This is a genomic window from Actinomadura citrea (assembly GCF_013409045.1).
GTDB lineage: Bacteria > Actinomycetota > Actinomycetes > Streptosporangiales > Streptosporangiaceae > Spirillospora > Spirillospora citrea.
This window is the reverse complement of the sequence record NZ_JACCBT010000001.1, coordinates 2,077,846-2,191,419: the sequence shown is the minus strand read 5'-3', so window position 1 is coordinate 2,191,419 and position 113,574 is coordinate 2,077,846. Positions and strand designations below refer to the sequence as shown.

At 73.6% G+C, this 113,574-nt stretch carries 102 protein-coding genes, 2 tRNA genes and 1 pseudogene (2 of these 105 cut by a window edge); 44 read left to right on the top strand and 61 right to left on the bottom strand.

The features are described 5' to 3' along the window. The 5 genes in view from BJ999_RS10320 to BJ999_RS10300 are tightly spaced (each overlapping or abutting the next) and all read left to right on the top strand, a layout consistent with a single transcriptional unit that may run on beyond the window. Positions 1–1,151, top strand: partial view of an ATP-binding protein gene (locus tag BJ999_RS10320; protein WP_179833090.1) — the 3' portion only. It extends 169 nt beyond the left edge of the window; only the last 1,151 of its 1,320 coding nucleotides appear in the window; the start codon falls outside the window, past its left edge; it ends in the stop codon at positions 1,149–1,151. Continuing rightward, the gene (locus tag BJ999_RS10315) at positions 1,148–1,582 is read left to right on the top strand and encodes a roadblock/LC7 domain-containing protein (protein WP_229810489.1); all 435 of its coding nucleotides are present in this window, start codon (positions 1,148–1,150) and stop codon (positions 1,580–1,582) included. The genes BJ999_RS10320 and BJ999_RS10315 overlap by 4 nt, the downstream gene beginning before the upstream one ends. Further along, positions 1,579–1,935, top strand: coding sequence for a DUF742 domain-containing protein (locus BJ999_RS10310; RefSeq protein WP_089314386.1), 357 nt, complete (start codon positions 1,579–1,581; stop codon positions 1,933–1,935). The genes BJ999_RS10315 and BJ999_RS10310 overlap by 4 nt, the downstream gene beginning before the upstream one ends. Next, positions 1,913–2,509, top strand: a complete 597-nt coding sequence (locus tag BJ999_RS10305) for a GTP-binding protein (protein ID WP_179833089.1) — start codon at positions 1,913–1,915, stop codon at positions 2,507–2,509. Before BJ999_RS10310 ends, BJ999_RS10305 begins: the two co-directional genes overlap by 23 nt. Continuing rightward, positions 2,506–3,702, top strand: coding sequence for a cytochrome P450 (locus tag BJ999_RS10300; protein WP_179833088.1), 1,197 nt, complete (start codon positions 2,506–2,508; stop codon positions 3,700–3,702). The genes BJ999_RS10305 and BJ999_RS10300 overlap by 4 nt, the downstream gene beginning before the upstream one ends. Here BJ999_RS10300 and BJ999_RS10295 read toward each other — a convergent pair. Further along, on the bottom strand, positions 3,671–5,071 hold the full coding sequence (locus tag BJ999_RS10295) for an SPFH domain-containing protein (RefSeq protein WP_179833087.1): 1,401 nt from the start codon (positions 5,069–5,071) through the stop codon (positions 3,671–3,673). The genes BJ999_RS10300 and BJ999_RS10295 overlap by 32 nt on opposite strands. A gap of 97 nt (positions 5,072–5,168) precedes the next feature. Between BJ999_RS10295 and BJ999_RS41925 the strand changes: the two are divergent. Continuing rightward, positions 5,169–6,893 (top strand): annotated as a pseudogene (locus tag BJ999_RS41925) (bifunctional copper resistance protein CopD/cytochrome c oxidase assembly protein); the annotation flags it as partial. A 53-nt stretch (positions 6,894–6,946) separates the two neighbouring features. On the opposite strand, the gene BJ999_RS41920 reads toward BJ999_RS41925, so the two are convergent. The 5 genes from BJ999_RS41920 to BJ999_RS10270 form a co-directional block, all read right to left on the bottom strand. Then, a complete protein-coding gene (locus BJ999_RS41920; RefSeq protein ID WP_229810490.1) occupies positions 6,947–8,275 on the bottom strand; it encodes an HD-GYP domain-containing protein in 1,329 nt (442 codons plus the stop codon). Next, complete coding sequence (locus BJ999_RS10285) at positions 8,272–9,633, bottom strand: HD-GYP domain-containing protein (protein ID WP_179833085.1); 1,362 nt, start codon at positions 9,631–9,633, stop codon at positions 8,272–8,274. Before BJ999_RS10285 ends, BJ999_RS41920 begins: the two co-directional genes overlap by 4 nt. Positions 9,634–10,181: 548 nt before the next feature. Further along, entirely contained in the window at positions 10,182–11,108 is a 927-nt protein-coding gene (locus BJ999_RS10280) for an NAD-dependent epimerase/dehydratase family protein (RefSeq protein WP_179833084.1), read from the bottom strand. 19 nt (positions 11,109–11,127) lie between these two features. Next, a complete protein-coding gene (rsrA, locus tag BJ999_RS10275) occupies positions 11,128–11,448 on the bottom strand; it encodes a mycothiol system anti-sigma-R factor (RefSeq protein ID WP_179833083.1) in 321 nt (106 codons plus the stop codon). After that, a complete protein-coding gene (locus BJ999_RS10270; RefSeq protein ID WP_179833082.1) occupies positions 11,445–12,050 on the bottom strand; it encodes a sigma-70 family RNA polymerase sigma factor in 606 nt (201 codons plus the stop codon). The genes rsrA and BJ999_RS10270 overlap by 4 nt, the downstream gene beginning before the upstream one ends. Before the next feature lie 362 nt (positions 12,051–12,412). Between BJ999_RS10270 and BJ999_RS10265 the strand changes: the two genes are divergently transcribed. Then, positions 12,413–13,216 carry a class I SAM-dependent methyltransferase gene (locus BJ999_RS10265; protein WP_308427272.1) on the top strand — a complete coding sequence of 268 codons (804 nt, stop codon included), beginning with the start codon at positions 12,413–12,415 and terminating at the stop codon, positions 13,214–13,216. Between the two features lie 89 nt (positions 13,217–13,305). Here the strand turns inward: BJ999_RS10265 and BJ999_RS10260 are convergent, their stop codons facing one another. Next, entirely contained in the window at positions 13,306–14,100 is a 795-nt protein-coding gene (locus tag BJ999_RS10260; protein ID WP_179833081.1) for an SOS response-associated peptidase, read from the bottom strand. Between the two features lie 52 nt (positions 14,101–14,152). Here BJ999_RS10260 and BJ999_RS10255 point away from each other — a divergent pair, with 52 nt between their 5' ends. The 6 genes from BJ999_RS10255 to BJ999_RS10230 all read left to right on the top strand — a co-directional run bounded on the left by BJ999_RS10255 (position 14,153) and on the right by BJ999_RS10230 (position 20,571). After that, on the top strand, positions 14,153–15,196 hold the full coding sequence (locus BJ999_RS10255) for a DoxX family membrane protein (protein ID WP_179833080.1): 1,044 nt from the start codon (positions 14,153–14,155) through the stop codon (positions 15,194–15,196). Positions 15,197–15,406: 210 nt separating this feature from the next. Next, complete coding sequence (locus BJ999_RS10250) at positions 15,407–15,898, top strand: sigma-70 family RNA polymerase sigma factor (protein ID WP_218935678.1); 492 nt, start codon at positions 15,407–15,409, stop codon at positions 15,896–15,898. Next, a complete protein-coding gene (locus tag BJ999_RS10245) occupies positions 15,895–16,626 on the top strand; it encodes an anti-sigma factor family protein (protein WP_179833078.1) in 732 nt (243 codons plus the stop codon). The genes BJ999_RS10250 and BJ999_RS10245 overlap by 4 nt, the downstream gene beginning before the upstream one ends. An 80-nt stretch (positions 16,627–16,706) precedes the next feature. Then, complete coding sequence (gene aroA / locus BJ999_RS10240; RefSeq protein ID WP_179833077.1) at positions 16,707–17,978, top strand: 3-phosphoshikimate 1-carboxyvinyltransferase; 1,272 nt, start codon at positions 16,707–16,709, stop codon at positions 17,976–17,978. Between the two features lie 17 nt (positions 17,979–17,995). After that, on the top strand, positions 17,996–19,000 hold the full coding sequence (gene rsgA / locus BJ999_RS10235; RefSeq protein WP_179838445.1) for a ribosome small subunit-dependent GTPase A: 1,005 nt from the start codon (positions 17,996–17,998) through the stop codon (positions 18,998–19,000). A 56-nt stretch (positions 19,001–19,056) separates the two neighbouring features. After that, positions 19,057–20,571 (top strand): FAD-binding oxidoreductase, encoded by a 1,515-nt coding sequence (locus tag BJ999_RS10230; protein ID WP_218935016.1) that lies wholly within the window; start codon positions 19,057–19,059, stop codon positions 20,569–20,571. Here BJ999_RS10230 and BJ999_RS10225 read toward each other — a convergent pair. Beyond that, positions 20,568–21,416, bottom strand: coding sequence for a hypothetical protein (locus tag BJ999_RS10225; RefSeq protein WP_179833076.1), 849 nt, complete (start codon positions 21,414–21,416; stop codon positions 20,568–20,570). The genes BJ999_RS10230 and BJ999_RS10225 overlap by 4 nt on opposite strands. Positions 21,417–21,552: 136 nt before the next feature. Between BJ999_RS10225 and hisN the strand changes: the two genes are divergently transcribed. The 3 genes from hisN (at position 21,553) to lhgO (ending at position 23,903) form a co-directional block, all read left to right on the top strand. Further along, on the top strand, positions 21,553–22,356 hold the full coding sequence (gene hisN / locus BJ999_RS10220) for a histidinol-phosphatase (protein WP_179838443.1): 804 nt from the start codon (positions 21,553–21,555) through the stop codon (positions 22,354–22,356). Between the two features lie 122 nt (positions 22,357–22,478). Further along, complete coding sequence (locus BJ999_RS10215) at positions 22,479–22,670, top strand: hypothetical protein (protein WP_179833075.1); 192 nt, start codon at positions 22,479–22,481, stop codon at positions 22,668–22,670. Positions 22,671–22,712: 42 nt separating this feature from the next. After that, a complete protein-coding gene (gene lhgO, locus BJ999_RS10210) occupies positions 22,713–23,903 on the top strand; it encodes an L-2-hydroxyglutarate oxidase (protein WP_179833074.1) in 1,191 nt (396 codons plus the stop codon). On the opposite strand, the gene BJ999_RS10205 is transcribed toward lhgO, so the two are convergent. Together BJ999_RS10205 and BJ999_RS10200 are read right to left on the bottom strand one after the other, a co-directional pair. Continuing rightward, positions 23,900–25,384 (bottom strand): carboxylesterase/lipase family protein, encoded by a 1,485-nt coding sequence (locus BJ999_RS10205; RefSeq protein WP_179833073.1) that lies wholly within the window; start codon positions 25,382–25,384, stop codon positions 23,900–23,902. The two genes, lhgO and BJ999_RS10205, sit on opposite strands and share 4 nt — an antisense overlap. A gap of 344 nt (positions 25,385–25,728) precedes the next feature. Then, entirely contained in the window at positions 25,729–26,388 is a 660-nt protein-coding gene (locus tag BJ999_RS10200) for a TetR/AcrR family transcriptional regulator (RefSeq protein WP_179833072.1), read from the bottom strand. A gap of 104 nt (positions 26,389–26,492) precedes the next feature. Here BJ999_RS10200 and BJ999_RS10195 point away from each other — a divergent pair, with 104 nt between their 5' ends. Next, on the top strand, positions 26,493–27,353 hold the full coding sequence (locus BJ999_RS10195) for an oxygenase MpaB family protein (protein ID WP_179833071.1): 861 nt from the start codon (positions 26,493–26,495) through the stop codon (positions 27,351–27,353). Here BJ999_RS10195 and BJ999_RS10190 read toward each other — a convergent pair. From BJ999_RS10190 to BJ999_RS10165, 6 genes are all read right to left on the bottom strand, one after another. After that, positions 27,350–28,159 carry an SDR family oxidoreductase gene (locus BJ999_RS10190; RefSeq protein WP_179833070.1) on the bottom strand — a complete coding sequence of 270 codons (810 nt, stop codon included), beginning with the start codon at positions 28,157–28,159 and terminating at the stop codon, positions 27,350–27,352. The two genes, BJ999_RS10195 and BJ999_RS10190, sit on opposite strands and share 4 nt — an antisense overlap. Continuing rightward, on the bottom strand, positions 28,156–29,514 hold the full coding sequence (locus tag BJ999_RS10185) for a cytochrome P450 (protein ID WP_179833069.1): 1,359 nt from the start codon (positions 29,512–29,514) through the stop codon (positions 28,156–28,158). Before BJ999_RS10185 ends, BJ999_RS10190 begins: the two co-directional genes overlap by 4 nt. 99 nt (positions 29,515–29,613) lie before the next feature. Next, on the bottom strand, positions 29,614–32,634 hold the full coding sequence (locus tag BJ999_RS10180; protein ID WP_179833068.1) for an AMP-binding protein: 3,021 nt from the start codon (positions 32,632–32,634) through the stop codon (positions 29,614–29,616). 53 nt (positions 32,635–32,687) lie between these two features. Then, entirely contained in the window at positions 32,688–34,337 is a 1,650-nt protein-coding gene (locus tag BJ999_RS10175) for an AMP-binding protein (protein ID WP_179833067.1), read from the bottom strand. A gap of 134 nt (positions 34,338–34,471) precedes the next feature. Then, positions 34,472–34,840 carry a DUF3054 domain-containing protein gene (locus tag BJ999_RS10170; RefSeq protein WP_179833066.1) on the bottom strand — a complete coding sequence of 123 codons (369 nt, stop codon included), beginning with the start codon at positions 34,838–34,840 and terminating at the stop codon, positions 34,472–34,474. 53 nt (positions 34,841–34,893) lie between these two features. Further along, the gene (locus tag BJ999_RS10165) at positions 34,894–36,327 is read right to left on the bottom strand and encodes an MFS transporter (protein ID WP_179833065.1); all 1,434 of its coding nucleotides are present in this window, start codon (positions 36,325–36,327) and stop codon (positions 34,894–34,896) included. A 140-nt stretch (positions 36,328–36,467) separates the two neighbouring features. On the opposite strand from BJ999_RS10165, the gene BJ999_RS10160 reads away from it, so the two are divergent. Then, positions 36,468–39,656 carry an AfsR/SARP family transcriptional regulator gene (locus BJ999_RS10160; protein ID WP_179833064.1) on the top strand — a complete coding sequence of 1,063 codons (3,189 nt, stop codon included), beginning with the start codon at positions 36,468–36,470 and terminating at the stop codon, positions 39,654–39,656. Between the two features lie 396 nt (positions 39,657–40,052). Here BJ999_RS10160 and BJ999_RS10155 read toward each other — a convergent pair. Further along, positions 40,053–40,126: transfer RNA gene (locus BJ999_RS10155), tRNA-Met, on the bottom strand. Continuing rightward, positions 40,104–40,793 carry a TetR family transcriptional regulator gene (locus tag BJ999_RS42915; RefSeq protein WP_179833063.1) on the bottom strand — a complete coding sequence of 230 codons (690 nt, stop codon included), beginning with the start codon at positions 40,791–40,793 and terminating at the stop codon, positions 40,104–40,106. Before BJ999_RS42915 ends, BJ999_RS10155 begins: the two co-directional genes overlap by 23 nt. Positions 40,794–40,851: 58 nt before the next feature. Here BJ999_RS42915 and BJ999_RS10145 point away from each other — a divergent pair, with 58 nt between their 5' ends. Further along, positions 40,852–42,063, top strand: coding sequence for a cytochrome P450 (locus tag BJ999_RS10145; RefSeq protein ID WP_179833062.1), 1,212 nt, complete (start codon positions 40,852–40,854; stop codon positions 42,061–42,063). Positions 42,064–42,092: 29 nt separating this feature from the next. Here BJ999_RS10145 and BJ999_RS10140 read toward each other — a convergent pair whose 3' ends face one another. The 4 genes from BJ999_RS10140 to BJ999_RS10125 form a co-directional block, all read right to left on the bottom strand. Then, positions 42,093–42,674 (bottom strand): carbonic anhydrase, encoded by a 582-nt coding sequence (locus BJ999_RS10140; protein WP_179833061.1) that lies wholly within the window; start codon positions 42,672–42,674, stop codon positions 42,093–42,095. A 106-nt stretch (positions 42,675–42,780) separates the two neighbouring features. Continuing rightward, positions 42,781–43,140 (bottom strand): hypothetical protein, encoded by a 360-nt coding sequence (locus BJ999_RS10135; RefSeq protein WP_179833060.1) that lies wholly within the window; start codon positions 43,138–43,140, stop codon positions 42,781–42,783. A gap of 181 nt (positions 43,141–43,321) precedes the next feature. Further along, a complete protein-coding gene (gene pruA / locus BJ999_RS10130; RefSeq protein ID WP_179833059.1) occupies positions 43,322–44,953 on the bottom strand; it encodes an L-glutamate gamma-semialdehyde dehydrogenase in 1,632 nt (543 codons plus the stop codon). 9 nt (positions 44,954–44,962) lie between these two features. Further along, complete coding sequence (locus BJ999_RS10125; RefSeq protein WP_179833058.1) at positions 44,963–45,871, bottom strand: proline dehydrogenase family protein; 909 nt, start codon at positions 45,869–45,871, stop codon at positions 44,963–44,965. A 117-nt stretch (positions 45,872–45,988) separates the two neighbouring features. On the opposite strand from BJ999_RS10125, the gene BJ999_RS10120 reads away from it, so the two are divergent. Further along, a complete protein-coding gene (locus tag BJ999_RS10120; protein ID WP_179833057.1) occupies positions 45,989–47,077 on the top strand; it encodes a PucR family transcriptional regulator in 1,089 nt (362 codons plus the stop codon). Between the two features lie 5 nt (positions 47,078–47,082). Here the strand turns inward: BJ999_RS10120 and BJ999_RS10115 are convergent, their stop codons facing one another. The 5 genes from BJ999_RS10115 to BJ999_RS10095 all read right to left on the bottom strand — a co-directional run bounded on the left by BJ999_RS10115 (position 47,083) and on the right by BJ999_RS10095 (position 51,163). Further along, positions 47,083–48,642, bottom strand: a complete 1,560-nt coding sequence (locus BJ999_RS10115) for an acyl-CoA synthetase (RefSeq protein WP_229810779.1) — start codon at positions 48,640–48,642, stop codon at positions 47,083–47,085. A gap of 312 nt (positions 48,643–48,954) precedes the next feature. Beyond that, positions 48,955–49,028: transfer RNA gene (locus BJ999_RS10110), tRNA-Met, on the bottom strand. Between the two features lie 50 nt (positions 49,029–49,078). Further along, on the bottom strand, positions 49,079–50,128 hold the full coding sequence (locus BJ999_RS10105; protein ID WP_179833055.1) for a YlbL family protein: 1,050 nt from the start codon (positions 50,126–50,128) through the stop codon (positions 49,079–49,081). A 27-nt stretch (positions 50,129–50,155) separates the two neighbouring features. Continuing rightward, positions 50,156–50,599 (bottom strand): molybdenum cofactor biosynthesis protein MoaE, encoded by a 444-nt coding sequence (locus tag BJ999_RS10100; RefSeq protein WP_179833054.1) that lies wholly within the window; start codon positions 50,597–50,599, stop codon positions 50,156–50,158. A gap of 33 nt (positions 50,600–50,632) precedes the next feature. After that, a complete protein-coding gene (locus BJ999_RS10095) occupies positions 50,633–51,163 on the bottom strand; it encodes a PPA1309 family protein (protein ID WP_179833053.1) in 531 nt (176 codons plus the stop codon). 118 nt (positions 51,164–51,281) lie between these two features. Between BJ999_RS10095 and BJ999_RS10090 the strand changes: the two genes are divergently transcribed. Further along, on the top strand, positions 51,282–54,200 hold the full coding sequence (locus BJ999_RS10090) for a UPF0182 family membrane protein (protein ID WP_179833052.1): 2,919 nt from the start codon (positions 51,282–51,284) through the stop codon (positions 54,198–54,200). 39 nt (positions 54,201–54,239) lie between these two features. Here the strand turns inward: BJ999_RS10090 and BJ999_RS10085 are convergent, their stop codons facing one another. Continuing rightward, the gene (locus tag BJ999_RS10085) at positions 54,240–55,322 is read right to left on the bottom strand and encodes an NAD-dependent epimerase/dehydratase family protein (protein ID WP_179833051.1); all 1,083 of its coding nucleotides are present in this window, start codon (positions 55,320–55,322) and stop codon (positions 54,240–54,242) included. A gap of 89 nt (positions 55,323–55,411) precedes the next feature. On the opposite strand from BJ999_RS10085, the gene BJ999_RS10080 reads away from it, so the two are divergent. The 5 genes from BJ999_RS10080 (at position 55,412) to BJ999_RS10060 (ending at position 58,493) form a co-directional block, all read left to right on the top strand. Further along, positions 55,412–56,809: a zinc-dependent metalloprotease gene (locus tag BJ999_RS10080; protein WP_179833050.1), complete on the top strand. Its 1,398-nt coding sequence runs from the start codon at positions 55,412–55,414 to the stop codon at positions 56,807–56,809. Then, positions 56,806–56,982, top strand: a complete 177-nt coding sequence (locus BJ999_RS10075) for a hypothetical protein (protein ID WP_179833049.1) — start codon at positions 56,806–56,808, stop codon at positions 56,980–56,982. Before BJ999_RS10080 ends, BJ999_RS10075 begins: the two co-directional genes overlap by 4 nt. A gap of 59 nt (positions 56,983–57,041) precedes the next feature. Further along, the gene (locus BJ999_RS10070) at positions 57,042–57,248 is read left to right on the top strand and encodes an SPASM domain-containing protein (protein WP_179833048.1); all 207 of its coding nucleotides are present in this window, start codon (positions 57,042–57,044) and stop codon (positions 57,246–57,248) included. Beyond that, a complete protein-coding gene (locus tag BJ999_RS10065) occupies positions 57,235–57,894 on the top strand; it encodes an HD domain-containing protein (RefSeq protein WP_179833047.1) in 660 nt (219 codons plus the stop codon). The genes BJ999_RS10070 and BJ999_RS10065 overlap by 14 nt, the downstream gene beginning before the upstream one ends. A gap of 77 nt (positions 57,895–57,971) precedes the next feature. Further along, positions 57,972–58,493 carry an NUDIX domain-containing protein gene (locus BJ999_RS10060; RefSeq protein ID WP_179833046.1) on the top strand — a complete coding sequence of 174 codons (522 nt, stop codon included), beginning with the start codon at positions 57,972–57,974 and terminating at the stop codon, positions 58,491–58,493. On the opposite strand, the gene BJ999_RS10055 is transcribed toward BJ999_RS10060, so the two are convergent. The 3 genes from BJ999_RS10055 to BJ999_RS10045 form a co-directional block, all read right to left on the bottom strand. Continuing rightward, entirely contained in the window at positions 58,483–59,151 is a 669-nt protein-coding gene (locus BJ999_RS10055) for a hypothetical protein (RefSeq protein ID WP_218935013.1), read from the bottom strand. The genes BJ999_RS10060 and BJ999_RS10055 overlap by 11 nt on opposite strands. Continuing rightward, entirely contained in the window at positions 59,148–59,738 is a 591-nt protein-coding gene (locus tag BJ999_RS10050; protein WP_229810412.1) for a M48 metallopeptidase family protein, read from the bottom strand. Before BJ999_RS10050 ends, BJ999_RS10055 begins: the two co-directional genes overlap by 4 nt. 137 nt (positions 59,739–59,875) lie before the next feature. Then, the gene (locus BJ999_RS10045) at positions 59,876–60,676 is read right to left on the bottom strand and encodes an enoyl-CoA hydratase/isomerase family protein (RefSeq protein ID WP_179833045.1); all 801 of its coding nucleotides are present in this window, start codon (positions 60,674–60,676) and stop codon (positions 59,876–59,878) included. Positions 60,677–60,849: 173 nt separating this feature from the next. Here BJ999_RS10045 and BJ999_RS10040 point away from each other — a divergent pair, with 173 nt between their 5' ends. Further along, positions 60,850–62,181 (top strand): ABC1 kinase family protein, encoded by a 1,332-nt coding sequence (locus BJ999_RS10040; RefSeq protein WP_229810413.1) that lies wholly within the window; start codon positions 60,850–60,852, stop codon positions 62,179–62,181. A 285-nt stretch (positions 62,182–62,466) separates the two neighbouring features. Here the strand turns inward: BJ999_RS10040 and BJ999_RS10035 are convergent, their stop codons facing one another. The 5 genes from BJ999_RS10035 to BJ999_RS10015 all read right to left on the bottom strand — a co-directional run bounded on the left by BJ999_RS10035 (position 62,467) and on the right by BJ999_RS10015 (position 66,838). Further along, on the bottom strand, positions 62,467–62,775 hold the full coding sequence (locus BJ999_RS10035) for a hypothetical protein (RefSeq protein WP_218935012.1): 309 nt from the start codon (positions 62,773–62,775) through the stop codon (positions 62,467–62,469). A 7-nt stretch (positions 62,776–62,782) separates the two neighbouring features. Then, the gene (locus tag BJ999_RS10030; protein ID WP_052357680.1) at positions 62,783–63,061 is read right to left on the bottom strand and encodes a WhiB family transcriptional regulator; all 279 of its coding nucleotides are present in this window, start codon (positions 63,059–63,061) and stop codon (positions 62,783–62,785) included. A gap of 119 nt (positions 63,062–63,180) precedes the next feature. Then, positions 63,181–63,567: a hypothetical protein gene (locus BJ999_RS10025; protein ID WP_179833042.1), complete on the bottom strand. Its 387-nt coding sequence runs from the start codon at positions 63,565–63,567 to the stop codon at positions 63,181–63,183. Positions 63,568–63,785: 218 nt separating this feature from the next. Next, positions 63,786–64,682: an acyl-CoA thioesterase II gene (tesB, locus tag BJ999_RS10020; protein WP_179833041.1), complete on the bottom strand. Its 897-nt coding sequence runs from the start codon at positions 64,680–64,682 to the stop codon at positions 63,786–63,788. A gap of 89 nt (positions 64,683–64,771) precedes the next feature. Further along, positions 64,772–66,838, bottom strand: a complete 2,067-nt coding sequence (locus BJ999_RS10015; protein WP_179833040.1) for an ATP-dependent DNA helicase UvrD2 — start codon at positions 66,836–66,838, stop codon at positions 64,772–64,774. Between the two features lie 128 nt (positions 66,839–66,966). Between BJ999_RS10015 and BJ999_RS10010 the strand changes: the two genes are divergently transcribed. Next, a complete protein-coding gene (locus BJ999_RS10010; RefSeq protein WP_173395930.1) occupies positions 66,967–67,257 on the top strand; it encodes a mycoredoxin in 291 nt (96 codons plus the stop codon). Between the two features lie 61 nt (positions 67,258–67,318). Here the strand turns inward: BJ999_RS10010 and nudC are convergent, their stop codons facing one another. Further along, on the bottom strand, positions 67,319–68,251 hold the full coding sequence (gene nudC / locus BJ999_RS10005) for an NAD(+) diphosphatase (protein ID WP_179833039.1): 933 nt from the start codon (positions 68,249–68,251) through the stop codon (positions 67,319–67,321). A 20-nt stretch (positions 68,252–68,271) separates the two neighbouring features. Beyond that, the gene (locus BJ999_RS10000) at positions 68,272–69,663 is read right to left on the bottom strand and encodes a dipeptidase (protein ID WP_179833038.1); all 1,392 of its coding nucleotides are present in this window, start codon (positions 69,661–69,663) and stop codon (positions 68,272–68,274) included. Between the two features lie 131 nt (positions 69,664–69,794). Here BJ999_RS10000 and BJ999_RS09995 point away from each other — a divergent pair, with 131 nt between their 5' ends. Next, positions 69,795–70,088, top strand: a complete 294-nt coding sequence (locus tag BJ999_RS09995) for a DUF4031 domain-containing protein (RefSeq protein WP_179833037.1) — start codon at positions 69,795–69,797, stop codon at positions 70,086–70,088. Here BJ999_RS09995 and BJ999_RS09990 read toward each other — a convergent pair. Then, positions 70,085–70,693, bottom strand: coding sequence for an HD domain-containing protein (locus BJ999_RS09990; protein WP_179833036.1), 609 nt, complete (start codon positions 70,691–70,693; stop codon positions 70,085–70,087). The two genes, BJ999_RS09995 and BJ999_RS09990, sit on opposite strands and share 4 nt — an antisense overlap. A gap of 137 nt (positions 70,694–70,830) precedes the next feature. Here BJ999_RS09990 and BJ999_RS09985 point away from each other — a divergent pair, with 137 nt between their 5' ends. From BJ999_RS09985 to BJ999_RS09970, 4 genes are all read left to right on the top strand, one after another. Then, positions 70,831–71,991: an ATP-grasp domain-containing protein gene (locus BJ999_RS09985; RefSeq protein WP_179833035.1), complete on the top strand. Its 1,161-nt coding sequence runs from the start codon at positions 70,831–70,833 to the stop codon at positions 71,989–71,991. Positions 71,992–72,155: 164 nt separating this feature from the next. After that, complete coding sequence (locus BJ999_RS09980; RefSeq protein ID WP_229810415.1) at positions 72,156–73,571, top strand: IucA/IucC family protein; 1,416 nt, start codon at positions 72,156–72,158, stop codon at positions 73,569–73,571. Beyond that, positions 73,562–75,169, top strand: a complete 1,608-nt coding sequence (locus tag BJ999_RS09975) for an IucA/IucC family protein (protein ID WP_179833033.1) — start codon at positions 73,562–73,564, stop codon at positions 75,167–75,169. The genes BJ999_RS09980 and BJ999_RS09975 overlap by 10 nt, the downstream gene beginning before the upstream one ends. Next, positions 75,166–76,296 (top strand): alanine racemase, encoded by a 1,131-nt coding sequence (locus tag BJ999_RS09970; RefSeq protein ID WP_179833032.1) that lies wholly within the window; start codon positions 75,166–75,168, stop codon positions 76,294–76,296. The genes BJ999_RS09975 and BJ999_RS09970 overlap by 4 nt, the downstream gene beginning before the upstream one ends. Here BJ999_RS09970 and BJ999_RS09965 read toward each other — a convergent pair. Both BJ999_RS09965 and BJ999_RS09960 read right to left on the bottom strand, forming a co-directional pair. Continuing rightward, positions 76,264–76,902 carry a maleylpyruvate isomerase N-terminal domain-containing protein gene (locus BJ999_RS09965; protein WP_179833031.1) on the bottom strand — a complete coding sequence of 213 codons (639 nt, stop codon included), beginning with the start codon at positions 76,900–76,902 and terminating at the stop codon, positions 76,264–76,266. The genes BJ999_RS09970 and BJ999_RS09965 overlap by 33 nt on opposite strands. A gap of 35 nt (positions 76,903–76,937) precedes the next feature. Then, complete coding sequence (locus BJ999_RS09960) at positions 76,938–77,789, bottom strand: PhzF family phenazine biosynthesis protein (protein WP_179833030.1); 852 nt, start codon at positions 77,787–77,789, stop codon at positions 76,938–76,940. A 71-nt stretch (positions 77,790–77,860) separates the two neighbouring features. Here BJ999_RS09960 and BJ999_RS09955 point away from each other — a divergent pair, with 71 nt between their 5' ends. From BJ999_RS09955 to BJ999_RS09940, 4 genes are all read left to right on the top strand, one after another. Then, positions 77,861–78,778, top strand: coding sequence for a LysR family transcriptional regulator (locus BJ999_RS09955; RefSeq protein WP_179833029.1), 918 nt, complete (start codon positions 77,861–77,863; stop codon positions 78,776–78,778). A 60-nt stretch (positions 78,779–78,838) separates the two neighbouring features. Continuing rightward, positions 78,839–78,982 (top strand): hypothetical protein, encoded by a 144-nt coding sequence (locus BJ999_RS09950; RefSeq protein ID WP_218935011.1) that lies wholly within the window; start codon positions 78,839–78,841, stop codon positions 78,980–78,982. 23 nt (positions 78,983–79,005) lie between these two features. Further along, on the top strand, positions 79,006–79,929 hold the full coding sequence (locus BJ999_RS09945) for a MerR family transcriptional regulator (protein WP_179833028.1): 924 nt from the start codon (positions 79,006–79,008) through the stop codon (positions 79,927–79,929). A 117-nt stretch (positions 79,930–80,046) separates the two neighbouring features. Next, a complete protein-coding gene (locus BJ999_RS09940; RefSeq protein WP_229810443.1) occupies positions 80,047–81,636 on the top strand; it encodes an AMP-binding protein in 1,590 nt (529 codons plus the stop codon). Positions 81,637–81,690: 54 nt separating this feature from the next. Here BJ999_RS09940 and BJ999_RS09935 read toward each other — a convergent pair whose 3' ends face one another. The 4 genes from BJ999_RS09935 to BJ999_RS09920 form a co-directional block, all read right to left on the bottom strand. Continuing rightward, positions 81,691–81,999, bottom strand: a complete 309-nt coding sequence (locus BJ999_RS09935) for a hypothetical protein (RefSeq protein ID WP_179833026.1) — start codon at positions 81,997–81,999, stop codon at positions 81,691–81,693. Between the two features lie 54 nt (positions 82,000–82,053). Next, the gene (locus tag BJ999_RS09930) at positions 82,054–82,833 is read right to left on the bottom strand and encodes a class I SAM-dependent methyltransferase (RefSeq protein ID WP_179833025.1); all 780 of its coding nucleotides are present in this window, start codon (positions 82,831–82,833) and stop codon (positions 82,054–82,056) included. 73 nt (positions 82,834–82,906) lie between these two features. After that, complete coding sequence (locus BJ999_RS09925) at positions 82,907–86,479, bottom strand: ATP-dependent helicase (RefSeq protein ID WP_179833024.1); 3,573 nt, start codon at positions 86,477–86,479, stop codon at positions 82,907–82,909. A 19-nt stretch (positions 86,480–86,498) separates the two neighbouring features. Further along, the gene (locus tag BJ999_RS09920; protein ID WP_338070769.1) at positions 86,499–89,648 is read right to left on the bottom strand and encodes an ATP-dependent helicase; all 3,150 of its coding nucleotides are present in this window, start codon (positions 89,646–89,648) and stop codon (positions 86,499–86,501) included. 254 nt (positions 89,649–89,902) lie between these two features. Between BJ999_RS09920 and BJ999_RS09915 the strand changes: the two genes are divergently transcribed. Both BJ999_RS09915 and BJ999_RS09910 read left to right on the top strand, forming a co-directional pair. Then, positions 89,903–91,417, top strand: a complete 1,515-nt coding sequence (locus tag BJ999_RS09915) for a permease (RefSeq protein ID WP_179833023.1) — start codon at positions 89,903–89,905, stop codon at positions 91,415–91,417. Then, complete coding sequence (locus tag BJ999_RS09910) at positions 91,414–92,787, top strand: amidase (RefSeq protein ID WP_179833022.1); 1,374 nt, start codon at positions 91,414–91,416, stop codon at positions 92,785–92,787. The genes BJ999_RS09915 and BJ999_RS09910 overlap by 4 nt, the downstream gene beginning before the upstream one ends. 447 nt (positions 92,788–93,234) lie before the next feature. On the opposite strand, the gene BJ999_RS09905 is transcribed toward BJ999_RS09910, so the two are convergent. Continuing rightward, positions 93,235–93,675, bottom strand: coding sequence for a GlcG/HbpS family heme-binding protein (locus BJ999_RS09905; protein WP_179833021.1), 441 nt, complete (start codon positions 93,673–93,675; stop codon positions 93,235–93,237). Positions 93,676–93,873: 198 nt separating this feature from the next. Between BJ999_RS09905 and BJ999_RS09900 the strand changes: the two genes are divergently transcribed. Further along, complete coding sequence (locus BJ999_RS09900) at positions 93,874–95,625, top strand: PucR family transcriptional regulator (protein WP_179833020.1); 1,752 nt, start codon at positions 93,874–93,876, stop codon at positions 95,623–95,625. Here the strand turns inward: BJ999_RS09900 and BJ999_RS09895 are convergent, their stop codons facing one another. The 8 genes from BJ999_RS09895 to BJ999_RS09860 form a co-directional block, all read right to left on the bottom strand. Further along, positions 95,626–96,984: an MFS transporter gene (locus BJ999_RS09895; protein WP_179833019.1), complete on the bottom strand. Its 1,359-nt coding sequence runs from the start codon at positions 96,982–96,984 to the stop codon at positions 95,626–95,628. Continuing rightward, positions 96,971–97,333, bottom strand: a complete 363-nt coding sequence (locus BJ999_RS09890; RefSeq protein WP_179833018.1) for a Rieske (2Fe-2S) protein — start codon at positions 97,331–97,333, stop codon at positions 96,971–96,973. The genes BJ999_RS09895 and BJ999_RS09890 overlap by 14 nt, the downstream gene beginning before the upstream one ends. Before the next feature lie 10 nt (positions 97,334–97,343). Continuing rightward, positions 97,344–98,561 (bottom strand): NAD(P)/FAD-dependent oxidoreductase, encoded by a 1,218-nt coding sequence (locus BJ999_RS09885; RefSeq protein WP_179833017.1) that lies wholly within the window; start codon positions 98,559–98,561, stop codon positions 97,344–97,346. 109 nt (positions 98,562–98,670) lie between these two features. Next, positions 98,671–99,018 carry a Rieske (2Fe-2S) protein gene (locus BJ999_RS09880; protein WP_179833016.1) on the bottom strand — a complete coding sequence of 116 codons (348 nt, stop codon included), beginning with the start codon at positions 99,016–99,018 and terminating at the stop codon, positions 98,671–98,673. A 69-nt stretch (positions 99,019–99,087) separates the two neighbouring features. Further along, positions 99,088–99,801 carry an iron-containing redox enzyme family protein gene (locus tag BJ999_RS09875; RefSeq protein ID WP_179833015.1) on the bottom strand — a complete coding sequence of 238 codons (714 nt, stop codon included), beginning with the start codon at positions 99,799–99,801 and terminating at the stop codon, positions 99,088–99,090. Positions 99,802–99,824: 23 nt separating this feature from the next. Next, positions 99,825–101,261, bottom strand: a complete 1,437-nt coding sequence (locus BJ999_RS09870) for an aldehyde dehydrogenase family protein (protein ID WP_179833014.1) — start codon at positions 101,259–101,261, stop codon at positions 99,825–99,827. Beyond that, positions 101,254–101,721, bottom strand: a complete 468-nt coding sequence (locus tag BJ999_RS09865; protein WP_179833013.1) for a RidA family protein — start codon at positions 101,719–101,721, stop codon at positions 101,254–101,256. The genes BJ999_RS09870 and BJ999_RS09865 overlap by 8 nt, the downstream gene beginning before the upstream one ends. Further along, the gene (locus tag BJ999_RS09860) at positions 101,714–103,330 is read right to left on the bottom strand and encodes a gamma-glutamyltransferase family protein (RefSeq protein WP_218935009.1); all 1,617 of its coding nucleotides are present in this window, start codon (positions 103,328–103,330) and stop codon (positions 101,714–101,716) included. Before BJ999_RS09860 ends, BJ999_RS09865 begins: the two co-directional genes overlap by 8 nt. A gap of 255 nt (positions 103,331–103,585) precedes the next feature. On the opposite strand from BJ999_RS09860, the gene BJ999_RS09855 reads away from it, so the two are divergent. Together BJ999_RS09855 and BJ999_RS09850 are read left to right on the top strand one after the other, a co-directional pair. Further along, complete coding sequence (locus BJ999_RS09855; RefSeq protein ID WP_179833012.1) at positions 103,586–105,241, top strand: hypothetical protein; 1,656 nt, start codon at positions 103,586–103,588, stop codon at positions 105,239–105,241. Positions 105,242–105,250: 9 nt separating this feature from the next. Continuing rightward, complete coding sequence (locus tag BJ999_RS09850; protein ID WP_179833011.1) at positions 105,251–105,991, top strand: DUF1275 family protein; 741 nt, start codon at positions 105,251–105,253, stop codon at positions 105,989–105,991. Here the strand turns inward: BJ999_RS09850 and BJ999_RS09845 are convergent. The 7 genes from BJ999_RS09845 to BJ999_RS09815 all read right to left on the bottom strand — a co-directional run bounded on the left by BJ999_RS09845 (position 105,988) and on the right by BJ999_RS09815 (position 111,072). Then, positions 105,988–106,296 carry an MGMT family protein gene (locus BJ999_RS09845; RefSeq protein ID WP_179833010.1) on the bottom strand — a complete coding sequence of 103 codons (309 nt, stop codon included), beginning with the start codon at positions 106,294–106,296 and terminating at the stop codon, positions 105,988–105,990. The two genes, BJ999_RS09850 and BJ999_RS09845, sit on opposite strands and share 4 nt — an antisense overlap. A gap of 4 nt (positions 106,297–106,300) precedes the next feature. Then, entirely contained in the window at positions 106,301–107,566 is a 1,266-nt protein-coding gene (locus tag BJ999_RS09840; RefSeq protein WP_179833009.1) for a S8 family serine peptidase, read from the bottom strand. Beyond that, positions 107,560–108,312 carry a hypothetical protein gene (locus tag BJ999_RS09835; RefSeq protein ID WP_179833008.1) on the bottom strand — a complete coding sequence of 251 codons (753 nt, stop codon included), beginning with the start codon at positions 108,310–108,312 and terminating at the stop codon, positions 107,560–107,562. The genes BJ999_RS09840 and BJ999_RS09835 overlap by 7 nt, the downstream gene beginning before the upstream one ends. Before the next feature lie 24 nt (positions 108,313–108,336). Next, positions 108,337–109,557 carry a S8 family serine peptidase gene (locus BJ999_RS09830; protein WP_229810416.1) on the bottom strand — a complete coding sequence of 407 codons (1,221 nt, stop codon included), beginning with the start codon at positions 109,555–109,557 and terminating at the stop codon, positions 108,337–108,339. Positions 109,558–109,567: 10 nt separating this feature from the next. Further along, the gene (locus tag BJ999_RS09825; protein WP_179833007.1) at positions 109,568–110,485 is read right to left on the bottom strand and encodes a hypothetical protein; all 918 of its coding nucleotides are present in this window, start codon (positions 110,483–110,485) and stop codon (positions 109,568–109,570) included. A 147-nt stretch (positions 110,486–110,632) separates the two neighbouring features. Next, entirely contained in the window at positions 110,633–110,824 is a 192-nt protein-coding gene (locus BJ999_RS09820; RefSeq protein ID WP_179833006.1) for a CsbD family protein, read from the bottom strand. Positions 110,825–110,880: 56 nt separating this feature from the next. Further along, entirely contained in the window at positions 110,881–111,072 is a 192-nt protein-coding gene (locus tag BJ999_RS09815; protein WP_229810417.1) for a hypothetical protein, read from the bottom strand. 218 nt (positions 111,073–111,290) lie between these two features. On the opposite strand from BJ999_RS09815, the gene moeZ reads away from it, so the two are divergent. Together moeZ and BJ999_RS09805 are read left to right on the top strand one after the other, a co-directional pair. After that, positions 111,291–112,472 (top strand): adenylyltransferase/sulfurtransferase MoeZ, encoded by a 1,182-nt coding sequence (moeZ, locus tag BJ999_RS09810; protein ID WP_189269946.1) that lies wholly within the window; start codon positions 111,291–111,293, stop codon positions 112,470–112,472. A 205-nt stretch (positions 112,473–112,677) separates the two neighbouring features. Continuing rightward, positions 112,678–113,574 carry the start of an alpha-N-acetylglucosaminidase TIM-barrel domain-containing protein gene (locus BJ999_RS09805; protein ID WP_179833004.1) on the top strand. Its footprint extends 2,136 nt past the window's final position, so only the first 897 of its 3,033 coding nucleotides appear in the window; it begins with the start codon at positions 112,678–112,680; the stop codon falls past the right edge of the window.

The following is a 113,574-nucleotide window of genomic DNA, read 5'->3' as shown; positions in this document are numbered from 1 at the left end:
ACGTCCGGCTGCCCGAGCTCATGGAGTCCCTGCACAACCCCGGCGTGCGCGTCACCGGCCCGCTGCACGACCTGGAACGCGAGGCGCCCGCCTACGGGCAGGCGCTGCGGACCGTCACCGAGCTGTTCGCCGGGTCCGCCGCGCGCGTCCGGGAGCGGGCCGACCTGTCGGCCAAGTCGACGCTGCGGGCGATGATGCGCGCCGTCCAGAGCCTCGCCAACGAGCAGCAGCTCGCCATCTCCGACATGCAGGAGCGCCACGACGACCCGGACGTGCTGGAGGGCCTGCTCCGCGTCGACCACATGAACGCCCAGCTCGGGCGGCGCGCTCAGGCCACCGCCGTGCTGTGCGGGTCGTGGCCGGGCCAGCAGCGCTCGGCGTCGTCGATGAGCGACGTGGTGCGCGGCGCGACCTCCCGCATCCGCGACTACCTGCGGGTCAACATGCAGGGACCGGTGAACACCGCGGTGACCAGCCGGGCCGTGGAGCCGATCGTGCTGACCCTGGCCGAGCTCCTGGACAACGCGGCGCGGCACTCGCGCCCCGACACCACCGTCGAGGTCAACTTCCAGTCCACGCACAACGGCGTCGCGATCATGATCGACGACGCCGGGGTCGCGATGGACGCCGAGGAGCTGCAGCGCGCCGCCGATCTGCTGTCCGGCGACGCCTCGGTCGACATCCACCGGCTCGGCGACCCGCCCCGCGTCGGGTTCGCGGTGGCGGGCGTCCTCGCCGCGCGGTACGGCTTCCGGGTGTCGGTCGACACCCGCTCCCCCTACGGCGGCGTGCGGGCCGTCGTGTTCGTGCCGTCCGCCCTGCTCACCGACGTCCCGGGCGAGCGGGCACCCGACCCGTCCGCCGCGTCCCGTCCGGCCGTGGAGAGCCCCGCGCCCGCCGCCGCGGCGGACGTCCCCGCCACCCCGGGCGGGCTGCCCAAGCGCACCCGCGTGGCGGTCGCCGAACGTCCCGCCGAGGACGAGGAGCCGCCCGCCGCGCCGGACGCGGGGGCGCAGCCCCCGCCGCTCAGGCCGGCCCGGGAGACCGCCGCCGGCCTCGGCGCCTGGCAGCGCGGGACGCGGTCCGGCCGCGCCTCGACGCCGTCCGACGGCGAGGGCCCCGGCATCGAGAGCAAGGACCTGCGGCCATGAACGAGGGATGGAACGGCGCGATGGACGACGGTACGAACCGGCTCGGCTGGATGCTGGACGACGCGCTGCGCATGCCGGAGACGCGCTACGCGATCCTGCTGTCGGCCGACGGGCTGCTCATGGCGCACTCCGAACGGATCGGCCGGGACGAGGCGGAGCGCCAGGCCGCGGGCATGGCGGGCCTGCAGTCGCTCGCCCGCAGCACCGCCGAGTTCTGCGGGGACTCCGGCACGACCTGGCGGCAGACGGTGAACGAGTTCGACGACGGGTACGTCTTCCTCGTCGCCGCCGGCCCCGGCGCCTACCTGGCGGTGTCGGCGACGCAGCACGTCGACATGGAGACCGTGTCGTTCCGGCTCCAGGAACTCGTGCAGCGGCTGGGCAAGGAGTTGACCACCCCGCCGCGGCCGGGCGCGGGCCGTCCCGCATGACCCCGCGCCGCAGCAGGCGGGCGCTGGTCCGCCCGCACGTCGTCACCGGCGGGCGGGCCCACCCCACCCGCAACGTGTTCGACCTCGTCACCCTCGTGACCGCGACCGGCGACCTGCCGCGCACCGGCCTGTCCCCGGAGAAGGCGCGCATCGTCGAGCTGTGCCGCGGCGGCGCGCTGTCGGTCGTCGAGATCTCCGGTCATCTGAGCCTGCCCGTCGGGCTCACCAAGGTGCTGCTGTCCGACCTCGTCGACAGCGGGCACCTCACCACCCGGGCCGCCGCGCCCGCCGCCCAGCAGTCCAAGGCCCGGCTCCTTCAGGAGGTGCTCGATGGACTCCGCGCTCGCCTCTGACACCCCCTACCTGCGCGAGAGCGTCCGGACCGCCGTGAAGATCCTCATCGTGGGGCACTTCGCCGTCGGCAAGACCACCTACGTCGGGACGCTCTCGGAGATCCGCCCGCTGCGGACCGAGGAGCGGATGACGCAGGCCGGGGCGTCCGTGGACGACCTCGCCGGCATCAAGGACAAGACGACCACGACCGTCGCGATGGACTTCGGCCGCCTCACCCTCAGCGACGACCTCGTGCTGTACCTGTTCGGGGCGCCGGGGCAGCAGCGCTTCACCCGGCTGTGGGACGACCTCGCGCGCGGCGCCCTCGGCGCGCTGATCCTGGTGGACACCGCCCGCCTCCAGGAGTCGTTCGCCGTCATGGACATCGTGGAGAAGCAGGGCCTGCCGTACGCGGTCGCCGTCAACCACTTCGAGGGGGCGCCGCGCTTCCCCGAGGCCGAGGTCCGCGAGGCCCTCGACCTGACGCCGTCGACCCCGCTCGTCAGCTGCGACGCCCGTGACCGCACCTCGTCCACCGAGGCGCTCATCTCGCTCGTCGACCACCTCCTCACCCTGGACGGGGAGCAGCCATGACCATCGACCGCACCGCGCCCGAGCGCGTCCCGCTGTACGGCCCGGAGTTCGCCAAGGACCCGCAGGGCGCCTACGCGCGGATGCGCGAGCACGGCGACCTCGCGCCCGTCGAGCTGGCGCCGGGCGTGCCGGCGACGCTCGTCCTCGGCTACGACGCCGCCCTGGAGATCCTGCGCGACCCCGCCACGTTCCCGCGCTGCAGCGAGGTGTGGGAGGAGGCGGTCGGCCCCGAGTGCCCGGTGCTGCCGATGATGATGTCGCGGCCGAACGCCCTGTTCACCAACGGCACCGTGCACGCCCGCCTGCGGTCGGTGATCGTCGACAGCCTGGACCGGGTCGACCCGGTGTCGCTGCGCGAGAACGTCGAGCGCAGCGCCGACGTCCTCATCGACCGGTTCACCGGCGACGGCAAGGCCGACCTCCTCGGCCAGTACGCCCGCACGCTGCCGCTGCTGGTGTTCAACGAGATCCTCGGCTGCCCTCCCGAGATCGGCGACAAGCTCGTGCGCGGCATGAGCGCCATCTTCGACACCGTCTCGGCCGAGCAGGGCAACGCGCTGCTCGCGGAGGCGACCGGCGAGCTGGTGGCGAGCAAGCGCGCCAGGCCGGGCGCGGACGTGACGTCCTGGATGATGAGCCACCCCGCCGGGCTCGACGACCTGGAGATGGCCCACCAGGTCACGCTGCTGATGGGGGCCGGCACCGAGCCGGAGCAGAACCTCATCGCCAACGGCATCCTGCTGCTGCTCTCCGACGACCGGTTCGGCGGCGACCTGTCCGGCGGCGCCCTGCCCGTCGAGGACGCGCTCGACGAGATCCTCTGGACCGACCCGCCGATGGCCAACTACGGGACGACGTTCCCCCGCCAGGACATCGACTTCCACGGGTACCGGCTGCCCGCCCACCAGCCCGTCCTGGTCAGCTACGCCGCCGCGAACACCGACCCGTCCCGGGGGATCGCCGACCGCCGGGGCAACCGCGCCCACCTGTCCTACGCGGGCGGCCCGCACACCTGCCCGGCGAGGGGCCACTCCCGGCTCATCGCGTCCGTCGCGATCGAGAAGCTCCTCGACCGGATCCCCGACGTGGAGCTGGCCGTCCCCGAGGAGCACCTGGAATGGCGGCCGGGCCCGTTCCACCGGGCCCTCACCGCCCTCCCGGTCACTTTCCCGCCGGACCAGGCCCTTCCGTAGCGGCGCGCAGCGCGCCGACGACGGCGGCGAGCTGCGTGACCAGGCCGGCCACGCCGGTCTGGTCGCCGCCGTTGACCGTGACGGTGCGCAGCTCGTCCGGCTTGGGCAGCTTGGCCATGATCTCCGGCAGCGCCCCGATGAGCCGCGCCTGGACGGCCGCGGGCGTCCGCTCGTTCTCCAGCGCGGCGCGGGCGGCGTCCCGCTCCAGGTCGAGCAGCGCCTGCTCGTGCCGCGACCGGGCCCGCAGGTCGGCGAGGGCCAGCTCGCCCTCGGCGCGCAGCCGGGCCAGCTCGTGGTCGCGCTCGATGCGCAGCCGCCCTGTCTCGGCCTCCTCCTCGTGCCGCTCGCGCTCCATCCGCAGCGCGTGCCGCGTGGTCTCGGTCTGGAGCTCGGCGAACTCGCGGGAGTCGTCGTGCTCGCGCCGGGTGCGGCGCAGCTTCTCGACCGCCTCGGTGTCGAACAGCTGCGACTCGTTGCGGGCGCGCAGCTCGGCGAGCTCGCGCTCGTGCTCCAGCCGCTGCGTCTCCTTGACCCGCGCGGCGGTCATCTCCCGCTGCGCGACGGCCTCCTCGGCCTCCAGCTCGGCCAGCCGCGCGATCTGCCCCTGCTCGGCCCGGTAGGGCTTCTGCAGGTTCTCCCAGAGCCGCGAGGAGCTGACCACGGCCTCCTTGATCTGCACCGTGACGATCCGCAGGCCGAGCCCCTGGTCGCTGTTGTCCTCGCCCTCGGCGACCGCGCGCAGCCGGGCCGTCAGCTCCTCGATGATCGGCTGCTTGTCGCTGAGGACGTCGCGCACCCCCATCGTGGCGACCTTGTCCTTGATCGCCGCCTCGGCCTGCTCGCGGAGCTGGAGGTTCACCAGCCGCATCGGGTCGTCGCCGCCGAAGTCGAGCTTGCGGTAGGCGGTGCCGAAGTCCTGGATGATCCACTGGACGTAGCCCTGGACGAGCACGCCCTGAAGCTCCCGGCAGATGCAGTACGCGTTGATCAGGATCGTCTGCGTCGCGCCCGGCACCACGAGGAAGGAGTCGGTGGACGGGTTGAACCGGAACGACACCCCGAGGCCGATGTGCAGCGGCTCGTCGCGCCCCCGCCGGGTGTGCACGACGAACGCGTTCGGCGGGACGAGCACGTTCTTCCACCGCCAGAACCCGCTGATCCGCACGTCCACCGGCCCCGGGCCGGGACGGTCGGCGGGCGCCGCGCCGAGCGCGCGGTCGCGCTTGGCCAGCGGCCCCGGCGCCGGGACCGCGCCGGGCGCCCCGGGAGGCGGCGGCGGGGAGCGCCTGGCCTTCAGGTCGTCCTCCAGCACCGCCTGCTGGGCGACGACCTTGTCCAGATAACTGTTGCCCTGCTCTGAGGCGCTCATCTCGCTCCCCCGGAATTCGGTGTGGCCGATACATTAATGAACCTTTTGCTTGGATGCGTGCGTATTTGCGGCCGTGGCGACACACGAGGCGACGGCGATGCACCAAGGAGAACGGCGGGAATCGGCCCGGACGGACGTACCGATGCTCGCGATCGGAGCCGGAGCGATCGCGCTCGTCGTCCTCGCGCTGGTCGTGCGACTCGGGGGCGCGTTCAGCGACACCGCGGCGCCGGGGCTCTCCCAGGCCGGGGCACTGACCAAGTCCGGCCTGATGACGGCGCGGCTGGGCGGCGACGTCGCCGCCGTCCTGACGGTCGGGTGGCTGCTGGTCGCGGCCGTGTTCGTGCCCCGCACGCCCGCCGCGCGACGGTGCCTGCGCGCCGCGTCGCTCACCGCGACGGCCTGGGCGGCGTGCACGCTGGCGCTGATCGTGTTCACCGTCCTGGACCTGTTCGGGGTGGGCGTCACCAAGGTCACCGGCGACATGATGCGGACGTTCCTCGTCGAGCTGCCGCAGGGTCGGGCCCTGCTCCTCGTCCTCGCCGCCACGGTCGCCGTGTCGGTGGCGGCGAGCCTCCCGCGCGCCGTCGACGGGGCCGGGTACCTGCTGGCGGGCGCGCTCGCCGGGATGCTGCCGCCGCTGTTCACCGGGCACGCCGCGAGCGGCGCGAACCACGCCCTCGCCGTCTACAGCCTCGTCGCCCACATCGCGGGCGTCGCGCTGTGGGTCGGCGGCCTGGTCGCCCTGGTCACGCTCGCCCCGGCCGTCGGCGACCGGCTCCCCCGCGTCGCCGAGCGCTACAGCGGGCTGGCGCTGGCGTCGTTCGCCGTCGTCGCCGCCAGCGGCGCCGTGAACGCGTGGGTGCGGCTCGGCGGTCTCCACCTCGGGTCGCGGTACGGGGCACTGGTCGTCGCGAAGGCCGCCGCGCTCGCCGTCCTCGGCGCGATCGGCTGGTGGCACCGCCGCGCCACCCTCCCCGCCCTGCGCGGCGGGAGGGGCCGGCGGCCCTTCCTGCGGCTCGGCGCCGTCGAGATCCTCGTGATGGCCGCGACGACGGCGCTGGCGACCGGGCTGTCCCGCACGCCGCCGCCGGAGGTCGCGCCGGGCACGCTGGACGTCGTCGCGCTGCGGCTCGGGTTCCCGCTGCCCGGTCCCGCCGGGGCCGGGCCGCTCCTGCTCGACTGGTGGATCGACCCGCTGTTCCTCGTGCTCGTCGCCGGCGGCGCCGTCCTGTACGGGACGGGCGTCGCGCGAGTCCGCGACTGGCCGTGGCGGCGGAGCCTGTCCTGGACCGCCGGGCTGCTCGTCGTGCTGCTCGCCACCTGCGGCGGGATCTCCCGGTACAGCATGGTCCTGTTCAGCGTCCATGCCGTCCAGCACGTCCTGGTCGGCCTGGTGGCACCGGTCCTGCTGCTGTACGGGGCGCCTGTCCGGCTGGCGCTGAAGGCGATGCGCGGTGAGGGCGGGGCGCTGCTCGCCGCGGCCGCCGGGAGCCGGGGGGTCCGGGTGCTCACGGACCCGGCCGCCGCGTCCGCGCTGCTCCTGCTCGGCCTCTACGCGTTCCCCAGGTCGCCGCTGTTCGGGGCGTCCCTCGCCAACCACGCCCTGCACTCGCTGGCCCTGGTCGTCTTCCTGGTCGTCGGGCTCGCCTACTTCCACGGGACGACCGGGACGCTGATGCCGTTCGCCCTCCTGCCGCTCCACGCCATCGCCGGGCTCGCCCTGATGCGGGACGGGTCCGTCCTCGGCGGCTGGTACGAGCACCTCGGCCGCCGCTGGGGCGCGTCACCGCTGGACGACCAGCACCTCGGCGCCCTGCTGCTCTGGACGGCGGCCGCCGCCGTCACCCTCGCCGTCGCGGCGGCCCGCGGGCGCTACTGGCGGGGCCCCCGGTCCACGACCCGGCTGAGCGCCTCCACCACCGTCGGGTCGTACTCGGAGGCCGAGTCCAGCCGCAGCCGCTCCAGCACGGCGGCGCCCCGGTCGCGGTCGGCGGAGTCGCCGACCAGGTCGTCGTAGGCGTTGGCGACCTTGATGATGCGGCCGGCGAGCGGCGGCGGGATCGGCCGCTCCCCGGCTTCGCCGGAAGGCTCGCGTCCCGTCCGGTAGGGGTGCGACGACAGCTGAACGATGTTCGCGACCCGGTCCAGGACCCCGGTCTGCTTGATCACCTCGGCGCCGAGTTCGGCGATGCGGCGCTGCTCGGCCGGGGACGCCAGCACCGTCGCGCCGCCCGGGATCGGGTCGCCGAGCGACAGCTGCCCGATGTCGTGCATGAGGGCGGCGTACTCCAGTTCGAGCAGCTCCTCCTCCGACATCCCGAGCTCGCGCCCCATCGCCACCGCGAGCTTGGACACCCGGTGCGAGTGCCCCGCCTCCACGTAGCCGCCGACCTCGGTGACGCGCGACAGCGCCCGGACCGTCTGCAGGTAGGTGGCGCGGATCCCGGCGTAGCGGCGGAACGCGAACTGCGTCACCAGGATCGGCACCGTGAAGATCAGCAGCGCGGCCTCGCCCATCGCCGTCGTGGCGACCGCGATGAGCATGGCGGTCGCGCTGGTCGCGGCGCACAGCGCCATCTTCGCGTCGATCTCGTCGCGCAGCGCGATGCCGAACCGCGCCCGCACGGCCTCCGCGCGGATCATCGCGGCGATCAGCATGTCGGTGAAGCAGGACAGCACCACCACGAAGCACATGACGGCCAGCAGCAGCTGCCAGGGCAGCTGCAGGGACAGCAGCGGCCGGAAGCACAGCGCGACGACCGCGACGGTGAACAGCCGCCGCGCCATCGCGTCGGGCCGCGGGGACCGGCCGACCGCGATGTGCGGCAGCGAGCCGACCAGCATCCCGGCGGCGGTGACGGCGACGACCTGGAGCGCGGAGTGCCCGGCGGCCACGACGCCGAGCGGCGCGTCCGGGGCGGCGCCCTCCGGGCCGAGCCCGACCAGCAGCGCGTACCCCATCGCGCCGGCGCTGGCGATCGGCGCGACCTCCCGGTTGCCCGGCATCACCATGCGGAACAGCTCGCCCAGCGCGATCAGCACGCCGAAGATGATCGCCACGTCGGGCTGGCGCAGCCCGACCGCCGCGACCTCGGCGATCGCGACGATCACGAAAAGCCCGGCGGTGGCGATCAGCAGCAGCTGGCCGGAGTCGATGGTCTGCCACGCGGCCCGGTCGCGGGCGCGGGCCTCCCCGTTCATGGACGTCCCGTCTGGCGCACCTCGTCGCCGCCGGCGACGCGCAGCGGCGCGCTCGGGTCGTCGTGGTCCTGCTGGGTGGTCTCGACGACGTCGTCGTCGGGGAGCACGACCGGCCGCGGCGGCTCCCAGCCCTCCCGCTCCAGCGCACGCAGGAACGCCTCCACCATCGCGGGGTCGAAGTGGTCGCCGATCCCGCGGCGCAACTCCTCGACGGCCTCGTCCTTGGTGCGGGCGGCGCGGTAGGAGCGGGTCGAGGTCATCGAGTCGAACGCGTCCGCGACGGAGATGACCCGGGCGAACTCGGGGATCTCATCGCCCGCGAGGCCCATCGGGTAGCCGCGGCCGTTCATCTTCTCGTGGTGGTGCATGATGCCGGCGAGCGCCTCGTCCAGGAAGCCGATCTCGCGGACGATCTCCAGCCCGCGCATCGGGTGCAGCTGGATCGCGGCGAACTCCTCCTCGGTGAGCGAACCGGACTTCTGCAGCACCTTGGTCGGGACGCCGAGCTTGCCGACGTCGTGCAGCATCCCCGCGTACCGGATGGCCTCGACCCGGTCCGCGCGCATACCGATCTCCTGGGCGATCATCACCGAGCCGCGGGAGACGCGCTCGGAATGGCCGCGGGTGTAGAAGTCCTTGGTCTCGACCGCCTGGCACAGCGCGGCGAGCGTCGCGGCGTGCGCCTGCTGCTGCGCGTACGCCTGGTCCATGGCCCAGCGGGCGATGAACAGCGGGAGCAGAACCAGCACGGCCGCGAACGGCCCGACCCGCGGCCACAGCCCGGCGATCAGCAGGCCGACCATGCCGTAGCCGAGGCATCCGACGGCGAGCTGCCCGCTCTCGCGCAGCAGCTCGCGCGGCGAGGCCTGCCGGCTGAGCAGCAGCACCCCGGCCATCAACATCAGGTTCACCAGGACGAAGGCGACCAGCGCGCCGAGGAACGGCCCGATGACGTTCTCGACCCAGCGGGCCTTCTCGGGGTGGAAGCGGTCACCGTCCAGGAGGTCGAACACCGTCCCGGCCATGAAGCCGCTGAGCGCGAACTGCGCGCCGTTGAAGAGCCGCTTGACCGGAGCGAAGATCCGCTGCCCGGTGACCAGGGCGCAGAGGCCGAGCAGCGCGGCGCCGACCGGGCCGAGCAGCACCACCGACGCCAGGCTGGCGGCGAAGCTGAGCGACACCCTGGCCCGCGTGATGTTCAGCCGCGCGGGCGCCGAGTCGCAGATCAGGAACAGCAGCGCCAGGACGGCGAGCTTCGACCAGTCGAGATCTTCGAAGGACGACGTCGCGATGAGGCCCGCCGCCAGCGCGACCACACCGCAGACGTACGCCCAGGCAGCGAGAGGTAGTCCACGCATTGCCGCCCCTCGGGGAGTGACGAGTTGGCAGGCCGCCACCGGGCTCCCATGTGCCTGCCGGCACCTAGACCCAGGACACGCCCTTGGTCATCATCAGCGACGACGACGACGGGACGCTCGGGCGCCGCCCGTGTCCATGCGGTGTCACGCGCTTGAGCATGGCTCCTTGCCTCCCCCCAGCCGAACCGGGCCGACCGGCCTCGCGGCCGGCCACCGGGACCGGTTCGGCCCCGGTCTCCCGGGCGAGCACGTACCCCGAATTCCTCGGAGTGCACGCGCTCCGTCACTGATTTCGGCATAAGCCTAACGCGAACTGCCCAGGTCACACAGGCGTGCAGGAAAACGTAAGCAAAGCGTGAACCAATCGTCACCTTAGGTGATCAATTGTCCTGGTTGAAAATCCAATCATCGCCGCACTATCCGGCCTGCACAAACCGCCTGCACAATCTCGCTGCACGATCTGAATGCACGTGCATCCGCAAATGCATCTCGGCATTCGGTAAAGGTCGGTGAAACGCGGCCCCGGAACTTAAAGGAGAGGGGACCAATCAGTGGCGCGCGGTGTTCCGTTCCCGCGCCCAGGCGACCGTCTCCGCAAGCCCTTCGGGCAGACTCACCGCCGGCTCCCAGCCGAGCGCCTCCCGCGTCCGCCGCGGCTCGATCGCCATCGCCGGCAGGTCGCCCAGCCGGGGCGGCGCGAACTCCGGGTCGTCCGGCGCGTCCGCCGCCGCGGCGACGAGCGAGTGCAGCTCACGGTCGGTCGTCTGCAGGCCCGTGCCCACGTTGAGCCGCAGCCCGCCGCCCGCCTCCCCCGCGGCGCGGGCGAACGCGTCGACCACGTCCCCCACGTAGACGTAGTCGCGGGTCTGGGCGCCGTCGCCGAAGACCTTGGTCGGACGGCCCGACAGCAGCGCGTCCGTGAAGATCGAGACGACCCCCGCCTCGCCCTCCGGCGTCTGCCGCGGCCCGTAGACGTTCGCCAGCGTCAGCGTCGTGAAGTCGATCCCGTGCAACTGCCGGTACATCCCGGCGTACACCTCGCCCGCGACCTTCGAGGCCGCGTACGGCGACGCGGGGCGCAGTTCGGCGTCCGGCGGGACGGGCAGCGCGTCCGGTACCCCGTACACGGCGCAGCTGGAGGTGAACACGACCTTGCGCGCGCCCGCCGCCCGCGCGGCCTCCAGGACGTTGGCCGTCCCGACCACGTTGGTGCGGGCGTCGCCCAGCGGGTCGCCCACGCTGACCCTCACGCTCACCTGCGCGGCGAGGTGGAGGACCACCTCGGGACGGCGGACCGCCGCCCGCTCGGCGAGCGCCGGGTCGGCGACGTCCATCTCCCACAGCTCGACCCCGGGCCGGACGTTCGCGCCCGACGACCTGTCATCCACGCCGACGACCTCGTGGCCGTCCGCGAGGAGCCTGTCGACGAGATGGGACCCGATGAATCCGGCCGCGCCGGTGACGAGTGTCAGCACACCGGAAAGATACCGGCGGTCAGGCGCTCTCGGGCTTTCCGGCGCCCCCGGACGCCTGGACCTCACCGGCCCCGGACGTCTGGATCTCGCCGCAGATCTCCTCGATGCGGCCGAGCACCTTGGCGCGCAGGTCGGTCGGGGCCTGCTCGCACCCGCACGACTTGTTCACGAGCTTCTTGACGGCCTCTTCGAGGCCGTACTCGCGCAGGCACGGCCCGCACTCGTCGAGGTGCTGGCGCACCTCTCCGCAGCCGCCCTGGTCGAGCTCGCCGTCGAGGTAGGTGTACACGCGGGCGAGCACCTCGTCGCAGGGCGTGTCGTGGTGGTTGCCGCAGCTCATGTCGACCCCCTGCTCGCGCGGGTGAGCCCGCGCTCGTCGGCGTAGTCCTCAAGCATGCCGCGCAACTGGCGCCGGCCACGGTGCAACCGGGACATCACCGTGCCGATGGGCGTGCCCATGATCTCGGCGATCTCCTTGTAGGCGAATCCCTCGACGTCGGCGAGGTAGACGGCGATGCGGAACTCCTCGGGGAGATCCTGCAGCGCGCGCTTGACGTCGGAGTCGGGCAGGTGCTCCAGCGCCTCGGCCTCGGCCGACTTCAGACCGCTCGACGTGTGCGACTCGGCACGCGCGATCTGCCAGTCCTCGATGTCGTCGGTGGCCGCCTGCTGCGGCTGGCGCTGCCGCTTGCGGTAGGAGTTGATGAACGTGTTGGTCAGGATGCGGTAGAGCCAGGCCTTGAGGTTCGTCCCCTCCTTGAACTGGTGGAAGGACGCGAACGCCTTGGCGAACGTCTCCTGGACGAGGTCCTCGGCGTCGGCCGGGTTGCGCGTCATGCGCAGCGCGGCCGAATACAGCTGGTCCAAGAACGGGAGCACGTCGCGCTGGAAGCGCTCCTGGCGCTGCTCCACGGTCTCCGCGGTGCCCGGTACCTGACCCACCCCCTCGGCTCTGGCGCCCGTGGCCTTGACCGGCCGGGCGGCGCCGTACCCCTCAGACGATATCGACCCCTCAGACGATATCGGTCCGCGCGGCCCGCCGACGCGGGCGGGGGCCCGCGCGTCGCCGCGGGACGCCGCCGTGCCGGCTCTCCGCTGCTGATCGGCGACGGCTGTGGTCATCCGGCTCGCACCTCCGCTTTCGCTGGCCTGTGAGAGGGTGCAACACCGGAACGCCCCTGCCGATTCCCGGGCGGGGGCGGGCGCGCCGCAACCGGGTCGCCGGGTCCCATCCCTCACTCAGGGTGATGACCGGCCCCGGACGGGGAACGATGTGACATACACGGCTAGAACAGGAGCAATTGGTGCACTCGGTGCCTTCGGCGCGACCTTCCGAGCCCACCATCGCCAGCCTGCGGGACACCTCCGGTGACGGGTCAGGGGACTCCCTGGCGCGCTACTGGACCTTCTACGAGGCGGTGGCGGACGCCCAGCTCACCCGGTGGCTGCCGCGCAGGCCGTCCCGCGTGCTCGACATCTCGGGAGGCCAGGGACACAGCGCCGCCCGCGCCGCCGCGGCGGGGCACACGGTGCTGGAGGTGCGCGACCCCGAACGCCCGGGCCGTCCGGCGCAGGGACGCCCCGGCGGCACGGTACGGGCCGCGCGCACGGTCCCGCTGGTCGCCGACTCGGGCACCCTGTCCTACCTCGGCGACTCCTGCATGGACGCCGTGATCGCCGAGAACCGCGTGCTGTCGCGGCACCTGGCCACCGAGGCCACCATCTCCGAGATCGCCCGCGTGCTGCGTCCCGGCGGCCGGGTCCTGCTGTGCGTCGACTCCCTCACCCTCGGCATGGCGCTGCTGGCCGAGCGCAACTACTGGGCGCACCTGTCGGACGTCCCGAGCGCCGAGGTCGTCCTCGTGCCCTGGCCGGACGGGACGATCACCCGCTCGTTCTCCTCCCACCAGCTCCGCGAACTGCTCGCCGACGCCGGTCTGGAGGTCGAGTGGATCCGGCCGCGGACGGTGCTGTCCCCCTCGACGGTCGAGCACGTCCTCGGCGAGTCCCCGCGGGCGCTGCAGCGCCTCGTCCGCACGGAGATGGGCGCACGCCAGACCGACGAGTCGCTCGGCATCCACCTGCTGGCCAGCGCCCGGCGGCGCTGAAGCCGCCCCCGCCCGCCGTCCGCGGCGGAATTGTCGCGCCCGGACCCTCCCCCTGCACAATGGCGATGGCCCACCCGGAGAGACCCCGGTCAGAACAGCCCTTCGGAATTGTCGCCGGAACCATCCCCGGAACTCGCCGGTTCTATGAGTTCCGGGCCGTTGTTCCGCACGTTGTTGACGGCCTTCGACACCGGGTAGGCGTCCATTGTCCCGGCCATGGCGGGAACGAGGAGGCCGCGCACCTGCTCGGTGTCGGTGAGCGCGGGGTCGAGCCAGGCGTCCCACCGGTCCGGTTCGACGACCATCGGCATCCGGTCGTGGATGCGGCCGAGGTCGTCCGGCGCGTCCGTGGTGATGACGGTGCAGGTCCACACCCACTCGTCCTCGGGCGACTTCCACAACTCGTAAAGGCCCGCCATCGCCATGACGGCGCCGTCCTGGGGACGGATGAAGTAGGGCTGTTTCTGCGGCTTCTTCTTCGCCTTCTTCTCGCCCTCGGCCGGGTCGGGCCCGTCGCCCTGGTCCTGGAGCGTGTACCACTCGAAGTAGCCGTCGGCGGGCAGCAGGCAGCGCCGCCTCGCGAACGCCCGGCGGTAGGACGGCTTCTCGTGCACCGTCTCGGCCCGCGCGTTGATCATGCGCGACCCGATGGACAGGTCCTTGGCCCAGGACGGCACGAGCCCCCACCGCACCGTCCGCAACTGGCGCACCGCGGGCGCCTCGTCGGGCTCGTCCTTCGGCCGCCGGTCGAGCACGACCGGGACCTGCTTGGTGGGGGCGACGTTGTAGTCGGCCTGGATGTCCCCGTCGACCGCGTCGAGCTGCACCTGGAACTCGTCCAGCAGCTCCTGCCGCGCACGGGTGGTGGCATAGCGTCCGCACATGGGTCCCATCCTGCCGCGCATGAGGCGCGGCGCGCTGGGCATGTAGCGGGTCATGCGACCCTTCACGACCCTGGCCCGCCCGTTCGTGGCGGCGCCGTACATCATGACCGGCCTGGAGACCCTCCGCGATCCGCGCGAACGCGCCGAGCGGGTCGGCCCGGCCGTCAAGCCGGTCGCCGACCGGATCGACTGGCTGCCGAAGGACCCCGAGACCCTCGTCCGCATGCAGGGCGCGCTCAGCCTCGGCACCGGCGCGCTGCTGCTGACCGGGAAGTTCCGGCGGCTCACGACGCTGGTGCTCGCCGCCCAGCTCGTCCCCGCGCTGGCGACCGAGCACCGCTACTGGACCGAGGACGACCCCGAGCGCCGCGCCAACGAACGCTCCCACCTGCTGAAGAACGCCGGCATGTTCGGCGCGCTGCTGATGGTGGCGGCCGAGCCGCGCCGCGCGCCGCGCACGGCCGAGCTGCGCCGCGCCGTGCGGGAGACGCAGATCAGGAGCGGCGCGGAGGCCAAGGCGATGCGCCGCGAGGCCGCCGCGACGCTGCGGGAGGCGCGCCGGGAGGCGTCCCGCCAGGTACGCGTCGCCCGCGCCGAGGGCGGGCGCAAGGCCGCCAAGCAGGCCGCCAGGGCGACCAGGCGCGCCAAGACCGCCAAGTCCGGCGGCATGTTCCGGCTGGGCAGGACGAGCGGCAAGACGGGCGGCGCACTCACGGCCGCCGGAGCGGCCGGCAGCGCGCTCAAGGCCGGAAAGGCCGGCGGCAAGGCCGGCGGCAAGGCGGCCCGCAAGGCCGGCGGGGCGCTCAAGAGCGCCGGTGCGGGCGGCGCCCTCATGGCCGGCAAGGCGGCCGAGAAGGCCGGCAAGGCCAGGGGCAAGGCGGGCGGCAGGGCCGGCGGCACGCTCAAGGGCGCCATAGCGGCGGGGAGCGCGTTCAAGCTCGGCCGCGCCTCCAAGCCGGGCAAGGCCGCGCGGGCGGGCCAGGCCGTCAAGGCCGGGACCGCGACGCAGGCGGCGAAGGCCGCCAAGGCCGGCCGGACGGTCAAGGCGGGAACGGCCGCGCAGGCGGGCAAGGCCCTGCACGCGGTCAAACGCTGACTTCCCGAAGAGAACCTTAAAGGAGTCTCAAGAACGTTGAACCGAACGCCGGGACGGTCCCGTACTGCCAGATGACCGCCCTTCCATCATGACGGAGACCCCCCGGCCATGGCAGTTCCCGGATCGACCGGCCGCCCCGGTGGCGGCCTGCGGAGCCTGCTCCGCCGCCCCGGCGCGGCGCGGGCCGCGCAGGACGCGGCCGACGAGGAGATGGCAGCCGAGCTGTACCGCGAGTACCATCGGCCCCTCCTCGCGTTCGTCCTGCGGCTGACGGGCGGCGACCGCCCCTGGGCCGAGGACGTGGTGCAGGAGACCATGATCCGGGCATGGCGCAGCGCGGACCGGCTCGACGACCGGACGTCCTCGCTGATGCCGTGGCTGGCCACGGTCTCCCGGCGTATCGTGATCGACAACCGGCGGCAGCGCGAGGTCAGGCCGCCGGAGGTCGGCGACGGGCCCCTGGAGAACCTCCCGATGGCGGACGAGATGGACGCGCTGCTGCGCAAGGTCGTGGTGACCGAGGCGCTGGAGTCGCTCTCTCCCGCGCACCGGCAGGCGCTGACGGAGACGGTGCTGCGCGACCGGACGGTGAACCAGGCCGCCGAGTACCTCGGCATCCCGGTGGGGACGGTCAAGTCCCGCGTGTACTACGCGTTGCGCGCCTTGCGGGTCGCCTTGGAGGAGAGGGGGGTGACGTCATGAGTTCCCAGGTCGAGCACACCGATGTCGGCGCGTACGCGCTGGGCCTTCTCGAGGAGGGCGACCGGCTGGCGTTCGAGGCGCATCTGCGGGGATGCGGGTCGTGCCAGGCCGAGCTGGGGGAGCTGTCCGGAGCGGCCGGAGCCCTGTCCGGGCTGTCGCCCGCGGCCGGGCCGATCCCGGACGGGGCGGGCCGGGAGGGCGCCGGCGAGCCGTCCGCGCCCCCGGCGCCGGTGATCGACATGATGCGGCGCAGGCGGCGGGCCGATCAGCGGTTCCGGCGCGGCGCGTACCTCGCCGGCGCGGCCGCCGCGGCCGCCGCGGCCGCCGCGCTGGCCGCGGGCATCGGCATCGGCACGGCCGTGGACGACGAGGCCCCGCCCCCGAAGCCGCCGGTGGCGCAGTCCCTCACCGGCCAGAGGTTCCACGCGGCGAACGCGGGCACGGGCGCGTCCGGCACCGTCGCGCTGGTCGACAAGGGCTGGGGCACGCAGGTCGGGCTGGAGTTGCGCGGCATCCGGGGGCCGCTGAAGTGCCACCTGGAGGCCGTGTCGCGGACCGGCGAGCGCAGCGTCGTCGCGGGATGGAGCGTGCCCGACAAGGGCTACGGCGTCCCGGGCCAGCCCAAGCCCCTCGTCATGCAGGGCGGGACCGGCCTCAGCCGCCAGCAGATCGGCCACTTCGAGGTCCGCCTCGACGGCGGCGGAACGCTCCTGAGGATCCCTATCTGACCGCTCCGCACCCTCTCTGACCATTGAACGGTGCTCCGGTCGTCCCGCGCCCGCGGCCGGCGGCCCGATAACCTTGGGGCATGTCCTCTCCGCACTGGTCCGCCCCGGTCGCCCATGCCCCGGTGGACGCCACCGTGCCGCTGCCCGGCTCGAAGTCGATGACCAACCGGGCGCTGATCCTGGCCGCGCTCGCGGAGGCGCCCACCTGCATCACGCGGCCGCTGCACAGCCGCGACACCGAGCTGATGGCCGACGCCCTCCGCGCGCTCGGAGTGGGCATCGGAGAGGACTCCACCGACTGGCAGGTGCTGCCGCGGCGCCTGGAGGGCCCGGCCCGCGTCGACGTCGGGCTCGCCGGGACGGTGATGCGGTTCCTGCCACCGGTCGCCGCCCTGGCGTCCGGCGAGGTGTCCGTCGACGGCGACCCGCGCGCCCGCGAGCGGCCGATGGGCCCCATCATCGCGGCACTGCGGGCCCTCGGCGCCGGCATCGACGACGGAGGCCGCGACGCGCTCCCGTTCACCGTCCGGGGCTCGGGCTCGGTGGCCGGGGGCGGGGTGACGATCGACGCGTCGGCGTCGTCCCAGCTGGTGTCGGGGCTGCTGCTGGCGGCCCCGCGGTTCGACAAGGGCGTGGAGGTGCGGCACGAGGGGCCGCCGGTGCCCTCGGCGCCGCACCTGGCGATGACCGTCCAGATGCTGCGCGCGGCGGGCGCCGAGGTCGAGACGCGGCACAACGTCTGGCGCGTGGCGCCCGGCCCCCTGCGCGGCGGCGAGGTGGTGATCGAGCCGGACCTGTCGAACGCGGCGCAGTTCCTCGGCGCGGCGCTGGTCACCGGCGGCCGCGTCACCGTCCCGGACTGGCCTGCCGAGACGACCCAGCCCGGCGACGCCCTGCGCGGGCTGCTCGCCGCGATGGGCGCCGAGGTGACCCCCGGGCCGGACGGCCTGACCGTGCGCGGCGGGGACGGCTTCGGCGGACTGGACGCCGACCTGCACGAGGTCGGGGAGCTGACGCCGGTGCTCGCGGCCCTCGCCGCGCTGGCCGGCTCGCCGTCCCGGCTGACGGGCATCGCGCACCTGCGCGGCCACGAGACCGACCGGCTCGCCGCGCTGGTCGCCGAGATCAACGGGCTGGGCGGCGACGCCCGGGAGCTGCCCGACGGGCTGGAGATCCGCCCGCGCCCGCTGCGCGGCGGCGTCTTCCACACCTACGACGATCACCGGATGGTGATGGCGGCGGCGCTGCTCGGATTGGCCGTTCCCGGCATCGAAGTGGAGAATCCGGGCACCGTCGGCAAGACTCTTCCGAACTTCACCCGGCAGTGGGCGTCGATGCTGGCGCCCGCCTGACAGCAGGGACCGGACCACTGGCACGAAAACACGACTACGACGAGGACGACGTCCGGGTGCGGCCCGGGCGCCGCGGGTCGCGGCCGCGCACCCGCCGCCGTCCAGCGCACGATGACGCCTCGCCCGGGCTCGTGACCGCGGTGGACCGCGGCAGGTACCGGTGCCTGGCCGACCCAGGCACCGCCGACGAGCGCGCCGTCACCGCGATGCGGGCCCGCGAACTCGGCCGCAAGGGCGTCGTCGTGGGTGACCGCGTCGCGCTCGTCGGGGACGTGACCGGCGCCCAGGACACCCTCGCCCGGATCGTCCGGGTCGAGCCGCGCACCTCCGCGCTGCGCCGCACCGCCGACGACACCGACCCGTTCGAGCGGATCATCGTCGCGAACGCCGACAACCTCGTGATCGTGACGGCGCTGGCCGACCCCGAGCCGCGCCCCCGCATGATCGACCGGCAGCTCGTCGCCGCCTACGACGCCGGCATGGCCCCCCTGCTCTGCCTCACCAAGGCCGACCTCGCCTCCCCCGACACCCTGGTCGCCGAGTACGCGCCGCTCGGCGTCCCCTACGTCGTGACCGAGCGCGGCAGCGACCTCGACGAGCTGCGCGGCCACCTCGCAGGCCGCACCAGCGTGCTCGTCGGCCACTCCGGCGTCGGCAAGTCGACGCTGGTGAACGCCCTCGTCCCGGACGCCGAACGCGCGGTGAGCCACGTCAACGCCGTCACCGGCCGGGGCCGGCACACCTCCTCCTCGGCGCTCGCGCTGGAGCTGCCCGGCGGCGACGGCTGGATCATCGACACCCCGGGCGTGCGCAGCTTCGGCCTCGCGCACGTCGTCCCGGCGAACGTGCTCGGCGCGTTCGACGACCTCGCCGAGGGCGCCGCCGAACGCTGCCCGCCCCGCTGCGACCACCTTCAGGACGACTGCGGCCTGGACGCCTGGGTCGAGGAGGGCCACGCCAGCCGGGCGCGCCTGGACTCCCTGCGCCGCCTCCTCGCCGCCCGCGAGGGCGAGCCCGAATAGCCCGCGCCACCGCGGATTCCGCCCGCCAAAGGGTGATCAAGCGCGACAATGGCCGCATGGAGCGGCGAGCGATGCTCAAGGCGGCGGCCCTCGGCGGACTCGGCGGGCTCGGCGTCGCCGGGTGCTCCGAGGAGCGGCCGCCCCCGCGGAAGCGCCGGCCCCCGCGGAAGCGCCGGCCCCCGCCGCCGAAGCCGACCGGGCCCGCCGACTGGAACGCCCTGGAACGCGGCCTCGACGGGAAGCTGGTCCGCCCGTCCGACGCGTCCTACGGGGCGGCGAGGCGCCTCTACATCCCGCGCTACGACCGTGTCCGCCCGGCGGGCGTCGCCTATTGCGAGACCCCGCAGGACGTCGCGGAATGCGTGGCGTTCGCCACGGTGAAGCGGATACCGGTGGCGGTGCGGTGCGGCGGGCACAGCTACGCGGGCTGGTCGACGGGCACCGGCCTCGTGATCGACGTCTCCCCCATGGACGCCGTGAGGCGCGACGGCGACCGCGCGGCCGTCGGGGCCGGGACCCGGCTGATCGACCTCTACGACAAGCTCGCCGGCGACGGTGTGAGCGTCCCGTCCGGGAGCTGCCCCACGGTCGGCGTGGCGGGGCTGACCCTGGGCGGCGGGCTGGGCGTGACGTCCCGCGCGTACGGGCTGTCGTGCGACGCCCTGGAGGCGGTCCAGGTCGTCACGGCGGACGGACGGCTCCTGACCTGCGACGCGCAGCAGAACCCGGACCTGTTCTGGGCGTGCCGGGGCGGGGGCGGCGGCAACTTCGGGGTGGCGGTGTCGTTCACGTTCCGGACGCACGACGTCGGGGACGTGACACCGTTCAGCATGCGCTGGCCCTGGCGGAAGGCGGCCGACGTGGTGCGCGGCTGGCAGCGCTGGGCCCCGGAGGCCCCCGGCGAGGTCTGGACGAGCCTGCACCTCGACACCGGCCCGGACGAGGGCGCCCCCGGCATCGAGGTGACGGGCCTCGCGCTCGCCGGCGCGGACGGCCACAGGGAACGCCTGACGGCCGCGATCGGTACGGATCCCGCCTCGACCACCGCCCGGAGCCGTCCCTACATGGACGCGATGACCTTCATGGGCGGCTGCGCCGGTCAGTCGATCGAGCAGTGCCACGGGCAGGGCGCCCTGCCCGGGCTGCGTCCCGGCGGCGCCTTCCCCCGCACCGAGTACTCGGGGAAGTCGCACATCGCCTACAGGCCGCTGCCCGACGACGCGATCAGCGCTCTGCTCGACCGGTTCGACAGGGGCAACGACGTCCGGAACCGGTCGGTGCTCATGGACGCGATGGGCGGCGCGATCGCGCGCGTGGGGCCGGGCGACACCGCCTTCCCGCACCGCAAGGGGCTGTTCTGTGTCCAGTACCTCGCGCCCGACGACGCCTGGCTGTCGGCGACGCACGCCGCGATGGAGCCCCATCTGGGCGGCGCCGCCTACGTGAACTACACCGACGCCGACCTGAAGGACTGGGCGCACGCCTACTACGGCCCCAACCTGGACCGGCTCAGGAAGGTGAAGGCGGCCCACGACCCCGGACGGCTGTTCCGCTTCCCGCAGGCCGTCTAGCCGCGCGACTCCTCGAACAGGCTGCGCGCCTTGGCCTCGGCCTCGTTCAGCGCCTGCACATGCCGGGGGGCGAGTTCCTCCACGCAGCGGGTCATCTCCTCGGTGACCTGGCTGAACGCGGCCTCCTCGGCGCCCCGCAGCGCCGCCCGGACGGTCGCGGCACGGGCACCGAGCGCCGACCACTCCAGCTCCAGCCGCGCGACGGCCTCGTCGAACGCCCGGGACGTCTCGGCCCCGGCGTCCTTCAGCTCGACCGGGACCGGCCCCCGGCCCGCCTTGCGGGCGTGGCCGGACAGGGCCGAGATCCGGCTGGCGAGCGTCAGGCCCTCGCGGGCCAGCGGAAGCACGTCGTGGATCAGGTCGGTGACCGCCTTGGCCAGCTCCTCCACCCGGGTGAGCAGCAGCTGCGTCGCCTCCTCCAGGGCCTTGGAGGTGCGCTCGGCGACGCGCTCGGCGACGTCCTCCTGCTGCCGGGACAGCGCCGGGACGACGTCGCGGTCGAGCCGGCGCCGCATCTCCCGCCCCTCGGCGCCGTCCCCGGCGGGGCCCGCGCGGTCCGTCCAGTCGGCCCAGACCCGCTCGATGCGCTCCTCCCCGGACTTGGCGATCTCCGCGGTGATCTCCTCCATGGCCTCGCCGACGCGGGCCTTGAGGCGCTCCACCCGCCCGTACAGCGCCTCGCGTTTGAAGGGCTCGTTGAGCTCGTTGAGCTGCGCCTGCAATCGACGGGAGACGTCGATGGCGTGCTCGGCCAGGGGGACGAGGCGGTCGGCGAGCTCGTCGAGCGTCTCTGCCCGGCGTGGATCGGTCAGCTCGGCCACCCACTCGGGGAGATCGTGCGCCATGGCCCCATGCTGCCACCCCCCGCGCCCGGAGGCGGGACACCGCGCCGCGCCGGGGGTGGGCCCGGCCGACCGAAAAGCCGGAACGGCCCGGGTACGTGTGTCGGGACAGGCGGTGATCAGGGTAGCGTGGCTCGCCGTGGCGGGCTATTCCGATGACCTGCGTCTCGCGCATGTGCTGGCGGACGGGGCCGACGACATCACGACCAAGCGCTTCCGCGCCCTCGACCTCGACGTCGAGACCAAGCCGGACCTGACGCCGGTCAGCGACGCCGACCGCAGCGTGGAGGAGCAGATCCGCGGCACGCTCAAGCGGGCCCGCCCGCGCGACGCGGTGCTCGGCGAGGAGTACGGCAGGACCGGATACGGCAACCGCTGCTGGATCATCGACCCGATCGACGCGACCAAGAACTTCGTGCGCGGCGTCCCGGTGTGGGCCACGCTGATCGCGCTGATGGAGAACGACGAGATCGTCGTCGGGGTGGTGTCGGCGCCCGCGCTGAACCGCCGCTGGTGGGCGGCGCGCGGCGGCGGCTCCTGGACGGGCCGCAGCCTCACCCGCGCCACCCGTATGAACGTCTCGTCGGTGGGCGAGCTGTCGGACGCGTCCCTGTCGTTCTCCAGCCTGAGCGGCTGGGAGGAGCAGGACCGGCTGCCCCGGTTCCTCGAACTGACCCGCTCGGTGTGGCGGACGCGGGCGTTCGGCGACTTCTGGTCGCACATGATGGTCGCCGAGGGCGCGATCGACATCTCCACCGAGCCCGAGGTGTCCCTGTGGGACCTCGCCGCCCTCCAGGTCATCGTGGAGGAGGCCGGCGGCATGTTCACCGACCTGTCGGGCGTGCCCGGGCCGGACGGCGGCAGCGTCGTGTGCACGAACGGCAGGCTGCACGCGGAGGTCCTGCGCACCCTCGGCGGCGGCCAGCTCTCCCTGCGCATCTGACCGAAGCGCACCCGACCGGGGCGCATCTGCCATGGCGCTCGGGCGGACTCGCGACATATCGTGGAACAGCGGTCGCCCGACGGCCGTTCTACAAGTGGGCGGTCCGTCAACGGAGGTGCGAGATGTCGACCCAGACCAAGCTTGTGATCGGCGGCGTCGTCGTCGGCTTCCTGACCCTGTTCGTCTTCCCCTGGTGGCTGAGCGCGCTGATCATCCTCGGCGTCCTCGGCGCGCCGCTCGTGGGGTACATGATGCTCGACCCGTCCCAGCGCAAGCGGGTGCGGTCGCAGGGGCGCAAGCGCCTCGGGAGCTGAGGCCGCGGAAGCGGTGGAACCGGCTCCCACTAGGGTGCGGGTGTGGCGGAGACACGGGTCGGCGTCGTCGGCGCGGGCATCGTCGGGCTGGCGATCGCGCGCAGGCTGACGCTGGAGCGTCCGGGGCTGGAGGTGACGGTCCTGGACAAGGAGGCCCGTGTCGCGGCCCACCAGTCGGGTCGCAACAGCGGTGTCGCCCACGCGGGCCTCTACTACGCGCCGGGGTCGCTGAAGGCGACCCTGTGCAGGCGCGGCATCGTCCTGCTCAACGAATTCTGCGCTGACCGAAACCTGCCGTACGAGGAGTGCGGCAAGCTCGTCGTCGCGCGCGACGCGGCGGAGACGGCCGCGCTGGAGGAGATCGAGCGCCGCGCGACCGCCAACGGCGTCCCCAGGCTGAGGCGGCTGACCGGCGGTGAGCTGACCGAGATCGAGCCGCACGCGGCGGGCGTGGCGGCCCTGCACTCCCCCACCACGGCGATCGTCGACTTCCCGGCGGTGGCCCGCGCGTTCGCGGAGGACGTGGCGGACGGCGGCGGCGAGGTCAGGCTCGGCTTCGAGGTCGTGCGGATCGGCCGGGCGGGCGACCGCGTCACGGTCGCCTCCCCGCACGAGGAGCTGACCTTCGACCGGCTCGTGGTCTGCGCGGGCCTCCAGTCCGACCGGGTGGCGCGGCTGGCGGGCGACGCTCCGGCCCCGGCGATCATCCCGTTCCGCGGCGAGTACCACCGGCTCGTCCCGTCCCGGACGGATCTCGTGCGCGGCCTCATCTATCCCGTGCCCGACCCGCGCTACCCGTTCCTCGGCGTGCACTTCACCCGGCGCGTGGACGGCGGCGTGGACATCGGCCCGAACGCCGTCCTGGCCCTCGCCAGGGAGGGCTACCGGCGGCGCGACGTCCGTCCGGCGGACCTCTGGGAGGCGGTCCGCTGGCCCGGCTTCCGCCGCCTGGCGCGGCGGCACTGGCGGACGGGCGCGCGGGAGCTGTACGGGTCCGCGGTCAAGCGGGCGTTCGTCGCCGAGGCGCGCCGCTTCGTCCCCGAACTGACGGCCGCCGACGTCGTCCCGGCGCCCGCGGGCGTCCGCGCGCAGGCGGTGGACCCCGACGGCACGCTGGTGGACGACTTCCGCATCGGGCGCCTCGGTCCGATCACCACCGTCCGCAACGCCCCCTCCCCCGCCGCGACGTCCTCACTGGCCATCGCCGAACACGTGGTGGACGGACTGCTCTAGTCCCAGAGCTCGCGGTCGCGGCCGTGGGGGTCGTGGACGACCTCGTCGCCGGGGGCGTCGAAGACCATGACCGCGCGGCTCGACGGGTCGAACCGGTCCCAGCCGGGGTCGCCGGTGACGGCGAAGCGGGTCCAGGCGCGGTGCATCCGGTCGGCGAGCGCCTGCGGCGGGTTCGGTCCGGTGAGGCCCTCCTCCTCGGCGGTGAGGTTGTCGAACACGAAGCCGAGCTCCAAGGCGTGGCAGGCGCCGAGATCGTGGTTCGGCGACCGCCACGCGAACTCGTACATCCAGGTGCGCCCGCCGGAGTCGGCGTGCCCGGCGGCGGCGCGGTGGGCGGGGATGCGGAACAGGCTGTCGGTGATGATCGCCGCGAGCAGCTCGCCGGACGCCATGTCCGGGTGGTGGGCGCGGTAGGCGGCGGGCAGCCCGGGCGGGACGCCCATGCCCGCGGCGACGGCGCCGACCAGCTCGTCGTCGAGGCCGGCGGCGATCCCGGTCGGCATCAGGAAGAGCCGGAACTCCTCGGTGGTGTAGCCGATGAGCAGGTCCACGTCCCGCCCGGCCCCGGCGGCGATGGCGTCCTCGGGGCGCCGCCCGATCAGATCGCCGTCCAGCACCGGGGTCAGCGCCATGCCGCCCGCGGCCGTGGTGGCGCCCCAGCGGCCGGGGTCGGGCAGCGCCGCGACCTCGGCGGCGACGGCGTTCTGGACCGGGACGATCGCGGCCGGGTCGAGCGCGGCGAACGCTCCGGCGGTGGGCTCGACGCCGAGGCGGGCGGCCATCTCCTTGGTGACGAGCAAGGCGTCGGCCGGATCCTGGGCGATGCCGCCCGCGCCGCTCTGCGCGACGGCGCGGTGGAAGAGGCCGAGGTCGAGGGAGAGCAGGGTGGTGACGCTCATCGCGCCCGCCGACTCGCCGAACACGGTGACCCGGGCGGGGTCGCCGCCGAACGCGGCGATGTTGTCGCGGACCCACTCCAGCGCGGCGATCTGGTCGAGCAGTCCGCGATTCGGCGGGGCGCCGGGCAGGTGCGCGAAGCCCTCGACACCGAGCCGGTAGTTGAGCGTCACGCAGACGACGCCGTCGCGGGCGAAGGTGTGGCCGCTGTACACGGGGACGGCGCCCGATCCGTTCCTGAACGCGCCCCCGTGGATCCACACCATCACCGGAAGGCCCGCCTCGTCCCGTCCGGCGCCTTCCGGGAGGCGGGGCGTCCACACGTTCAGGTTGAGGCAGTCGTCGCCCGGGATCGCGGGGTCCGGCAGGAGCGCGGCGAACACCCGGGGGTACCCGGGCTTGGGCGCGGTCGGCCCGTACTCGACGGCGTCGCGGACACCGTCCCATGGCTCGGGCGGGCGCGGCGCCCGGAAGCGGTTCGCCCCGAACGGCGGCGCGGCGTAGGGGATGCCGAGGAAGGCGGTGACGCCGTCCCGCGCCGTGCCCCGGACCTTCCCATGGGACGTCTGTACGACCGCCGCCATGCCGCACCTCCGCTTCTAGAACGAAATTCGACAACCAGAGCGTACGGGACACGCCCCAACCGGAAAACGCCCAGCCCCACCCAACCCCGCAACGACCTCATGCCAGCGATCGCCCGCCTTTATCGACGATGGAGGGCCGCCAGGCCCGAAGGAGAAAAAGGCAGTCAACACAGCGAGTCGGAGCGAACGTGACCCAGCCCATCCGAGAAACGCTCAGCCCCACCCCAACCCCGCGACAACCTCATGCCCGCGATCGCGTCCAAAGGCAGATTCGAGCGAAGCAAGAATCTGATCGCGCAGCGAGCCGCCAAGGCGAGACGAAGCGATGCCAGCGATCGCCGCCTTTATCGACGATGGAGGGCCGCCAGGCCCGAAGGAGGAGAAAAAGGCAATAGACGCGTCAAGTAATCGCGGGCGAAGGCTCGGATGGCGTGCTCGTCGTCCAGCGCGAGGCCGCCGCCCGGGATGAGGAGCAGCGAGACCGCGAGCCGCAGGAGGACCTCGGCCACGGTGTCGTGGTCCTCGGCGGCGCCGGGGCGGGCGCGGCGCAGCCGGTCGGCGAGGATGTCGCGGGCCGCGAGCATCACGGCGCCGCCGTTCATGCTGAGCTGGGGCAGGAACGCCTCGGGCTCGCTCTGCAGGACGCGCGTCATCAGCGGGTGGGTGCGGGCGTTGCACAGGCCGACCACGAAGCCCTCGACGACGGCGTCCTCCGGGGAGGCGAGGTCCTCGGTGGCCTCGGCGATCGCGGTGAGGAAACGGCGGCACTCCCGCAGGATCACGGCCTGGAGCAGCTGCTCCTTGTTGGTGAACCGCCGGTAGATGGTGGTGCGGGCGACCCCGGCCCGCTTGGCGACGTCCTCGACGCTGACCCGGCGCAGGCCGTAGGTCTCGAACTCCGCGAGCGCGGCGTCCAGGATGCGGGTGTCGAGATCGTCGGCGCCGGCGTCCGGCGCCGCCAGCCGGTCCCGCAGCCCCTGCGTGATGGTCGCGTCCGTGGTCATGACCGCACCCTAACCGCCGGGCGCCCGGCACCACGGCACCGGATGCGACACAGTTACAATAATCGTCGTTCTGTAGTTCTGTTCCGACCCCCGGCGGTGCAAACATGACGGACGAGGCCGACGCGCGGACCCCGGCCCCTCTCGGGCCCGGCTCGCTGACCTGGCGGTACTTCGGCGACACCCGGATGCTCCTCGTCGGCCCCCGGGCGGGCGTGCTGCAGAACATGCTCCCCGCGCTCGGCCAGGGCGTCCTGGACCACTCGGTGTTCTTCGCCGAGACGTTCGCGCGGGTCAGGCGGTCCGCGGGCCCGATCCTGGACACGGTGTACGGCGGGGAGCGGTCCGCCGCGACGGGCCGCAGGGTCCGCGACTACCACCGCGAGATCAAGGGCACGATGCCGGACGGCTCCCGCTACCACGCGCTCGATCCCGAGACCTACTACTGGGCGCACGCGACGTTCCTCGACAACATGCTGTACGGCGTCGAGACCTTCATCCGGCCGCTCGGCGAGGACGACAAGCGCCGGATCTACGAGGAGTCCAAGACCTGGTTCCGGATGTACGGGGTCAGCGAGCGGGCCATGCCGGACGACTGGGAGGCGTTCCAGGCGTACTGGAAGCGGATGCTGGACGAGGAGATCGTCGCGCACAGAACCGCCCGGTACGGCGTCGGCTACGTCACCAAGGGGCTGCCCGCGCCGCCGAGGGTGCCGGCGCCGGTGTGGCGGGCGGTGTCGCCGCCCCTGAACGCGGTCGCCCGGTTCATCACGGTCGGCGGCCTGCATCCGCGCATGCGCGAGTTGCTCGACCTGCCGTGGAGCGCCGCCGACGAGCGCCGCCACCGGCGGTTCGCCGCGGCCGTCCGCGCGGCGGGCCGGGTGTGGCCGCTGCTGCCCGAGGCCGTCCGCTACCTGCCGCAGGCCCGCCGCGCCTTCCGCAGGGCGCGGCGGACCGGAGCGGTCTAGGAACCCGATCGGATGCGCGCGTCGTAGCCCTTGCGCGCCTCGGGGTCGTACTCCAGGAAGATCTTGTCCAGGCCGAGGCGGCGGGAGGTCGCCAGCCGGACCCGCTCGGGCAGCAGCGCGCCGAGCCGGACCTGCGTGCCGAGCTTCTTCGGCACGACGGCCTGCGGGCGCGGCCTGCCGACCAGGCCGACGACGGCCGCGGCGATGTCCTCGGGCTCGCAGTTCTTCTGCCCCTTCGGGCTGCGCGTCCCGGCGACCAGGTCGGTGTTGGTGAAGGTGGGCAGGACGGCGCTGACGTGCACGCCCCGGTCCGCCACCTCCAGCCGGGTCGCCTCGGTGAACCCGACGACGGCGGCCTTGCTGGCGTTGTAGAGCGCGAGGCCGGGGGTGAACATGACGCCGGCGAGCGAGGCGATGTTGATGACGTGGCCCTGGCCGCGCGGCAGCATCCGGTCGAGGGCGAGCTTGGTGCCGAGCATCACGCCGTGCACGTTGATGTCGATGCAGCGGCGGGCGTCGGCGTCGCTCTCGTCGGTGACCGGCCCGATCGGCATGATCCCCGCGTTGTTGACGACGACGTCGAGGGGCCCGGCGGCCTCCTCGGCCTTGTCGAGGAACGCGGTGAACGACTCGCGGGACGTGACGTCCAGGACGAGGCCCGTGACGCCGAGCGACTCGGCGGCCTCCTTGACGGCGGTCTCGTCGATGTCGCCGATGACGACGGTGGCGCCCCTGGCCTTGAGGGCGCGGGCGGTGGCGAGGCCGATCCCCCGCGCGGCCCCGGTGATGGCGACGACCTTGCTCATGTTCTCTGCTCCAGTCGGTCGAGGCGGACGGGGAGCCCGTCCTTGGGCGAGGGAAGGGACGTGGTGTCCAGGGGCCACTCGTACCGGGCGGGCACGCTCCAGCGGTACCGCAGAAGCATCTGGTGCAGGATCGTCTTGACCTGCATCCCGGCGAAGTGCAGCCCGATGCACTTGTGCGCGCCGCCCCCGAACGGCGCCCACGCGTACTTGTGGACCTTGTCCTCGCGGCGCTCCGGGGAGAACCGCCCGGGGTCGAACTCGTCGGGATCGGTCCACCAGTCGGCCATGTGGTGGTTGCTGAGCATCGGCACCACGACGGTCGTCCCGGCGGGGACGTGGAAGCCGAGGATGGAGGTGTCCTTGACGACCTTGCGCGGCAGCGCCGGGACGGGCGTGACCATCCGCATCGACTCCTTCATCACCATGTCGATGCCGGTGAAGGCGTCCAGGTCGTCGAAGCCGGGCCGCTCCGCGCCGAGATCGAGCGACCGCTCGCGGAGCCGCTCCTGCCACTCGGGGTACTTGGCCAGGTAGTAGGCCATCGTCGTCAGCGTGATGGTGGTGGTGTCGTGCGCCGCCATCAACGCGAAGATCATGTGGTTGACGACGTCCTCGTCGGTGAACCGCTCGCCGTCGTCGGTCTCGGCCTGGCAGAGCGCCGAGAACAGGTCGCTCCCATCGCCCTCGCGCTTGGCGGGCAGGTGCCGGTGGAAGAACTCCTCCAGCACCTTGCGGGCCTGGAGGCCCTTGTGCCAGCGCAGCCCGGGGACCGGGAAGCGGACGTAGGCCGTCCCCGCCCGGACGGCGTCGATGAACGCGCCGTTGACCCGCGCGCGCTCGGCGTCGTCGAGCTCGATGCCCATGAAGACGTCCACCGCGAGGTCGAGCGTGAGCTTCTTGATGTGGTCGTAGACCTTGAAGCCCTGCCCGGGCTCCCACGACTCCACGCCCCTGACGATGCCGGGCGCCATGGCGTCCATGTAGGAGCGCAGCCGGGGGCGGGTGAACGCCTGCTGCATGATGCGGCGGTGGTGCAGGTGCTCCTCGAAGTCCAGGAGCATGATGCCGCGGTTGAAGAACGGGCCGATGAAGTAGCTCCACGCGGGCCCGTTCGCGAACGCCTTGTCCCGGTTGACCAGGACGACCTCGGCGGCCTCGGGGCCGTGGACGGTGACCATCCGCTGGCCGAGCAGCCATCCCCAGGCGACCGGGCCGTACTCGGCGTACCGCTTGCGGGCCGTCCCGATCGGGTCGCGCATCACCGCGAGCGTGCTGCCGATGTAGGGGACGCCGGGCACGCCGGGCACCGGTTTCAGGTCGCTGCCCTGCGGCGGCGGCGCGAGAACGCTCGTCATGACCCCTCCGGACGCGTGCAACAAATGCGCGAAATCTGTTGCTTTGTTCTAACGCAAGGGCCGCCCGTAAGTCCAGACTTATCGGCGGTGACTTGGTCGTCAGCGGGCCTCGCGGGCGGGCGGCGCCTTGAGGAGCCGTCGCCGCGCCGCGTCCGTGAGCGGCCGGTACGCGCCCGCCTTGTCCCGGTAGAAGGCGCGCCCGTCGCCCGCCGCCGGGACGCCCTCGTCCCGCAGCGGCGCCGTCCGCAGCCGCCGTCCCGCCGTGACGGGCACCTCGTCGACGATCCGCACGATCGCGGGCCGCAGCCCCGGCTCCACCCGCAGCAGCGCCTCCGACAGGTCCACCGGCTTCACGGCGTCCGCCGCGCGGCCTCCCCGGGCGGCCCGCAGGCTCACGGCGGCCGCCGCCAGTTCCGTGTCGCCCACCGGGATCCCGTAGACGGCCACGGCGTCGACGTAGGGCAGGTCCCCGAGCGCGTCCCTGATCGGGCCGGGCGGGACGATGCCGTCGGCCGTGCGGATCAGCTCGGTCTCCCGCCCGACGAGCCAGAAGTCGCCGCCGTCGTCCCGCCGGAACAGGTCCCCGGTGATCGTCCAGGCGTCCTCGGGCCGGAAGACCCCCCGCACGGGGCGGGCCGCCGACCCGATCGCCGACAACCGCACCCGGGCGAGCAGCATGCCGATCTCGCCGGGCTCGCACGCGACGGCGAACCCGTCCGGTCCCTCGGCGAGCCGCCCGCTCTCCAGGTCGTAGCGGGCCAGGCGCACCTCGGCGCTGCCCGGCAGCGGCCGCCCGAGCGATCCGGGCTTCTTGCCGCTCAGGTTGACCAGCACCGACTCGCCCTCGGTGGAGGCGTAGAACTCCAGGACCCGCGCGGGCGCGAACCGCTCCTCGACCCGCCGCCACAGGTTGCGCGGCATGCCCGACCCGATGAACAGGCGGACGGCGTGGTGCCGCTCGGCCGGGTTCGGCGGCGCGTTCACGAGCTCGCCCAGCAGCGTCCAGGTGTAGGAGGCGACGGTCACGCCATAGCGGCGCGCCTCGTCCCAGAAGGTCTCCGGGTCGAACCCCTTGTGGGGTGACGACCCCCCGCGCCCCCCGGGATCTGTGTGGGCGCTGGCGAGTGCCAGCCGCGCGCCACCCGCCACGGCACCCCCGAGGCTCATCAGCAGCGCGGACGGATGCTGGAGCGGAGTGAGGCTGTAGACCGTGTCGGACGAGGACAGGGAGGCCGAGGACGCCGTCCCGAACGCCGACAGGGCCCACCGCCGGTTGGTGATGCGGCTGGCGCGCAGCTGGTCCCCCTCGCCGCGGAAGACCACGAACGCCAGGTCGCCGGCGCGGCCCGGGTTGGGCCGGTACCAGCCGGGCAGTTCGACCCGGTCCGGGTCGATGGCCTCCATGTCGATCAGCGGACCGCGCTCGCCGCGTCCCGCGCCGCCCAGCAGGAAGCCGGGCACGCCCTCCAGCTTCGCGGCGGCCGCGGCGTGACCGGGATCGGCGATGATCCGCGTGACCTGGCCGAGCCGGGCCTCGGCGGCCAGGTCGCCGTCGGACCGCAGCAGCACCGCGACGGCGCCGAGCCGGTTGAGCGCGGCGACGAGCGCGAGCGCGGTCGGCCGGGTGCCCATCAGCACCCCGACCGCGTCGCCGCGCCGCACCCCGATGTGGATCAGGCCGCGGACCACGGCGTCGATGCGGCGCCTGGCGGCGTCGTGGGTGTGCCCGCGCCCCTGGTACAGGAAGAAGACCTCGTCCGGCATGCGGCGGGCCTGCTCGTCCAGCAGCAGCCCCATGGACATCCGGGTGTCGGACTGGATGCGCTCCAGCCGGGCCAGGCGCGGCAGGTTCTGCGCGGCCTCCCCGCCGAGCTGGCGGGTCCCGTGCACGGCCCGCGTCGCGGTCCGGTACGCCGACCGGGCGGCGCTCGCCCCGACGCCCACGGCGAGCTGGAGCCCGTATCCGGCGGGGCCGCCCGGCAGCCCGGCGGACGCGGCCTCCTCGTCCCCGGTGACCGGCACGACGATCTCGGGCAGCTCCTCCTCGCCGTCCCGCCAGCGCGCCCACGCGGCGACGGCCGGCCACGTCCGCGCGATGGCGAGGCTGCCGACGACGAGCCCGAAGTGCCCGGCGCGCAGGGACGCCTCGTACACCTCGGCGCGCGGCGCGGCCCGCCGGATCCCGCGCACCATCGGCGGCGCCGCGATCTCGTCCACCTCCCCGAGGAACGTCAGCACGGGGCAGGTGATGTCGGCGAGCGTGACGAGCCGGTCGCCGATGACGAACCCGCCGGTCAGCATGCGGTTGTGCTGGATGAACTGGCGGATGAACTCCGCCAGCGCGGGCCCAGGCCACGACACCCAGCCCTCCCGCTCCAGGAACCGGCGCTGGCGCTCCCGGGGCGCGAGCCGCTCCCGGTCGTGCAGCTGGAGGATGAAGTCGACCCGCGAGCGCACCGACTTCACGGGGCTGAGCAGCTGGAACCCGAGCCGCGTGACCCATCCCGGCACCGCGAACCCGCCGAGCAGGGCGTCGGGTATGCGCTCGACCCCTTCGGACGCCAGCCAGCTCGGCAGCCCGAACGGCAGCCCGACGCTGGTGTCGGCCGGGCTCCCGAACGTCACCACGGACGCGATGCCCTCGCTGCGCCGGTACGCGGCGGCCTGGTAGACGAACATGCCGCCCTGCGAGTACCCGGCGAGGTGGACGTCCCGTCCGGTGGCCTCCCGGATCCGGTCCACCGCGTCGCTGACGGCCAGCACGTGGTCGCTGACCGTCCGCTCCAGCCCGCCGGGCTCGCGCTCGGGCGCCCCGAAGTCCACCACCCACGGGTCGACGCCGAGGTCGCGCAGCACCCGCACCGCGCTGACCCGCGAGGAGATGTCGTACACCTCCGCGGTGATCATCAGCGGCGGGACGAGCAGCACGACCGGCCCGCCGCCCGCGCCGGGGAAGTAGTGCCGCAGCCGGTAGACGCGCTGCTCGGTCACCACGTCGCAGGGCGAGGCGTCCTCGTCGGTGTCGAACCCCCCGAAACGGGCGACCTCCAGGGCGTTCTGGGCGGTGGCACCCAGGCGGGAGCCCACCTTCAGGAGCGTCTTGGCAACAGCCGGCATCATGGCCCTCTCACAGCGTCAACGCCATGTTGTCCTGTTATCACCGGCTTTAGCAATCAGCTGATGATCCGCGCGCCCTCCAGGTGGCCGCCCTGCAGCCTTTCCCACATGTACCTGCGGCGGGGCTTGCCGCTGGAGGTGCGCTGGATCAGCCCGGCACCGACGACGATCGTCAGCTCCACGTCGTCCCCGAGGCGCCGCCGCAGCATCTCGCGCACCCCGCCGATCCAGGCCTCGTCCTGCGTCTCGGCGAACAGCGCGAGCCCCTTGCGCCCGGCGCCGGGGACGCCGACCACGACGATGCGGCCCTTCCCGAGCCCGCTCACCTCGGCGATCTTGGATTCGAGGTCCTCGACGTAGACCGAGCGCCCGCGCACCTTGATGCTGTCGCCCATCCGCCCGAGGACGAACAGCTGCCCCTCGTGGAAGAACCCGGCGTCTCCGGTGTAGACCTTCCCGTCCATGAACCGGGTCGACTTGGCCTCGGCCCCCGCGAAGTACCCCGGGCACGCCGACGGTCCCCCCACGACGATCTCGCCGAGGAGCCCGCTCTCCAGCTCGCGCCCCTCGTCGTCGACGATGGTGACGGGCACGTCGTCCTCGGGCGTCCCGCACCCGACGACCCAGCCGGCCTTGGCGCCGAGGGACTCGGCCCCGAGCCGGTGCTGCTCCAGGATCCGGACGGGCCGCCCGAACGCCAGCGCCTCCGGGTCGGGCCGGATCGCCAGGGGGTTGCGCGGGGCGTCGTCCATGGTGACGAGCAGGGTCGTCTCGGCCATCCCGTAGGCGGGCTTGAACATCGTCCGGGAGAACCCGAACGGCTCCACGAGCTGTGCGAACACCTCCAGCGCGTGCGGGTCGATGGGCTCGGCGCCGATCAGCGCCATCTTCCAGCCCGACAGGTCGAGGCCCTCCAGCTGCTCGGGCTTGACCCGCCGCGCGCAGTAGGCGTAGGCGAACGGGGGCGCCGCCGTGTGCGCCGCCTCCGCGAAGCACCGCAGCCACCGTGCCGGGTCGCGGATGAAGTGGTCGGGCCGCATCAGCTTCAGCGTCCCCTGCCGCGCGATGGGCGTGAGGAAGCAGCCGATGAGCCCCATGTCGTGGTAGAGCGGCAGCCAGGAGGCCACCACGTCCCCGTCCTCGTACCCGGCCATCCGCGCGATCAGCTCGCTGTTGGCCTCCAGGTTCTCCCAGGTGACCATGACGCCCCGGGGCGACCCGCTGGACCCGGACGTGAACTGCAGCAGGGCGAGCTCACCCGCGGGCTGGACCTCGACCTCCTCGCCGGCCTGCCGGGGACGCCAGGGCTCCCCGTCCAGCCCGGCGTCGGCCATGGCCCGCCGCGCGAGGTCGGCCAGCCCGTCGGAGGCGACGACCAGCGCCGGCGACGCCTGCCGCAGGATCGCCGCCACGTGCGCGACGTAGTCGTCGCCGTCCTGGAACAGCGGCGGAGTGATCAGGCACACCGTGGCCCCCGCGGCCCAGACCGCGTAGTACGTCTCGACGCAGGTGAAGTCCGTGGGCAGGATCAGGCACACGACGTCGCCCGGCCGGACGCCCTCCTCGACCAGCGCTCCCGCGGTGCGCCGCGCGGCCGACGCCAGCTCACCGTAGTCGCGGAACTCCCAGCCGCCGTCGTCGGCCGCCAGGTGGACACCGCGTCCGGTGTTCGGCTTGTCCAGCCAGTCGCGCAGCGCAGATGGCATCGTGTCCCCTTCACAGGAAAGGCTCGCGCCCGTACATAACTCGCGGGTAACTTCACCAGGGCGGCGCGACCCCGTCAACTGGCTCGATCAGCCAAAGAGACCGCCCGGTCATTTGGAGGAGCCCCACAAGCGCCTCAACCGGAGGCGGACACCTTCCGGGCTCCCACCACCCGGACCAGGAGCCGCCACCCGAGCAGCGCGGCACCGAGGAACACGGAAGCCACGATCACGAACGCGAGGGCGGTGCCCTGCCCGGCCAAGACCCGCAGGACCATCCCCACGGCCACGGTCGAGACCCAGACACCGACCCCGACGGGCGAGAACTCCTCGGGCCGCCGCCAGGCCCGGAGAAGACCCCACCCCACGCCGAGCCCCGCAAGAAACGGCCAGGCAGTGGACAAGAATCCACCCAAACTGGCCGCCTCCTCATGCGAAGCCCGCCCGATGGCAACGAACACGAGCACGCAGAGAACGTCGACGACCCCACCCAAGACCTTCCGCACCCCTCAAGGCTATGCGCCGGCACCCGGCCCGCCGCAGCCGGGCGACAGCCGCGTCATGATCGCGCGACGGACCTCGACCGGCCTGCTTCCGCCGGCTCGCCTCCGGCGGCGCCCGCGCCGGGCGCACCCCCGGACCGGCCGGGAAGGGCGAGGGCGGCGATACCGCCCAGCAGTGTCAGGCCGGCCGACACCGTGACGGCGGCGCGCAGGCCGCCGGCGCTGCCGGTGCCGGACGCCGCGACGCCGACGAGCACGGCCAGGCCGACGCCCACCCCGATCTGCATGGCGGTGTTGGCCATGCCGCCGGCGATGCCCTGCTCTCGCGCGTCCACGCCGGTGGCGGCGGCGGCGAACTGGGTGGGATAGATCGTGCCCATGCCCATCCCGTACACGACGATCCCGGCGAGGACGGTGAGATAGGAGCCGTCGGCCACCATCCCGGCCGCCAGGAGGGCGCTGCCTCCGGCTCCGAGCAGGAGCGCGGCGAGGAGCGTGCCGCGGATGCCGATGCGCAGCATCAGTCGCCCCGCGACGAAGTTTCCCAGAGCGATCACCACGGACAGGCCGAGGAAGGCCAGCCCTGCCCGCAGAGCCGTGTAGCCCAGCACGTCCTGGAAGTACAGCGTGAGGAAGTACACGACGTTCTGCATGGTCGCCCCGAACACGAAGATGATCGCGAGGGCGGGGGCCAGATCGCGGTCGCGCAGCAGGCGCAGCGGCATCAGCGGGCTGCGGCTGCGCGCCTCGACGGCGAGGAAGGCGGCCAGCAGGCCGAGCGCGAGCGCGGCCCCGACGACGACCCTCGGTGAGGTCCAGCCCGCGTCGGGGACCTCGGCGATCGAGTACACCAGAAGGGTGGCGCCCGCCGTGCCGGTCACCACGCCGGGCAGGTCGTACCCGTGGCCGCGGTCGACGGGCCCGTCCGCCGGCAGCAGCCAGAACGCGGCGGCGGCCGCGGCGACCACCAGCGGCACGTTCACGAGGAACACCGCCTCCCAGCCGAACGCGTGGGTCAGCAGGCCGCCGAGCAGCGCTCCGGCGCTGAGTCCTCCGGCGCCGGCCATGGCCCACACGCCCAGCGCCCTGAGCCGCCGGCGTCCCTCCCCGAACATGGTGTTGACCTGCGCCAGGGTGGCGGGGAACACGATCGCGGCGCCCACCCCCTGGATCGCGCGGGCGGCGACCAGTGCGCCCGGGGAGGTGGCGAGGCCGCCGAGCAGGGACGCGCCGCCGAACGCGACCATGCCCAGGACGAACATGCGGCGGCGTCCCAGTAGGTCGCCCGAGCGGCCGCCGAGCAGCAGGAAGCCACCGAAGAACACGGCGTAGGCGCTGATCACCCATTGGGCCGAGCCCTCGGAGAAGCCGACGTCGCGGACGAGTTCGGGTAGCGCCACGTAGACGATGGTGAAGTCGAGTGAGGTGATGAGGCTGGAGAACGCCAGCAGGGCCAGGCTCAACCCCGGCTTGGGCGCGAAACGCATCATGGTCTCTCTTCGGTAGGAGGCTCACAGGCGTCTTGTCGCCGTCTCCGACTATGCGGCGGCGCGCTTACCGCCCGCTTCTCGTCCGCCTACCGCCCGCAGCCCACCGCGGTAGGCGCCGATCACCGCGTTATCGTGGGGACATGCGTTTCGGGGTGCTCGGACCGCTGACGGTCTGGACGGCCGACGGCACCCAGGTCGCGATCCGGGGGTTGAAGGTCCGGACACTGCTGGCCGACCTGCTCGTCCAGGAGGGGCGGCCGGTGTCGGCGGAGCGGCTGATCGACGATCTGTGGGGGCCGGCGCGTCCCGCGGACCCGGCGGGGGCGCTCCAGGTCAAGGTGTCCCAGCTGCGCCGGGCCTTGGAGGACGCCGAGCCGGGCGGCAGGGAACTGGTGGTGTTCCAGGCCCCGGGATACTCGCTGCGGGTCGATCCCGAGAAGGTGGACGCGGGCCGGTTCACCGCGTTCCTGGCACGGGCGCGGGGGACCGCCGATCCCCGTGCCAGGGCCGCGCTGCTCACCGACGCGTTGGCCCTGTGGCGGGGCCCGGCCCATGCCTCCTTCGCCGACGAGCCGTTCGCGCAGGCCACGATCACTCGCCTCGAGGAGCAGCGGCTGACGGCCGTGGAGGATCTCTTCGAGGCCCGGCTCGCCCTCGGCGAGCACACTGCGCTGGTGGGTGAGCTGAGCGACCTGGTGGCCCGCGAGCCCCTCAGGGAGCGGCTGCGCGCCGCCCACATGCGCGCCCTGTACCGTGCCGGAAGGCAGAGCGAGGCCCTGGACAGCTTCGGCGAGCTGCGCGACCGCCTGCGCGAGGAACTGGGTCTGGATCCGAGCCCCGAGTTGGCGGCCCTCCGGCAGGCGATCCTCACCCGGGACCCGGCCCTGGCACCCGGAGGCCCCCGGACCAACCTGCCCGCGCCGCCCGGCGAGCTGATCGGCCGCGATGAGGCGGTCTCCGAAGTGCGGGCGCTGCTGGAGCCGTACCGTCTCGTGACGCTCACCGGGCCGGGAGGAGTCGGCAAGACCCGGCTGGCCCTGGAGATCGCCGCAGGGCTCCTCGACGCGTTTCCCGACGGCGTGTGGTCGGTCGAACTCGGTGGTCACGACCGGGCGGACGCGCTGGCGGACGCGGTCGCCGCCACGCTCGGCGTCCGCGACGACGCCGTCCGGGACCCTCATGGAGGAGCCGTTCCGGCCGCCGACCGGGTGGCCCGCGCGCTGCGCGGCAGGCGGCTGCTGCTGGTACTGGACAACTGCGAGCACCTGATCGAGCCCGCGGCCGAGCTGGCGCACCGGCTGCTGGCGGCGGCGCCGCAGGTGCGGATCCTGACGACCAGCCGGGAGCCGCTCGGGGTGGGCGGTGAAGCGGTGTGGACGGTGCCGCCGCTGGAGCCGCCGGACGCGTCGGAGGAGACCGGCCCGGCGTCCCTGCGGGATTTCAGCGCCGTCCGGCTGTTCGTCGCGCGCGCCGCCGCCGCCTCGCCCGGCTTCGCCCTCACCGCCGGCAACGCCCGCGCCGTCGCGGCGATCTGCCGCCGTCTCGACGGCATCCCGCTGGCGCTGGAACTGGCGGCCACCCGGGTCCGCGCGCTCGGTGCGGACGAGCTGGCGGCCCGGCTGCACGACCGGTTCCGGCTGCTGTCGGCCGGGCGGCGGGGCGTTCCGAGGCGGCAGCGGACGCTGCGCGCGGCGATCGACTGGAGCTGGGACCTGCTGACCGGGCCCGAGCGCGCCGTCCTGCAGCGGTTGTCAGTGCATGTCGACGGCTGTTCGCTGGAGGCGGCCGAGGCGGTCTGCGCCGGGAGCGGGGTGGCGGTCGAGGACGTCGCGGACCTGATGTCCCGCCTGGTCGACCGTTCCATGGTCGTGGTGACCGGCGACGCTCGCGGGCACCGTTACCGGCTGCTGGAGTCCGTCGCCGCCTACTGCGCCGAGCGCCTGCGGGATTCCGGCGAGTCCGAGCACGTCCGAACCCGGCGCGACGGGTACTACGTCGCGTTCGCCGAACGGGCGGCGGAGCGGCTCCGCGGCCCTGACCAGCGGCAGTGGCTGCAACGCCTCGATCTGGAACACGCCAACCTGCGCTCCGCCGTCGAAAGCACCGTGCGGCACGACCGCCCAGATCTCGCGCTGCGCCTGGTCAACGCGATGGCCTGGTACTGGTTCCTGCGCGGACGGCTCGGCGAGGGGCGCCGTCTCCTCGACCTGTCGCTCGCGCACGACGGCCCGGCGCCGACCTCCGCGAGGGCCGCGGCCGGAGTCTGGCGGACGGGCATGGAGATGCTCGGCCGGCACGGCATCGACCGGACGCAGCAGGTCCAGGCGGCTCTGGAACCGTACGAGCGCCTGGACGACCCGTGCGGCCGGGCTCAGGCGGAATGGTTTCTGGCGGAGATCCTGCTCGGCGGCGCGGAGCTGGCCACCGGCGAACGGCTGGCGCGGCGGGCCCTCGCCGCCTTCCGCGAAGCGGGGGACCGCTGGGGCACGGGCGCCGCGCTGACCACCCTGGCCCACTACGCCTTGATCCGCGGAGATCTCGCCGCCTGCGGCCGCCACACCGAGCAGGGCGCGGCGCTGTTCGACGCGCTCGGGGACCGCTGGGGGCGGTTGCGGGCCGCTGACCTGCTCGGCAGGCTCGCCGAGATCCGGGGCGACTACGAGGGTGCCGCCGAGCTGCTCCGCGAGGGGCTGGGATTGGCCGAGGACCTCGGAATCTGGACGCAGGTCTCGTACCTGTCGTCCGGCCTGGGCAGGATCGCGATGATGACCGGCGACCTGGCCGGAGCAGAGGCGCACCACGAGAAGGCCAAGCGGCTCGCGACCGAGCAGAGCAACCGGCCCGGAGAGGTGTTCGCCGAGATGGGCTTGGCCATGGGGGCACGGCGGCAGGGGCGGCTGGACGTGGCCGAGAAGCTTCTGCGGGACGCGCTCGACTGGCAGCGGCGGGTCGGGTTCGACCCCGGGGTGGCGCTCACCTTGTCCGAACTGGGCTTCGTCGCCGAGCAGCGCGGCGACGCCGCGACCGCCCGCGAGGCGCACCTGGAGGCTCTGTCCGTCTCACGCCGCACCGGCGACCCGAGGGCGGCGGCGCTGGCGATGGAGGGACTGGCCGCCGCCCACGCGTTGACGGGTGAGCACCACCGGGCCGCACGCCTGCTGGGCGCGGCCACCGCCGTCCGGGAGGAGACGGGCGCCCCACTACCGCAGGCGGCCGGCACCGACGTGGCCCGCACGATGGCGACACTGCGAAACGCCTTGGGCGAGAAGCCCCTGACCGCCGAACTCCAGCAAGGCCGCACCACCGGCCTCCACGACCTGCCCACCTGAGAGATGTGAGCCCGCCCCAGAGCGACCGCAGCCAGTAGATCGCAGCCCGCGCCCCGGAAGCCGGATCTCGGAGCGCAACTCCAAGGAGGGGGCCGAGGGCCTGTTTCGAAGTGGCCTCAGGCATGCGCGCGAACGCGTGGGCTGCCCGGTGGAGCGATGCCGGAGGCGAGTGGAACCGGGTAGATCGCGAAGCGATGCCGCGTTCGCCCAGGCTCGGTCACGTAGCGAGCCGCCAGGCGAGCGGAGTGGGCCGGGACTTTGAAACACAGCCCCAGGGGCGGGCGGGTGGGGGATGGCGGAGGCACAGGGGGCTCCGGGGGATCGTCCCCCGGGCGAAATGCGAAGGGCCCCCCTGGGGAAGCCGCAAAGCGGCGACCAGGAGGGCCCTAGGACCAGTAGCGGGGGCAGGATTTGAACCTGCGACCTCTGGGTTATGAGCCCAGCGAGCTACCGAACTGCTCCACCCCGCGGCGATGTCTTAACTGTATGGGGTGGGGGTGGGTTAGGCAAACGGGTTGGGGCGGGGGCTTGGAGGGCGGCGGTGAGCATGGCGGTGAGGTCGGTGGTGAAGGTGTCGTGATCGGGGGCGGGCGGGGGTGTTCCGGGCGGGTGGGTGCGGGTGGCGCGGTCGGCCAGGGCCGCGGTGAGGAAGGCGATGAAGAGGGAGACGCGTTCGAGGGCGAGGGGTTCGGGGAGGGTGGCGCGGCAGGCGGTTTCGAGGAGGTGGAGCTGCTGCTGGAGGGCGGTGTCGTGGAGGACGGGCGGGGGGCGGTGGTCGCGGACTCCGGCGCGTCCGGCGAGTTGGGCGGTGATGCGGAGGAAGTCGCGGCCGTGGGGGGTGCGGAGTTCGTCGGCGGTGGGGCGGACGATGGCGTCGACGATGGCGTGGGGGTCGCCGGGGTGGAGGGCGGGGAGGGTGGCGGCGCGGGCGGGTTCCATGCGGGTGACGCCGGCGCGGAGGATGGCGCCGAGGAGTCCGTCGCGGGAGCCGAAGTGGTAGGTGACGGCGGAGTCGTTGGCCTGGCCGGCGAGGGCGACGATGTCGCGGGTGCGGGTGGCGTCGATGCCGTGGGCGGCGAAGAGGTGGGCGCCGGCGTGGATGAGGGCGTCGCGGGTGGCTCTTGCGTCCTTCGGCACGCCGGTGATACTAACAGGGGGCGTTAATAACGGCGCCTGTTAGAACCGGAGGCCGGCCATGGCGGACGTCTACGACCCCTTCGATCCCGGGTTCCAGGCCGATCCCTATCCGGCGTACGGGCGGCTCCGGGACGAGGAGCCGGTGCACCGCCACGGGGAGCCTCCGTTCTGGGCGCTGTCGCGGTTCGAGGACGTCTGGGCCGCGACGCGGGACGCGGAGGCGTTCTCGTCGGCGCAGGGCCTGACGTTCCACCCGGACGAGATCGGCACGCTGGGCCTGGCCCCGACGATCGTGATGCTGGATCCGCCGCGGCACACGGCGCTGCGGCGCCTGATCAGCCACGGGTTCACGCCGCGCCGGACGGCCGCGCTCGAAGCCCTCCTGCGCGGGTTCGTCCGTTCCCGGATCGCGGTGATGGAACGCAGGGCCGCCGACGGGGAGACGCCCGACCTGCACCGGGACTTCTCCTCGCCGCTGCCGACGTTCGCGCTGGCGCATCTGCTCGGGGTCCCGGAGGCCGACCGCGCGAGGTTCGATCCGTGGGTGTCCGCCCTCACGACCTTGCAGGACGAGGGGTTCGGCCTGCGCTCGCTGCGGGACGGGGCGGTGAACGCGGTGGCGGAGATGTTCGGCTACTTCGGCGACGTGATCGCCGCGCGCCGGGCCGACCCGTCCGACGACCTGGTCAGCGCGCTGACGGCCGCGGAGGTGGACGGGGAGCGCCTCACCGACTGGGACATCCTCGGGTTCTGCTTCGTCATGGTGGCGGGCGGCAACGACACGACCGGGAACCTGATCTCGCACGGCGTGGCGCTGCTGGACGGCGACCACGCGCAGCGGGAGCGGCTGGCGGCCGACCCGGCACTGATCCCGAACGCGCTGGTGGAGTTCCTGCGCCTGGAGAGCTCCGTCCAGGCGCTGGCCCGGACGACCACGCGCCCGGTCACCCTGCACGGGACGCGGATCCCGGAGGGCGAGAAGGTGATGATGCTGTTCGGTTCGGCGAACCGGGACGAGCGCGAGTTCGGCCCGTCCGCGAACGAACTGGACGTCACCCGTGAGATCCCGCGCCACCTGGGCTTCTCCAGCGGCGTGCACTTCTGCATCGGGTCGCATCTGGCGAAGCTCCAGGCCCGCGTCGCGCTGGAGGAGCTTCTCCGGGCCCACCCCCACATCGGGGTGGACCTGGAGAACGCCGAGCGCATCCGGTCCCCCTTCACCCGCGGCTGGGCTTCGCTCCCGGCCACGGGCGTCAGGGGACGGCCGTAGGTCCCACGAGGACGGCCTCGACCGGGCCGTCAGAGGGGGGCGAAGACTCCGTTCTCCTGATGGGCCGAGACCGCCGCGGTGTTGACGTCGTAGTACCAGAGGTGCATGCGCAGGCGTCTGGCGCGCAGGCTCCTGGTCACCGCCGGGTAGCGCCGCAGCTTGTCCGCCTGGGCGAGCAGATGCTGGTGCCCGGGATCCGCGCCGGGGTCCGCGCCGGGGGTGTGCAGGCGGCGCCAGTGGTGGGTCTGCAGCAGCCACAGCCACATCGTCGGCGCCGTCCGCGGGGCCTGTGAGCGGGTCCGCGCCTGGACGGCGCCGCACTGGCTGTGGCCGCACAGGATCATGTCGGTGATGCGCAGCACGTTGACGGCGTACTCCACCGTCGCGGCCTCGGCGGTGAGCCGTCCGATCCGGTGCGGCGGGATGACGTTGCCGGCGGTGCGCAGTTCGAACAGTTCTCCCGGCCGGGCACCGGTCAGCTCGGTCGGCACGAGACGGGCGTCGGAGCAGGCGATGAACATCGCCCGCGGCGCCGGTGCCGGCGCGCCGCCGATCCGCCGACCGCTCTGGCGCTGCGGGGCGAGCCGGGCATGGTCGATCAGGGGTTGCATGGGGGAGCAGATCCTTCGCTTCCGATGACGAACCAGATGAGGTCGAGGCGGGTGCGCGGAACTCACACGCGTTCGTGCGCGCGCTCGTCCACGTAAGCGTCCGGATCTAGCAGCGCAGGATCTGCGATCGGTTGTGGGAAGGAGCCGCCGGGCCCCTGGTCGTCGGCGGGCTCGCGGTGGCGGCCGCCGGGCATCGGGCCACGGCGGTCGCGGCGGGAGCGCTCACGCTGGGCGGAAAGTGCGCGGCGCCTCCGAAGTAGGAGCCGTGGTCGGCCTCGCAGTGCTCGGCGGACGGCGGGGCGAGGGCCTCCGCGCCGCGGGCGGGCGACGTCATGCAGAACGCCGAGGAGACCGGCCGGTCGGCTTCGGCGATATAGGCCGCGCTGCCGCGATGGCCGCTGGAGTGGCTCACCCCATGCAGCAACAGCACCAAGGGGACCGCTGCCAGGACCCATGCGCGCATCATGCGCGCATGCGGCCGGCCTGCCCTGGTCGCGCGCTTTCCCACATCTCGAATGTTACCCATAGTGATGATCGGATACTAGCTGTGACGAGCATGCGGGTTCCGCCCTCATCACGACCGCGGGCCCGCACCAGCCTGGTGCGGGCCCGCGGCGGCCGACCCCCGTCGGAGGCCTGGGCGGCGCCTACTGCATGTGCGGGTACCGGTAGTCGGTCGGCGGGACGAACGTCTCCTTGATCGAGCGGGGGGACGTCCAGCGCAGCAGGTTGAACACCGAGCCGGCCTTGTCGTTGGTGCCGGAGGCCCGCGCGCCGCCGAACGGCTGCTGCCCGACGACGGCGCCGGTGGGCTTGTCGTTGATGTAGAAGTTGCCGGCCGCGTACCGGAGCACCTCGGCGGTGTGCGCCGCCGCGGCCCGGTCGGTGGCGATGACGGCGCCGGTCAGGGCGTAGTCGGCGACCGACTCCATCTGGGCGAGCATCGCGTCGTACTGCGCGTCCTCGTACACGTGGACGCCGAGGACCGGCCCGAAGTACTCGGTCCGGAAGATCTCGTTCTCGGGGTCGCCGGACACGAGCACGGTGGGCCGCACGAAGTATCCGACGGAGTCGTCGCAGGTCCCGCCGGCGACGATCTCGACGTCCGGGTCGGCCTCGGCGCGCTCGATCGCGGCCTTGTTCTTGGCGAAGGCCCGTTCGTCGATCACGGCGCCCATGAAGTGGGACAGGTCGGCGACGTCGCCCATGGTGAGGCCGTCGACCTCGGCTGCCAGCGCCTCCTTGAAGCCGTCCTCCCAGATGGAGCGCGGGACGTAGGCGCGCGACGCGGCGGAGCACTTCTGGCCCTGGTACTCGAAGGCGCCGCGGACGAGCGCCGTCTTCAGCACGGCCGGGTCGGCGGACGGATGCGCGACGACGAAGTCCTTGCCGCCCGTCTCCCCCACGACCCGGGGGTAGCTCCGGTACTTCTCGATGTTGGCGCCGACCGTCTTCCACAGGTGCTGGAACGTCGCGGTGGAGCCGGTGAAGTGGATCCCGGCGAGGTCGGGGTGCTGGAGCGCCACGTCCGACACGGCGAGCCCGTCGCCGGTCACCAGGTTGATGACGCCCGGCGGGAGCCCGGCCTCCTCCAGCAGCCTCATGAGCAGCACGGCGGAGTACGTCTGCGTGGGCGACGGCTTCCAGACGACGACGTTGCCCATCAGCGCGGGCGCGGTCGGCAGGTTCGCGGCGATCGCGGTGAAGTTGAACGGGGTGATCGCGTAGACGAACCCCTCCAGCGGCCGGTGGTCCGACCGGTTCCACACGCCGGGGCCGCTGATCGGCTGCTCGGCGAGGATCCGCCGCGCGAAGTGCACGTTGAAGCGCCAGAAGTCGACGAGCTCGCACGGGCTGTCGATCTCCGCCTGCTGGACGGTCTTGGACTGCCCGAGCATCGTCGCGGCCAGCAGCGTCTCCCGCCACGGCCCGGCGAGCAGGTCGGCGGCCCGCAGGAAGATCGCGGCCCGGTCGTCGAAGGCCATCGAGCGCCACGCGGGCGCGGCCTCCAGCGCGGCGGCGACGGCGTCCCGCGCGTCCTCCTCGGTGGCGGTGCCGAACGTGCCGAGCACCGACGCGTGCCGGTGTGGCTGGACGACGGCGACCTTGGCGCCCGCCCCGAGCCGCCGCTCGCCCCCGATCGTCATGGGCAGGTCGATCGGGGACTCGGCGGTCAGCTCGGCGAGCTTCGCCTCCAGCCGGGCCCGCTCGGCGCTGCCGGGCGCATAGCCGCGCACCGGCTCGTTCGCCGGCGTCGGGACGTTGGTGACGGCGTCCATGGAAACTCCTTAGCGGGAGACGAAGGAACGGAGGAAGAAGGCGAGGTTGGCGGGCCGCTCGGCGAGCCGCCGCATGAAGTAGCCGTACCAGTCGGCCCCGTAGGGGACGTAGACGCGCATCTGGTGGGCCTGGGCAAGCCGCCGCTGCTCGGCGGCCCGGATCCCGTAGAGCATCTGGAACTCGTAGGAGGCGGGCGACCGCTCGGCGGCCAGGGACAGCGCGATCTCGACGATCCGCGGGTCGTGGCTGGCGACCATCGGGTACCCGTCGCCCCGCATGAGCCGCCGCAGCGCCCGGACGTACGCCCGGTCCACCTCGTGCCTGCTCTGGAAGGCGACCGAAGCGGGCTCGGCGTAGGCGCCCTTGACCAGCCGCACGCGCGACCCCTCGCCCACGAGGTCCCGGAGGTCCCCCTCGGTGCGCCGCAGCATCGCCTGGACGGCGACCCCCACCCACGGGAAGTCGACCCGCAGCTTCCCGAGGACCTCCAGCGTGGAGTCCACGGTCGTGTGGTCCTCCATGTCGAGGGTGACGGTCATGCCGACCCGCCCCGCCGCGGAGCAGATCTCCCGCGCGTGGTCGAGGGCGAGGTCACCGGGCAGTGCCTGCCCGAGCGCGGACAGCTTCACCGAGGCGTCGGAGCCCCCGGCGAGCCCCTGCTCCTCGAACGCCTCGAACAGTCGCAGGTAGGCGGTCCGGGTGGCCCGCGCCTGGGCGGGCTCCCGGGTGTCCTCCCCCAGGTGGTCGAGGGTGACCTCCAGCCCGCCGTCCCGCAGTTCCCGCACGGCCTCAAGGGCGGCGCCGAGGTCGTCCCCGGCGACGAACCGGTCGACGACTCCCCTGGTCAACGGCACGGAGGTGATGACATCGCGCATCCGTCCGCTGCGCGCGGCGGCGAGGAGAAGCGGGCTGAGCATGGAACCCTCCAACGTCAAGGAACACCTCGCACGTTAGGAGCACCGCCGCGCACCCCCTATAGTCAAACGCCACTTTCAGGGTGGCCCGACCTCATACACATGTACGAAGGAATCCCGATGGCACTCGACCTCCAGGAGATCGTGGAACAGGCGGCCGACCTCCTGGGCGCGCCCGCGACCCTGGAGGACCGCGACTTCCACCTGGTCGCCTACGCCGCGCACGGCGACACGATCGACCCCGTCCGGATGAACTCGATCCTGCACCGCCGCGCCACCGAGGCCGTCCGCGCCCGCTTCGAGCGCCACGGGATCGCCCGCGCGACGGGCCCCGTCCGCATCCCGGCCGACGCCGCCCTGGGCCAGCTCGCCCGCCTGTGCCTGCCCGTCCGCTGGAACAACGTCACCTACGGCTACCTCTGGCTGCTGGACGACCGGCAGCGCATCACCGACCCCCAGGCGGCCAGGGCCATGCCCCTGTGCGAGCGCGCCGGCCTCCTCATGGCCCGCCAGGCCCGCGAGCGCGACGACCTCGGCTGGAAGGTCGCCGACCTCCTGTCCACGCACCCCGACGTCCGGACCCAGGCCGCCGACGACCTCACCGACGCCGGAGCGGTCGACACGCCCCTCACGGTGGCCGTCCTGCGCACCCCGAGCCCCGAGCCCCTGAACCCGTGGCTCCTCCCCCACTCCGTCCTGGCCACGGTGTGGCAGCGCGACCACGTCCTGCTCCTGCCCGTGGCCAACGCGCCGGCCGCCCTGGCCCGCGCCCGCCGCCTCCTGGAAGAACGCAACGCCCCCGTCCAGACGGGCGTGCACTCGCCCTGCCCGACCTTGGACGACGTCCACGAGGGCTGGCTCCGGGCCCGCGTGGCCGCCCGCACCGCAGCCCCCGGCGAAACCCGCGACTGGACGTCCCTGGGCGTCCTGCGCCTACTCCGCACCGCAGGCGACGAGGCCCTGGCCCAGACGACCCAGACCCCGGGAACCGAACGCCTCCTGCAGCACGAGGACCTCGCGACGACGGCCCGCACCTACCTGGACCTGGCAGGCAACGTCCAGCAAACAGCGAAGACCCTGAACATCCACCGCCAGACCCTCTACCACCGCCTGCGCCGCATAGAGGAGCTGACGTCCCTCACCCTCACCGACGGCCAGGACCGCCTGACCCTCCACCTGGCCCTGACGGTCGCCCCCCACCTCACCTGACGTGGTCACCCGGCAAGGCCGGCGTGCCGCTCCCGCAGGTCGCGCTTGAGGATCTTGCCGCTGGGGTTCTTGGGCAGCGCGTCCGCGAGGACGACGTACTTGGGGCGCTTGTAGGGGGCGAGCCGCTCCCTGGCGTGCGCGTGGACGTCGCCCGCGGTCAGAGCGGCGCCCGGCTTCGGCACGACCACCGCCGTGACGGCCTCGATCCAGTGCGGGTGGCCGATCCCGAAGACGGCGACCTCGGCCACCCCGTCCAGCTCGTAGACGGCCTCCTCGACCTCCCGGCTGGCGACGTTCTCGCCCCCGGTCTTGATCATGTCCTTCTTGCGGTCGACCACCGAGAGGTAGCCGTCCTCGGTCATGATCCCGAGGTCGCCGGAGTGGAACCAGCCGTCCCGGAACGCCTCGTCGGTCTTCTCCTCGTCGCGGTAGTACCCGAGCGCGGCGTGGGGGCTGCGGTGGACGATCTCGCCGACCTCCCCCGGCGCCACGGGGGCTCCGTCGTCGTCGACGAGCATGGTCTCCACGTTGATGGCCGCACGCCCGGCACTGCCGGCCCGTTCGAGCTGCTCGTGCGGCTTGAGGATGGTGGCGAGCGGCGCCATCTCCGTCTGCCCGTAGAAGTTCCACAGCCGCACGTCCGGCAGCCGCCGCATCAGCTCCCGGAGCACCTCGACGGGCATGGGCGACGCCCCGTAGTACCCCTTCCGCAGGCTCGACAGGTCGCGCCGGTCGAAGTCGGGGTGGCGCAGCAGCGAGATCCAGACGGTCGGCGGGCAGAAGAGCTTGGTGACCTTCTCCCGCTCGATCGTCTCCAGCAGCGCCGCCGGGTCCGGTCCCGGCAGGATGATGCTGGTGGCGCCCAGGTAGACGTCGACGGAGAAGAAGCAGTCGAGCTGCGCGCAGTGGTACATCGGAAGCGTGTGCGCCTCGACGTCGTCGGAGCTCATCTCGCCGTCGATCACGCAGCTCACGTACTGGCTGACGAGGGACCGGCCGGTCAGCACCACGCCCTTGGGCCGCGACTCGGTCCCCGAGGTGTACATGATCCGCAGCGGGTCGTCGTCCTCGACCAGGACGTCCGGCGCCGTCGAGGGCCCTTCGCGCCACCAGGCGTCGACGTCCTCCCACCCCTCGTTCGGCGCGGCGCCCGACAGCGGGATCCACCCGCGCACCCCGTCCGGGACGCCGGCCGTGGCGAGCGCCTTCTCCGCGGTAGCGGCGAGCGCGTCCTCCGCGATGATCCCGGACGCCCCCGAGTGCCCGAGGATGTAGGCGATCTCCTCGGCGTTCAGCATGAAGTTCACCGGAACGAGCACCACGCCGAGCTTGGCCGTCGCGAACGCGGTGACCGCGTACTGCCAGCAGTTGTGGCTGAGCAGCGCGAGCCGGTCCCCCTTGCCGAGCCCCCGCGCCGCCAGCGCGTGCGCGGCCCGGTTCACCGCGACGTCGAACTCCGCGTAGGTGACCCGCAGCCCCCCGCTGACGACGGCCACCTTCCGAGGCTCCCGCCGCGCCGTCCGATGCAGCAGATCCCCCACCGAATGCTGACGAGCCCGAGCCACGACCGACACAACCGCCACCTTCCCCACAAACCCGCAGGTGAGAGCAAGAAAGGCCGATAATAACCAAACCCCCCCACCCCTCCACCACCCCCGAATGGGGGTCCGAGGCCCAAGCGGCGGGGGATTAGGGGCGGAGCCCCAAGAGCAGGGGCCCGAGGCCAAGCGGCGGGGGGATAGGGGCGGAGCCCCAGGGGCGGGCGGGTGGGGGATGGCGGAGGCACAGGGGGCTCCGGGGGATCGTCCCCCGGGCGAAATGCGAAGGGCCCCCCTGGGGAAGCCGCAAAGCGGCGACCAGGAGGGCCCTAGGACCAGTAGCGGGGGCAGGATTTGAACCTGCGACCTCTGGGTTATGAGCCCAGCGAGCTACCGAACTGCTCCACCCCGCGGTGATGTCTTAAGTCTATGGCATGTGAGGGAGTGGTCGGTACGCGTGGCGTCATCGGGTGCAGGCGGGGACGGCGCCCTTGCCGCTCGTGAGGGCGTTGAGGGCCTGGACGGCGTCGTGGAGGGTGTCGGCGCGGACGAGGCGGAGGCCGTCGGGGCGGGAGCCGGCGGCGTCGGCGCAGTTGTCCTTGGGGGTGAGGAAGACGGTGGCGCCGGCCCTGCGGGCGGCGATCATCTTCTGCTGGATGCCGCCGATGGGGCCGACCTTGCCGTCGGGGGTGATGGTGCCGGTGCCGGCGATGAACCTGCCCTGGGTGAGGGGGCCGGGGGTGAGCTTGTCGACGATGGCGAGGGAGAACATGAGGCCGGCGGAGGGGCCGCCGATGTCGCCGATGCTGATGTCGATCTTGAAGGGGAACTTGTACTGGTCGGAGAGGACGATGCCGACGACGGCGCGCTTGCCGCCGGGGTCGGCGACGGTCTTGAGGGTGGCCTTGCCCTGCTTGCCGTCGCGCGTGTAGGCGAGGGTGACGGGGGCGCCGATCGCGCGCTTGGCCATGCCGCCGGTGACCTGGGAGACGCTGGTGACGGCGGCGCCGTCGAGGGCGGTGATCTCGTCGCCGGGCTTGAGGGCGCCGTCGGCGGGGCGCCCCTTCTGGACGCCGTCGACGACGACGCGGGTGGTGACGGGGACGCGGAGTTCGTGGAGGGCGGCGGCTTCGGCGCTCTGCTGGGAGTCCTGCATCGCGCGGGTGTTCTCCTGGTCGACCTGCTTGGGCGACTCGTCCTTGGGGAAGATCGTCTCTTCGGGGACGATGGCGGTGTCGCCGGCGAACCAGCCGCGCAGGGCGGTGAACAGGTCGATGCGTCCGCCGGGGCCGCCGCGGTAGGTGACGGTGGTGAAGTTGAGGTGGCCCTGGTCGGGGTAGGTCTGGCGGCCCTCGATCCTGATGAGGGGCTGGCCCTTGTCGTTCGTGCCGAGGGTGTTGCTCGTGGGGCCGGGCATCAGGGCGACGTACGGGACGCGCATGACGGAGCCGACGACGGCGAGCACGAGGACGAGCACGCTCGCGAGGGTGAGCGTGGCGGCACGACGAGACATGCCGGAAACTCTATGCGGTTCGGGCCCTCAGCAGGCCCCGACCCACTCGTCGCCTCCGTCGGCGAACGTCTGATGCTTCCAGATGGGGACGTGGGCCTTGAGGTCGTCGATGAGGCGGCGGCAGGCGGCGAAGGCCTCCTCGCGGTGGGGGCAGGACGCGGCGACGACGACGGCGATGTCGCCGATGCGCAGGTCACCGATGCGGTGGAGGGCGGCGAGGCCGAGGACGGGGAAGTCGGCGGCGACCTTCTCCATGACGGCGCGGAGTTCGCGCTCGGCGCTGGGGTGGGCGCTGTAGGAGAGGGCGGTGACGGCGCGGGCGTGGTCGGTGTCGCGGACGGTCCCGGCGAAGACGGCGGTGCCGCCGGCGCCGGAGGCGCCGACGGCGGCGTACACCTCGTCGACGGACAGGGGCGTGTCGCGCACGCCGATCAGCCGGATGACGTCCCCGCCGGTAACGCTTTGGCTCACGTCCCGCAGGCTACCTCTCCGGGGCGGTCGCCTTTACTCGGGTGCGCCGGGCTCGTCGGGTTCGAGGGTGGCGGCCAGCGCCTCGGCGAGGGCGGGGACGAGGTCGGGCCCGGTGAGGACCTCGTCGTCGGTGTCGTGGCGGCGCAGCCGGAGGGCGGAGTGCCGGGCGCCGTCGCGCAGCACGCCGACGATCATGCGCACGTCCTCCCGCCTGGGGTGGGACGTGGCGAACTCGGCGGCGCGGGCCTCGTCCTCGGGGATCTCCTCCTCGACCTCGGGCGGCAGGACGATCCGCTCCAGGACGAGGGCGCAGCCCTCGACGGTGTCGGGCCAGGCGATGGTGGCGAGGGCGTCCTCGACGCCGGCCTGGTCGGGCAGGGCGGGCTGTTCGAGGGCGGCGAGGGTGTCGGCGCCGTCCTGCAGGCCGAGTTGCTCGGCGAGCTCGGGCTCGGCGCGGCGCAGTTCGGAGCTGCGGACGAGGGCGTAGATGCGCGGCGCGCTGTCCCAGCCCTCCTGGGCCGAGTGACGTTCGAGGTCCAGCACGACTTCTTCCAGAAGACTCACGGACCCATCTTTCCCCCATTCAGCCCGGGGAAGTGCGGGAACCCCCGTCCCAGTCGGTAAGTTGCATCTACAGCACCGGCGGGCGGCCGGTGGGAGAGATCTCGATCGGAGGGGCCACTTGACCTTCCGGACTCCCGGTATCGGGCGCCGGCTCGGTACCGGACGGACGCGGCTGCTGCTGCCGGTGATGGTGGCGCTGGCCGCGCTGCTGGTCGCCTTCCTGGTCTTCACGGCCGTGTACACGGACCTGCTGTGGTACCGCTCGATCGGTTTCTCGTCGGTCTACACGACGCAACTCCGGGCGAAGGTGGTCCTGTTCTTCGGGGCCGGGCTGCTGATGGCGCTGGTGGTGGGCGCGAACGTGGCGGTGGCGTACCGGCTGCGCCCGGCGTACCGCCCGCTGTCGGTGGAGCAGCAGGGCCTGGAGCGCTACCGGGCGGTGATCGACCCGCGGCGGCGGCTGATCGCGTGGGGCCTGCTCGGGGTGCTGGGGATGCTGACGGGGTCGTCGGTGGCGGGCCAGTGGCCCGTGTGGCTGGCGTTCCTGAACCGGACCCCGTTCGGCGTGAAGGACCCGCAGTTCCACAAGGACGTCTCGTTCTACGTCTTCACGTACCCGTTCCTGCGCCTCGTCATCGGGGTCGTCTTCGCGACGGTGATCCTGTCGATCCTGGCCGCGGTGATGGTGCACTACCTGTACGGGGGCCTGCGGCTGCAGGGGCCGGGCGACAAGGCGAGCCCGCCCGCGCGGGCGCACCTGTCGGTGCTGTTCGGGTTGTTCATCCTGCTGAAGGCGGTCGCGTACTGGTTCGACCGGTACGGGCTGGTGCATTCGGAGCGCGGGGTGGCGACGGGCGCGTCCTACACGGACGTGAACGCGCTGCTGCCGGCGAAGACGATCCTGGCCGTGATCGCCCTGCTGTGCGCCGCCATGTTCTTCAGCAACCTGCTGCGGCGCGGCATGATGCTGCCGGGCGTCGGGTTCACGCTGCTGGTGCTGTCGGCGATCCTGCTCGGCGGGGTGTACCCGCTGCTGATCCAGCAGTTCCAGGTGAAGCCGGACGAGCTGGCCAGGGAGCGCCAGTTCATCCAGCGCAACATCGAGTTCACGCGCAGGGCCTACGGGGTGGACGGGGCGCGGGTCGTCCCGTACGGGTCGCAGCCGGTGACCGACAAGAAGTCCCTCCAGGACGAGGCCGGGAAGCTCGGGCAGAGCGGGGTGCGCGTCCTCGACCCGAACGTGGTGGGCGAGACGTTCCAGCAGTTGCAGCGGATCCGGCCGTTCTACCGGTTCCCCGACACGCTGGACGTCGACCGCTACCAGGTGGACGGCAAGCTCGTCGACACCGTGGTCGCGCTGCGCGAGCTGTCCGGGGCGCCGGTGGGGCAGCGCAGCTGGGTGAAGGACCACATGGTCTACACGCACGGCTACGGGTTCGTGTCCGCCTACGGCGACCGTTTCGACTCGACGGAGCCGGCCTTCATCACCCCGGACATGCCGGCGTCCCCGAACCAGCCGATCAAGGTGGCGCAGCCGGAGATCTACTTCGGGGAGCGCTCGCCGCGGTACTCGGTGGTCGGCGGCCGCGGTCAGCAGGAGCTGAACTACCCGGACAACAGCCCCTCGGGGCAGCAGAGCAGCACCTACGACGGGCAGGGCGGCGTGCCCGTCGACTCGTTCGCGCACCGGCTGCTGTACTCGGCGAAGTTCCAGGACAAGAACCTGCTGCTGTCGGGCGCGATCGACAAGAACGCGAAGATCCTCTACGACCGGTCGCCGCGGCAGATGGTGCAGAAGGCGGCGCCGTGGCTGACGCTGGACGGCGACCCGTACCCGACGGTGGTGAACGGCCGCATCCTGTGGGTGGTGGACGGCTACACGACGTCCGGCAGCTATCCGTACTCGGAGGAGATGAGCCTCGGGGAGGCCACCCGCGACACGATCACCGACACGCGGTCGGCGGTGGCGCGGCAGGCCAACGACCACATCAACTACCTGCGCAACTCGGTGAAGGCGACGGTGGACGCCTACGACGGCACGGTCCACCTCTACCAGTGGGACGAGAACGACCCGATCACCAAGACGTGGATGAAGGTGTTCGACGGCACGGTGCAGCCGCGGTCGTCGATCCCGCCGGAGCTGGAGTCGCACTTCCGCTACCCGCAGGACCAGTTCAAGGTCCAGCGGAAGGTCCTCACGAAGTACCACGTGACGGACCCGTCGGCGTTCTACAACGGGGAGGGCTTCTGGGAGGTGCCCGAGGACCCGTCCGCCAAGGGCAAGCAGCAGCCCCCCTACTACCAGAGCCTGCGGATGCCGGGCCAGGACGCCCAGTCCTTCTCACTGACCACGGTGTTCAACCCGCGCGGCAACCCGCAGCTCGCCGCGTTCATGTCGGTGGGGTCGAACCCGGGGCGCGACTACGGGCAGATCCAGATCCTGCAGATGCCGCGCAACGCGCAGCCGGCGGGGCCGGGCCAGGTGCAGAACTCCTTCGAGACCGATCCGAAGGTGAAGTCCGATCTGTTCGCCTTGCGGCAGGGCGGGACGAAGACCGTCCCGGGCAACCTGCTGACGATCCCGTTCGGGGGCGGCCTGCTGTACGTGGAGCCGATGTACACGAAGGCGGCGGGCGGCTCCGAGCAGCAGCCCTACCCGATCCGCGGCAAGATCCTCGTGCGGTACGGGGAGGGCATCGCCGCGGCCGACACCCTCGACGAGGCGTTGAAGCAGGTGCTCGGCGGCACCGGCGCCCCGGCGCAGCCTGGATCGCAGGTGCCGCCGGACCAGCAGCTGAGCGCGTCGGCGCAGAAGGCGATCGAGGATCTGAAGGCCGCCGTGGCCGACTACGAGAGCGCCCAGAAGAAGGGCGACTACCCGGGCATGGGCGAGGCCTGGAAGCGGATCAAGGACGCGCAGGCCGCGCTGTCGGCCGCGGGCCACAAGGCGCCGAAGACCTCCCCCAGCCCGTCGCCGAGCCCGTCGGGTTCGCCGTCGCCGTCCGCCTCGCCGAGCGCCACGGCGCCGGCGAGCTGACGGCGCCGCCGGCCCGCCGGAAGGGCGGGCCGGCGGGGTTCAGCGGCGGCGCTTGCGGGCGCGGCGGATGGCGGCGGCCGCGCCGATCGCGGCGACGGTGGCGCCCGCGGCGGTCGCCATGGTGGCCTCCTTGCCCCCGACGCGACGGCCGACGACGGCGTGCCGCCCGGCGGTCTCCTCCATCACGGCGCGCAGGGCGGCCGCGTTGTCGTGGAGGGGTTTCCAGCCGGCGGCGCGCAGCCGCGCGCAGTCCACGACCCACGGGTAGGCGACGTAGTGCAGGTCGGTGGCGGGCGCGGGGGTCATGCCGAGCCGGTGCAGGCGCTGCGCCATCCCGAAGGTGAGGGCGGCGGGCAGCTCGATGGGGCGCTTGCCGGTGATCTCGGCGACCTCCTCGGGGCCGAGCCAGCCCTCGGAGCCGACGGCGAGAGGGCCGGCCAGGTTCTCGGTGACGACGACGTCCAGGGCGGACGCGAGGTCATCGATGTGGCAGAACTGCCAGCCGGGCGTGCTGCCCTTGACCGACAGGAGCCGGGGCGCCTCGAAGTGCCGGGTGACGACGGTGTCCACACCGGGCCCGGCGAGCGCGGCGGGGCGGACGACGGTGACCTCCACCCCGGGGTGGGTGAGGTGCGCGGTGGCGGCCAGCTCCTCGATCTCCAGATAGTCGCCGGCGATGGAGGTGCTCGCCTCGGCGAGCAGCGGCGCGTCCTCGCTCAGCGGCACCTCGTTGCCGGGTCCCGCCCCGTACACCATCGCGGACGTGACGAGGACCACGCGCCGGACGCGGGCCGCCGCCGCGGCGGTGACCACGGTCTGGGCGCCGCGGACGTTGTGGGTGCGGCGCTCGCGCGGGTCCACGTCCGGGGACCGTTCGAGGTCCAGGTTGACGATCACGTCGACGTCGGAGAGCCGGCCGGGCAGCAGCGGATCCCTGATGTCGACGACACGCCAGGTGACTCCGGCCACGTCGCCGCGGTGCCCGTCGATGGCGACGACCTTGCGGATCTCTTCCCGTTCGGCGAGCCGGGCGGCCAGCAGCCGACCCGCGCCGGTGGCCGCGCCGGTGACGGCGACGACCGGGCCCTTGCTACGCCGAGGGCGAACCTTGCCCGTTGCCACGGGGGTGCCCCCTTCCTTGAGTACGCGACCTTGCCGGGACCGGCTAACGTTGCGGATATGAGCCCATCATGCATCCCAGGGGCAAACCGATGAGTGACACTCCGTTCGGCTTCAACCGTCCCGGGGACGGCGACGACGACGACCGGCCCCAGGATCCGTTCAAGGGCATGGGCGGCGACATGGCCCAGTTCGCCGACATGCTGCACCGGTTCGCGGACATGATCGGCGGGCAGGGTGCGGGCGGCGAGGGCGGCGGCCCCCTCAACTGGGACCTGGCCAAGAACATCGCCCGGCACACCGTGGTGGAGCAGGGCGACCCGTCGATCGTGGACACCGAGCGGCGCCAGGTCGAGGAGGCGCTGCGCCTGGCGGAGCTGTGGCTGGACGAGCGGACGACGCTGCCCGCCGGGATCCGCACGCCGCAGGCGTGGAGCCGGTCGGAGTGGATCGAGCAGACGCTCCCGGTGTGGGCGAAGGTGTGCGACCCGATCGCGTCCCGCATGGTCGACTCGATGGGCGGGGCGCTCGGCGGCGGCGAGATCCCCGCCGAGATGCAGGCGATGGCGGGCCCCCTGATCGGGATGGTCAAGCAGATGGCCGGGGCGATGGTCGGCGGGCAGGCCGGGCAGGCGCTCGGCGGGCTGGCCCGCGAGGTGACCGGCTCCGCCGACGTGGGGCTGCCGCTGGCGCCCGACGGCGTCGGGGCGCTGCTGCCCGCGGGCGTCGAGGCGTTCGGGGAGGGCCTGGAGGTCTCCTCCGACGAGGTCCGGCTCTACCTGGCGCTGCGGGAGGCCGCGCACCAGCGGCTGTTCACACATGTGCCGTGGCTGCGCTCGCACCTGCTGGGCGCGGTCGAGGAGTACGCGCGCGGCATCACCGTCGACCTGTCGGGCATCGAGCAGGCCGTTCAGGGGCTCGACATGAGCAACCCGGAGGCCATCCAGGAGGCGCTCGGCGGGGAGATCCAGCTCCAGCCCGAGGAGACGCCGCGGCAGAAGGCGGCGCTGGCCCGGCTGGAGACCGCGCTGGCGCTGGTCGAGGGCTGGGTCGACACGGTCGTGAACGAGGCCGCGCAGGGCCGGCTGCCCGGTTCGGTGAAGCTGGCGGAGGCGGTGCGGCGGCGCCGCGCGACGGGCGGCCCGGCGGAGCGGACGTTCGCGACGCTCGTCGGCCTGGAGCTGCGCCCGCGACGGCTGCGGGAGGCGGCGACGCTGTGGCGCTCGCTGACCGAGGCGCGCGGCACCGAGGGCCGGGACGCCGTCTGGGAGCACCCCGACCTGCTGCCGACGTCCGACGACCTGGACGACCCGGAGGGCTTCGTCCACGGCCGCGCCGAGATCGAGGGCCTGTCCGACATCGATCTGTCCAGGCTCACCAAGGGGCTGGACGAGGACGAGAAGCCCGACGAGAAGGACTCCGGGGAGGAGCCGGACGGCGGCGATCCCGGTGGCGAACGGGGGCCCGGCGACGAGGGGCCGCGCGCATGAGCCGGTCGCGCCCGTCGCGGGTGAACGGCTGCCGGTACGAGCCCGGCTCGTCCACGAACGCGATCCGCAGGCGGATCGCGCGGGCGAGCCTGTGCTGGCAGCGGCCGCTCGACCAGGAGCGGCGCCGCCGCCATCCCGCCAACTCCCGCTACCCGCGCGTCGGGAGGGCCTGACGACGCCGCCGGCGCGACGATGCGGGAATGGCGCTGCACTCCGAGGCCTCGTGGGGAACGTGACCGAGACTCCGTTGACGGAGATCTGGCGATCCCCGCTGCTCGCCCGCTACCGCGCGAGCCTGCTGCGGTCCGAGCGCGCGGATCTCGAACCGTGCCGGCACTGCGACTTCGACGGTTTCCGGGCCCCCACCCCCGATGCGTCCCGGCCCCTGGTCCGCAACGACATCCTGACTCCGGGAGCACCGACTCGTGAACAAGACTGAGGTCATCGAGCGCACCGCCGAATATGCCCGGGAGACGCTGCACTCGGACTCGTCCGGGCACGACTGGTGGCATGTGGCGAGGGTCCACCGGCTGGCCCGGGAGCTCGGCGCCGGAGAAGGGGCCGACCTGTACGTGGTCGAACTCGCCGCCCTGCTCCACGACATCTCCGACTACAAGCTCAACGGCGGCGATCTGGACGAGGGCCCGCGCCGGGCCTTCGCCTGGCTCGTCGGCCTCGGCGAGCCGGAGGATCTCGCGCGGGCCGTGGCGGACATCATCGCGACGATGTCCTTCAAGGGAGCGGGCACCGTGTCCGCGATGCCGACCATCGAGGGGAAGGTGGTCCAGGACGCCGACCGGCTCGACGCGCTCGGGGCCGTCGGCGTGGCGCGCGCCTTCGCCTACGGCGGCTTCAAGGGCGAGCCCATGCACCTGCCCGACCTGCCGCCGCACCTGCATGCGTCCGTGGACGACTACCTCAACCGCCAGGGCACCACGATCAACCACTTCCACGAGAAGCTCCTCCTGCTGAAGGACAGGATGAACACGCCGGGCGCACGCCGCCTGGCCGAGCGACGGCATCGCGTCCTGGAGCAGTTCCTCGCCGACTTCCTCACCGAGTGGGACGCCGGGGACCTGACGTGATCCCCGGCTCCGGCTCCCGGCCCGCCGGCGCCTCGGACCGTCACACCGATTCGGCTCCTCACGGTGAGGCGGTCTCGATGCTGCTCGGGTGGAGTGCGCCGAGCGGGGAGCAGGAGCGGCTCCGGACGGAGTTCCTGGAGCATCTGGCCGGTCATCCCGACGGGACCGATCGCGGCTGCGGGTCCGGTCACATCACGGTCGGCGTCGTCGTCTTCGATCGGGCACTGGCGAACGTGCTGCTCACGCACCACCGCGGGCTTGGCAGATGGACTCAGCTCGGCGGCCACTGCGAGACCGGCGACGCCGACCTCGTCGCGGCGGCGCGGCGGGAGGCCGCCGAGGAGTCCGGCATCCCGGGCATCGAGGTGGAGCCCTCCCCCCTCCGGCTCGATCGCTATCGTGCTCGCTGCCGTGGCCGGGACCTGCTGCATTTCGACGTGCAGTTCGCGGCGACGGCCCCGCCCCGGGCGGTGCCGGAGCCTGCGGCCGGCGGGGACGAGGCGCGGTGGTTCCCGGTGCCTGCCCTGCCCTTCTCGGCGGACGAGTCCACGCGAAGCCTGGTCCGGCACGCCCTGGCCCGGCGTGGGCTCAACCCCTGAGCGGGTGGCCTTCCAGGAGGGCGCGGGTGCTCTCCCAGCCTTCCAGGCCGGGGTCCAGGAACCGCAGGTCGTCGGGGGTGCGGAGGCGGTGCCAGCCGGGGCCCTGCGGCACGAGCCCGGGGCGCGGCGCGGCGGCGCGGAGCCGGGTGAGGGCGTCGGGGGTGTCGAGGTCGACCTCGTGCAGGGCGTCGGCGAGCCAGCCGGGCAGCGGGAGCCGGGCGGCGAGGGCGACCAGGCCGTTGCCGCGGGCGGCGGCGCCTTCGGCCTGGCAGACGGCGGCCGGGGCCGTGCCGAGGGCGCGGAAGAGCTTGCCGAGCAGCAGCGGCGGCAGGTCGGGGGCGTCGGGGGCGATCAGCGCGGCGGTCTCGGCGCCGAGGGCGTGCAGGGCGGCGAACGCGCCGGCGAGGGTGGCCTCGCGGACGATCGGCGTGCCCGGCCAGGTGACGGCCTCGGCGTCCGGCTGGTCCGGCGGGTCCAGGACGAGCGCGGGCGTCACCAGTTCGAGTCCGGCGACGACCTCGTAGGTGTCTTCGAGCAGCGCGAGCCGGAAATCCTCCGGGTCGAGGCCGGGCGGCACGGCGGAGCCGGACGGCCACGCGAGCACGGCGGCGCAGCGCGCCGGGCCTTGCGGCCGCCCCGTGGTGACCTGCTCGGTCACCCGGCGGCCTCGTGCGGGTACTCCTCGCCGGGGTGCAGGCCGTCGCCGTGGTGGATGTCCGCGACGTCGTCGGGGGCGTCCGCTTCGAGCGGCAGGTGGGCGGCCGCGGCGACGCCCTCCAGGTAGCCGCGGGCGCGGTCGGCCTTGGGGTAGTTGCCGACCAGCTGCCAGAAGTCGGCGCCGTGCCCGGGGATGAGCAGGTGCGCCAGCTCGTGGACGAGGACGTAGTCCACGACCCAGCCGGGCATGCCGCGCAGCCGCGTGGACAGCCGGATCGTGCCGTCGTCGGGGGTGCACGATCCCCAGCGGGCGCGCTGGTTGGCGACCCAGCGGACGCTGACCGGGTCGGCGCGGCCGGCCAGGTAGCGGCGGGACAGCTCCTGGGCGCGGGACTGGAGGTCGGCGTCGGTGGGCCGCCGCCGGCGCTCCCTCTCCGCGAGGCGTTCCAGGATGGTCGCGATCCACTGTTCCTCTTCGGCCTTGCTCAGCCTGGACGGAACCATCACCACCACCTTGTCGCCCTCACGGTAGGCGGACACGGTGCGCCTGCGCCTCGGGCTGCGGCGGACCTCAACGTTAGGGGGCACGGTCAGAACCGTACTCGAATTTTTGCCAAATCCACAGGGGGTGTTGGACGTTACCGCAGGTCAACCCCTACGTTTTGGACAGTTCTCCAACGCTTCCACCAATCTCGGCCGACGGTTCCGGAGACCGCCCGCGCACTTTACTCGCCTGAGAATTGCGGGCGGCGCTTCTCTCGCTGGGCCGCGAGCCCTTCGCGCATGTCCTTGGACGCCATCGTCACCGGCTGGGCGAGGGACTCCCAGCGCAGCGCCGACTCCATGTCGGGGTGGCCGCCGTTCGCCAGGGCGACCTTGGTGAGCCGGGTCGCGATCGGCGCCTGCGCCGCGATCCGCGCGGCGACGGCGAGGGACTCCTCCAGCACGTCCTCGCGCGGGAGGGCCCGGTTGACCAGGCCGTGCTCGGCGGCCTCGGCACCGGTGAGGACCCGTCCGGCCAGCAGCATCTCGCGGGCCAGCGGCAGCCCGGCGACCTCGGGGAACAGCCAGGTCGCGGCCATGCCGGGGTGCAGGCCGAGCGCGGTGAACGGGGCGAGCAGCTTGGCGTCGCGCGCCGCGTACCGCAGGTCGCAGGCCAGCGCGAGGCAGAGGCCGGCGCCGACGGCGTGCCCGTTGACGGCGGCGATCGTCGGCACCTCCAGGCCGCGGATCGCGAGCCACGTCCGGTAGAACTCCAGCATCCGGTCGCGCAGCGGCGGGACGGCGACGTCGCCGGTGCCGGCCAGCCAGGACAGTTCGCCGCCGGAGCTGAACGCGGTGCCGGCGCCGGTCACGACGACGCAGCGCAGGGCCGGGTCGGCGCGCAGGTCCTCGACGGCCCGCTTCCACGCGGCGGTGAGGTCGTCCGCCATGGCGTTGCGGCGGCCGGGGTCGTTCAGGGTGAGGACGGCGATCCCGTCGGGACGGCGGTCGATCACTAGCACATCGGCAGGCTCCGCGGACATGTCCGGCACCGTACCGCGCCCGCCGGGGCGCGCGGCGCGCGGCCCCTCCTACGCGTGAGAAAGCGCACACTTACCGCATTTACCCAGCTCAGCCGGGTGGGCCGGTTCCGGCTTCGGGGAGAGTTCGGGAGGGTTGTGGCGTGCACGACAGTGGATCATCGACAATGGTCGATGTGAGCGATCTTCCCCGCCGCGCGGTGACGCGGTCAGCAAAGCTGGCGTCCCTCCCCATCGGCTTCGCGGGACGCACCGCCCTCGGCATGGGGAAGCGGACCTTCGGCCGGCCGGCGGAGACGGTCGCGATGGAGATCCAGACCCGGACCGCCGAGCAGCTGTTCAAGGTGCTCGGCGAGCTCAAGGGCGGCGCGATGAAGCTCGGCCAGATGCTGTCGATCTTCGAGGCGGCGCTTCCACCGGAGATCGCCGGCCCGTACCGGGCCACGCTGACCAGGCTGCAGGAGGCCGCTCCCCCGCTGCCGGTGTCGACCGTCCACAAGGTGCTGGAGGAGTTCCTCGGGGAGGACTGGCGCGACTACTTCGAGTCGTTCGACGACCGGCCGGCCGCCGCCGCGTCGATCGGCCAGGTGCACCGCGCCGTCTGGCACGACGGCCGGGCCGTCGCGGTGAAGGTGCAGTACCCGGGCGCGGGCAAGGCGCTGATCAGCGACTTCAACCAGCTCGCCCGGCTGGGCCGGCTGTTCGGGGTGCTGATGCCGGGCCTGGACGTCAAGTCGATGCTGGCCGAGCTCAAGGAGCGGGTGGTCGAGGAGCTCGACTACACGATCGAGGCCGAGTCGCAGGCGCGGTTCCGCGAGGCCTACCTGGACGACCCCGACTTCGCCATCCCCGAGGTCATCGCGCAGTCCGGCAACATCCTGATCACCGAGTGGATGGACGGCACCGCGCTCTCGAAGATCATCAGCGACGGGGACCAGGAGACCCGCGACCACGCGGCCCTGCTGTACTGCCGGTTCCTGCTGTCGGGACCGAAGCGGTCGGGGATGCTGCACGGCGACCCGCACCCCGGCAACTTCCGGCTGCTGGAGGACGGCCGGCTCGGCGTCCTGGACTTCGGCGCCGTCGACCGCATTCCCGGCGGGTTCCAGCGCCGGCTCGGGCTGCTGCTGCGGATCGGCACGATGGCCGACATCGACGAGGTCGAGGACGCCCTGCGCCGGGAGGACTTCATCCGCGAGGGCGTGGACATCGACGCCGAGTCGCTCCAGGCGTTCCTCGCACCGATCACCGAGCCGTTCGTCACCGAGACGTTCAAGTTCAACCGCGAGTGGCTGCGCGACATGGCCGCCCAGGTCACCGACCTGCGCCCCTCCAACGTCGTCCGGCAGCTGAACCTGCCGCCCGAGTACGTGATCATCCATCGGGTGCTGTCGGCGGGCACCGGCGTGCTGTGCCAGCTCGAGTGCGAGATCCCGGCCCGTGCCGAGTCGCTGAAGTGGGTGCCCGGCTTCGCCGACGACGCGGACGGCGAGCTGGTCAGCGGCTGACCGCTCCACCCGGGAGGCGCCGCACGCGGAGGCGCCGGCACCCGGAGAAGCCCGGGGGCCCCGCGCACTGATGAGGTGGGCGGGGCCCCGCTCTTCACGCGTCCGGTGAGTGGGCCACCGGACGCGCTCCACGCGCCCGCCGGGAGGCGTGCCGTCCGCCAAACCATCCAAGAAAGAACGGACGGCGGCCTGCGACCGGCGAGCTCTGCGTCTTTCAGTCCTGCTGTGTCTTTCAGTCCTGCTTCGTCTCTCGGTCCTGCTTCTCTCTGGGGCGCGGTCGGTCGGTCAGTCCCGGTGCCGCGGCCGCTGCGGGTGCGCGTACGCCTCGCCGGCCGCGGTGGGCGCGAGCAGGACGCGCCGCACCCGCGACGCCCTGGTCCGCGCCTCCCGGCGGGCGCGCCTGAGCGCGACCACGCGGGCGGCGAGCTCGTCGGGCACGGTCGCGGGTATTCGCTCCCGGGACAGGTCCTGGCTGAGCAACGTCATCTCGCTGAGCACCGTCATCTCGTTCTCTCCGGCCGCCCGGAGGCGCGGTCCCCGCGCGGGGGCCGCGCCTCCGGAATCGGTCCGGCCGATCACCGGCGTGGTGGGCATGGTCGCCTCACACCGCCACTTCGTCGGGGCGCGGGTGCTTGCGCGGGCGGCCGCGCGGCCGCTTGCGCGGCACGATCACACCGCGGACGAACAGTTCGCCGCCCCAGACGCCCCAGGGCTCCTTGCGCTCCAGCGCCCCGGCGAGGCACTCCTTGCGGAGCGGGCACTCCAGGCACAGGGCCTTGGCGAGCTCGACGTCGGCGGGAGCCTCGGCGAAGAACAGCTCCGGGTCGGTCCGGCACGGAAGCGTGAGGTCCTCCTCGCTTACTGCGAGAGCCCCCTGCATCACAGTCACCCTTGTTCCTCTCGTTGGATCTCAACGGGCGTGTCGGTGGGTCTGGACAAAGAAGAAGGCCGCGGATCCGGTGTCTGGATCCGCGGCCTGGGGGCTTGCCGGTCTTCGTTCTAGACCGGTCGTCGCCTCCAGGGGTACGGACCCGACACGCCACCCTTGAAGGTGACGCCCACGTGGGCCGTGGCCGGAGCCGGAGCGCTCATGTCCTCGAGAAGGTGTTCGAAGACACTGCGCCCCTGGTCGTCCTGGATTCGCTGCTCGAAGCGCAGATCGCACAGATTCGTGCCGCGCAGCCCGCGCTCGTCGCGCCGCCACATGCCGCGCTCACGCTGTCGCAGGGCGGACGCCTCGATGACGGACGCCTCGAAATACGCGACGGACTCGCCGGGCTTCGAGAGACGGGTCATCGGGGCGCGGGACACGGAGGTGCCGAGCATCGAGGTGCCGGGGCAGGCCGCGGTCCAGGACGACGCGGATTTGATCAACGTGTTGCTCACCGGACTGCACACCACCTCTCTGGCTCCTCGGGCCGGGCCGGCGGATTCAAGATCCACACCGGTCGGCCGGTTGATTGCTCGCGTCGAGCGTACGGGGACTCCGCCGGATCAAGCAAGATATTTTTGACCTGCGGTTTCGTGGGGGACTTCACCCTCGTTCCGCAGAACCCCGGGCGCCTCGCGAGCGTCGAAACTCCCGGGAGCCCCGTACGGAACGATCATCTCACGGACGGGTCACCGGGCGCCTCGCGTTCGGTGCCCGAGACGCGGATGAGGCCCTCCTGCATGACGGACACCACCAGCTCCCCCGAGCGGGTGAACACCTGGCCGCGGGCGAGCCCGCGGGCGCCGCCGGCGAACGGCGTGTCCTGGTAGTACAGCAGCCAGTCGTCGGCGCGGAACGGACGGTGGAACCACATCGCGTGGTCGAGGCTGGCACCCATCGTCCGCTTGTCGCCCCAGGCCAGCCCGTGGTTGAGCAGGACGGTGTCGAGCAGCGTCATGTCCGAGGCGTAGGTCATGAGGCACACGTGCAGGAGCGGGTCGTGCGGCAGCTCCCCGTCCACCTTGAGCCACACCTTCGACTCGGGCGTGGCCAGGGCGGGGTCCTTGGCCGCCTCCCACGACAGCGGCGTCGCGTGCCGGATGTCGAACGGGCGGCGGGTGACGAACTCGCGCGCGCCGACCTCGCCGAACAGCGGCGTGAGGCGGGTCAGGCCGTCCGGCAGCGTCTCCGGGGCGGGGGCCTCCGGCATCGGGGCCTGGTGGGACGGGCCGTCCTCGTCGACCTGGAACGACGCCGACAGCGTGAAGATCGCCTTGCCGTGCTGGACGGCGGTGACGCGGCGGGTGGTGAAGGACCGCCCGTCCCGGACCCGGTCGACGGTGTAGACGAGGGGGACCAGCGGATCGCCGGGCCGGATGAAGTAGGCGTGCAGCGAGTGGACGGGCCGGTTCGCCGGGACGGTGCGCCCGGCGGCGACGAGCGCCTGCCCCGCCACCTGCCCCCCGAACACGCGCTGCCGCCGCTCCTCGGGGCTGCGGCCTCGGAAGATGTCGTTCTCGATCTGCTCCAGGTCGAGCAGGTCCAGCAGTGCCTTCAGCGATTCCTTCACGGCGGCAAGTCTTCCCTATCGGTGCGTGTGAGCCGGCTCTCACCCCGCGGCGCCGGCCCCCCTCGGCGCCCAGCCCCGCCCGGGCGGCGTCAGTGCCCGCAGAGGCCGAGGACGGCGTCGCCGTAGCGGTCGAGCTTGACCCTGCCGACGCCCGGGATGCGGGCCAGGTCCTCCCGGGACTCGGGGGCGTGCTCGGCGATCGCCTGGAGCGTCGCGTCCGTGAACACCACGTACGCGGGCACCTTCTGCTCGCCCGCCGTCTCGGCGCGCCACTCCTTGAGCGCGAGGAGGAGCTCCTCGTTCAGCTCGGAGGGGCAGTCCTCGCAGCGGCCCAGCTTGCGCTCGACGGCGGCGGTCAGCGGGCGCCCGCACACGCGGCACGGCTGCGGCCCCTTGGCGGGACGCCGCTTCGTCCGGTCGACGCGCGCGGGCGTGTGCGTGGTGGTCTTGCCGGTCAGGCCGTCCAGGAAGCGGGACGGGCGGCGCGCCTGCGTTCCGCCGGGCGAGCGCGCCAGCGCCCACGACAGGTTCAGGTGCACGCGGGCCCGCGTCACGCCGACGTAGAGGAGGCGGCGCTCCTCCTCGATCTGCTCGGGCGTCTTGGCATAGATGATGGGCAGCGTGCCCTCGGCCAGCCCGACGAGGAACACCGCGTCCCACTCCAGGCCCTTGGCGGCGTGCAGCGAGGCGAGCGTGACGCCCTCCAGCGGCGGCGCGTGCTGCGCGACGGTGCGCTCCTCCAGCTCGGCGACGAACTCGGTGAGCCCGGCCGCGGGGTTGTCGGCGGCCATGTCCTCGGCGAGCTGCGCCAGCGCCGCCAGGGACTCCCAGCGCGCGCGGGCCGCGCCCGCGCCCTCGGGCGGCCGGTCGGAGAACCCCGCCCCGCTCAGGACGTGCCGGACGGTCTGGATCAGCCCCATCCCGTCGGTCTCGGCGTCGGCGCCCGCCCGCGCCGCGCCGCGCAGCCGGACCACGGCCTCGCGCACCTCGGGCCGCTCGAAGAAGCGCTCCGCGCCGCGCAGCACGTACGGGACGCCCACGGCCGCGAGCGCCGACTCGTACGTCTCGGACTGCGCGTTGATCCGGTAGAGGATCGCGATCTCCCTGGCGGGGACGCCCTCCTCGATCAGCTTGCGGGCCCGCCGGGCGGCGTCGTCGGCCTCGGCGACCTCGTCGTCGTACTCGTTGAACACGGGCTCGGGCCCGTTCTCGCGCTGCGCGACCAGCTCCAGCTTGTGCCGCGCCCCCCGCGCCTGCCCGATCACCCCGTTCGCCAGCCGGACGACCTGCGGCGTCGAGCGGTAGTCGCGGACGAGCCTGACGACCTTGGCGTCCGGGTGCTCGCGGGTGAAGTCGAGCAGGTGGGAGGGGGACGCGCCGGTGAAGGAGTAGATCGTCTGGTTGGGGTCGCCGACGACGCACAGGTCGTCGCGGTCGCCGAGCCAGGTGTCGAGCAGCATCTTCTGCAGGGGGTTGACGTCCTGGAACTCGTCCACGACGAAGTACCGGTACTGCTCACGGACCTGGTTGGCGACCTCGCGGTGCTCGGTGAGGACGGCGGCGGTCAGCTCCAGCATGCCCTCGAAGTCGAGCAGGTTGCGCTCGCGCCTGAGCTGCTCGTACATCGCGTAGACGCGGGCCACGTCGACGACCTCGGCGGGCGGCCGGCGGCCCGCCTTCACGACCGCGGCCGGGTAGTCCTCGGGGCGGTTCTGGGTGACCTTCGCCCACTCGATCTCGCTCGCGACGTCGCGCAACTCGGTGCGGCCGAGCGTGAGCCGGCACGCCCGCGCCGCGTCCGCGACCAGCCGGATCTTCGAGTCGACGATCTTCGGCGGCTCGCCGCCGACGACGCGCGGCCAGAAGTAGCCGAGCTGCCGCAGAGCGGCGGCGTGGAACGTGCGGGCCTGCACGCCTGGCGCGCCGAGCTGCCGCAGCCGGCTGCGCAGCTCTCCTGCCGCCCGTGTGGTGAACGTCACGGCGAGCACCCGCTGCGGGGTCACGACGCCGGTGAGGGTGGCGTAGGCGATCCGGTGGGTGATGGCCCTGGTCTTGCCCGTCCCGGCGCCCGCGAGGACGCAGACCGGGCCCTTCACCGCTTCGGCGACCGCCCGCTGCTCGGGGTCCAAGCCCTCCAGCACCGACTCAGCTGACATTCCCCCATACTCGCAGCCCGCCTCACCTGTATCAGCCATCCCGCCGCCTGTGGACAACGCGGAATGGGAAACGGCTGTCTACTGTTCTTGCGGAGGCACACCCCCGAGCGCAAGGAGACGCGGAAGCGATGGCGACGCCGACGACCGACCGGGCCAAGGGCGCGGCCGGCCAGCTCACCATGTACACGACGTCCTGGTGCGGGTTCTGCCGGCGGCTGAAGAGCCAGCTGGCCCGCGACGGCATCCAGATGGTGGAGGTCGACATCGAGCGCGACCCCGCGGCCGCCGATTTCGTGATGAGCGTCAACGGCGGGAACCAGACGGTCCCGACCCTGGTGTTCCCCGACGGCACGGCCGCGACCAACCCCAGCGCCAAGGAGGTCAAGCGCCGCCTCGCGCAGATCGCCGACGCGGGCTGAGACCCGAGGAGAAGGCCCGCCGACCCGGACGGTCGGCGGGCCTTTCCGCGTGCGCGTGCCCCTAGAACGGCGGCATCTTGGGGAGTTCGCCGCCGTACCAGCGCATGATGAGCTGGGCGGCGATGGACAGCGGGCCCGGTGCGACGATCTCGCCCGCGTCGATGGCGGCGCGCAGCTCCTCGCGCGTGTACCAGGCGGCGTCCAGGATCTCCTCGGGGTCGGGGCGCAGCGGGAGGTCCCCGTCCGTCCGCGCGGTGAACCCGAGCATGAGGCTCTGCGGCAGCGGCCACGGCTGGCTGCCGAGGTAGCGGACGTCCCGGACGGGCAGCCCGACCTCCTCCTCCACCTCCCGCGCGACGGCCTGTTCGAGCGACTCGCCCGGTTCGACGAACCCGGCGAGGATCGAGCGGCGGTCGGCGGGCCACTGCGGGCCGCGGGCCAGCAGCACGCGGTCGGCCTCGTCCGTCACCAGCATGATCACGGCGGGGTCGACGCGCGGGAAGTGCTGCGAGCCGTCCTCGGGGCAGACGCGCACGTGCCCGGCGGACGCCACGCGCGTCCGGGCGCCGCACCGCGGGCAGTACCGGTGGGTGCCGTGCCAGTGCTCCAGGGCGACGGCGTGGGTGAGCAGGCCGGAGTCCTGGTCGCCGAGGAGGGCGCCGACGCGGCGGAGCCCCGCCGGCCGCGCCCCCTCGATGACGGGCAGCGGGCCGTTCACCCCGAAGTGGGCGACGCCGTCGCCGTCGACGCCGAGGAGCCACCGGTCGCCGTCCGGCGCCTGGTCCGGCGGGACGAGGACCAGCGCGGGAGCGGGCTCGAAGGTGACCGGCGACTGACCTTCCTGGATGACCAGTACGCGCGTCCTGGGGTCCGCCCACGCCGCTTCCACCCAGGCCTCGTCGCGGCGGTTCAGCGCGACGCGGTCCAGCGTGCCGCGCGCGAGCGCTAGCCATTCCAGCGGGGCGTGCAGACTCTCCAGCGGGGCGTCGGTCATCGTGCTCCTCTCCGGCGTGTTCAGCGCAGCGCGGCCGCGAGTTCTTCCCACAGGTACGCGGCGGTCTCGGCGCCCTTGAGCAGCAGCGGGATCTCGACCTTCTCGTTGGGGGCGTGGATGCGGTCGCCGTCCAGCCCGACCGCGACGAAGATCAGCGGCGCCTCCAGGATGTCGGCGAGGTCGGCCTCGGGGCCGCTGCCGCCCTCGCGGGTGAACAGCACCTCGGCGCCGAACGCCCGCTCCATGGCGCGCCGCGCGGCCTTCACGCCGGGCGAGTCGATCGGCGAGAAGCAGGGCCGGACCCCGCCGGCCGGGACGCGGACCTCGGCCTCGACGCCGGGCGGCGCCTGCTCGGCGACCCACGCCTCGAACTGCTTCTGGACCTTGCGGGGGTCCTGCCCGGCGGCGAGCCGGAACGAGATCTTGGCGTGCGCCTCGCGAGGGACGATCGTCTTGCCGCCCGGGCCGGTGTGCCCGCCCCACATGCCGTTGATCTCGGCGGTCGGCCGGGCCCAGACCCGTTCGAGGGTCGTGTAGCCCTTCTCGCCGTGGGCGGCGCGGCTGTTACCGGCGGTGCGCAGCCACTCGGCCTCGTCGAACGGCAGCCGGGCGAACAGCTCCCGCTCCTCGTCGGTCAGCGGGACGACGTCGTCGTAGAAGCCGGGGACGGCGACGCGGCCGTCGGCGTCGTGCAGGGCGGCGAGCAGCGAGGCCATCGCGTGGAGCGGGTTGGGGACGGCGCCGCCGAACGAGCCGGAGTGCAGGTCGCCGTCCGGGCCGCGCAGCGTGACCTCGGCCTCGGCGAGACCGCGCATGCCGGTGCACATGGACGGCACGTCCGCCGCCCACATGGTGGTGTCGCTGATGACGACGGCGTCGCAGGCGAGCCGGTCGCGGTGGGTGCGCAGCAGCTCGGCGAAGTGCGCCGAGCCGGACTCCTCCTCGCCCTCGACCAGCAGCTTGACGGTGACGGGCGGGGACTGCCGCCCGGACGCGGCGAGCGCCGCGCGAAGGCCGAGGGTGTGGAAGAAGACCTGGCCCTTGTCGTCGGACGCGCCGCGCCCGATGAGCCGGTCGCCCTTCTCGACGGGCTTGAACGGGTCGGTCTCCCACTCCTCCAGCGGCTCGACCGGCTGGACGTCGTGGTGCCCGTAGACGACGACCGCCGGGGCCTGCGGGTCTTCGGCGGGCCATTCGGCGTACACCGCCGGCAGGCCGGAGGTCTCCCAGACCTCGACGGTGGGGAAGCCCTGGCCGCGCAGGTACTCCGCGAGCCATCCGGCGGAGGTGCGCACATCCTCGGCGTGCGCCGGGTCCCCGGAGATGGACGGGATCGCCAGCCACTCCTTGAGATCGGCGACGAACCGGTCGCGGTCCGCCTGGATGTAGGCGACAACATCGTTCACCTGCATGCCCCTTCGCATGTCGTAATGTCGGGCTGAGTGACCTCTGTCCGGGATCTCCGGACGTCCCGACCCCTCGGGTTCCCCGAGACTGGAGAATCACAGTAAGGGATCACCTTGCCTCGATCGCGGGAGTGGCCTTGATCCTCATCGACCCGCCGCTGTGGCCCGCGCGGGGACGCGTGTGGTCGCACATGGTCAGTGACGTGTCCTACGACGAGCTGCACGTGTTCGCCGCGGAACTGGGGATGCCGCCGCGGGCGTTCGAGCGCGACCACTACGACGTCCCGTCGGAGCTCTATGAGGCGGCGCTGCTCCAGGGCGCCGAGGCGGTGGGCTGCCAGGAGCTGCTCTTGCGGTTGACCAAGGCGGGCCTGCGCCGCCGCAAGGCGTACCGGCCCCGGCCGGTTCCGGACGGCCGGCTGGGCGTCTAGGCGTTGAGGAGCAGGAGTTCCGTCCGCACGTTGGCGCGGGCGCGTTCCTCGAAGCGTTCGCGTGCGGCGGGCGTGTGGAAGAGCCGGGGCAGGGCCAGGAGGCCGTTGAGGACTTCGGCCCGTCCGGCGCGGAAGAACTCGTCGGGGACGAACGCGTACTCCTCGCGGACGGCGGCCGCGTACGCGGCGTACCGCTCGGGCTCCGCGCCGAGGACGGCGAGGTCGGCGTCGCAGAGGACCTGCCCGTCGCGGTCGCCCTCCTCCGGCGCGTGCGTGGCGGTCAGCTCGACGAGCCGGACCACGCGCGCGACGACCGCGTCCGGGACGTCGGTGTCGGCGAGCATGCGCGCGGCCAGGCGGGCGCTGCGCTCCTCGTTGTCGGCGCGCTCGGGGTCGTAGACGGCGTCGTGGAACCAGGCGGCGATCCGGACGGCGTCCGGGTCGTCGGCGTGCCCGGCCAGCTCGTCCACGAGATCGAGCACCGCGACGAGGTGCGCGCGGGTGTGGTAGCGGCGGTGCGACTCCCCGTAGCGCCGGTCGAGCTCGGTCCCGATGTGCCGGGTGTGGGGTCCCGCCAGCGCCACCCACCGGTCGACAAGATCCATGGCGTCCATCCTGGCGGATCGCGGGACGGGCCGGGACACGCGGTGCCATCGTTCTTGCGTGCGGAGGGCCCCCCGGCCACTATGGTTGATCACTGCGAGTTAGGCAAGGCTTACCTCACTCACTGGAAGGGCCGGTCGTGGCCGCCTCTCTCTACCTGGTCGCCGGCAAGGCGACCGACTCGGTGACGCACGGATTCCTGCCCGCCGCCGCGCGCCTGGGCCTCGACGTCACGCTCCTCACCGACCGTCCATCCGCCCACGACGCCGGCGTGCCGGTGGTCGAGTGCGACGTCTCGGACTTCCGCGACATCATCGCGCGCGTCGAGGACGGCGCCGCGTGCGGCGGGGGCGAGCCCGCGGCCGTCTTCTCCAACAGCGACTTCCTGCAGGCGCCCGCCGCCTTGGCCGCCGCGTACTTCGGCCTGCCCGCGAAGGACTGGCGGGCGGCGATCCGGGCGAAGAACAAGGCGCTCATGCGGCGGCACCTGGCGTCCCTCGACCCGGTCTTCTCGGCGGACGCGGGGCGGGTCCCGGCGGGCGCGCCGTATCCGCTCGTCCTCAAGCCGCGCGAAGGGGTGGCGAGCGAGGACGTGTTCCTCGTCCACGACGGCGGGGAACTGGCCGCCCGGGTGGAGGAGATCCGGGCCCGCCGCGGCGATCCGCTCGTGGCCGAGGAGTACCTGCCGGGCCGTCTCCACACGCTGGAGACGCTGGGGGACGGACGGGAACTGCGGGTGCTGGGCTCGTTCCGCACGACGCTCTCGCCGCCGCCGTTCTTCGTCGAGGAGCGCCTTGAGTGGGCGCCCCCTCCCCCGGAGACGGAGCAGGTCCTGCGGCAGTTGGAGGCGCTGGGCGTCGGTTTCGGGGCGTGCCACACCGAGTTCGTCGTCCACGAGGGGCGCGCCCGCGTCATCGAGGTCAACTACCGGCTGATCGGCGACCACTGCGACCTCCTGCTGGCCGATCTGCTGGGCGTGCCCCTGTTCGAGCAGATCCTGCGGGTCCATCTCGGGGCGTCCCTGCCGGAACGGCGGGTCCCCCGTCCTCGCCATGCCGTGGCCGAGCCGGTCATAGCCGACCGCTGCGGCACGCTCACCGCGGCCCCCGGCCCCGTGCAGGTGGAGGACGGCGCGGTTCGGCTGGCGTACCGTCCTCAGCGCGCGGTGGGCGACACGGTCTCCCTCACCCGGACCAACCGCGACTACCTGGGCACCGTGCGCGCCATCGGTCCTGGACCGGAGGAAGTGAACGCCGCCCTGGCGCGGTTCCGCGCGACCCACGACTGGATGATCGCGTGACGGACCACGACGTCGAAGGCCCGCTCGCGGCCCGCGTTCTGGAGGCGTTGCTGAGGGAGGACTACGCGGGCCTAAGGCGCCGGGTCCGGGGCCGCACGTTGGAGCTTCCGGGCCGTTCCGTGCGTCTTGTGGAAGCCCGGCCCGCCTTTCTCTCAGAGCTCGTCGTGGATCCTGGGCAGGGCCTGAGGCTGAGCGACGTCTTCCATGCCGTCCGTCTGATCGCCGACCCGGGGGACGACACGGCTTCCTTCGAGCGCGAGTGCCTTGAGGCCCTGGCGGCCATCCAGCTGCACGGTGAGGCGCGTCCGGCCGTCCACCGGCGGCTGGGACGCCTCCCGGCCGAGCTGCGGGCGGGCCCCGGCACGTTCTACGAGACGCTGGCGGCCTACAACGACCACCCTGTGCACCCCACGGGCCGGAGCCGCTCCGGGCTGTCCCCGGCCGAGCTGAGCCGCTACGCGCCCGAGTTCGCGCCGTCGTTCCCGCTGCGCTGGGCGGCCGTGCGGAACGCGACGCGGACCGGGTCGCTCCCCGGGTGGTGGCCCGCGCCGTCCGACGTGGGCCTGCGCTCGGACGACGCTGCCGGGGCGCTGTTCCCCGTCCACCCGCTGGCGGCTCGGCAGGTCGGCCCCCGGCCCGGCGTCTCGCTCGCGCCCGATCCGTACTTGCAGGTCACGCCCACTTTGTCGATGCGGACGGTCGCGGCGGCGCCGCTCGACCACGTGAAGATGCCGCTGCCGACGAGCACGCTCGGCGTCCGCAACCGGCGCACCATCGTGCCCGGCACCCTTCCGGACGGCGCGCTCGTCGAACGGATCCTGCGCCAGGTCCTTTTACGGGAGCCGTCGCTTCCCGTCCTTCTCGCCGACGAACAGACCTACGGCCACGCCGACGACCCGCTTCTCGGCTATCTGGTGCGGCGCTTCCCGCCCGAGACCGCCCGCGCGCACATCGTCCCTGTGGCGGCCCTGCTCGCCGAGGCGCCGGACCGGGGTCACGTCATCGAGCGCTGGGACGTCGAAGCGCTCTTCGGCGCCTACCTGACGGCGCTGCTTTCCTTCAACGTCACGCTGTTCCGGTACGGCATCGCGCTAGAGGCGCATCAGCAGAACGTGGCACTCGTCTTGGACGAGTCTCCGGTCCGCCTCCTCATCAAGGACAACGACGGCGCGCTGATCGACCCGTCCCGCCTCCGGGAGCGCGTCCCGCCCTCTCCTGGCACGGACCCCCGCGATCTCGTCGACCGCCGGATGACGACGTCCGATCCCGAGGCCCTCGCCCGCGTCTTCGTCACCATCACCCTGCATCTCTGCGCCGCGGCGCCCGCCCTGGGCCTGGCCGGGCGGGGCCTGCTCCCCTGGCGGACCGGGCGCCGGATTCTCCGCGAACGGCTCGACGGGGCGCTCGGGCCGGAGGACGCGTTCCTGCGCGCCCGCACGCTCGACGCCGACACCCTGCCGGGCAAGGCCATGGTCACCGCCGGGACCCTCGTCGACAAGGCGAGGACAGGCGCGGCCGACATCAACAAGCACTACGGCCCGCCGGGGCCCAACTACCTACTGGACACGACGTGCTGCTGACAGAACCGGCCGTCACGGCCGACGACGCCACCGCGACCGCGCTGCTCAACTGCCTGATCCGGGAGGTCTGCGGGCCCGAGCAGCAGGTCTGGCCGGACGGGGCCCGCCTCGTGTTCCGGCTGCCCCGCGCGGGGGTCCTGCTGCGCGCGGGTCTGGCCCGTCCCCCGGTCGGGGCGACCCGCCGCCTGGCGCCGCCCTTCGAGGAGCGCCGCGAGGACGAGTGGATACCGGCTCCGTGGGACAGGCTGGCGAACCTGGTCGCGGGTGAACTGGAGCTGGCGACCGGCTCCCCGAACGCGGAATTCCTCGTCCAGGTCGGAGACAGCCACGCCGCGCTCACCGCGATCCTCGCCGCCAGAGGAGAATCCGCTGAGGACCACTCCATCGACTACATCGCCTCAGAGCAGTCTCTTGTCGCGGGGCACCGTTTCCACCCGTCTCCCAAGGCCCGCCAGGGTTCGCCGGAGGAGTGGCTGCCGTACGCGCCCGAGACGAGGGCCCGGTTCCGCCCGCTGTGGCTCGCCGTGCCCGAAGGGCTCGTCGCCGAGGAAGGGGCGGCTGAGGCGTTCACCACCTTGGAGGCGTACGGCCCTTCGGTGCCGCCTGGACGTCGGTTGCTCCCCGTGCATCCGTGGCAGTTCTCCTTGCTGGCGGACAATCCCGTCTTGCAGAGGGCCCTGGCGACCGGGTCCCTGGTCAATCTCGGCCCGTCCGAGATGGAGGCGGTGCCCACCTCGTCCGTCCGGACCGCGTATCTGCCGGACGCCGATGTGTTCTGCAAGTTCAGCCTCGATGTGCGCATCACCAACTGCGTCCGCAAGAACGCCTGGTACGAACTGACCGGGGCGATGACGCTCGACGAGTTGCTGCCGCCCATCCTGGAGAAGCTGAACGCCACGTTCCTCAGAGAACCCGCCTACCGCAGCGTCGCCCTCCCTGACCGCAGCCTGTACGAGGGCCTGGGAGTGATCCTGCGGCAGGGCATCAGATCCCTTCCCGGCACGCCTCTTCTGGCGGGCGCCCTGGCCGACCCCTACAACGCGCTCCTCTCCGGCCTGCCCGCCCTCTCCTCCCCGGACAGCGCCCAAGCCTGGTGGGACGCATACGTGGCCCAGGTGGCACCGCCCGTGCTGGGCGCCTATCTGGACCACGGCGTCGTCCTGGAACCTCATCTGCAGAACGTCCTCGTCTGCGTCGACACGGACGGCATGCCCGTCCATGCCGTTTTCCGCGACATGGAGGGCACCAAACTGACCGCGGGGCACTGGGACCTGTCGCACCTCCCCGGCCGCGTGGCCGAGGGCCTCACCTATGCCCCCGACAGGGGCTGGAACCGTGCCGTCTACTGCCTCCTCGTCAACCACCTCACCGAGATAGCCGCCGCCGTCGCCGACCTCCACCCGTCCTTGGACGAGACCCTCTGGCAGGCGGCGCGCAAGCATTTCGCCGCCTTTGACCGCCACCCGCAGGTCAGAGCTCTCCTGGCCGGTGTGCCACTGCCCGCCAAGGCGAATCTCCGCACCCGCTGGTCACGGACGGCCGACCGCGGCGCGGCCTACGTCCCCGTTCCCAACCCGCTCGCCGCCCGACCGCTGTGAACGAGTTCGCGCTGAACCTCGACCGCTACCCGGCCTATGTGTACGACCTGCCCGGACTCGAATCCCACGTCCGCGGCATACGCGCCGCGCTTCCCGGCACAGAGGTCCTGTACGCCGCCAAGGCCAATCCGGACGCCGAGATCCTCCGGACTCTCGCGCCCCACGTCGACGGCGTGGAGGTGTCGTCCGGCGGCGAACTCGCCCACGTCCGGGAGACCCTCCCCGGCAAGCCTGTGGCTTTTGGCGGGCCCGGGAAAACGGCTGACGAACTGGCCTTGTCCCGCACGCTCAAGGCCGACCGGATCCATGTGGAGAGCCCGAACGAGCTGGCTCGCCTGGCCGCCCTGGGCCCCGCGGACGTCCTGCTCCGCGCGAATCTGCCCGTGAACGTGCCGAACGCGGCCCTCACCATGAGCGGCCCTTTCGGCATGGACGAGGACACCCTCGACCATTGCGCCCGCCTTTTGGCCGAGTATCCGAACATCACCCTTCGAGGCGTCCACGCCCACCTGGCCTCCGGCCTGGACGCGCCCGCCATGCTCGACCTGGCCCACCGGACGGCGGAATGGGCGATTCCCTGGCTCCGCTCCCGAGGAGTGGACGACCCTGAGTTGAACGTGGGCGGAGGCATGGCGGTGGACTACACGTCCCCCGAGTCCCGCTTCGACTGGCAGACCTACGGGACGGGCCTCAGCCATATCCCAGCGAAAGTCCGCATAGAACCGGGACGGGCGATGACCGCGTACCACGGCTGGTACGTCACCGACGTCCTGGACGTGAAGACCACGCGCGGCGAGACCTACGCCGTTCTCAGAGGCGGCACCCACCATCTGAGGACCCCCGTGACGAAGGGCCACGACCAGCCTTTCGAGGTGCTCACCGCGAACGGCCCGGAGCGCCGGGCCACCCTGGTGGGCCAGCTCTGCACGCCGAAGGACGTCTTCGCGCGCGACGTCCTCGTCCCGCCACTGGCGCCGGGCGACGTCATCGCCTTCGCCATGGCCGGGGCCTACGCCTGGAACATCTCCCACCACGACTTCCTGATGCACCCGAAACCGGCCTTCCACTACCGGCGCCGACCGGACGCCGGAGGGTCAGCCGCGAGGGCTCCCGTACCAGCGCCATGACGTGACGCGCGGGTGTCCGGGAAGGTCCCCGCGACCGGTGGCCCACAGCAGGGTCGGCCAGGGGTCGGTGTCCTGCGGCGCGCCGGGGAACAGGCGCCCCAGCACGCGTGCGCACACGTCGGCGGGCGGCTCCCAGGACAGCCCCAGCCCCTCCGCCAGGTCGTGCATGTGGACGAGGGTCTCGACGATGCCCATCGCGGCGAACCCCTCGGCGTCCGAAGCGCCGAAGACATGGTGCGCGCGGACGTCCGGGGCCGTGCGGCGGACCACGGCGGACAGCATCCCGCCGCACGCGTCGAGTACCTGCAACAGCCCCGCGGGCCCGGCGCTCCTGTCCGCGTGGACGGCGTTGGCCGGTCCGCCGGACCGCCGGCTCTCCCAGACGAACGGCACCTCGCCGTCCATCGGCGGCGTCCTCGGCGCAAGCTGGGCGGCGTAGGCGAACAGGTCGTCGCTGAGATGCTCGACGGTCTCCCAGCAGTCCCATTCGAGCGACCCGGCCTTCCCGTCCCAAGCCTCGGGGGGAGCCTCCCGCAGGGCGGCGACGGCCAGCCGAACGGCGAGGTCGAGATCGTCTGCGGTCACGGCGGCGGTCGAATGCGGCATGGCCCCGACCGTACTGGACGTCCCCGGGCCGCCCGTCAGCCCATCGGCGCGGCGGTCCCGCTCACGCCGATGCCCGTGTCCCCCGGGGGGACGTCCACGAGCAGCCGGCTGGGGCGGCCCATGTCCTCACCCTGGTGGACGGTGATCCGGGCCGGAGGGGCGACGAGGCCCAGCGAGCGCAGGTACCCGCCGAAGGCCGCCGCGGCGGCGCCGGTCGCCGGGTCCTCCACGACCCCGCCCGGCGGGAAGGGGTCGCGGGCGTGGAAGACGGTCGCGCTCTCCCGCCAGACGAGGTGGACGGTCGTCCAGCCGCGGCGCGCCATGAGCCCGCCGAGGGCGTCCCCGTCGTAGTCGAGGCCGGCGAGCCGGGCGCGCGTGGACGCCGCCAGCACCAGGTGGTCGTTGCCCGCGTTGGCGATGCGCGGCGGCAGCTCCGGGTCGAGCTCCCCGGCCTCCCAGCGCAGCGCGTCCAGGGCCGCGGCGAGGTCGGCCTCCTCGACGGCCCGGACGGTGGGCGGGACGCTGGTCAGGGTGGCGAGGACGCGGCCGTCCGCCTCCCGGGTCTCGACCCCGACCTCGCCGGCCGGGGTGCTCAGCCGCAGGCTCCCCGTCCCCCGCCGCTCGGCCAGCGCGACGGCGGTCGCGATCGTGGCGTGCCCGCAGAAGGCGACCTCGGCCAGCGGGCTGAAGTAGCGGATCGCGAACCGCCCGGGCGCGCCTCCCTCGTCCACGAGGAAGGCCGTCTCGGAGAACCCGATCTCGGCAGCGATCTCCTGCATGCGCGCGGCCTCCAGGCCCCGGGCGTCCAGGACGACCCCGGCCGGGTTGCCGCCCTCCCCGTCCACGTCGAAGGCGGTGTAGCGGAGTGCTGGTGCGATGTCGCTCATGCGAGCAGTCTGCTCCAGCCGCTAGCATCGCGTCCAACGATGAATATTGATCAGAGGCATCGGGATATTCGATGGACACGCGCCTCCTCACCACCTTCCTCGCGGTCCTGCGCAACGGCGGGATGACCGCCGCCGCGGCGGAGCTCGGCTTCGTGCAGTCCACCGTCACCGCGCACGTCCAGGCGCTGGAGCGCCTCGCCGGGACGCCGCTGCTCGACCGCCTCCCCGGGGGCGTCTCCCCCACCCGTGCCGGTTCCCTGCTCGCCGAGCACGCCCGGGGCGTCCTCGATCTCCAGGAGCGGATGCTCGCGGAGGTCACCGCCGCCGCCACCGAGCCGTCCGGCCCGGTGCGGCTCCGGGCCCCGGAGTCCGTGTGCGCCTACTGGCTCGCGCCCCTGCTGCCCCGGTTGCGGGCGCGACTCCCGGACGTGACCGTCTCGCTGTTCCCCGCCGACACCCGGACCGCGCTCACCGCGCTCGCCGACCGCGGCGCCGACGTGGCCCTCATCCTCGACCCCTCGCCGGACCCGTCCGGCGTGGACCTGGTCGACCTCGGCGCCCAACCCCTGTCACTCGTCGCGGCGGTGTCCACACCCCTCCCCAGGAACCGTCCCCTCACCCCGGCGGAGCTGGCCGCGACCGGCATCGTCCTTCTGGAGGAAGGCTGCTCCTACAGCGACGAGTTCGCCGCCCTGGTCACGGCCGCCCGTCCCACGGCGAACCCGCCCCGCTTCGGAGGCATCGAGACCGCGAAGCGCTGCGTGGCGGCGGGCCTCGGCGCGGCGCTGCTGCCCACGGTCACGGTCGCCGACGAACTGGCCGCCGGCGCGCTCGCCGAACTGACCCCGCCCGCCGGCCTGTCCCGGCACCACCTCTGGCTCGCCGAGCCGGCCTCCCGCTGGCGCTCCCCCGCCGTCCACGCCCTCCGCACCGCCCTGATCGACTCGATCACCGGGCCGGGCGCCCCCGGTTCGCCGCCGCGCCCCTGACGTTCCGACTTCGCGCGCTCGTAGTGCCGGGCGGCTTTGACCCGGTTTCCGCAGACGGCCATGGCCGCCGCGGCGCCGGGCGCCGAACGGCTGGTCGAGTTCACCGTCACCGGCGTCGTCGAGACCGCCGGGGCGTCACCACTGCGGTGGAGCGACCCCGTCCCGTCCCGCGTCAACCCGCCCGCGGCCTTGAATCTCCCCTGAGGGGAGATGCCAGGGTGGGGCCCATGGACGGTGAAGCGACCTACTCCATCGGCGAACTCGCCCGGAGCGCCGGGGTCACCGTGAAGGCCGTGCGGTTCTACACCGAGCGCGGGATCGTCCCGGCGCGCAGGACCGCGGCGGGCCACCGGCGGTACGGAGCCGACGCCGTGGCCCGGCTGGGCCTGGTGCGGACGCTGCGCGAGCTGGGGATCGACCTGGCCACCGTCCAGAAGATCGTCGACCGCGAGGTGCGGGCCGCCGACGCGGCCGCCGCCCACGCCGAGGCCGTCGCCGCCCAGATGCGGATGCTGCGGCTGCGGCACGCGGTGCTGACCATCGCCGCCCGCCGCGGCAGCGATCCCGAGGAGATGGAACTGATGCACCGGCTCGCCCGCCTGTCCGCCGCCGAACGCGACGACCTCGTCGCCGACTTCCTCGACAGCTCCTTCGGCACCCCCGACGCGGGGCCGATGTCCCGCGTCCTGCACCGGTCGCTGGCCCCGGAACTGCCCGACGACCCCACGTCCGAGCAACTGGCCGCCTGGGTGGAACTGGCCGAGCTCACGCGCGATCCCGGCTTCCGTGCCCTGATGCGGGGCCTGTTCGACGACCACGCCACCGAGGCCGCCCGGCGCACGGGCCCACCACGCAAGCACGCCGTGGCGCGGGTCGCCGAGACCGTGCGCCCCCTGCTCGCCGCAGGAGCAGCCCCCGACTCACCCCGGGCGGCCCAAGCCGTCACCGACGTGGTCGCCGCCTACGCCGAGTTCCAGGGCCGACCCGACACCCCCGCCCTGCGCGCCCGCCTGGCCACCTACCTGACCAGCGCCAACGACCCACGGCGGGAGCGCTACCTGCATCTCCTGTCGACCGTCAACGACTGGTCCCCGCCCGACCACCCCCGCCACGAACTCGACTGGTTCCTGGCAGCCCTCACCAGTTCCTGACAACGGCTCGGCACACCCGTCGCTGCCCGTCGCTTGGCGGCGCCTTTGCTCGGCCGAAAGCCGGGTATGCCGGACGGCGGGACGAGGAGTTCGGGGCGGCGGAGGAGTGTCTTGCTGGTGCTTGAGCGGGTGCGTGGTGCTGCGGAGGCGGGAGTCAGGGCGGCCCGGGCGGTGCGGGACGCCGGGGTGGTGCGGCCCGTCCGGCCTGATCGGGCGGCGCGGCTTCTGTTTCCGTACGTGCGGTTCGGGCCCGTCCCCGCGACGCTCGGCGCCATGGCCGCGCTGCGGTTCCCCGACCGGACGGCCCTGATCGACGAGCGCGGCGCGCTGTCCTACGCGGAACTCGAACGGCGGGCGGCGGCGCTGGCCACGGCGCTCAGCGGCCGTGTGGGCGACGGGAAGGTCGGGATCCTGTGCCGCAATCACCGGGGGTTCGTCGAAACGGTCCTCGCGGCGACGCGGCTGGGCAATGACGTCGTGCTGCTGAACACCGATTTCTCCGGGCGGCAACTGGGGCAGGTCGTCGAACGCGAGGAGATCGAACTGCTCGTGCACGACGAGGAGTTCGGGCCGGCCGTCGAGGAGTCGGGGTTCGCCGGGAAGCGGGTGGTCGCGTGGGCCGACGGCGGCGGGGCGATCGACGCGCTGATCGAGGAGACCGCTCCCGAACCCGTCAAGCCCGAGCGGGCCAGCCGGGTGATCCTGATGACGTCCGGGACGACCGGCACGCCCAAGGGGGCACGGCACGATCTGTCCGCCTCGTCGCTGCTGCCCGCGGCCCTGAGCCATCTGATGCGCGTTCCCGTCCGGTCGGGCGCGCCGATGGTCATCGGGCCCCCGCTCTTCCATCTGCTCGGCTTCGCCTACACGACGGTCGGGCTCGCCATGGGGATGCCGCTCGTGCTGTCCCGCCGCTTCGATCCCCGGCAGGTGCTGGAGACGATCGCGGACAGCCGGGCGGAGGCGCTCGTGGCGGTGCCGGTGATGCTCCAGCGCGTCCTGGACGTGCGGGACGCGCCGCCGACGCCGGCGCTGCGGGCGGTCGTGTGCGGCGGGGCGGCCCTGCATCCGCACCTGTCCGAGGCGTTCATGGACGCGTTCGGCGACGTGCTCGTCAACGTCTACGGCGCGACCGAGACCGGGTGGGCCACGATCGCCACGCCCGAGGACCTGCGGGCCGCGCCCGGCACGGTCGGCAGGCCGTCCTTCCGGCTCACGATCAAGGTGCTCGGGGAGGACGGGCGGGAGCTGCCCGCGGGCGAGACCGGGGAGGTCTACACGGGCGGCGGCCTGCGGTTCGCCGGGTACACCGGGGGCGGCGGCAGGCGCGTACGGGACGGCCTGACCGGCACCGGCGACCTCGGGCACTTCGACGCGGCGGGACGGCTGTTCATCGACGGCCGCGCCGACGACATGATCGTCTCGGGCGGGGAGAACGTGTTCCCCGGCGAGGTGGAGAACCTGCTCGGCGGCCACCCGGACGTCGCGGAGGTGTCGGTCACCGGGGTGGACGACGAGAGGTTCGGGCAGCGGCTCGCCGCGCACGTCGTCAGGACCGAGGGGGCGGAGGTCGCCGAGGACGACCTCAGGGAGTACGTGCGCGCCCACCTGGCCCGGTACAAGGTCCCGCGGGACATCCGGTTCGTCCGGGAACTGCCCCGCACCAGCACCGGCAAGGTCAAGCGACGGCCCGACGGCGGTCGATGAGGGAAACGCCCGGGCCCAGGGCCGCGAGGTCCCGGGCGTGCCCCGTCCCGAGGGTCAGGCGGCGCCGGCGCGCCGCTTGGCGGCCATGCAGATGCGGGCGAGGTCGTTGAGGGCGTCGGCGCGGCGCTCGTCCAGCGTCCGGTGGTCGCCCGGCCCGGCCTCCGCGAGCGTGTCGATGACCAGGGAGAACACCGGCCATTCGGCGGGCCCGATGGCGCCCTGGAAGTCGACGCCGTCCGCCAGGTCGTCCAGGTCGAGGTTGCGGGCGAAGGTGGCGAGGGCGGCCTCGGCCGCGACCACGCCGATGCGCATCGCCAGCGCGGCCGGCTCGCGATCAAGGGCGCGCACGGTGCTGGAACCCATGTTCGACAACATAGACCACACGCGTCACACGCGTCGAACGTTTGCTCGAAACCGTTATCCGACGATGGCCTGCTGGAAGAGGTAGGAGTGCGTGAAGTGCAGGGCGCCGTCGACCATGCTCGGGCGCATGCCGGTGGCGGGTCCGCCCGCCAGCTCCTCCTCCAGCTCCCGCCTGATCTGCGCCGCGGCGTCCGAGGGGGTGTGCGAGAACTCCAGCCACGGGTCCAGCGGGCGGCTGTGGTCGAACCGGTCGGCGCGCTTGACCGCCGCGCCCGCCGCCGTGACGAGCTCCGCGATCCGCGCCTCGGTGAGAGCCGCCCCGTGCGAGGGGTCGCGGAGGCGCTCGATCCGGTCGGGATCGCCGTCCAGTCCCTCGGGCCGGACCAGGTCGGCGATGATCAGCGCGGCGCCGGGGCGGCTGACCCGGGCCATCTCCGTCACGACGGCCCCGGGGTCGGCGACCTGGTGCAGCGAGAAGCGGGTGACGACGAGGGTGAACGACCGGTCGAGGTAGGGCAGGGCCGTGGCGTCGCCGTGCGCGAAGGTGACGTTGGTGAGGCCGGCGTGGTCGGCGTCGCGCTTGCCCTCGGCGAGCATCGCGGGCGTGAGGTCGAGCGCCGTCACGTGCCGGACGCGGCGGGCGATCGCGCGGGACACGATGCCGGTCCCGGCGGCGACCTCCAGAACGACGTCCTCCAGGTCGAGCTCGGGGTCCATGAACCGGACGAGCCGGTCCAGATGGCGGGTGAAGGCCGTGTTCAGCCTCGGGTCGGAGAACCCGGCCGCCTGCTTGGAGAACTCCCGTACCACCTTCTCGTCATGGGACACCGACACGCCGCCTCCTCGGATGGTTGCCCGGATCATCCCCGAAACCACGCATGGTGAACAGGGGGCGGCGACGAAACCCTCAGGCGGCGGGGACGCCGTCCAGCAGCGCGGCGAGCCCGGCCGCGTCGAGCAGGTCGGCGGGACGGACGGTGACCTCGGCGGAGACGTAGTGGAACGCGGCGCTGACCCGCGCGACGTCCACCCCCGCGAGTTCGGCCCACGCCAGCCGGTACGCGGCGAGCTGCACGGCGGAGAACCGGGCCTCGTCCCCGCGCGGCGGGGCGCCGGTCTTCCAGTCGACGACCTCGTAGCCGCCGTCCCGGGACCGGAACACCGCGTCCATCCGGCCCCGGACCAGCCGGTCGCCGATGATGGTCTCGAAGGGCACCTCGATGTCGAGCGGCTCGCGCGCCGCCCACTCCGACCGCTCGAAGCGCTCGCGCAGCGTCGCCAGGTGCGCGTCGTCGGCGGCGCCCTCGTCGGCGGCGCCGGGCAGCTCGTCGGGGTCCAGGAGGCGCTGCTGCCCCCAGCGGCCCTCCAGCCAGGTGTGGAAGGCGGTGCCGCGCCGCGCGTAGGGGGCGGGCGGGCGCGGCATGGGACGGCGGATCTGCCGCGCGAGCGCCGCCGGGTCGCGCGCCAGCGACACCAGCGACGACACCGACAGGTGCGCGGGCAGCTCGACGAGCAGGCCGTCGCCCCCGCGCCCCCGGTCGCGCTCGGCGAGCAGCAGCTCGACGTCGCGCGCCCACGCCGTCATGCGCCCCCGGTCGGCGTCGGACAGGCCGGTGTCCCCGGCCCAGTGGCGGGTGCGCCCGGCCATCTCGTCCTCGACCATGCGGGCCCCCTCCACGACCGCCTCGTAGCGCGCCCGCGCCGACAGGTCGGACCGGCCGCGCTCGCCCGGCGCGATGGGCCACTGCGCCTCCTCGGGGTCGGCGAGCAGCGGGTTGGCGGCGCCCTCCTCCGGCGGGTCGGCCCACACCGCGACGGACCCGGCCCCGGCGAGGCAGACCGCCCGCACCTCCTCCAGGAACGGCGACGGGCCGAGCGGGCGGCCCGAGGACCCCCACCAGTAGCCGGTGGTGATCAGCAGGCTGGACGCGCGGGTGACCGCGACGTAGGCGAGCCGCCGCTCCTCCCGCAGGTCGCGCTCGGAGCACGCCTGGTCGAAAACGGAGAGGTCGTCCTTCTCCAGCCCGGTCAGCGCGGGCAGGTCGGCGCGGTCGCCGCGCAGCATGAACGGCAGGACGCGCGGGTTCGCCGTCCAGCGGGTGGCGTTCTGCGGCGGCGAAGGGAAGATCGACCCCTTGGCGGGTGAACCGTTCTTCTGCGGCGTGTACGCCAGGCCGGGGACGACGACGACCGGCCATTCCAGGCCCTTGGAGGCGTGGACGGTGAGGAGCTTGACGCTGTCGGTCTCCCCGACCCGTCCGGCCTCCAGGCCGAACTCCTCGGTCTCGGCGGCCTTGAGGTAGGCGAGGAACGCGCCGAGCGTCGGGTCCTCGGCGTCGCCCGCGAACGTGGCGGCGGCGTCGATGAACGCGTCGAGGTCGGCGCGGGCGGTGACGGGGTCGAGCCCGGACCGCGCCGCGACCTCGATGTCGAGGCCGAGCGCGCGCTCGACCTCGTTGGCCAGGTCGGGCAGCGGCAGCCCGACCTGGCCGCGCAGGGCGCGCAACTCGTCGCGGAGGCGGCGCAGGCGCCCGTACCCCTCGGGCGAGAACGCGTCGGGCGGGCCGAGGTCGTCGAGCGCGTCGACGAGGCTGCCGGTCTCCTGGTTCAGCTCGCTGACGAGCTGCCGCAGCGGATCGTCCCCGCCGTCACCCTCGCCGGCCCCCTCAACGGAGGCGACGCCGAAGGCGGCGTCGGACGCGTCGTCGGCCCCTTCGCGGGGCGCTGCGCCGGACTCGTCGCCGGAGGTGGCGCCCGACGCGGGGCCGGGCGCGGCGGCGGAGGCGGGGTCGGGCTCGGCGGTCGACACGCTGCCGAGAACGCTGCCTGACGCGGGGCCGAGGCCCTCGCCGGGGGCGGCGGGGCCGGGCCCCTCCTCGGGCGCGGCGGCGGGGACGGGGTCGGGGCGGGTGATGTCGCGGGCCGATTCCTGGGCCAGGGCGCGGGCGCGGCGGCCGAGGGCGACGAGGTCGCGGGGGCCGAGGCGCCAGCGCGGCCCGGTGAGCAGCCGGGCGAGGGACGCGCCGGCGGTCGGGTCGTGCATGACGCGCAACGTGGCGACGACGTCCTGTACCTCGGGGACGGTGAGGAGCCCGCCGAGCCCGACCACCTCGACCGGGATGCCGCGCGCCTCCAGGGCCCGCCTGATCAGCGGGAACTGCGACCGCTTCCGGGCCAGGACGGCGACGTCGGAGTAGCGGAGCGGTTCGGCCTGGGGGCCGCCGTCCGGGGCGGTCTCGGGGTCGCCGGCCATGAGCCCGGCGATGCGCGCGGCGACGCGGTCGGCCTCGTCCTCCACGGTGGGGAAGAGGGCGCATTCGACGCGTCCGCGCCCCTCGCGTCCGGCGCCCGGGATGAGGCGGGGCACGGACCTCGTCTCGGCGCGCAGCTCCTCCTGCACCCTGGCCGCCGCCTCCAGGATCTGCTCGCCGTTGCGGAACGACCGGCTGAGCTGCACGACCGGCGCCGCCACGGGACGCCCCCCGGGGGCCGCCGCCGGCTGCAGAGGGAAGTCGTGGGCGAACCGCAGCAGGTTCCCGGCGCTCGCGCCGCGCCACCCGTAGATGGACTGGCAGGGGTCGCCTACGGCCGTGACGGGGTGCCCGCCCGCGAACAGCGACGTCAGCAGGACGAGCTGCGCCTGGCTGGTGTCCTGGTACTCGTCCAGCAGGACGACCGAGAACCGGGACCGCTCGATCATCCCGACCTCGGGGTGCTTGTAGGCGATGCGGGCGGCGAGGGCCATCTGGTCGCCGTGGTCGATGACCTCGCGGTCGGCCTTGGCGCGCCCGTACGCCTCGATGAGCGGCATGAGCTGCTCGCGGACGGCGTGCTTGGCGAGGATGTCGCGCTGCGCCTTGAGCGGCTTCTTCACCACGGCGAGCCGCTCGTCGAGCCAGGCGCCGACCCTGCGGACGTCCTCGGCCGTGCGCAGATGCTCCGACAGGTCGCCGGACAGTTCCATGACGGCCTTGGTGACGGTGTCGGGCTGCCAGTCGATCCGGTCCATGGGGCCGTGGTAGGCGTCGACCACCCGCGAGCAGATCTGCCAGGCGACGGCCGGCGAGATCAGCCGCATCGTGGGTTCGAGCGCCTCGCGCAGGGCGTGGTCGCCGAAGAGCCGCGCCGCGTACGAGTGGTACGTGGACACCATCGGCTCGCCGTCGAACAGGGCCTCGCCGCCCAGCCGTTCGAGCTCGTCGCCCGGCAGGACCTCGCGGAGCCTGTCGAGCCGCTTGCGCACGCGCACGCCGAGCTCGGCGGCGGCCTTGCGGGTGAAGGTGAGCCCGAGGACGCGCTCCGGCCGGACGAAGCCGTTCGCGACCAGCCACACCACCCGCGCGGCCATCGTCTCGCTCTTGCCCGACCCGGCGCCGGCGATCACCGCCATCGGCGCCATCGGCGCCTCGATCACCCGGGCCTGCTCCTCCGTCGGCGCCGGGATCTCCAGCAGCCGGGCCAGCTCTCCCGGCGTGATCACCTCGCTCCCCCCGAGCCAGTCAGTCGCTCACCTGCCCGCCCTCGTCATGGACGGGGCAGCAGGAGCGTACGGGACAGGTGCGACACTTGTCGTTCGCCCTGGCCTGGAAGACGTCGCCGGCCATCCCCGTGGCGACGATCTCGACGAGCCGCTTCGGCCACTCGGGGTCGGCGTCCTCGGCGGGCGGGGGCTGCTCCTGCTCACGCGCCTTCGCCGTGAACGCGGCCTTGCCGACCTGGATCAGCTTCGCGCCGCCCGGCTCGATCAGCCCGTGCCGCTCGAACGCGCCGAGCATCACCGCGTACTGGTACACGCCGAGCTGCGGGTGCCGGGCCAGGTCGTCCTTCGGGACGGCGGTCGAGGAGGTCTTGATGTCGATGATGACGGCCCGGCCCTGCTCGTCGCGCTCGGCGCGGTCGATGCGGCCCTTGATGACGACGCGGCCGAGGTCGACCTTGAACGACTCCTCCAGCGCGACGACCTCGTTGGGGTTGTCGCGGTGCCAGGCGAGGAACTTGTCGACCATCTTCGCGGCCTGCTCGCGCTGCTTCTCCGAGTACCACGAGCTGCGGAACTCCAGGTCCTTCCAGATCTCGTCGAGCCGCTGCGCGACGTGCACCTCGTCGACGCCGTCGTCCGCGCCCGCCATCTCGGCGACGGCGTGGACCACCTTGCCCATCGTGCTGTACTCGTTGGGCCCGCCCTCCTGGGCGCCGACCGCCGAGGCGAGCAGCCAGCGCAGCCCGCACGTGGTGAACGCCTCGACCTGGGACGGTGAGATCGTGATGGGCTCGTCCTCGGCGAACGCGGGCCCGCCGTCGGACAGGGCGGTGATCGCGTACCAGTTCTCCGGCCTCGCGCCGCGCACGCCCGCGCGCGCCAGGCGGGCCAGGTGCCCGGCCGCCGCGCGCCGCAGCGGTTCCGGGCGGGACGGGTCGCCGACGACGGAACGCAGGTCGGCCACCAGCGCCGACAGCGACAGCCAGCGGGTCTTCTCGTCCAGCTGGGACTGCTCGATCGCGCCGGGGAGCAGCTCGTTCAGGAAGCGGGACGGCCTCTCCTCGGTGTCGTCGCCGCCGACGGCCGTCACCACGAGCCGTCTGCGGGCGCGCGTGACCGCCACGTAGAACAGCCGCCGCTCCTCGTCGAGCATCTTGGCGGCCATCGAGGCGCCGGCGGCGGCGTCCCCGTCGGGCTCGGCCCCGGCCGCGTGCTCGACCAGCTCCTCGACGCCGAGCAGCGACCCGCGCAGCCGGACGTCGGGCCAGACGCCCTCCTGGACGCCGGCGACGACGACCACGTCCCACTCCAGGCCCTTGGAGCGGTGCGCGGTGAGGATCCGGACCGCCTCGCCCTCGGGCGCCTGCTCGGCCAGCGTGTCACCGGCGATCTCCTGGGACGCGACGTTGTCAACGAACAGCTCGGGCCCCGCCTGGGGGAGCCGGTCCACGAACCGCGCGGCGTGGTCGAACAGCGCCACCACGGCGTCGAGGTCGCGGTCGGCCGCCGCGCCGCGCGTCCCGCCCTTGACGCTCTGCTCCAGCAGCACGTCGGCCTGGCCGCTCTCCTGCCACACGGCCCACAGCACGTCCTCGGCGGTGCCGCCGTCGTGCACGCTGCGCCGCGCCACCTCGATCAGGTTGGCGATCCGCTCCGCCGGCGCCCGGACCCTCTCGTGGACCAGGACCAGCTCCCGGGGGTCGTTCACCGCCGCGACCAGGAGATCGCCCAGCTCGCGCTGCCCGCCCGACAGCTCCTCCAGGTCGCGCAGAGCGCGCTTGAGCCGGCGCATGGCGAGCGCGTCGGCGCCGCCCAGCGGGCCGGTCAGGAGGTCTTCGGCCACGACCTCGTCCAGGAAGCCCTTCTTCAGCGCCGCCCGCAGCAGGACGAGGAACGGGCGGACGGCGGGCTCCCCCACCAGCGGCACCTCGTCACCGGCGACCACCACCGGCACACCGGCCTGGGCGAGCGCCCGCCGCAGCACCGGGACCTGCCGGACGGCGCTGCGCACCAGGACCGCCATACGCGACCACGGCACGCCGTCGAGCAGGTGGGCGCGGCGCAGTTCGTCGGCCACCAGCGCGGACTCCTGGCTCTCGGAGTCGGCGATGACCGCGCGCACCTCGCCCTCGTCGAGCTCCTCCACCGGCCGCAGCGCGCGGTGCTCGGCCGCGCCCGCCGCCCCGGCGGGCAGCCGCCGCGCGATGCGGCGCGAGGCGGTGAGGATCTCGGGTCCCATCCGGCGGCACGTCCGCAGCGCCACCACGGGCGCCGGGGCGCCGTCCAGGGCGGGGAAGCGGTCCGGGAACTCCTGGATGCCGCGCACGTCCGCGCCCCGGAACCCGTAGATCGACTGGTCCGGATCGCCGACCACGACCAGGTCGCGCCCCTCGCCCGCGAGATGGTGCAGGAGGGCCTCCTGCGCGGGGTCGGTGTCCTGGTACTCGTCCACGAACACGGCGTCGTAGGCGTCGCGCTCCCGGATCCGCACCTCCTCGTCCGCGAGCATCCCCGCGGCCAGGTGGATCAGCTCGCCGTAGTCGTAGGTGGGGACGGGGTCGAGCAGGAACCGGTCCACGTACCGCTCCATGAACCCGCCGATGGCGGCCCAGTCGTCGCGGCCCCTCATGCGTCCGAGAGCGGCGAGGTCCTCCGCGGCGTACTGCCGCTCGACCGCGCGCAGGGCGAAGTCGCGCAGTTCCTCGGCGAACCCCCGGGTCGCCAGGGCGGCCCTCAGCCGCTCCGGCCAGTCGCGGGCGCCGTCCGCGAGCTCGCCCTCCAGCAGCCGCCGCACCTCCAGCAACTGCTCGGGCCCGGACAGCAGCCGGGGGGCCGGTTCCTCGTTCAGCACGGCGTCCCGCCGGATCAGCGCGTACGCGTAGCTGTGGAAGGTGAGGGCCAGGGGCGTGCGCGTCGTCCGGTGAAGGCGGCCGGTGATGCGCTCCCGCAACTCCCCCGCCGCCTTGCGGCTGAACGTCAGGACGAGCACCCGCTCGGGGTCGACGCCGCGGTTCTCGATACGGTCGACGACCGCCTCCACGATCGTCGTCGTCTTCCCGGTGCCCGGCCCCGCCAGCACCAGCATCGGCCCGCCGGCGTGCTCGACCACCCGCCGCTGCTGCTCGTCGAGCACGGGCGGGACGCTCCGCGCGGGACCCGCGCGTCGCACGAGACGGTAGGAAGCTGACGGCACAACAGTTCATTGGAACAGATCGCTGAGCCTCGTCTGACCACAACGCACGCATGTCGCGAGAGAGAAAAACCACCCCCGGACGGCCCCCGCACGGCAACACCCTGCACAATCCACGCCACCCGGCCTGTGCGCTTTCGTCATTGCTCCTGCCAGGAGAGATCGTGCACATTCACCAGAACCCTCGTGCACGGACGTGGAGGCTCCACGTCCCGGAGGTGGGAGGTAACGCGTTGTCCCCTGCCCACTGGATCTACCTGCTCGGCCTCGCCGCCCTCATCGCGACCGTGGTCGCGCGGAGGAACGTCGTCGGCCTCGCCCTCGCTGGAACGTTCCTCACCGCGCTCGTGTACAGCGGGAGCGTCACGACCGGCCTCGGCGCGGTGTTCAACGCCGCCATCACCGCCGCGAGGGAACTGCTGCCGGTCTTCGTGATCATCGCGGTCGTGACGGCGATGCTCGGCGCGATGCGCACGCTGGGCTCCGACCTGATGATGGTGCGGCCGCTGCAGCGGCTCGTCCGCAACGGGCACGTCGCCTACCTGGTGCTCGCCGTGGTCACCTACCTGCTGTCGATGTCGTTCTGGCCGACGCCGGTGCTGCCGCTGATCGCCGCGATCCTGCTCCCCGCCGCCGTCCGGGTCGGGTTGCCGCCGCTGGCCGCCGCCATCGCGATCGCCATCACCGGGCAGGGCATGGCGCTCAGCTCCGACTACGTCATGGGCGTGGCGTCCGGGCTGTCCGCGCAGGGGGCCAAGGTCCCCGCGGACGCCATCGCCGACCGCGCGCTGGTCATCTCGCTGATCGCGGGCGTGGTCGCGCTGGCCTTCTGCTACCTGCGCGACGTGCGCGGCAAGCTGCTGGACCCGGCGGCGGCGGAGTCGGCGGCGGTCGAGCTGGCCGCGGTCGGCGAGGGCTCCGCGCACACGGTGGTCCGGGACGACGGGACGCAGGCGGTGAGCGCCGAGCCCGCCGGCGGCGGAACCGCGACTCTGACCGCCGCCGGCGGCGGGGACGACGACGGTGACGCGGAGGCCACCTCCGGCCGGACGCGGTTCGTGGCGTTCGCCGTCCCGCTGGCGTTCGCCGCGCTCCTCGCGGTGATGCTGCTCGGCCGCTTCACCTCCCTCGTCCCCGACATCGACGACGGCGCGGGCGCGCCGCTGGTGGGCGGGACGGCGGCGCTGGCGCTCGTCGTCGTCTGCGTCATCGCGAACCGGCGGACCTGGCTGCAGGAGTGCGCCGACCACTTCACCGAGGGCATCGCGTTCGCGTTCCGCACGATGGGGGTCGTCATCCCGATCGCCGGGTTCGTCTACGTCGGGCTCTCCGACTACTCGGGGCAGATCCTCGGGCTGCCGGAAGGCGAGCAGGGCCCGGCGCTCCTGCTGGACGCGATCGCCAAGGTCCAGCCGCACATCCCGCACGTCCCGGTGTTCGCCTCCTTCGCGATGCTGCTCGTCGGCATGGTGATCGGGCTGGACGGCAACGGCTGGCCGGGGCTGCCGTTCACCGGCTCGCTCGCCGGGGAACTCGGCCACGCCGCGGGCGCGGACCCGGCGACGCTCGCGGCCATCGCGCAGAACGGCGCGAGCTGGACGGGCGGCGGCACCCTCGTCATCTGGTCGTCGCTGATCGTCGTCGCGGGCCTGACCGGCGTCTCCGTCATCGACCTCGCGCGGCGGCTGTTCCTCCCGGTGGTGACGGGCCTGGTGGTGGCGACGGCGGTCGCGGCGGTGGCGCTGTGAACGCGGTCGAACTGGCGGAGGAGGTCCGCGCCGGGCGGCGCGCGGCGCGCGAGGCGGTGGCGGAGGCCCTCGGGCGGATCGAGCGGTCGGACGGCGCCCTCGGCGCGTTCGTCCACGTGGACGCCGAGGGCGCGCTCGCCCGCGCCCGCGAGATCGACGCGACGGTGGCGCGCGGCGAGGACCCCGGGCCGCTGGCCGGCGTGCCGCTCGCGGTGAAGGAGCTGCACGCGGTGGCCGGGTGGCCGTACGCGATGGGCAGCGTCCTGCACGCCGGCCGGGTCGCCGACCACACCTCCACGATGGTGGCGCGGGCGATCGCGGCCGGGGCGGTCCCCGTGGGGCTCACGGCGTCGCCGGAGTTCGGGCGCGCGTCGTTCACGGCGTCCGTCCTGCACGGCGTGACCCGCAACCCGCACGCCCCGGAGCTGACGCCGGGCGGGTCGAGCGGCGGCTCGGCGGCGGCCGTGGCGTCCGGGATGGTCCCGCTCGGGACGGGCACGGACGGCGCCGGCTCGCTCCGCATCCCCGCCTCCTACTGCGGGCTGGTCGGGTTCAAGGGGACCTACGGGCGCGTCCCGCGCGGGCCGCGGCACCGGGGAACGGCCGAGAACGACCACTACGGCGTCCTCACCCGCACGGTGCGCGACACGGCCCGCTTCCTGGACTGCGTCTGCGGGACGGACGAGTACGACCGCGCGTCCCTGCCCGCCCCCACCGCGCCCTTCGAGACGTCCCTCGACGGCGTCGACCTGCGCGGCCTCCGGGTCGCGTGGTCGCCCGACCTCGGCTACGCGCCGTGCGACCCGGAGGTGGCCGCCGTCGTGGAGGACGCGGCCAGGGCGTTCATCGCCGGGACCGGCGCCCGCCGGGTCCCCGCCGACCTGACGCTGGAATCCTGCGGGGCCGCCTTCCGGACCCTGTCGGTCCCCGACGTCCACGCCGAACTCCGCGACGCCCCGGCCGACCGCCTGGACTCCGTCCACCCCACGGTCCGCCGCTACGGCGACGCCGCGCGCACCCTGGACGCCGACGCGCTCGTCGACGCCCACGAGGCCCGCGCCCGCCTGGTCGCCGCCCTCGCCGAGGGCTTCGCCCGTTTCGACCTCCTGCTCACCCCGGCCACCCAGGCACCGGCGTTCCCGGCCGAGGGCCCGATGCCGGCCGAGATAGCGGGCCGCCCCGTGGACCACTGGGGCGCCCTGGCCGTCACCTTCCCCTTCAACCTCTCAGGCCACCCGGCGATCTCCGTCCCCGCAGGCCGTGCAGGCGGCACCCCCACCGGCCTCCAGATGGTCGCCCGCCGGCACGAAGACCTGGTCGCCCTGGCCGCCGCAGCCGCCTACGAACGCCTACGCCCCTGGCCCACCTGACCCAGTACCCTGCGGGCGCGGGCCGGACCGGTGCGGGCGACCAGTTCCAGCCAGACGACCCACCCCCGTGAGCCAGGCAGCGCCGGTCCAATACCGGAGCACGGCGGGGCGCGGGTGGCGCGACAGACCAACGCGAAACACAGAACCAAGATCGCAACGACCTAGACCGTCACACCAACCCCGCGACAACGCCGAAAACCCGCGATCGCGTCCAAAGGCAGATTCGAGCGAAGCAAGAATCTGATCGCGCAGCGAGCCGCCAAGGCGAGACGGAGCGATGCCAGCGATCGCCGCGTTTCTCGACGATGGAGGGCCGCCAGGCCCGAAGAAGGAGAGAAAGGCAGTCGGCACAGCGAGCCGCCAAGGCGAGCCGAAGCGATGCCAGCGATCGCCCGCCTTTATCGACGATGGAGGGCCGCCAGGCCCGAAGGAGGAGAAAAAGGCAAGCTATACAGCCACCTTCTCTCTGAAGGCGCGGAGGGCGGCGGCGCCTACGGCCTTGTCCTGTTCGCCGTTGCCGCCGCTGACGCCCACGGCGCCGACGACCTCGCCCTCGTGGACGATGGGGAAGCCGCCCACGAAGATCGCGAACTTGCCGGGGTGCATCTGGTTGATGCCGAAGGCCTCGTTGCCCGGCAGGGCGGGGCCGTTGGGCGGCTCGTTGAACTTGTGGGTGTCGCGCTGGTGGCCGGCGGCGGTGAACGCCTTGGCGATGGCGATGTCCACGCCGGTGAGGCGGGCGCCCGTCATCCGGTGGACCGCGATCGGGTGCGCGCCGTCGTCGGCGATGCAGATCGTCTGCTTGACGCCGATGCGGCGCGCCTCCTCCTCGGCGGCGGTGAGCATGACGAGGGCGTCTTCCAGGGTGAGCCGGTGAACGGTGTGCACGGGGCCTCCAGACGGGCGCCGCCCCTCGCATGAAAGAGGGGTATTGCCCTATTCAGATCGGTAAAGCAGGATGTGGAGGACGGTTCTTCCAGGTCACGCCGTCCGCCACGTCGCTCGTCCACTCCCGTCAGTCTCGAAGGACCACGTCCATCGGGGCTATGTACACTTCGCCGAACGAACCCGACGGGATGTGGGCACATGGCACATCACCCTGCGATCGTCACGACCGCCGACGGGCACCTGCCCGTCGGGACGCTGCTGGCCGAGCCGCTGCTGCGCGGCACGCTCGTCGCCGGACGGGCGGGGCTGGAGCGCGGCGTCGGCTGGTGTCTCCCGCTCTCGGAGACCCGTCGCTGCGCCGGCGACCCCGACCGCGACCTCGCCGGGGTCGCCGTCCACCTGCCGGTGACGGCGGTGGCCGCGCCGGAGGAGGCGGCGGCCGTGGTGGGCGACCTCGTCCGGCGGGATGCCGCCGCGCTGCTGGCGTGGCGGCCGCCGGGGGTCGACTCCGACCTCGACGCGGCGGCGCGCGCAGCCGAGGCGGCGGGCGTGCCGCTGCTGGCGCTGCCCGCGGAGGCCGACTACCGGGCGGTGAGCCGGCTCATCGGGCAGAAGGCGCTGGCGCAGTCCGCGCACATCCTGGAGTACGGGTCGCGGGTGCACCGCACGCTCGCGGAGGTCCTCGCGCGCGGCCCGGGGGTGCCCGCGATGGCCCGCGCGGTGGTCGGGCTGTCGCGCTGCGGCGTCCTCATCTGCGACGCGGACGGCGAGCGCCTCGCCTGGGAGGAGCCGCCGGACGCGGCGCCGATGGACCCGGACGCGCTGCTGGCCGCCCTGCCCGAGGACCTCGGCCCGCCCGGGGAGCGTCCCGAGCCCGCGGAGGGGAACGCGCAGGCGGCGGAGGCGCGGCTGCGGCCCGGCCCGGACGGCCCGCCCGTGCACGTGATCGTCACGCCCGTCCTGGTGGGCGGGCAGGTGTTCGGCCGGATGGTGATGGTGGAGCGGGCGTGCCCGCCCGACCCGCACGACCTGGCGCAGCACCGCGTGGTCGCCGAGCACGGCGCGACGCTGATCGGGTCGGAGATGCTGCGGCAGCGGTCGGTGCGGGCGGCCGAGGAGCGGGCCCGCGGCGACTTCGTGGAGGCGCTCGTCCACGGCCGGTTCGCCGACTCCCACGAGCTGGGCGCGCGGGCCCGCCACCACGGGTTCGACGTGGACGGGCACTTCGCCGTGCACGTGGTGGCGGCGGCGTCACTGCTGCCGGTCGGCCGCGACTACCTGCGCCGGACGGTGTCGGCGACGCGGACCGCGCAGAACCTCGAACCCGGCGGGTGCGCGCTGACCGCCGCGATCAGTTCGACGATCGTGGTGATCCAGCAGGTCCCGGCCCCGCGGGACCCGATCGGGCAGCGCGCGGACGCCGCCCGGTTCGCCGAGCGGCTGCACCGGGCGCTGCGCCCGCATCTCGGCGACGACCTGCGGGTCACGCACGGCCGCCCCGGGCAGGGCGCCGGCGGGGTCGCGTCCGGGTACCACGAGGCGCGGCTGACGATGGGGCTCGCCTGGCATACCGCCGCCGAGCCCGTCTGCGGCTACGACGACCTTCGGGTGTTCGCCGCGCTGAAGGACGTGGCGCGCAGCGCGGAGGCCAAGTCGTTCGCCCGCGAGACCCTCGCCCCGCTGCGCCGCGCGAACGGCGGCGACCTGGAGAAGATCGTGCTCGCCTACATCAGGACGTCGGGGAACCTGAACGCGGCGGCGCGCGACCTCGGCCTGCACCGCAACACCATGCTCTACAAGCTCGACCGGGCGTCCCGCGCGCTGCGCATGGACATCCGCTCCGCGGACGCGCAGTTCATGTTCTGGCTGGCGCACCACATCGACACGCTGACGACCGTCACCGGCACCCTCGACGACGAGATGGCCCCGCCGGCCGCCGCGCCCGGCTGATCAGGCGGGGTCGGGGCCGGCGAAGGACGCCAGCAGCCCTAGCGCGGCGGTCGCGGCGCACACCGCGAACATGACGCCGAAGGCGGGGGCCTGGTCCAGGACGGCGCCGACCCACGCGGCGCCGAGGGCGGAGCCGCCGAAGCGCAGCAGGTTGAACAGGCCGAGGCCGGCGCCGCGGCGGCCGGCGTCCGAACGGGTGGCGCCGGTCGCGGCGGGCGTCTGGACGAACGCGACGCCGGCGCCGGTCAGGGCGAGCGCGGCGAGCAGCCACGGGACCGCCCCGGACGCGGCGAGGACGGCGGCGACGAGCCCCTGCCCCGCGATGAGGATGAGCAGGCCGCCGCGCAGCACGGCGCGCGGCGACAGCCGTTCCATGAGGACGCCCGTGACCGGCCCCAGCACCGACATCACGACCGGCAGGCTCAGCAGGACGGCACCCGCGTACAGGGTGCCGGTGTGCCGCTGCGTGGTCAGGTAGACGGGGACGGCGAGCAGCGTGGCGCCCAGGCAGAACATCTGCGCGAGGACGCTGAGGCACGAGCGCAGGTAGCGGGCCTCCAGCAGCAGCCGGGGCGGCAGGAACGCGTCGGGCCGCCCGCGCGATGTCGCGGCGTAGGCGGCGGCGGTGAGGAGGCCGGCGAGCACGCCGCCCCAGACGAGCGGCGAGGTCGCGCCGAGCGTCGCGGCGGCGGAGGTGCCGCCGAGGCCGAGCCCGGCGGCGAGGGTCAGCAGGGCCGCGCCGCGCCGGTCCAGCGGGACGGGCCGCGCCCGCCCCGCCGGGACGAACCGGACGGCCAGCGCCGCGGCTGCGGCGCACAGCGGCACGACCGGCCAGAACACGGCGTGCCAGCCGAACCAGGTGGCCAGGCCGCCGCCGAGCGTGGGCCCGGCGGCCTGGCCGACGCCGTTGGCCGCCGCCCACAGGCCGAGGGCCCGGCCGCGCCGCCCGCCGCCGAACAGCGACGCGATCAGCGCCATGACGGCGGGCAGCATCGCGGCGGTCGCGACGCCCTGCACCGCGCGCATCGCGACCAGCGAGGCCAGGTCGCCGGCGAGCCCGGCGCCCGCCGAGCCGATCCCGAGCAGCAGCATCGCGGCGAGGAACACCCGCCGCGGGCCGCAGCGGTCGCCGAGCCACCCCGACAGCGGCAGCAGCACGGCGAACGGGAGCGTGAACCCGACGACGACCAGGGTGCCGGAGGAGATCGAGGCGTCCAGGTCGCGCAGGATCAGCGTCAGCGGGACGTTGACGATCGTGTTGGCGACGGTGCCGGTGAACGTGCCGAGCAGCAGCGGGACGAGCGCCGCCCACGACCCGCGCCCCGCGCCGCGCCCGTCCCCCGGGTCAGGCTCGGCCAACGGGCCGCCGCCGTCGGGGTCCGCCGCTCGCGGCGTCCTCCGGTGGGACGTGCACGAGGATCTCCCCGTCCTCCTCCTTCACCGGGTACACCTTGATCGGCTTGGTCGCGGGCGGGGTGATCGGCTCGCCGGACCCGAAGTCGAAGACGCTGCCGTGGCACGAGCACAGCAGCCCGTCCTCGGTCACCCGCCCGGACGACAGCAGGCAGTCCAGGTGGGTGCAGTAGTTCGACATGGCGTGCACCTCGCCGTCCCAGCGGGCGACGGCGACCTCCGCCTCGCCCACGAAGAAGCGGCGGACGACGCCCTCGGGCACCTGCCCCGAGCGGGCCACGCGCTGGTATTCCATCGGTCGCTCCCTAGCTGAGTGTGTCGAGCAGGTCGGTGAGGTCGGTGTCCTCGTCGCGCAGGGCGTCCGCGTCCGGGACGGCCTCGCCGGCGATCAGCTGCCGGGCGATCGCGAGGTCGCCGCCGCGGTCCACGGTGAACGCGGCGCGCAGCACGCCGTCCGCCAGGTAGAACGCGATGAAGTCGAAGTCCTCGACGCGGCCCCGGACGACGAGCCGGTCCGTGCCCTCGCCGTGCCCCGCGTGCTGGACGGCGTGGCCGAACTGGTCGGACCAGAACCACGGCGGCGCCGTGTGCGCCGACGTGCCGCCGAGGATGTTCTTGGCCGCCGCCATGCCCTGCGCGTTGGCGTTGTCGAAGTGCTCGGCGCGGACGTGCCGTCCGAGGAGCGGCCGCCACTGGCAGGCGACGTCGCCTGCGGCGTAGACACCGTCCACGCGGGTGCGGCAGTACTCGTCGACGGCGATGCCGCCGGGGGACTCGATCCCGGCGCCGGTGACGGGCTCGACGTTCGGCACCATCCCGGCGCCGACCACGACCACGTCCGCCTCCAGGGCCGTCCCGCCGCTGGTGGTGACGACGGCGCCGGACGCGGTCTCCTCGTACCGCTCGACCTTCTCGCCGGTGCGCAGGTCGACGCCGTTCGTGCGGAGCATCGCGGCCATCACGTCGCCCATGAGCTCGCCGACGACGTGCCCGAGCGGACGCCCGGCCTGCTCGACGATCGTGACGTGGGCGCCGCGGTCGAGCGCGGTGGAGGCGACCTCGCAGCCGATGAACCCGGCGCCGATCACCACGACCCGCGCGCCGGGCCGCAGTTCGGCGCGGAGCCGGTCGGCGTCGGCGACGGTGCGCAGGTACCGGACGCGCTCCCCCTCCACGCCGGGCAGGCGCCGGGGGCGCCCGCCGGTCGCGATGAGCAGGGCGTCGCCCGCGAGCACGGTGCCGTCCGCCAGTTCCAGGGCCCGTTCGGCGGGACGGATCGCGGCGGCCGCGACGCCGAGCCGCAGCTCCACGTCGTTGGCCTCGCACCACTCCGGGGTGAGCAGGCACAGCTCGTCGCGGTCCTGCTCCCCCGCCAGGTACTCCTTCGACAGCGGCGGGCGCTGGTAGGGGGCCTCGTGCTCGGCGCCGACGAGCGTGACGCGGCCGTCGAAGCCGCGGCGGCGCAGCGTGCGGGCGGCGACCGCGGCTGTCTGCCCCGCCCCCGCGATCAGGACGTTCTTCATGCTCTGCTCCTCTGCGGGGGGACGACCCCCCGCGCCCCCCGGTTCGCTCCGCTCATGAGGGTGCTCCTCTGCGAGGGGACGACCCCCCGCGCCCCCCGGTCCGCTCCGCTCATGAGGGGTGCTCCTCCGACAGGATCCTGGGCCGCGGGTCGACGTAGACGTCGCCGCCGTCGACGCGCACGGCATGGCTCGGCTGGCACTCGTCCCGGCCCTCGATCTCGCCGGTCTCCGGGTCGAACACCCACTGGTGCCCGGGGCAGATCACCCGCCCGTTCAGGACGGCCCCCTTGGACAGCGACCGCTGCTTGTGGACGCACACGTCGTCCAGCGCGTAGACGTCGTCGCCGACCAGGAAGAGCGCGATCCGCCGTCCCTCGACGGTCACGGCGAGGCGCCTGCGCCTGCGCACCTCGGCGAGCGCGGCGGCCCGCACCCACTCGCCCGTCTGCTGCTCCACGGTCGTCCTCCCTGCTGGATCGCCGGCGGCGGGGCGGGGACGCCGCCCCGCCGCCGGACCGGACTCGGATCAGGCGCTGACCAGGTCGGGCTTGACGTAGGTGTCGTAGAGGCCCTGCGTGTAGGAGAACCGCATCTCCGCGCCCCACCGGCACAGCCGGAGGCAGCGCTGCTGGAGCTCCGGGGTGTCGGCGTGGTCGAGGACGATCTGGTAGCCGCGCTCCCCGTGCACCACGTCGGAGGTGATGTGCAGGTCGAAGAACTCGATCTCGTCCTCGGTGAACCCGTACACCTCGCGCAGCGGCACGATCTGCTTCTTGTAGATGCTCGGGACCTGCGACTCCAGGCCGACCACCAGGGCGGCGGTGGCGACCACGAAGTGCTCGCGCATCGCGACCGCGTAGCACCACGCCTGGAGGCCGCGGGTGATGGCGTTCATGTTGGACGGGTCCTCGACGCGCTCACGGGTGGTGCCGCACGCCTCGGCGAACCGGATGAGGAGGTCGGTGTGCCGGATGTCGGCGAGCTCCTCCTCGTACATGTTCTGGAGCGTGAAGTCCTTGGCGCCGGTGAACTCGTCGGGCGTGTTGGCGTAGACGTAGGCGAGGTAGTCGGCGAACGGCCCCACGTAGTGGTAGTGGTTCTCCGCCCAGCGGGCGAAGTGCTCGCGCTTCAGCTCGCCGTCCGCCCACGCCTTGCTGAACGAGGCGTTCTTGGCCTCACGGCCCTTGATCGCGTTCTGCAGCTCGGCGCGGAACGCGTCCTTCGACAGCAGCTCTGCCATTTCCTGATCCCTTCTCGGGTTTCTTACCGGGGTGAGATGTAGACGCTTTTCTCTTGCGTGTAGAAGAGCATCATCGAAGGTCCGGCCTGCTCTTTGAACGTCTGCGTGCTGGATTCCTTGAGCCCGCCGAACGGCACCGTCATCGCCATTCCGGAGGTCGGCTGGTTCACCTTCACCAGGCCGCTAACGGAGCGCCGGGCGAACTCCAGCGCCCGGCCGGTGTCGCGGGTGACGATCCCGGCCGACAGCCCGTAGTCGGTGCCGTTGGCCAGCGCGACGGCCTCGTCGAAACCGGACGCCCGCTGGAAGGCCAGCACCGGTCCGAAGATCTCCTCGCGGGCGATCCGCATGTCCGGCGCCACCGCGCCGAAGACGGCCGGCCGCACGAAGTACCCGTCGCCAGGGAGCCGCCGCCCGCCGGTGACGAGCTCGGCGCCCTCCTCCTCGCCGATCCGCACGTAGTCGAGGAACTTCTCCAGCTGGAAGTCCGCGGCGAGCGGCCCCAGGTCGACGCCGTCGCCCAGCCCGTTCCCGACGGTCAGCGCCTCGGCGGCCCTCGCCACGCGTTCGAGCAGCTCGTCGTGGACGGCGTCGTGCGCGATGACCCGGCTCGTCCCGGTGCACGCCTGCCCCGACAGCCCGAACGCGCCCTTGACGATGATCTGCGTGGCGCGTTCCAGGTCGGCGTCGTCCAGGACGACCACCGGGTTCTTGCCGCCCATCTCCAGCTGCGCGCGGCGCGACGGCCCGACCGCCGCGTGGACGGCGCGTCCCGCCCGGGTGGAGCCGGTGAACGTCACGGCCCCGACGCGCTCGTCCGCCGCCAACGCCGCCCCGGCCTCGGCGCCGCCGTGCACCAGCGAGATCGCACCCGGCGGGAGCCCACCGGCCAGCAGCGCCTCCACGAGCCGCTGCGCCAGCAGCGGCGTCACCGGGCTCGGCTTGAACACCACCGCGTTGCCGGCCGCCAGCGCGGGCCCGATCTTGCGGGACGGGATGTTCAGCGGGAAGTTCCAGGGCGTGATCGCGCCGACCACCCCGACGGGCTCGCGCCGCGTGTAGACGATCCCGCCGTCGCCCGCCGGATGGCTCTGGCCGGTGATGCGGTGGGCCTCTCCCGCGTAGAAGCGCAGGTTGCGCGGCGTGCGGGAGACCTCCATGGCCGCCTCGGCGCGCGTCTTGCCCTCTTCCCGCACCAGTTCGACGACGAGCGGGTCCGCCCGCTCCTCCAGCCACCGTGCCGCCGCCTCGAGCACGTCGGCGCGTTTCTCCGGGGAGGCCGCGGCCCATTGCGCGGCGCCCTCGACGGCCGCGTCGACGGCGGCTCCGACATCGGCGGCCGACGACTCGGGGAACTCTCCGACGATCTCGCCGAGTTCCGCCGGGTCGTGCCGCCGGAACGTCCTGCCGTCCGCCGCCGGACGCCATTCGCCTCCGACGAGGTTCAGCCCCTCATGCATGCTCGCTCGTCTCCCTTTCCAATTCACCGGCGATCGCGGTGAGTTCGACTTCGACGGGCGCGCCGCCGGGTAGGGCGCGGACACCGACGGCGCTGCGGGCGGGGCGGCCGAGCCCCGGCGCCAGCGCGTCCAGGGCGGCCGAGGCGCCGTCCGCGACCGCCGACAGGTCGGTGAACCCGTCGGCGCAGGCGACATAGACCGTCATCCGGACCCACCGCCGGACGCGGCCGAGATCTCCGTCGGCGACCGCGGCGACGGCGTTGCGGGCGGCCAGGCCGGCGGCCTCGCTCGCGGCGGGGACGTCCAGGTCGCGGCCCACGAGGCCGGTCAGGGTCAGACGGCCGTCCCGGCGCGGCGTCATCCCGGCGCTCGCGACCAGGACGTCGCCCGTGCGGATCGGCTCGGCCACGGCCGGGACGTAGGCGCCCTGGGGGCGCGGCATGGCGGGAAGCTCAGACACCGAGGGCCACCCCGTCCTGGCGGGGGTCGGACGCGCCGAGGAGGGCGCCGTCCGCGACGGACACGACCTGGGCGCTGCCGCCCGCGTCCCACGGCGCCTGGACGGCGACGTCGTGACCGCAGGCGCGCAGGGCCTCGATCCGGTCGGCCCCGAGGCGGGACTCGACGCGCAGTTCGGGCGGGCGTCCGAGGACGTCGGCGTCGCTGCCCGGATGGACGGTGAAGCGCGGCGCGGCGACGGCGGTCGCGGGGTCGTGGCCGTGGTCGAGGAGGTGCGACAGCAACTGGGCGTTCCACTGGACCTGGCCGTCCCCGCCGGGCGTGTTGCCCGCGTGCAGGAGGCCGCCGGAGGCGCCGGTGACGAGCCAGGCGTTCAGGGTGTGCAGCGGCCGTCGGCGCGGGCGGACCTCGTTGGGGTGCCCGTCGATGAGGTAGGCGCCGCGCCCGAGCCGGTTGTTGAGGACGATGCCCGTGCCCGGGACGGTGATCCGGGCGCCGAAGGTGAAGGCGAGCGAGTGGATGAGGCTGACCGCGCGCCCCTGCGCGTCGACGGCGACCATGGAGGTGGTGTCGCCGCCCGCGGGGACCGGCGACGGGAGGCCCGCCGGGACGTCGCCGGCGTCGAGGCGGGCGCGGGCGGCCTCCAGCGCGGACGGCGCGAGCAGCCCGCGCCAGTGGTCGCTGCCGTCGCCGCAGCCCGCGAACCGGTCGGCGAACGCGATGCGCGCGGCGGAGGCCATCCGGTGGACCGCCTCCGCCGACAGCCACGGGAGGCCGGACAGGACCCCGTCGCAGAGGCCCGCCTGCTGCGCCACCATCCAGCCGGGCGTGGGCGGCGGGGTCAGGTGGACGGTCGTCCCCCGGTAGTCGCAGGTCAGCGCCGCTTCGGGGACGGAGCGGCCGCCCGCCATCCATTCGTAGCCGGAGAACGGCGCCCCGGCGTCGACCAGGGCGTCCACGGAGCGTTCGGCGAGCGCGCCGGAGTACAGGTCGGCCGGGTGGTCGGCGAGCCTGCGGAGCGAGGCGCCGAGGTCGCGCTGGACGATCGGCTCGCCGACGGCGGGCACGCGGCCGCCGGGAAGGAGGACTTCGGCCGTGCCGGGGTCGCGGGCCAGCGCGTCGCGGCGCTCGACGATGTCGGCGCGCGTCTTGCGGGTGCAGGGCAGGCCGTCCTCGGCGGCGGCGATCGCGGGCGCCCACAGCTCGGGCAGCCCGCGGGAGGCCGAGTCGGCGTGCAGGGCGGCGAGCGCGGCGACCGCGCCGGGGGTCGCGACGGCGAGGGCGCCTTCCAGCGGGACGGCGGCCAGGCCGCGGTCGCGGTAGAAGGCGGGCTCGCCGCCGTCCGGGCCGAAGCCGCTGCCGCCGAACGCGGCGACGGAGCCGTCCGGGCGGCGCAGCAGGGCGAACGCGTCGCCGCCGACCCCGCACTGGCCGGGCAGCGCGAGCCAGGACAGGGCGGCCATCGCCAGCGCGGCGTCCACGGCGTTCCCGCCGTCCGCGAGGACCCGCGCGCCGAGCAGGCTCACCGCCGGATGGCTGGAGGCGACCATGCCGCCGGACGCGACGGAGGGGCCGCGGTCCGGGAGGCCGAAGGGGCTGCGCTCTGACATGCCGCCAGTGTCGGCGGCTCCTGATCAGCGCCGATACGGACCGATCGCCGAAGATCCGGCACCTTCCTTGGGCACCGTGCACAGCGGCCCCGCGCACCGCTGCTTCGCTCGCCGGACGCCCGGCATGGTGCACAAAATGACCAAGCGCGTAGTGTGCACGTTCCTCATTGTTCACCTCGGACCGATCGAGCAGATTCTCTGCAATCGTTGCGCCCGTCGGCCTCGCAGAGGGCGCGTACAGGGAGGGGGCGTCCTTTGGAAGCCGCTCACTGGGTCTATCTGTCCGGAATCGTCATCATCATCGCCGTCATGATCGCCCGCAAGAACGTCGTCATCCCCGCGGTGGCCGCGACGTTCCTCACCGCCTGGGTGTTCACCGGCAGCTTCGTCACGGGGCTGGAGTCGATCTTCAACGCCAGCCTCACGGCGGCGTCCGAACTGTTCAGCATCTTCCTGATCATCGCGCTGGTCACCGCGCTGCTCGGGTCGCTGCGCGCGCTCGGCGCCGACCGCCGCATGGTGGAGCCGTTCCGCGTCGTCATGCGGTCCGGCCACTCCGCCTTCTGGGTGCTCGCCGCCGTCACCTACGTGATCAGCCTGTTCTTCTGGCCGACACCGGCGGTGCCGCTGATGGGGGCCATCCTGCTGCCCGCGGCGATCGCCGCGGGGCTGCCGCCGATCAGCGCGGGCGTCGCGATCGCGATCGCCGGGCAGGGCATGGCGCTGTCCAGCGACTACGTCATCCAGGTCGCGCCCGGCCTGTCGGCGAAGGCCGCCGGGGTGCAGACCGGCGCGGTCGCCGACCGCGCCATGGTGCTGTCCCTGATCACGGGCCTGGTCGCGCTCGGCATCGGCTACCTCATGACGCGCTCGGAGTTCCGCCGGCCGGACGCGGCGCTGCTCGAACGCTGGGAGGCCGGGGAGTCGGAGATGGAGGCGCCGGCGCCGCGCCGCTCGCTCATCCGCGTGCTGCCGCGGCGGCGCGTCCTGCAGCCGGAGCCGGCCGCGGCGGGCGGCGGGGACGGCGGCGTGGCCGTCCTCGACCACGGGCCCGGCTCCGGCTCCGGGTCCGGGTCCGGCGGCTCGTCCAGCGTGCCCGGCCCTCGCCCCGGCGGGTCCGGCGACGCGGGCGAGGCGTCGGACGAGATGACGCGGCGTGCGCTGTCGTCGCTGGACGGCGGCGACGCGCCGGGCGCCGACTGCCCCAGGCGGTCCAAGGCGTTCGCCGCGATCGTCCCGCTGGCCCTGATCGGGCTCGTCGGCTACATGATGCTGGGCAAGTTCACCGGGCTCGTCCCCGAGGTGGTGGGCGGGGACGCCGCCGCGCTCGTCGGCGGGGTCGCCACGGCGCTGCTGCTGGCCGCCGCGATCGCCAAGGACGGCCGGGGCAGCCTGGAGCGGTGCGCCGACCACATCGTGGACGGCCTGGTCTTCGCGATGAAGGCGATGGGCGTCGTGATCCCGATCGCCGGGTTCTTCTTCATCGGCAACGCCGACTTCGCCGGGAAGATCATGGGCATGGAGGAGGGCGCGCAGGCGCCCGGCTTCCTGTTCGACGCCGTCGTCCGGATGCAGGACGCGATCCCCGACAGCCAGTACGTCGTCGGCTTCGGCGTGCTGATCATCGGGATGATCACCGGGCTGGACGGCTCCGGGTTCTCCGGGCTGCCGCTCACCGGCTCGCTGGCCGGCTCGCTCGGCCCGGCCTCCGGCGTCGACCCGGCGCTGCTCGCGGCGATCGGGCAGATGGGCTGCGTCTGGGCCGGCGGCGGCGTGCTGGTCGCCTGGTCGTCGCTGATCGCCGTGGCCGGGTTCGCCCGCGTCCCGGTGCTCGACCTCGTCCGCCGCTCGTTCCTGCCCGTGATCGCCGGCCTCGTCGTCGCCACGGTCGTCGGCCTGATCATCTACTAGGGAGCAGGGGTGACCGCGTCCTCCGACCTGTCCGATCCGGCCCCTGCCGCCGCGCCCGCCGCGGCGGCAGGGGGCCCGCCGCGCGCAGCCCTCCGGTGGCGCGCCGCGCTGCTGGTGCTGCTCACCTTCGGCGCCGGGACGACCGACGTCGTCGGGTTCCTCGGCATGGAGAAGGTCTTCACCGCCAACATGACCGGCAACATCGTGCTGTTCGGCCTCGCCGCCGGCGAGGGGAACGGCGCCGACCTGGCCCGTTGCGGCGCCGCGACGCTCGCGTTCGCGCTCGGCCTGCTCGCCGGGTTCCTCATCGCGGGACGCTCCGGCGCCGGGCGGCTGTGGCCGCCCCGCGTCACCGCCGTCCTCGGGTTCGTCCTGGTGGCGCAGACCGCGTTCCTCGCGGGCTGGGCCGCCGCGGGCGCCGAGCCGCACGGCGCCGGGCTGCTCGCCCTCATCTCCCTGTCGTCGGCGGCGATGGGCGCGCAGACGGCGGCGGCGCGCAGCATGGCCGCCGACGGGATCACCACCACGTTCGTCACCGGGACGCTGACCTCGATGATGGGCGGCCTCGCGGTCGGGCAGGGCGCGGCGGCCGGACTGCGGACCGCGGTGATCCTCAGCCTCGCCGCCGGGGCGGCGGTGGCGGGCGCGCTGATGACGCACGCTCCCGTCGCGGCCGCGGCCGTCAGTCCCGTCGTGCTGGCCGTGGTGATCGCCGGCGCGTTCCGGCTCCACCCCTCCCGGACGTCCTAGGCGGGGCCGGCCCAGCGGGCGCGGGCCATGTCGACGCGGCGCCCGTCCGGGCGCAGGGGCGTCCCCTCGGCGCGGTAGTTCTCGTGGGCCTCGATCTCGAGGCCGCTCGGCGGGTTCCCGTCCGCGCGGAGCACCCGCCACCACGGGACGGCGCCCCCGTACAGCGACATCACGCGCCCGACCTGCCGCGGCCCGCCCCGCCCGACCATCTCGGCGACGTCGCCGTAGGACAGGACGCGGCCCGGCGGGATGCGCTCCACCGCGTCCAGCACCGCCTCGGAGTACTCGTCAGGTTCGGACCACATCCGCTCATTCTCCCGGATCGCGCTCGCCGCGCAGCAGGACGGCGGCACCCGCCAGGCCGAGCAGGGACAGCGCGCAGATCAGCGAAGAGGTGAGGACGAGCCCGCCCGAGCGGTGCACGACCTGGACGGGACGGACCGGACCGGTCGCGAACCGCTTCCCCGCCGGCAGGCCCGCGCCGCCCGTCCGCGCCGCCGCCAGGATGTCGGACGCGGCGAGCGCGGCGGCGGCGTCGACCCGCCCGAACCCGACGCCCCGGTCGTAGCCGCGCCCCGGACGGTTCCCGGTGCTCGCCACGAGCGCCTGCGTGACCAGCGCGGGGGCGAGGCCGCGGTGGCGCGACCGGATGAGCGCGGCGACGCCGGAGACGAACGCGGTCGCCGGGCTCGTGCCGTCCCCGACCCAGTACCGCCCGTCCGGGCCCGCGCCGACGATCTGCACGCCGGGCGCGGACACGACGACGCCGGAGTTGCGGTTGGAGAACCCGGCGTGCCGGCCCCGCGCGTCCACGGCGGCCACGGAGACCACGCCGGGGAACGACGCCGGATAGAAGTACCCGGTGGACTCGCCGCCGTCGGGCCGGCGGGCGCCGCGCGCCGGGGCGGACCGGCCTCCCACTCCGCGCGGATCGTCCTCGGCTCCGCTGTTGCCCGCGGCCGCGACCACGACCACGTTCCGGCTGATCGCGTAGGCGACGGCGTCGCGCTCGCGCGGCGTGGGGTAGGAGCGGCCGAGGGACAGGTTGACCACGTCGGCGCCGTGGTCGACGGCGTACCGGATGCCCTGGGCGATCGTCCCGGTGTAGCGCCCGCCGCCGGTGAACTCCGCGAAGCCCGGCTCGTCGCGTTCCAGGATCACCCGCAGGGACAGCAGGCGCGCCTCAGGCGCGACGCCGACGACGCCCTCGGCGCCGCCGGGGCCGTGCCCGTGCCCGGCGATGATCGACGCCATGTTGGTGCCGTGCAGCCGCTTCGGCGCGACGCCGGGCGGGTTCGCGCCGCGCGTGTAGTCGGGCCCGGCGGTGACGGAGCCGGCGAGGTCGGCATGGCCGGCGTCCACGCCCGAGTCGAGGACGGCGACGGTCGCGCCGCCGCCCCTGGACGTCCGCCAGGCGCGCGGCACGTTCAGCGACTCCAGGACGGGCGTGACCGCGTCCCGCACCGGGTCGGAGGCGAGGGCGGCGCTTCGGGGTCCGGCGGCGCGGGCCGCCGGCGCGGCGGGGGCCGCGGCCAGCGCCAGCGCGGCCGCTCCGGCGGCGGCGCGCCTCAGCACCGCCACTCCCGGGTGCCGCAGCGGACCGCCGCCGGGGCGGTCAGCGGACGCAGGACGCCCTGGACGAGCTGCGGTGCCAGCTCGGCCGCATCGGCCAGGGACCCGCGCATCGCGGGACGCCCGTCGGCGTAGCCGGCCGTCGCCGCGACCACGTACGGGCCGCGCTGCGCGGCGGTGGACGCCTGCCGCGCGACGTCCCCGAACCGGGCGGCCACCGAACCCGCGAGCGGCAGCGCGCGCAGTCCCGGACGCGGCGCGCGGGACGGGAACCAGGCGACGGCCTCGCGCGCGGTCCGCTCGTCCGGGAACACGACCACGCCGACCGTGACCGCGAGGCCCTGCGCCTGGTCCAGGTAGGTGGCGCGCAGCGCGGCGCGGCAGCCGCGGACCGTCAGGGTCCGGGCGAACATGTCGTCCACGGCCGTCTCGCAGCGGGTGTCGGGGCCGATCCCCGCCCGGCGGGCCGTCTCGGCGGACGCCTGGCCGAGCCGGTAGGACAGGCCCGCGGGGAAGATCCGTCCGGCGGTCCAGGTCCGGTAGCGGCCGGACAGCTCCGCCGCCGCGGCCCCCGCGCGCTCGGCCGGAGTGGGGGCGCGGGTCAGCTCGGCGGTCAGCCGCACCCCGGCGACGACGAGGACGGTCGCGCACGCCGGCGCGGCCACCAGCGCGGCCGTCCTGCGGGAGACCCGCCGCCCGGCGCCCGGTTCCGGCTCGCCGTCCGGAGCGGAGATCTCGGCGCGCGACACCAGCGGAGCGTAGCCCAAGGCGGCTCAGGACGGGGCGACGGGAGGCCGCCCGGGGTGGCGCCGCCGGAAGGCGACCGCGAGCGCGAGCGCCCCGGCCGTCCCGCCGAGCCCGAGGAGCACGATCACGATGATCAGCGGGCGGACCCAGAAGGGCCGCTCGATGACCTCCACCGGGCCGGGGTCCTCCTTCCCGAACCGCTGCCCGGCGGGCTTGGCCTGCGCCGGGCCGGGCGACGTCGAGGCCAGCGAGTCCGCCGCCGACAGGGCGCGGGCCGCGTGCACCTCCCCGAACCCGACCTCCGGGTCGTACCCGGCGGACGGGGCATGCCGGGTGCTCTGGATCAGCGCCTGCGCGACCAGCGCCGGCGCCATCCGGGGATGCTTCGCGCGGATCAGCGCCGCGATCCCGGCGACGAGCGCGCTGGCGTCGCTGGTGCCGTCGCTCCTGAGGTACCGGCCGCCCGGCACCCCGATGGGCAGGCCCGCGCCCGGCGCCGACAGCAGCACCGAGTAGTTGCGGTTGGAGAACGGCGCGCGGGCGTGGCCGGGCAGGGTCGCCGCGACCGCGATCACGCCGGGGAACGACGCCGGGTAGGAGTACGGCGCGAACCCGTCGCCGTCCAGCAGCCGTTCTTCGTCGCCGTCGTTGCCGACGGCCGAGACCACCACGACGCCCTTGCCGAGGGCGTAGCCGACGGCCTCGCGCTCGGCGGGATTCTCGTCCCGGCTGCCGAGCGACAGGTTGATGACGTCGGCGCCGTGGTCGGCTGCGTAGCGGATGCCGCGCGCCACCGCGTCGTCCGCGCTGCCCGCCGCCCGGAAGCGCCGGTAGCTGGCGTCCTCCGGCTCGCCGATGGTCCGGACGGCGAGGATGCGCGCCTGCGGGGCCATGCCGATGACCCCCGAGCCGCCGCCCGGGCCGTGCCCCTGCCCGGCGATCAGCGTCGACATCCCGGTGCCGTGCAGCCGCGCCGGCGTCGTCCCGGCGTCGATCCTGGCGAGCATGTTGGGGCCGACGGTGACCTTGCCGCGCAGGTCCGGCTGGGTCGGGTCGACGCCCGAGTCGACGACCCCGACCGTCACGCCGGCGCCCCTGGTCACCTTCCAGGCGGCCTCCATGCCGAGCAGGGAGAGGATGGGACGCTGCCCGTCCCGCACCACGTCCGCGTGCGCGTGGACCGGCATCAGCCAGCTCCCGGCCAGCACCGCCGCTCCCACGGCCGCCGGCAGACCGCGACGCTTCACCCGCGCCCCCTCAGCATTGCCACTCGGGCAGGTCGCAGTCGGGCAGCGGCTTGACCGACAGCGTCCGCGCGATCGTGTGGGCGATCTGCGGGGACACCGCGAACGGCTCGCCCGGACGCCCCTTCTTGATCGCGGAGGCGGGGCGGCCGTCGGCCTGACCGGAGGTCGTCAGCACGACGTACGGGCCGCCGCGGTCGATCGTCCGGTCCTGCCTGGCCGCGTCGGTGAAGCGGGCGGACGCCGTGCCCGGGAACGCGGCGGCGTGCAGCGCGGGCCGGACGGATCCCGTGCCGTCCGGGCCCTGCGAACCGGGCAGCTCCCTGTAGGCCCGGTCGGCCTTCGACGGATCGGGGAACGCCACCACGCCGACGGTGACGACGACGCCCTGCAACTGGTCGACATAGGTCGCGCGCAGGACGGCCAGGCAGCCGTGCCGGGCGATCGTGGTCGCGATCTCCTCGTCCACGCCCTGGACGCAGCCGGCGTCCGGGACGATCCCCGTCCGGGACGCGTACTCGGTGTGGTTCCCCGTCGGCCGGTAGCCGAGCCGGTCGGGGAAGACCCGCCGCGCGGGCCACGCCTCCCAGCGGCGCGCGACCTCCTTCTCGGCGGCGATCTGGAGCTCGGCGTTGGTCGGCGCGCGCCTGAGGGTCGTCCACGTGCCGAAGAACGAGACCCCCGTGGCGACGAGGTAGCAGCAGCCGACGACCAGCGCCGTGATCATCCACTGGCGGCCGGTGAGCCCCAGCACCGTCGGCGGACCGCCGGCGCCCACCGGTCGCGGCGGCACGCCGTACGGGCGCGCGGGCCCGGCGTGGGGGTGCGCGGGCGGGCCCGGCGGGCCGGGCGGGCGGAAGCCGCCGGGCGGGCCGGGCTGGTGCGGGGACCGCGGTGGGGGCGGCTGCTGGGAGGGGGGCAGGAATGCCACAACAGTCAAGATTAACGGCGCTTCACGACATTCCGCCTGTCATCCCGCGAAGGCCGCCGTTCTTCCCCTGCGGAGAAACGGAGGAGGCCCCTCCTCAGAGGGGCCCCGGTCCGCACGGCGCCGCGGCCGGAGGCCGCGGTCCGCGGCTCACTCCACGGACCGCTTCGCCTCCTTGGCGGCGTCCTTGGCCTTCTCGCCCACCTGCTTGGCGCCGCCGGCAGCGCGGTCGCTCTTGCCCTCGGCCTCCAGGTACGGGTCGCCGGACTGCCGTCCGGTCTCCTCCTTGCCCCTGCCCTTGGCCTGCTGCGCCTTGTTCTTCAGCTTGTCGAGGAAACCCATGGTTCCTCCTCCTGTACGGAGTGTGGTAACACCGCCTATGCCCCCGATGGCCCGGATTATGCGGACGTCCGGGTGTCGCGCCGGAGCCGCTCCGCCTCCTCGTGGATGAGGGCCTCGGTCTCCAGGAGCTTGGCCTCGGCCTGCTCCGTGCGCATCGCCGCCCGCTGCTCGCGCGGGCTCGGCTTGCGCCGCCTCCCCGCCGTCCGGCGGCCGGCCCGTTCGCCCCTGAGCTTCTTCATGAACCCCATGCCCGTCACCTCTCCTCGCCCGCGGCCGGCCCGGTCGCCGGTCCCGCGCCCGTACGGTGCCCCTTTTATGGCGATCCATTCCGGTACCAGGGAGACACGGGCAACCGTCCGGCAGGCGGCTGCCGGGAATGCCGCAGCACATGGCAAGGTTGTGCCGTGGGAGGACGATGACGTCCCGCCGTCCTCGAACGTCGAGCGCCAGCACAGGAGCATTCACCGTGTCGTTGCCACCTCTGGTCGAGCCCGCCCCGGAGCTCACCCGCGACGAGGTCAACCGCTACTCGCGGCACCTGATCATTCCCGATGTGGGCATGGCCGGGCAGAAGCGCCTCAAGAACGCCAAGGTCCTGGTCGTCGGCGCGGGCGGCCTCGGCTCCCCCGCCCTGCTCTACCTGGCCGCCGCCGGCGTGGGCACCCTCGGCGTCATCGACTTCGACGTCGTGGACGAGTCCAACCTGCAGCGGCAGATCATCCACCGGCAGTCCTCGCTCGGCAGGCCGAAGGTCGAGTCCGCCGCCGAGACCGTCCGTGACATCAACCCGCTGATCGACGTGCTGGTGCACGACACCGCGCTCGACCGCGACAACATCATGGACATCTTCTCCGGCTACGACCTGATCGTGGACGGCACCGACAACTTCGCCACCCGCTACATGGTGAACGACGCCGCCGTCCTGCTCGGCAAGCCGTACGTGTGGGGCTCGATCTACCGGTTCGACGGCCAGGCGTCGGTGTTCTGGGCCGAGCACGGCCCCTGCTACCGCTGCCTCTACCCCGAGCCGCCGCCGCCCGGCATGGTGCCGTCCTGCGCCGAGGGCGGGGTGCTCGGCGTGTTGTGCGCGTCCATCGGCTCCATCCAGGTGAACGAGGCCATCAAGCTGCTGACCGGCATCGGCGAGCCGCTCGTCGGCCGGCTGATGGTCTACGACGCCCTGGAGATGTCCTACCGCTCGGTCAAGGTCCGCAAGGACCCCGAGTGCCCGCTGTGCGGCAAGAACCCGACGCAGACCGAGCTGCTGGAGGACTACGAGGCGTTCTGCGGCGCGGTCTCCGACGAGGCCGCCGAGGCCGTCCGGGACTCCACGATCTCCGTGCACGACCTGAAGGCCATGCAGGACCGGGACGACGACATCTTCCTCGTGGACGTCCGCGAGCCCAACGAGTACGAGATCGTCGCGATCCCGGGCGCCACGCTCATCCCCAAGGGCGAGTTCCTGAACGGCTCCGCCCTGGAGCGCCTGCCGCAGGACAAGAAGATCGTCCTGCACTGCAAGTCGGGCGTCCGCTCCGCCGAGGCCCTCGCCGTCGTGAAGAACGCCGGCTTCGGCGACGCCGTCCACGTCGGCGGCGGCGTCCTGGCCTGGGTCAACCAGATCGACCCCAGCCTCCCGTCCTACTGACGCCCGCCGGAAAGGCCCCCGGACCCGCCAAGGGTCCGGGGGCCTTCCGCTGTCCGGGCCCTGTCCGGGCCCTGTCCGCGCCCTGTCCGGGGCCCACCGCGCCGTGCACGCCCTTCCCGCGGAAACCTCCCGATCCAGATCTTGACCGGGTGGCCGCCGGTATTTAGTTTGGATCACGATCAAAACCCGGCGAAGGGATGCGACCGTGGGACGACGGCGCAGGGCGCAACGGAGATGGCGGGCCGCGTTGGCCGGGGCGGTGGGCGCGTTGCTCATCCTCGGCGTGCCGCCGGGAGGCGTCGCGTCGGCGGAGGCGGCGTCCCCCGGCCGTCCGGCCTTCGACGTCCGGCCGGCCCACGAAGCGATCAGGCGGCTGGTCGGGCCGCGGTACGCGGGCCAGGTGAGCCTGGAGACCATGCCCGGCTCCGAGGGCAGGGACACCTTCCGGGTCTCCGTCCGCCACCGGCGGCCGGTCATCGCGGGCAGCAGCACGCCGGCGCTGCTGATGGGCTTCAACTGGTACCTCAAGCACGTGGCCAAGGCCGACATCTCGTGGACCGGCGACCAGCTCGACCTTCCGCCTCGGCTCCCCCTGCCGGCGCAGCCGATCGAGAGGTCGTCCGTCGTCAAGCACCGGTTCGCCGGGAACGACACCGAGGACGGATACTCCGGGCCGCACCGGACGTTCGAGGACTGGGAACGGCTCATCGACGTCTACGCCCTCCACGGCGTGAACGAGATGTTCATGCCGGTCGGCACCGAGGCCGTGTACTACGAGACGCTGAAGTCGTTCGGCTACTCGGCGGACGAGCTGCGCTCCTGGATCCCGGGCGCCGGCTACCAGCCGTGGTGGCTGCTGCAGAACATGTCCAACTTCACCTCACCGATCAGCGAGGCCCAGATCCGCGCCCGCGCGGATCTGGGCCGCCGGATCGCCGACCGGATGCGGCGGCTGGGCATCACGCCGGTGCTCCCGGGCTACTTCGGAACCGTCCCGACGGGTTTCGCGGCCCGCAACCCCGGTGCGGTCACCGTGCCGCAGGGCACCTGGGAGGGGATCACCCGGCCCGACTGGCTGGCGCCGACGAACCCGGTGTTCACC

What these genes read in the sequence shown, in the direction of transcription:
- BJ999_RS10315 (WP_229810489.1), top strand. Translation starts at nt 1,148, where the DNA reads ATGAACGAGGGATGGAACGGCGCGATGGACGACGGTACGAACCGGCTC.
- BJ999_RS10310 (WP_089314386.1), top strand. Translation starts at nt 1,579, where the DNA reads ATGACCCCGCGCCGCAGCAGGCGGGCGCTGGTCCGCCCGCACGTCGTC.
- BJ999_RS10305 (WP_179833089.1), top strand. Translation starts at nt 1,913, where the DNA reads ATGGACTCCGCGCTCGCCTCTGACACCCCCTACCTGCGCGAGAGCGTC.
- BJ999_RS10300 (WP_179833088.1), top strand. Translation starts at nt 2,506, where the DNA reads ATGACCATCGACCGCACCGCGCCCGAGCGCGTCCCGCTGTACGGCCCG.
- BJ999_RS10295 (WP_179833087.1), bottom strand. Translation starts at nt 5,071, where the DNA reads ATGAGCGCCTCAGAGCAGGGCAACAGTTATCTGGACAAGGTCGTCGCC.
- BJ999_RS41920 (WP_229810490.1), bottom strand. Translation starts at nt 8,275, where the DNA reads ATGAACGGGGAGGCCCGCGCCCGCGACCGGGCCGCGTGGCAGACCATC.
- BJ999_RS10285 (WP_179833085.1), bottom strand. Translation starts at nt 9,633, where the DNA reads ATGCGTGGACTACCTCTCGCTGCCTGGGCGTACGTCTGCGGTGTGGTC.
- rsrA (WP_179833083.1), bottom strand. Translation starts at nt 11,448, where the DNA reads ATGAGCTGCGGCAACCACCACGACACGCCCTGCGACGAGGTGCTCGCC.
- BJ999_RS10260 (WP_179833081.1), bottom strand. Translation starts at nt 14,100, where the DNA reads ATGTGCGGACGCTATGCCACCACCCGTGCGCGGCAGGAGCTGCTGGAC.
- BJ999_RS10255 (WP_179833080.1), top strand. Translation starts at nt 14,153, where the DNA reads ATGCGACCCTTCACGACCCTGGCCCGCCCGTTCGTGGCGGCGCCGTAC.
- BJ999_RS10250 (WP_218935678.1), top strand. Translation starts at nt 15,407, where the DNA reads ATGGCAGCCGAGCTGTACCGCGAGTACCATCGGCCCCTCCTCGCGTTC.
- BJ999_RS10245 (WP_179833078.1), top strand. Translation starts at nt 15,895, where the DNA reads ATGAGTTCCCAGGTCGAGCACACCGATGTCGGCGCGTACGCGCTGGGC.
- aroA (WP_179833077.1), top strand. Translation starts at nt 16,707, where the DNA reads ATGTCCTCTCCGCACTGGTCCGCCCCGGTCGCCCATGCCCCGGTGGAC.
- BJ999_RS10230 (WP_218935016.1), top strand. Translation starts at nt 19,057, where the DNA reads ATGGAGCGGCGAGCGATGCTCAAGGCGGCGGCCCTCGGCGGACTCGGC.
- BJ999_RS10225 (WP_179833076.1), bottom strand. Translation starts at nt 21,416, where the DNA reads ATGGCGCACGATCTCCCCGAGTGGGTGGCCGAGCTGACCGATCCACGC.
- BJ999_RS10215 (WP_179833075.1), top strand. Translation starts at nt 22,479, where the DNA reads ATGTCGACCCAGACCAAGCTTGTGATCGGCGGCGTCGTCGTCGGCTTC.
- BJ999_RS10205 (WP_179833073.1), bottom strand. Translation starts at nt 25,384, where the DNA reads ATGGCGGCGGTCGTACAGACGTCCCATGGGAAGGTCCGGGGCACGGCG.
- BJ999_RS10200 (WP_179833072.1), bottom strand. Translation starts at nt 26,388, where the DNA reads ATGACCACGGACGCGACCATCACGCAGGGGCTGCGGGACCGGCTGGCG.
- BJ999_RS10195 (WP_179833071.1), top strand. Translation starts at nt 26,493, where the DNA reads ATGACGGACGAGGCCGACGCGCGGACCCCGGCCCCTCTCGGGCCCGGC.
- BJ999_RS10190 (WP_179833070.1), bottom strand. Translation starts at nt 28,159, where the DNA reads ATGAGCAAGGTCGTCGCCATCACCGGGGCCGCGCGGGGGATCGGCCTC.
- BJ999_RS10185 (WP_179833069.1), bottom strand. Translation starts at nt 29,514, where the DNA reads ATGACGAGCGTTCTCGCGCCGCCGCCGCAGGGCAGCGACCTGAAACCG.
- BJ999_RS10180 (WP_179833068.1), bottom strand. Translation starts at nt 32,634, where the DNA reads ATGATGCCGGCTGTTGCCAAGACGCTCCTGAAGGTGGGCTCCCGCCTG.
- BJ999_RS10175 (WP_179833067.1), bottom strand. Translation starts at nt 34,337, where the DNA reads ATGCCATCTGCGCTGCGCGACTGGCTGGACAAGCCGAACACCGGACGC.
- BJ999_RS10165 (WP_179833065.1), bottom strand. Translation starts at nt 36,327, where the DNA reads ATGATGCGTTTCGCGCCCAAGCCGGGGTTGAGCCTGGCCCTGCTGGCG.
- BJ999_RS10160 (WP_179833064.1), top strand. Translation starts at nt 36,468, where the DNA reads ATGCGTTTCGGGGTGCTCGGACCGCTGACGGTCTGGACGGCCGACGGC.
- BJ999_RS10145 (WP_179833062.1), top strand. Translation starts at nt 40,852, where the DNA reads ATGGCGGACGTCTACGACCCCTTCGATCCCGGGTTCCAGGCCGATCCC.
- BJ999_RS10140 (WP_179833061.1), bottom strand. Translation starts at nt 42,674, where the DNA reads ATGCAACCCCTGATCGACCATGCCCGGCTCGCCCCGCAGCGCCAGAGC.
- BJ999_RS10135 (WP_179833060.1), bottom strand. Translation starts at nt 43,140, where the DNA reads ATGATGCGCGCATGGGTCCTGGCAGCGGTCCCCTTGGTGCTGTTGCTG.
- pruA (WP_179833059.1), bottom strand. Translation starts at nt 44,953, where the DNA reads ATGGACGCCGTCACCAACGTCCCGACGCCGGCGAACGAGCCGGTGCGC.
- BJ999_RS10125 (WP_179833058.1), bottom strand. Translation starts at nt 45,871, where the DNA reads ATGCTCAGCCCGCTTCTCCTCGCCGCCGCGCGCAGCGGACGGATGCGC.
- BJ999_RS10120 (WP_179833057.1), top strand. Translation starts at nt 45,989, where the DNA reads ATGGCACTCGACCTCCAGGAGATCGTGGAACAGGCGGCCGACCTCCTG.
- BJ999_RS10105 (WP_179833055.1), bottom strand. Translation starts at nt 50,128, where the DNA reads ATGTCTCGTCGTGCCGCCACGCTCACCCTCGCGAGCGTGCTCGTCCTC.
- BJ999_RS10080 (WP_179833050.1), top strand. Translation starts at nt 55,412, where the DNA reads ATGAGTGACACTCCGTTCGGCTTCAACCGTCCCGGGGACGGCGACGAC.
- BJ999_RS10075 (WP_179833049.1), top strand. Translation starts at nt 56,806, where the DNA reads ATGAGCCGGTCGCGCCCGTCGCGGGTGAACGGCTGCCGGTACGAGCCC.
- BJ999_RS10060 (WP_179833046.1), top strand. Translation starts at nt 57,972, where the DNA reads ATGCTGCTCGGGTGGAGTGCGCCGAGCGGGGAGCAGGAGCGGCTCCGG.
- BJ999_RS10045 (WP_179833045.1), bottom strand. Translation starts at nt 60,676, where the DNA reads ATGTCCGCGGAGCCTGCCGATGTGCTAGTGATCGACCGCCGTCCCGAC.
- BJ999_RS10035 (WP_218935012.1), bottom strand. Translation starts at nt 62,775, where the DNA reads ATGCCCACCACGCCGGTGATCGGCCGGACCGATTCCGGAGGCGCGGCC.
- BJ999_RS10030 (WP_052357680.1), bottom strand. Translation starts at nt 63,061, where the DNA reads ATGCAGGGGGCTCTCGCAGTAAGCGAGGAGGACCTCACGCTTCCGTGC.
- BJ999_RS10015 (WP_179833040.1), bottom strand. Translation starts at nt 66,838, where the DNA reads ATGTCAGCTGAGTCGGTGCTGGAGGGCTTGGACCCCGAGCAGCGGGCG.
- BJ999_RS10010 (WP_173395930.1), top strand. Translation starts at nt 66,967, where the DNA reads ATGGCGACGCCGACGACCGACCGGGCCAAGGGCGCGGCCGGCCAGCTC.
- nudC (WP_179833039.1), bottom strand. Translation starts at nt 68,251, where the DNA reads ATGACCGACGCCCCGCTGGAGAGTCTGCACGCCCCGCTGGAATGGCTA.
- BJ999_RS10000 (WP_179833038.1), bottom strand. Translation starts at nt 69,663, where the DNA reads ATGCAGGTGAACGATGTTGTCGCCTACATCCAGGCGGACCGCGACCGG.
- BJ999_RS09990 (WP_179833036.1), bottom strand. Translation starts at nt 70,693, where the DNA reads ATGGATCTTGTCGACCGGTGGGTGGCGCTGGCGGGACCCCACACCCGG.
- BJ999_RS09965 (WP_179833031.1), bottom strand. Translation starts at nt 76,902, where the DNA reads ATGCCGCATTCGACCGCCGCCGTGACCGCAGACGATCTCGACCTCGCC.
- BJ999_RS09960 (WP_179833030.1), bottom strand. Translation starts at nt 77,789, where the DNA reads ATGAGCGACATCGCACCAGCACTCCGCTACACCGCCTTCGACGTGGAC.
- BJ999_RS09955 (WP_179833029.1), top strand. Translation starts at nt 77,861, where the DNA reads ATGGACACGCGCCTCCTCACCACCTTCCTCGCGGTCCTGCGCAACGGC.
- BJ999_RS09950 (WP_218935011.1), top strand. Translation starts at nt 78,839, where the DNA reads ATGGCCGCCGCGGCGCCGGGCGCCGAACGGCTGGTCGAGTTCACCGTC.
- BJ999_RS09945 (WP_179833028.1), top strand. Translation starts at nt 79,006, where the DNA reads ATGGACGGTGAAGCGACCTACTCCATCGGCGAACTCGCCCGGAGCGCC.
- BJ999_RS09935 (WP_179833026.1), bottom strand. Translation starts at nt 81,999, where the DNA reads ATGGGTTCCAGCACCGTGCGCGCCCTTGATCGCGAGCCGGCCGCGCTG.
- BJ999_RS09900 (WP_179833020.1), top strand. Translation starts at nt 93,874, where the DNA reads ATGGCACATCACCCTGCGATCGTCACGACCGCCGACGGGCACCTGCCC.
- BJ999_RS09890 (WP_179833018.1), bottom strand. Translation starts at nt 97,333, where the DNA reads ATGGAATACCAGCGCGTGGCCCGCTCGGGGCAGGTGCCCGAGGGCGTC.
- BJ999_RS09885 (WP_179833017.1), bottom strand. Translation starts at nt 98,561, where the DNA reads ATGAAGAACGTCCTGATCGCGGGGGCGGGGCAGACAGCCGCGGTCGCC.
- BJ999_RS09875 (WP_179833015.1), bottom strand. Translation starts at nt 99,801, where the DNA reads ATGGCAGAGCTGCTGTCGAAGGACGCGTTCCGCGCCGAGCTGCAGAAC.
- BJ999_RS09870 (WP_179833014.1), bottom strand. Translation starts at nt 101,261, where the DNA reads ATGCATGAGGGGCTGAACCTCGTCGGAGGCGAATGGCGTCCGGCGGCG.
- BJ999_RS09860 (WP_218935009.1), bottom strand. Translation starts at nt 103,330, where the DNA reads ATGTCAGAGCGCAGCCCCTTCGGCCTCCCGGACCGCGGCCCCTCCGTC.
- BJ999_RS09845 (WP_179833010.1), bottom strand. Translation starts at nt 106,296, where the DNA reads ATGTGGTCCGAACCTGACGAGTACTCCGAGGCGGTGCTGGACGCGGTG.
- BJ999_RS09820 (WP_179833006.1), bottom strand. Translation starts at nt 110,824, where the DNA reads ATGGGTTTCCTCGACAAGCTGAAGAACAAGGCGCAGCAGGCCAAGGGC.
- BJ999_RS09815 (WP_229810417.1), bottom strand. Translation starts at nt 111,072, where the DNA reads ATGGGGTTCATGAAGAAGCTCAGGGGCGAACGGGCCGGCCGCCGGACG.